We start from the raw sequence: 115343 nt of genomic DNA on the forward strand, positions 1-115343 counted from the left end.
TTCGCCCTTGGCCCCCGTACAGGTCAGCACCTCGTCGCGGATCAGCAGCGCGGCGGCGACCGCCGGCATGATGCCGTCCCTGCGGTGCCGCAGCACCGGCGGGCCCACCGGATCGTCCGGACCGCGCCAGCTCAACCGTGGATCGGCGGCCGTCGCCGCCTGCGTCTGAGTTGTCATGATCTGTGTGCATCCCTCCATCCGCCCGCCGGAGCGGGCGATCCCCCGTATGCCGATCAGAGTGCCAAACAGGCCATCCGATGGGGAAGCCGGACGCGGCGCCACGCCCATCCTGTGTGGGCCATGTCACCGTCCTGTGACGGAGCGTCGGCAGCGCGGGCACAGCAAGTGCCCATGAATGATCGGCACATGGGCACGTCCGGTCGACGGAGGGTGACAAACGATCCGCGGTGTCGCCCGCCGAACACAGGTGCGTGAACGGCGCGGGACGCGCCCCCGTACGGCGCGTGGACGCGGGCGCGGCGGGGCGGAAGGATCGGCAGTCGGTCCGCGACCGCGGGCCGCCGTCGATCAGGGAATGTGACCCCCATGCGCAAGACCCGGCTCCGTCTGGCCGCCGCCGTAGTGCCCGCCGTCCTCCTCGCCGCCGCCTGCTCCGGCTCGTCGGACGACGGCAAGGGCGGGGCGACGGACTCCGCCTCGGCGTCCGCGTCCGCGAACGGTTCGGACGGCTCGGGCGGTTCGGACGACGCGGGGAGCACGGACGGCACGCTCAGCAAGGCGCAGCTCGCCAAGGCGCTGATCACCCAGGCCGACGTGCCCGGCTGGACGGTCCAGGTCTCGCAGACCGACGACTCCGCCGGCACCGCCACGCTCACCGCCGACAAGGCGGACTGCCAGCCGCTGGCCGACGTCACCAGCAGCAAGCCGAAGATCCCCCGCAAGGCGTTCATCGGCGCGGCCTTCGCGAGGACGACGTCGGGCGCGACGCCCGACGCGATCAATCAGATGCTGGTCGCCTCCCACGCACCAGGTGACGCCCAGAAGGTCCTGGCGTCGGTGAAGACGGCGCTGGGCACCTGCACGGGCTTCACGGCGACGGACAACACCGGCACCAAGACGCCGTTCACCATCGCCAAGGGCCCGCAGGTGCCGACCGGCGACGAGGCCGTCTCCTACGTGATGACCGACACCAAGGACAAGAAGTCCGGCGCGGCACTGGTGACGGTGGTGCGGACCGGCGACACGGTCACCGCCTATCTGTCGGTGAAGTCGGCGGGCGGCGCGGGCGACCTGCCCATCGAGGTCGCGCGCAAGCAGAACGAGAAGCTGAAGGCCGCACAGAAGTGATCCTTCGGAACGACCCTGCGGGGTGCCCCGTCGAAGTGACCGTTTTGTGAGCAGGACCATAGGGGAAACCGGGCGCCCGGTGCCGTAAAGTCGCGCGGCAACGGGCCGTCGCCCGCCAGGTCCCGGGGACGGACACACCACAGAGGAACACCAGATGCCGATACGCGTACGCAGTCGCCTACTGACCGGTAGCCGCGAGGACGCCGCTGACCTGCGGCGCGGCGGCGGGCACGCACGGACCGCCGGTCTCGCGGCGGCCGCCCTGGTGCCGGTGCTCGCGCTCACCGCGGCCTGCGGGGGCGGCGGCGGGGACAAGGCGAAGAAGGACCCGGGCCCGGTCCGCGCCTCCGGCGCGGTCTCGACGGCGAAGCTCACCTCGGCGCTGCTCACCTCCAAGGACGTCCCGCACGTCCAGGTGCTGCCCGCGGGCAGCAAGACGCAGCTGCTCGGCCCGGCCACGACGGTCGACAAGGCGGACTGCCAGCCGGTCGCCGACCAGTGGAGCAGCCAGCCCAAGCACCCGCGGCAGGTCTACACCGGCGCGATGGTCACCGACACCGCCGACAAGGACAAGAAGGCCAAGGAGATCAGCCTGTCGGTGATCGCCTCCTACACGCCGGGCACCGCCAAGACCGTGCTGGACGAGCTGGCCACCGCGCTGAAGACCTGCCACGGCTTCAAGGCCACCCGGAACGGCGCGGTCACCTCCTACACCGTGCAGCAGGTGCCGTCGCCCGCCGGCCGGGCGCCGCTGGGCGACCAGGAGGTGTCGTACACCATCGCCGACAGCGCGCGGGGCGCCGCGGGCGTCGTCCTGGTCACCGTCGTCAGGTCCGGCGACGCCACCGCCGCGTACGAGACGGTGCGCGCGGACCACACGGCGGCGACGCTGCGCGAGGCGATCCCGCTGAAGCAGGCCGAGAAGCTGAAGGCCGCGGCCACCGGGAACTGACACGGGCCGGAGCACGTGCCGGACGGGCAGGGTACGGGCAGGGTACGGGCCGGACGAACCGGGCAGCGGGCGGGTACGGGCCCGGCAGCGGGCCGATCAGGCAGGTTATCCACAGGGCCTGGTTCGACACCGCCGGTCAGGCCCTAGGCTGTGGTCATCAGCCAGACGCAGCAGGGGGCAACCGCCATGACGACAGGTCGGCAAGGGCTGGGAGCACCTCCCGGCCCAGGGGCCGGGGGACTCACCGTGCCGCCGAACGCGGCCTATGCCGGACAGGTCGTGAATTTTCCCGACCCGGTCCGTGCCGCCCGCCACCCCCAGGGGGTCTGGGTGGACGACAACGGCATCCCCGATTTCAGTCCGTACGCGCGGGCCGCCGCCGAGATCGCCGAGCCCCCCGAGGGCTTCGGGATAGACGAACTGCGGCTGACCGACTACGTGTCGGCCAACGCGGCGCTGCACGCCTCGGGGCACGAACTGTGGGGCAGCCTCTCCCCCGTCGCGACCCCGCACGGCTGGACGTGGCACCACGTCGTCGGCACCCGCCGGCTGGAACTGGTCCCGGTCGAGGTCAAGGCCCTGCTGCGGCACCACGGCGGCCTCGCCGCCTCCGCCGCCGACCACGCCAAGCGCGGCACCCGGCCGCTCCAGGAGACCCGGCCGGTGTACTTCGGGCTGCCGAAGGACCCGGTCTCGGTCACCGAGTCGCAGGTCCGTGACGTCGAGGAGGAGCTGGGCTACCGGCTGCCGGGCGCCTACCGCACCTTCCTCAAGGCCGCCGGCGGCTGCGCGCCCGGCGGGGTGGCCCTCGACCCGGACCTCGGGCTGCTGATCGACCAGCCGTTCTTCACCGTCCGCGACGACGCCGCGATCAACGACCTGGTGTACGTCAACAAGTGCCTGCGCGACCACCTGACCAAGGACTACCTGGCGATCGCCTACATCCAGGGCGGGCTGCTCGCGATCAAGGTCAAGGGCGAGCGCACCGGTTCGGTCTGGTTCTGCGCCTACGACGACATCCGCGACGGCGACCGCTGGGCCGCGCCCGCCGACCGGGTGGCCGAACTGCTGCTGCCCTGCGGCGAGTCGCTCGACGCGTTCCTGCTCCGCCTCGCGGGCAATCCGCCGGAGCTGGAGACCGTCGCGAATCTGATGGTGGACGGCGGCTTCGCCAGTGCCGTCCCGGTGGAGGGGTGAGGCCGGACATGGTCACTTTCGCGCAGGCCCAGGAGCGGGCGGAGCGCTGGATCAACGGCGACGTGCCCGCGTACGAGGCCCGGGAGATCCGGGTCCGCGAATTCGACCTCGGCTTCGTGGTGTGGTCCGAGCCCCGCGAGGAGAGTCCCGCCGCGGGCAGCGGCGGCGACGTCCGCGTCGTGATCGCCCGGGACAGCGGCGAGGCCACCTTGTGGCCCGCCCTGCCCATCGGCGAGCTGATCCGGCGCTATGAGGAGGAGTTCGGCCCGCAGCCGAACGACGCGGTGCCGGAACCGCCGCAGCGCATCGACCTCGAAGCGACGTCCTTCCTGCTGAGCCCGCCACAGTGGCTCCAGGACGCCGCCGACAAGATGGGCATCCCCGACCGCAGGTCGGGCCGCACCAACGGTGGCCAGGTCGCCTCCGGCGCGGGCGCGGGAAGCGGTCCGTCCGCCGCGGACGTTGCGCCTGCTTCGGCCGCGGGTCCGGTGGGTGCGGGAGCGGCGCCGGACTCCGGCGCGGGCAGCGCGGACTATCAGCGTCCGGCCCCCGCGGGCTCGGGCTCGGAACCCGGTGGCGTCGATTCCGGTCGGCCCGCGGCGGCCGGCTCCGGCTCCGGCGGCGTCGACTACCGACGTCCGGCGGCGGCCGACTCCGGGGCGGACCCGGACGGCGCGGGCGGTCCTGCGGGCTCCGGTTCCGGTGGCATCGACTTCGGCCGGCCGCCGGCGGCCGGTTCCGGCGCGGGTCCGGACGGCGCGGGAGGTCCCGCGGGCTCCGGCTCCGGCTCCGGTGGCGTCGACTTCGGCCGACCGGCCGCGGCGTCGGCCTCCGGTGGCATCGACTACAGCCGCCCCACGCCGGCCGGCTCGGACTCGGGCTCCCGGGGTGCCGGCCCGGGCGGCGCGTCCGGCCCGGCGGACTCGGGCGCGGGCTCGGGTTCGGGGGGCATCGACTACCGGCGGCCCGCGGCCGCCCCCGGCGCGGAGCCCGTGGACAGCGTCCCGGCCGCGCCGTCGGCGGGCGCGTCCGCGGACGGCGCACCGGCCGGGTCCGGTCCGGGCTCCGGCGGGATCGACTACCGGCGCCCGGCCCCGGCCGACAGCGCGCCGGCCGCGCCCGCCGCGCCCGGCGGCAGTTGGGCGGGCAAGACGACCAGCGACAGCGGCGAGGGCCAGTCCGTCGCCGTGCCCGCGACCGTCTTCGCACCGCCGATCAGCGGCTCCGACCGGATGGAGCCGGCCCAGGACCCCGCGGCGGAGGAGGCGCGCACCGAGCTGATGCCGGGCGGCAGTTCGCTGCCCAGGACCCGGATCGCGCCGCCAGTGGAACCGCAGGCCCCGGTGCCGCCCGCGCGGCCCGGTGTGCCGCACACCGTGGGCGGTTCGGAATTCCCGCCGCCCGGCGGCCCCGCCGTGGCGCTGCCGCCGCCCACCGGCGGCCCGGTCGGCGGCCCCGTGCCGCCGCCCGGCGGGGCGGCCGACATCGCCGACCTGGAGACCGCGAAGGCGGTCCGCGGCAGTGTGCCGCCGCCCGCGGGCACCCCGGCCCGCAGCCCCGACGCGCCGCCGCCCCCGCCGGGACCGGCCGCGCCGGCCGGCGGCTATCTGCCGACCCAAATGGTGCCGCAGAATCCGCAGGGCCCGCCGCCCCCGTCGGGCGGTGGCGACCCGCACTACGCCGCCACGATGCTCGCCGGTCCCGGCGGCCCGCCCGGACCTCCCGGACCGACCGGTCCCTCGGGTCCGCCGCCCCCGCCGCCCGGCCCCGGTGCCATGGCACCGCCCCCGCCGCCCGCGGCGGGCAACGACCCGCACTACGCGGCGACGATGCTGGCGGGCCCCGGCGGCGCGCCCGTTCCGCCGCCCCCGGGCGTGGGACAGGCCGGCCCCGGCGCGCCCGGCGGCAACGACCCGCATTACGCGGCCACGATGCTGGCGGGCCCCGGCGGCGCGCCGATGGGACCGCCGCCGCCCGGCGTCGGGCAGGGCGGCCCCGGCGGCATGGCCCCGCCGCCCGGCTACGGCTACCCGCAGGCGGCGACGGTGCCGACGGTCGGCCCCGGCTACATGGCGGTGCTCCGCTACCGCGGCCAGGACGGCAGCGAGCAGCAGCTCATCCGGCGGTCCGCGCCCGGCACCCCGCACCCGGAGTGGCAGTTGCTGCACGAGCTGCGCTCGCTCGGGGTGCGCCCCGAGCAGGTGCTCGAACTCCACACCGAGCTGGAGTCGTGCGATCTGCCCGGCGGCTACTGCACGCGGATGATCCGCGAGACGTGGCCCCAGGTGCGGATCAGCCACACCGCCCCGTACGGCAGGGACCACGCCAGCCGCCAGCAGGGCGTCCAGCATCTGCTGACGCACCAGGGCGAGCTGCACCAGGTGGCGGGCGCGCCCGCGCGCCCGCATCCGCAGCGGGTGCCGATGCCCGACCCGCACACCGTGCTGCGGGTGCCGCCGGTGCCGCTCGACGTGATCGGGCAGGAGCTGGCGGGGGCGTTCGGGCCGCAGGGCCTGTTCCGGTTCGACCAGCGGGCGGTGTCCCGGCAGGGCGTGCCCGACATCGTGGCGCAGACCCTGGTGTGGGCCGGACTGCCGGTGGACTTCGGCCCGTTCTTCTGGGCGCAGGCCCAGCCCGGCCAGCCGGTGCCCACGCTCGCGGAGCTGGCACAGCAGCGCGGTGTGCAGCCGGCCGCCGACGCGGGCTCGTATCTGGTGATGGGCAATGACTTCGGCCGTCAGCTGTGCGTGCAGTTCGGCACCGCGCACATCGTGGCGGTGCCGCTGGAGGCGGGGCCCGGCGGGCAGCCCGCGGTGCCGCAGTTCGTCAATTCGAGCCTGCCGGAATTCGCCCGCTGCCTGGCGCTGCTCGGCCGCATGTGGCGGCTGCGGATCGGGCTGACGCCCGATCAGGCGGGGCGCTGGACGGTGGACTTCCAGGCGCAGCTCGCCGCGCAGGACCCGGCGGCGATCGCCTCGCCCGACCACTGGTGGTCGGTGCTGATCGAGCAGATGTGGGACGGATTGCTGTAACGGCGGGCCGCGTACGGGCGGCCGGTGTCCCGCGACGGGCCGGGTGACGAGGAGGGCTTCTCCTCGTCACCCGGCCCGTCGGCTTTCCGTACGACCGGCGCGCGTCGGCGTCCGGGCGTCCGCCAGTACGCCGTCATCACCTCGGGAGGGGATGGGTAGGAGACAGGTCGGAGTGTCGCACCCCGTACAATTCGGACATAAGCCAAAAATAGGCAGGACGGAACGCCCGACGGCGAGGGGCAGGGCATGAGCAGCAACACCGCATCGTCAGCCCGCAGCATCGACACCGCGCGCGGACGCGGTTATCGGCCGGACCAGGTCGACCGCTTCCTCGACGAGCTGTCCGAGGACCGCGACGCCGCCTGGGAGCGGGCGGCCCGGCTGACCGTGCTCGCCAATGAGATGGACGCCGAGTGCGTGGCGCTGCGCGCCCAGGTCGACGCGCTCGGCGCCGTCTCCTTCGACGGGCTCGGCGACGGCGCCAAGGAACTGCTGCGGCTGGTCGAGGAGGAGGCCCAGGCCGTACGCGACCGGGCCGAGGTCGAGGCGCAGCACGCGCGGGACGCCGCCGAGACCGCCCGCCGCACCCTCCAGGACGAGGCCCGCGCGGCGGCCTCCGCCCGGCTGGCCGCCGCCGAGGAGCAGGCCGAACGGCTGCTGGACGAGGCGTGCGGCCGCGCCTCGGAGATCCTCGGGCAGGCCCGCGCCGAGGCCGAGGCCGTACGTGGCGAGGCCGGGCGCGCGCTGGACGCCATGCGGCAGGATCTCGGCCGCACCCAGGCGGAGGTCGACAAGGAGCGGCAGGAGCGGCTCGACACCCTGGAACACGAACTCGCCGAGCGCGAGGCCGGGGTCGACAGCCGGCTGGCCGATCTGCTCGGCGACGCCGAGCGGCGGCTCCACGAGGCCCACCAGGAGCGGGCCGCCGCCGAGGAGGCCCTGCGGGTGCAGCAGCAGGAGGCGGAGGAGCGGGCCGCCGAACTCCTCGCGCAGGCCCGCCTGCACGAGGAGCGGGTGCGGCGCGAATCCGAGAGGTCGCTGCGGGAGCATGAGGAGCATCGCGATGAGATTCGGGCGCACCTCGCCCATGTGCGGGCCACGCTTGCCGCTCTGACCGGCCGCCATCTCCCGCCGCCCGGGCCGGAGGCCCCCGGTCTCCCCGAACAGGCCGACCCTCCGTCCTGACCCGCCCCCCGGCGGCGGGGGGTGCCCCATTAGGGGCGCGGGGAACTGCGCGGCCCGCCCCCACCGGCCGGTGGTCGCAAAACAACAGCGTCTGCCCCGCTGGGGGCGGTTTTTTGTCCGAAGGCACGCGCGGGCTGGGCGCGCAGTTCCCCGCGCCCCTGAGGGTTACCGTCCTCCGCACGCGCGGGCAGCGGGCCGCGCCCCTAAAAGACCTCGCTCACCGTCAGGCGAAAAGGCCCCCCTCCGCAGGAGACCTCACGCACCCCACTCCCCCGGAGGGGCGCCCTCTTCCGCAGGGGTGCGGGTAGGTCAGGTGGGGCGGGCTGCCAGGGGCAGAAGAGCGGAGACGCGGAAGCCGCCGTCCGGAGTGGGACCGGCGGCGAAGCCGCCGCCGTGGGTGGTGACACGTTCCTTCATGCCGAGAAGACCGTGCCCCCCGCTGGGAAGCGGCGTGGCGGGCGTCCCGTCGGAGGGCCCGTTGAGGACGAGAACGGCGATCTCGACCTCGCGATAGGCGAGCCGTACGTGCGCCTTGGCCCCGGCCGCGTGCTTGTGCACATTGGTCAGCGCTTCCTGCACGACCCGGTACACGGTCTGCTCCACCCGCGGCCCGCAGGGCCGCTCCTCCCCCTCGACGGTGAACTCCACCGTCATCCCCGCCGCCTGCGACTGCTCGACCAGTTCGCCGAGCTGATCGAGGCAGGGCCCGTCCGGCTCGTCCGGCAGCACGGCGGCCGGCCGTACAGAGGAAGCGGGCGCCACCCGCTCCACCTCTGCCGTGCGCAGCACCCCCAGCATCTGCCGCAGTTCCGTGAGCGCCTCGCGCCCCATGTCACCGAGGAGTTCCGCGCTGGCCGACGCCTTGGCCGGGTCCTTGAGGGCGACGGCCTTGAGCGCGGCGGCGTGCACGACCATGAGGCTGACCCGGTGGGCGACCACGTCGTGCATGTCGCGGGCGATCCGGGTGCGTTCCTCGGCGCGGGCGCGCTCGGCCCGCTCGGCGGCCTTCTCCGCGAGGAGTTCCAGCTCGCGCTCCAGGCCGTCGGCCCGCTCCCGCAGACTCTCCACCAGCCGGCGCCTGGCGCGTACGTACAGACCGAGCAGGACCGGCGGGGCGGTGACGCCGAGGGCGAGCAGGACGGAGGTGATCGCGATGACCGGCAGCGACATGGAGCGGCCGTTGTCGTTGCGGAGGCTGTCCTGGAAGCGGACGAAGGCGACCAGGGTGCTGGCGACACCGTTCATGGCGGCCAGCGAGACGGTGATCCGGCGCGGCACCTCGGAGGCGGCCAGGGTGTAGAGGGCGACCATCGACAGGACGAAGCCGACCTGGGCCGGGCTGACCGCGATGGACAGCAGCACCACGGCGATCGGCCAGCGCCGCCGCAGGATCAGTGCCGCGCCGGCCAGGAACCCCAGCAGCACGCACACCGCGGGCGCCACGCCGGTCTTGTGGGCGAAGGTCACGCCTTCGAAGCCGCACTCCACCGCGGAGACCGCGGCCAGTGTCAGGTCGAGAAAGAAACCGCGCCGCCGCGCCCACCACCACCAGCCGGACCGGGGCCGTCCTCCAGCCCCGTCGTCCGGTACGTGCGCCCCCGTCGTACTCATGGCGACCAGCCTAGGCGGTGCGGGAGGCGGCGTGGCGGCCGTGTCAGCCGCGTATCAGCGCCGTATCGGCGGGCGGGGCCGTACGGGGCGCCGTACGGGGCCGCCCCGTACACCGGCGGCCGGTCGTGGCACCCCGTGCCGTCCGGTATGGCACCCCGTGCTGTCCGCCAGGTGGGCGGCCCGTCTCGCCGCGCGGGCGGGCACCTATCCTGGAGCGGTCGGACAGCGCGGTCCGCCGCCACACCAGTCCCTACGCCTTGTTTGCCGTCGTCCACTTCCACTGCACAAGGAGCCGCACCTGTGAGCAGCGCCGACACCGCCCCGGAGAGCAGTACAGCCCTGCGAGCCGACATCCGCCGCCTGGGAGAACTGCTCGGCGGCACGCTGGTAAGGCAGGAAGGCCAGGAGCTTCTCGATCTCGTCGAACGGGTCCGTGCCCTGACCCGTTCCGACGGCGAGGCAGCCGCCGCCCTCCTCGGCGACACCGATCTGGAGACCGCCGCCAAGCTGGTCCGCGCCTTCTCCACCTACTTCCACCTGGCCAATGTCACCGAGCAGGTGCACCGCGGCCGTGATCTGCGCGAACGCCGCGCACAGGAGGGCGGCCTGCTCGCCCAGACCGCCGACCTGCTCAAGGACGGCGACCCCGAGCACGTACGCGAGACGGTCAAGAACCTCAATGTGCGGCCGGTGTTCACCGCGCACCCGACCGAGGCCGCGCGGCGCAGCGTGCTGAACAAGCTGCGCCGGATCGCCGAACTGCTGGACGACACCACCGGCCTGGTGGCGGGCGACCGGCGGCGCGCGGACCTGCGGCTGGCGGAGAACATCGACCTGCTGTGGCAGACCGACGAGCTGCGGGTGGTCCGCCCGGAGCCCGCGGACGAGGCCCGCAACGCCATCTACTACCTGGACGAGCTGCACTCGGTCGCGGTCGGCGACGTGCTGGAGGACCTGGCGGCCGAGCTGGAGCGGGTCGGGGTGCCGCTGCCGGCCGAGACCCGCCCGCTGACCTTCGGCACCTGGATCGGCGGCGACCGGGACGGCAATCCGAACGTCACCCCGCAGGTCACCTGGGACGTGCTGATCCTGCAGCACGAGCACGGCATCACCGACGCGCTGGACATGGTCGACGTACTGCGCGGCTCGCTGTCCAACTCCATCCGCAACTGCGGCGCGAGCACCGACCTGCTGGACTCGCTCGCCACCGACCTGGTGGCGCTGCCCGAGATCAGCCCGCGCTACAAGCGGCTGAACGCCGAGGAGCCGTACCGCCTCAAGGCGACCTGCATCCGGCAGAAGCTCGTCAACACCCGCGAACGCCTGGCCGGCGGCACTCCGCACGTCCCCGGCCGCGACTACCTGGGCAGCGCGGGCCTGCTGCACGACCTGAAGCTGATCCAGGACTCGCTGCGGGTGCACCGCGGCGGGCTGATCGCCGACGGCCGCCTCGACCGTACGATCCGCACCCTGGCCGCGTTCGGCCTCCAGCTGGCCACCATGGACGTGCGCGAGCACGCCGACGCGCACCACCACGCGCTGGGCCAGCTCTTCGACCGGCTCGGCGAGGAGTCCTGGCGGTACGCGGACATGCCGCGCGACTACCGCCGCAAGCTGCTGGCCAAGGAGCTGCGCTCGCGGCGCCCGCTGGCCCCGACCCCGGCGCCGCTGGACGAGGCGGGCGCCAAGACGCTCGGCGTCTTCCACACCATGCGGGAGGCGTTCGACCGGTTCGGGCCCGAGGTCATGGAGTCGTACATCATCTCGATGTGCTTCGGCTCCGACGACGTGTTCGCGGCGGCGGTGCTGGCCCGCGAGGCCGGTCTGATCGACCTGCACGCGGGGATCGCCAAGATCGGCATCGTGCCGCTGCTGGAGACCACCGTCGAGCTGAAGATCGCCGACCAGCTGCTGGACGAGATGCTCTCCGACCCGTCCTACCGGCGGCTGGTGTCGCTGCGCGGCGACGTGCAGGAGGTCATGCTCGGCTACAGCGACTCCTCGAAGTTCGGCGGCATCACCACCTCGCAGTGGGAGATCCACCGGGCGCAGCGCCGGCTGCGTGACGTCGCGCACCGGCACGGGGTGCGGCTGCGGCTCTTCCACGGCCGCGGCGGCACCGTCGGCCGCGGCGGCGGCCCCTCGCACACCGCGATCCTCGCCCAGCCCTGGGGCACCCTGGAGGGCGAGATCAAGGTGACCGAGCAGGGCGAGGTGATCTCGGACAAGTACCTGATCCCGTCGCTGGCCCGGGAGAATCTGGAGCTGACGGTCGCCGCCACCCTCCAGGCGTCGGCGCTGCACACCGCGCCCCGGCAGTCCGACGAGGCGCTGGCGCGCTGGGACGCGGCCATGGACATCGTCTCCGAGGCCGCCCACCAGTCCTACCGCGCGCTGGTCGAGGACCCGGACCTGCCGCCGTACTTCTTCGCCTCCACGCCCGTCGACCAGCTCGGCGAGCTGCACCTGGGCTCGCGGCCGTCCCGCCGCCCCGACTCGGGCGCGGGCCTGGACGGGCTGCGGGCCATCCCGTGGGTCTTCGGCTGGACGCAGTCCCGGCAGATCGTGCCGGGCTGGTACGGGGTCGGCTCGGGTCTGAAGGCGGCGCGCGAGGCGGGTCTCGGCCCGGTGATCGACGAGGCGTTCGGGCAGTGGCACTTCTTCCGCAACTTCCTGTCCAACGTCGAGATGACGCTGGCCAAGACGGATCTGCGGATCGCCCGGCACTACGTGGACACGCTGGTGCCCGACGAGCTGAAGCACGTCTTCGCCACGATCGAGGCGGAGCACGAGCTGACCGTCAGCGAGGTGCTGCGGATCACCGGGGAGTCGGAGCTGCTGGCGGGCAATCCGCTGCTGGCCCAGACCTTCCACATCCGTGACCAGTACCTGGACCCGATCTCCTACCTCCAGGTGACGCTGCTGGCCCGGCAGCGGGAGGCGGCCGAGCGGGGCGAGACCCCGGACCCGCTGCTGTCGCGGGCGCTGCTGCTGACCGTCAACGGTGTGGCGGCGGGGCTGCGCAACACCGGCTGACCGCACCCCTTTTTGAACCGGTTCGGAACTGACGCCGGGTGGACCGATGATCGGTCCACCCGGCGTCAGTGCTTCCTGGGCCCTTCGCGGCGTCAGTCATTCCCGGCGTCAGTTCTTGCGGTGCCCTATCAGCCGCGGTTTGGGCTCCAGGCCCGCCAGCCCGTTCCAGGACAGATTCACCAGGTGGGCGGCGACCTCCGCCTTCTTCGGCTTCTGCGCGTCCAGCCACCACTGGCCGGTCAGCGCCACCATGCCCACCAGCGCCTGCGCGTACAGCGGGGCGAGCTTGGGGTCGAAGCCGAGCCGTTTGAACTCATGGCCCAGGATGTCCTCGACCTGGGTGGCGATGTCGCTGATCAGCGAGGCGAAGGTGCCGGTGGACTGCGCCACCGGCGAGTCGCGGACCAGGATGCGGAAGCCGTCGGTGTACTGCTCGATGTAGTCGAGCAGCGCGAAGGCGGCCTGTTCCAGCAGCTCCCTGGGGTGGCCGCCGGTGAGGGCGCCGGTCACCATGTCGAGCAACCGGCGCATCTCGCGGTCGACCACGACGGCGTACAGCCCTTCCTTGCCGCCGAAGTGCTCGTACACCACCGGCTTGGAGACGCCCGCCTTGTGGGCGATCTCCTCGACCGAGGTGCCCTCGAAGCCGCGCTCCGCGAAGAGGGTGCGGCCGATGTCGAGGAGCTGTTCGCGCCGTTCCTTGCCGGTCATACGGACCCGGCGGGTGCGCCGGGCCGTCGATGCCGTCGCAGCTGGGCCCGCGGGACCGGAGGCCGTGGTTCCCGAGCCCGCCGAGCCGGTGGTCGTGCTTCTGCCGCCGCTGCTTCTCGCGTCGCCGTTCGATCGGCTGCCGTCGCTCACGCGTCAATCATGCCGCTTCACTGATGTTTTCCTTACGCCGGGCCGCGATCCGGTCCGCGCTCGGCCAGCGGACGTCGCTGGCCCAGCCGAGCTGCTCGCACCAGCGGATGATCCGGGCACTGGAGTCGACCTGGCCGCGCAGCACGCCGTGCCGGGCGGAGGTGGGGTCGGCGTGGTGCAGATTGTGCCAGGACTCGCCGCAGGACAGGACGGCCAGCCACCAGACGTTGCCGGAGCGGTCACGGGACTTGAAGGGGCGCTTGCCGGTCGCGTGGCAGATGGAGTTGATCGACCAGGTGACGTGGTGCAGCAGCGCCACCCGAACGAGTGAACCCCAGAAGAACGCGGTGAAGGCGCCGTACCACGACATCGTGACCAGGCCGCCGACCACCGGCGGGATGAGCAGCGAGATCAGCGTCCACAGCCAGAAGTCGCGGGAGACGCGGCGGATCGCCGGGTCCTTGATCAGGTCGGGGGCGTACTTCTGCTGCGGGGTCTGCTCCTCGTCGAACAGCCAGCCCATGTGCGCCCACCACAGGCCCTTCATCAGGGCGGGCAGCGTCTCGCCGTACCGCCAGGGGCTGTGCGGGTCGCCCTCGGCGTCGCTGAACTTGTGGTGCCTGCGGTGGTCGGCGACCCACCGCACGATCGGGCCCTCGACGGCCATCGAGCCGGCGATCGCGAGCGCGATCTTCAGCGGGCGCTTGGCCTTGAAGGAGCCGTGGGTGAAGTGCCGGTGGAAGCCGATGGTGATGCCGTGGCAGCCCAGGAAGTACATGCCGACCATGAGGCCGAGATCCAGCCAGCTCATGCCGCGGCCCCAGGCCAGCGGAACGGCGGCCACCAGGGCCACGAAGGGGATGGTGATGAAGAGCAGCAGGGCGATCTGCTCGATCGAGCGCTTGCTCTCGCCACCGCGGGTGGCGCTGCTCAGCGCCGCGTCCTGTCCGGAATCCTGTCCGGAATCCTGGCCGGAGGGCCCGGGTTCCCGGGATTCGGGCCTCACGTCCGTATCTGTGGTCATGTCTGTCCCTCGGGGGTCTGGGGGGGCTGTTTTCAGCCGGTCACGCCCGTAACTTACGGCGCCGTAAGTATTGCAGCGGCGCACGCCGGGCGACAGAACCACTTGGAGGCGGCCCGTCCGGTCGTTCTCTACCCCGGCTCTACCCAGGATCACCGTCGCGTCCACCCCCGCTCGTACGGCATGATGGTGAAGTCCTGCCCGACCGGCCCGCCAACGGGCCGCGAACGCGGGTGGATCCGCCGTGGTGTAATTGGCAGCACTGGGGCTTTTGGTGCCTTATGTCCGGGTTCGAGTCCTGGCGGCGGAGCATCTTCACGGGGTAACCGGGCGGCCCCGGCCGGTCCGGCCGGGGCCGCCCGGCGTCCCACCGGGGAGCCGTCGGTATCCTGCGGATGTCCAGCACCCGAAGCCGAGGAGCCTCCTCCCGTGAGCCCCAACCGTCCGGCTGCCGTCGTCGTCCTCGCCGCGGGTGAGGGCACACGCATGAAGTCGGCCACCCCGAAGGTCCTGCACACCATCAGCGGTCGTTCCCTGGTCGGCCATGTGGTGGCCGCCTCCCGCGAACTGGACCCGGAGCACCTGGTGGTGGTCGTCGGCCACGCTCGCGAGCAGGTCACCGAGCACCTGGCCGGCATCGACCCGCGGGCCCGTACCGCCGTGCAGCACGAGCAGAACGGCACCGGGCACGCGGTCAGGACCGCGCTGGACGAGCTGGCCGCGCAGGGCGTCGTGCTGGACGGCACCGTCGTGGTCACCTACGGCGACACCCCGCTGCTGACCGCCGGAACACTGCACACCCTGGTCGGCGCGCACGAGAGCGACGGCAACGCCGTCACGGTGCTCACCGCGCAGGTGCCCGACCCCACCGGCTACGGCCGGATCGTCCGCTCCGCCGACGGCCGGGTCACCGCGATCGTCGAGCAGAAGGACGCCGACGCCGCCCAGCAGGCGATCGCCGAGATCAACTCCGGGGTCTACGCCTTCGACGCGGCCCTGCTCGCCGACGCGCTCGGCAAGATCACCACGGACAACTCGCAGGGCGAGGAGTATCTGACCGACACCCTCGGCATCCTGCGCGAGGCCGGCCACCGGGTCGGCGCCTTCGTCGCCGCCGACCACCGCGAGATCGCCGGGGTCAACAACCGGGTGCAGCTCGCCGAGGCCCGCCGGGTGCTCAACGACCGGCTGCTGACCCGCGCCATGCTGGACGGCGCCACCATCGTCGACCCCGCCTCCACCTGGGTGGACGTGGACGTCCGCTTCGAGCCGGACGCGCTGGTGCACCCCAACACCCAGCTGCTGGGCGCCACCAGCGTCGCCGCGGGCGCCGAGGTCGGCCCCGCGTGCACGCTCACCGACACCGTCGTGGGCGCCGGCGCCAAGGTCTCCCACACCGTCGCCGACCAGGCCGAGATCGGCGAGCAGGCGACCGTCGGCCCGTACGCGTATCTGCGCCCCGGCGCCAAGCTCGGCCGCAAGGCCAAGGCCGGTACCTACGTCGAGATGAAGAACGCCTCGATCGGCGAGGGCACCAAGGTGCCGCACCTCAGTTATGTGGGTGACGCCACGATCGGCGACTACACCAACATCGGCGCGGCCAGCGTCTTCGTGAACTACGACGGCGAGGCCAAGCACCACACCACGATCGGCAGCTACTGCAAGACCGGCTCCGACAACATGTTCGTGGCGCCGATCACCGTCGGGGACGGCGCCTACACCGCGGCCGGTTCGGTGATCACCAAGGACGTGCCCGCCGGTTCGCTGGCCGTCGCCCGCGGGCAGCAGCGCAACATCGAGGGCTGGGTGGCGCGCAAGCGCCCCGGCAGCGCCGCGGCGCAGGCCGCCGAACGCGCCCAGGGTTCCGGCGACGGGAACGAGTGAGAGCCGCGTGAGGGCCGAGTGAGGGTCGTCTCATACGGCCCTCGCGAGGTGCACGGATGCGCCCTATGGGGCGTACCGTGTGGGGTGCACACAATTCCGCCGGCGCGCCGAACCGAAGGCGACGCTGTGCCGAACACCAGTCGAAACTCCAAGGAGACGGTGCAGTGACCGGGATCAAGACGACCGGTGAGAAGAAGCTGATGCTCTTCTCCGGCCGCGCCCACCCCGATCTGGCGGAGGCGGTGGCACACAGTCTCGGCGTCGGGATCGTGCCGACCAAGGCTTTCGACTTCGCCAACGGCGAGATCTACGTGCGGTTCGAGGAGTCGGCCCGCGGCGCGGACTGCTTCCTGATCCAGAGCCACACCAACCCCATCAACCAGTGGATCATGGAGCAGCTGATCATGCTCGATGCTCTCAAGCGCGCCTCCGCGCGGAGCATCACCGTGATCGTGCCCTTCTACGGCTACGCCCGGCAGGACAAGAAGCACCGCGGCCGCGAGCCGATCTCGGCCCGGCTGATGGCGGACCTGTTCAAGACCGCGGGCGCCGACCGGATCCTCACCGTCGACCTGCACACCGACCAGATCCAGGGCTTCTTCGACGGCCCGGTGGACCACCTGTTCGCGCTGCCGGTGCTCGCCGACTACGTGGGCGCCAAGGTCGACCGCACCAAGCTGACCGTGGTCTCCCCCGACGCCGGCCGGGTCCGGGTCGCCGACCGCTGGTGCGACCGGCTCGGCGCGCCGCTGGCCATCGTGCACAAGCGCCGCGACCCCGACGTCGCCAACCAGGTGAAGGTCCACGAGGTCGTCGGTGACGTCAAGGGCCGGGTCTGCGTCCTGGTCGACGACATGATCGACACCGGCGGCACGATCTGCGCCGCCGCCGACGCGCTGTTCGCCAACGGCGCCGAGGACGTCATCGTCACCGCCACCCACGGTGTGCTCTCCGGCCCCGCCGCGGACCGGCTGAAGAACTCCCGGGTGAGCGAGTTCATCCTCACCGACACGCTGCCGACGCCGCGCGAGCTGAACCTCGACAAGATCACCGTGCTGTCGATGGCGCCGACCATCGCCAACGCGGTGCGCGAGGTGTTCGAGGACGGGTCGGTCACCAGCCTCTTCGAGGACGCGCCGCACTGACCCGGCCACCGGGCCCGTCCCGTTGATCGATTTCTCCCGGGGCCTCCCCGCCGGTTACGCTGTCCGCGTTGCTCGGCGAGGGAGGCCCCGGCACGTCCGGCGGACCTCCGTTATCGGCGCGCTCCTCGTAACACCGTCCGCGTGCGCGGACGTGAGTCGTGGAACGGCCCGTCGTGGGTCGGGTGACGATGAGTCCCGTTTCTTCCCGATTCCGAGGAGTTGAGCATCATGGCCGAGGTCAAGATCGCCGCAGAACTGCGCACCGAATTCGGCAAGGGCGCCGCCCGCCGGGTGCGCCGCGCCCACCAGGTGCCCGGTGTCATCTACGGTCACGGCGCCGAGCCGAAGCACGTCTCCATCCCCGGCCACGAGCTGCTGCTCGCGCTGCGCACCGCGAACGTGCTGATCTCGCTGGAGCTGGACGGCTCCTCCGAGCTGGTCATCCCCAAGGCCGTGCAGCGCGACCCGCTGAAGGGCCACCTGGAGCACGTCGACCTGCTGGCCGTCAAGCGCGGCGAGAAGGTCACCGTCGAGATCCCGGTGCAGACCGAGGGCGAGCCGGCCCCCGGCGGCAACCTGCTGGAGCACGTCCTCAACACCCTGCCGGTCGAGGCCGAGGCCACCCACATCCCGACCGCCGTCACCGTCTCCGTCGAGGGCCTGGAGGCCGGTGCCTCCATCCTCGCCAAGGACATCGAGCTGCCCAAGGGCTCGACACTGGCGGTCGACGAGGACGCCGTCGTGATCCAGGTCGTCGCCGCGCAGGCCGAGGCCCCGGAGGAGGACACCGAGGAGGCCGCCGAGGGCGCCGAGGAAGCCCCCGCCGCCGAGGCGTGAGCCTTCCCCCGCTTCCGGCCGCCGTCGCACCCGTGCAGGGTGCGACGGCGGCCGTTCACGCTGCACGCCCTCTACGCCGGAGACGTGGATGAGTGACACCTCAGGGCCCTGGCTGGTGGCCGGCCTCGGCAATCCCGGACCCGAGTACGCGGGGAACCGGCACAACATCGGCTTCATGGTGGCCGACCTGCTGGCCGAGCGGATCGGCGGCCGGTTCAAGCGCGCGCAGAAGGCGCAGGCCATGGTCGTGGAGGGCCGGATCGGCCCGCCCGGGCCCGCCAACCAGCGGGTGGTGCTGGCCAAGCCGCAGTCGTACATGAATCTGTCGGGCGGTCCGGTCACCGCGCTGCGCGACTTCTACAAGGTGTCCACCGGGCGGATCATCGCCGTCCACGACGAGCTGGACATCGACTACGGGACGCTGCGGCTGAAGCTGGGCGGCGGCGACAACGGGCACAACGGGCTGAAGTCGATGACCAAGGCGATGGGCCCGGACTATCTGCGGGTGCGCGCCGGGATCGGCCGGCCGCCGGGGCGGATGGACGTGGCGGCCTTCGTGCTCAAGGACTTCTCGTCCACCGAGCGCAAGGAGCTGGACTGGTTCGTGGACCGGGCGGCCGACGCGGTCGAGGCACTGATCACCGAGGGCCTGGAACGCGCGCAGAGCACGTACAACAGCTGACGGCGACCGGGCGGTACGGATCCGCCGGACGGTACGGGCCCACCGGACGGCGCGGGTCCGACGGGGCCGCCGACTGCCGTCCTGGGCCGAACAGTTGACCGGACGCCGTGCGATGGCCAAAGATCGCCCGCATGGTCAAACGCAGCCGCTCGCGCCGGATGGCCGAGGGCACCTGGGGCCTGGTGCTGCTCTCCCGTGTGGTGGGCGCCTGGGCGCTGATCCTGCTGCTCCTGGCGTCCGGCGCCTGGGACTCGTGGAAGACCGCGCAGTACCTCGTCCTCACCAAGGGGCACGAGCGCGGCACGATGACGCTGGCCCACTGCGCCGACTCCACCTGCACCGGCCCCTTCTCCCCCAAGGGCTCCGCGGTGGCCCGCCCCGAGGTACGGATCAGCCTGCCGGTCAGGCACCACGTCGGCGACCGTGTGCCGGTCGTGGTGGAGCCGGACAGCGACACCGTCGTACGGTCCGGCTGGGGCGGTTTCTTCTTCTCCTGGGTGCCGCTGGCCGGCGCGCTGCTGCTGGCCGGGATCGTGGCCGGCGGGGCGCTGCGGATGCGGCGCACCGGCTGGACCCTGGCGGGGCTCGGGGCGGCGCTGGTGGGCGCGGCCTTCCTGCTGCTCTGACCTCCGGCCGCGCCCCACTCCACCTCCTCCGGTCGGGCGTTCAGCCCTTGAGCGGCGTCGGCTCCAGGAATTCCAGCCGGTTGCCGACCGGGTCCTCGCTGTAGAAGCGGGAGTGGGCCGGCAGGTCGTAGTCCCAGACCACCTCCGCGCCGCGCGCCTGGAGTTCCTTGGCGTAGGCGAAGATCCCGGTGACCCGGATGCCCGGGTGCGCCTTGCGCGCGGGCCTGAAGTCCTCCTCGATCCCCAGGTGCAGCACCGCGGATCCGGCGCCGAACCAGCAGCCGCCGCGCGCCGCGAGCACCGGCGGCTTGGTCAGCTCGGTCATCCCCAGCACGCCCGTGTAGTACGCGCGCAGCCGGTCCTCGCTGCCGGGCGGCGCGGCGAGCTGCACATGGTCGATCCCGGCGATGCCCGGGGCCCCGGAGCCGCCGGAGCCGCCGGAGTCCCCGCTGTCGCCCGCTGTCATACGGCGGCCTCCGGGGCGGTCGCCGGGGAGGGCACAGGAGCGGGCACCTTGTGCGCGACGGCGAAGATCCGCCGGAAGGGGAAGACGGTGCCGTGCGGGCCCGGCGGATACGCCTTGCGCAGCAGGTCCCGGTACTGCCCGACGAATTCCGCCGCCGCGCCCCGGTCGCCGTCCAGCGCCGTCAGTACGGGCCGCAGCGCGGTGCCCTTGGTCCACTCCAGCACCGGGTCCTCGCCCTGGAGCAGCTGGACGTACGTCGACTCCCACACGTCGGCCGCGCAGCCCAGTTCCGTGAGCTGTTCCAGATAGTCGGCGGGGCTGAGGATGTGGACGTAGCGGCGGCCGTGCCCGTCGAGCCGGTCGCGCCACCGCGGGGTGTCGCACAGCTCGCCGAGCAGCGCGTGGCTGGGCGCGTTGAAATTGCCGGGCACCTGTAAGGCGAGGGTGCCGCCGGGCGTGATGTGCTCAAGCCAGCCGGGGAAGCTGTCGGCGTGGCCGGGCACCCACTGGAGCGCGGCGTTGGACACGATCAGGTCGAAGGGCTCCTCGGGCACCCAGTGGGCCGCGTCGGCGTACCGGAAGTCCAGCTCACCGCCACCCGCCGTGGGTCCCGCGTACCGCGCCGCCGCCTCCAGCATCTCCCGCGAGCTGTCGAACCCGGTGATCCTGGCACCCGGCCAGCGGTCCGCGAGCAGCGCGGTGACATTGCCGGGACCGCAGCCGATGTCGGCGATCCGGGGCGCGTCGCCGCCGGGCAGTTCCGGAATACGGGTGAGGAGGTCGAGGAAAGGGCGGGTGCGGTGGGTGGAGTGCTGGAGATACTGGTGCGGGTCCCACGTTGGCGCTGCTTGCATCGTCGTACTCCCTGGCTGATCTCGGCCGGCTGCGCACAGCCGCTGCCGAAACGGAGGGCGATGTTCTGCCCTCTGGTCGGACTCCAGGCTCCCCCCATGGATATCTTGAAGTCAAGAGGCTTCATATCAAGAGACTTCATATCGACAGACCTACTACACTGATCCCATGGAGGACGAGGTCGACCGGCTGGTCGCTGCATGGCGCCGAGAGCGCCCCGACCTCGACGTGGAACCGCTTGAGGTGCTCAGCCGGGTCAGCAGGCTCGCCCGGCACCTGGACCGCGCCCGGCGGCTGGCCTTCGCCGAGCACAGCCTCGAACCGTGGGAGTTCGACGTGCTCACCTCGCTGCGCCGCACCGGACCGCCGTATCAGCTCTCGCCGGGGCAGCTGCTCACCCAGACGCTGGTCACCTCCGGGACGATGACCAACCGCATCGACCGGCTCACCAAGAAGGGCCTGGTCGAGCGGCTGCCCGACCCCAGCGACCGGCGCGGTGTGCTGGTCCGGCTCACCGAGGAGGGCCAGGACCGCGCCGACCAGGCGCTGGCCGGGCTGCTCGCGCAGGAGCGGGCCATCCTCGGCGAGCTGTCGGCGCGGCAGCGCGCGGACCTGGCCGGGCTGCTACGACAGCTGACCGCGCCGTTCGACAACGTCCCCGGCTGACGGCACCAGCTCCACCGGACCCACGCCCGCCCGCCGGGCCAGCGCGACCGCCGCCAGTGTGGAGTGCACGCCCAGCTTGCCCAGCACATTCTGCATATGGGTGCGGACCGTGTGCGGCGACAGGAACAGCCGCTCGGCGACCGCCTTGCGGCCGAGCCCGGCCACCATGCAGCGCAGCACCTCCTGCTCGCGCGGTGTCAGCGACTCCACCAGGCGCTCGCTCTCGGTGCGGTGCCTGCGGGCCGCGGTCAGTTCGCGCAGCACCCCGGTCAGCAGCGCGGGCGGCAGATGCGTCTCGTCGCGCAGCACGCCGCGTACGACGGCCAGCAGCCGGGACAGCGAGCAGTCCTTGGCCACCCAGCCGGACGCGCCCGCCTGGAGCGCGCGGGCGGCGCGGCGCGCGTCGTCCCGTTCGGCCAGCACGACCGTACGCGTGCCCGGATAGTCCGCCCTGACCCGTTCGACCAGCGCCAGGCCGTCGAGGACCGGCTCCTGTTCGACGGGGATGCGCGGCACCGCGGCGAGCGCGACCGGCGGGCGCGGGCCGTCCCCGAGGTCGGCGTCGACCAGCAGTACGTCATACCGCCGGTTGTCGGCCGCCGCCCGGTCCAGGCAGCGCTGCGCCGCGGGGCCGCTCCCCGCGGCCGACACGTCGACGTCCGGTTCCGCCGCGAGTGCGGCGGCGAGCGACTCGGCGAAGATGCGATGGTCATCGACGACGAGAACGCGGATTCGTCCCACGGGTACCACTCCCGGTGTTGGGCACTCCCCCAGTGGCGGGGCGTCGTTCACGTGGGATCCGGCACCCGGATCGGGACCGCCGCCCCTGCCCGGGTGCCGAACCCCTTGTGTCTCGCCCCCTGATGCACGCCGGCCCCCACCGGCGCTGTGCCAAAAGCGTAGGGCGTACCGCCCGCGTTGGCGCCGTCTTGGCGGAACTTCCCGGCACCGGAATTCACGCTTCCGTCGCACGGCGGTACGCGAGTGACCACGGTGACGTACGGTCCGCGAGACGGCTCCTGCCGCCTCGTACAGCCGCCTCACACCAGCCGGTGCGCCCCCGGTCCCGCCGTGGTCGGGAAGAGCCGGGCCGTCGGCAGCGCCCGGAGAATCTCCGCCGAGATCCGCTCGGCCTCGCCCGCGTCCACCAGGACGATCGCGGAGCCGCCGAAGCCGCCGCCGGTCATCCGCGCCCCGAGGGCGCCCGCGGCGAGCGCGGTGTCGACCACGAGGTCGAGTTCGGCGCAGGAGACCCGGAAGTCGTCGCGCAGCGAGGCGTGCCCGGCGGTCAGCACCGGGCCGATCTCCCGGGTGCGGCCCGCGTCGAGCAGCGCGATGACCTCCTCCACGCGCCGGTTCTCGGTGACCACGTGCCGGGTGAGCCGCCGCAGCCGCTCGTCCGGCAGCGCGGCGAGCGCGGCGTCCAGGCCGTCGAAGTCGACGTCGCGCAGGGCGGGCAGGCCGAGCGCCGCGGCGGCGGCCTCACACCCGGCGCGCAGCTCCCCGTACGCGCCGTCGGCGTGCGCGTGCTTCACCCGGGTGTCGACCACGAGCAGTTGCAGCCCCTGGGCGGCGAGGTCGAACGGCACCTGCCGCTGGCCGAGCCCGCGCACGTCCAGGTGCAGCGCGTGCCCTTCGGTGCAGCAGGCGGACGCCGTCTGGTCCATGACGCCGACGGGCGCGCCCACGTACGTGTTCTCCGACGACTGGCACAGCAGCGCCAGCTCCTGGCGCGGCAGGTCCAGGCCGTGCAGTTCGGTGAGCGCGAGCGCGGTGACGACCTGGAGCGCCGCCGAGGACGACAGGCCGCCGCCGACCGGCACATTGCTGTCGTAGTGGATGTCGGCGCCGGCGATGTCGTGGCCGGCCTGCCGCAGCGTCCACAGCACGGCCGCCGGGTAGACCGCCCACCCCCGCGTCGTACCGGGCGCCAGGTCGTCGATCCGCAGCTCCACGACACCGCCGTCCATGTCGGCGGAGTGCACGCGCAGCAGACCGTCGTCGCGGCGCGCGACCGCCGCCCTGGTGCGGTGCGGGAGCGCGAACGGCATCACATAGCCGTCGTTGTAGTCGGTGTGCTCGCCGATCAGATTGACCCGGCCGGGCGCCGCCCATATGCCTTCCGGCGCACGGCCGTAGATGTTCTTGAACGCGATCTCGAACGCGGCCTCGCTGCCCGCGCCCGCGTCCGTACGCGCTCCTGTGCCCGCGTCCGTACGCGTCCCCGTACCCGAACCGGCTTCCGTCATCGACCGTCCTCCTGCGCTAGCGACTGGGCGAAATTCCATGCGTCGCGGATGATCTCCGCGAGGTCGGTGCGGCTGGGCCGCCAGCCGAGCCGCTCCTTGGCGCGCTCGGCGGAGGCGACCAGGACGGCCGGGTCGCCGGCCCGGCGCGGCTCGTCGGTCGCCGGGATGGGGTGCCCGGTGACCCGCCGGGCGGCCTCGATGACCTCACGGACGGAGAAGCCGTTGCCGTTGCCGAGGTTGCAGATCAGGTGCTCGCCGCGCGGCGCCTTGTCCAGCGCGAGCAGATGGGCCTCGGCGAGGTCGGCGACATGGATGTAGTCGCGCAGGCAGGTGCCGTCCGGCGTCGGGTAGTCGTCGCCGAAGACCGAGACGGCCGCCCTGCGGCCCTGCGCGACCTGGAGGACCAGCGGGATCAGGTGCGACTCGGGGTCGTGCCGCTCGCCGTGACCGCCGTACGCGCCCGCCACGTTGAAGTAGCGCAGCGACACCGCGGACAGGCCGTGCGCGGCGCACTCGCTGGTGATCATGTGGTCGACGGCGAGCTTGCTCGCGCCGTACGGATTGGTGGGCGCGGTCGGCGCGTCCTCGGTGATGGGGATGGCGACCGGCTCGCCGTAGGTGGCGGCGGTGGAGGAGAAGACGAGGGTGCGCACCCCCGAGTCGCGCATGGCGGCCAGCAGTTCGAGGGTGCCGGCCACATTGTTGCGCCAGTACTTCTCGGGCACGACGACGGACTCGCCGACCTGCGAGGAGGCGGCGAAGTGCAGCACCGCGTCATAGGTGCTGTCCAGCACCTTGCCGGCGTCCTGGATCCGGCCCTCGACGAACTCCGCGCCCCGCGGGACACCGGCGAGGAAGCCGGTGGACAGGTCGTCCAGCACCGTCACCCGGTGACCGGCCTCCAGCAGGTGCGCGGCCACGACGCCGCCGACGTATCCGGCGCCGCCGGTGACCAGGACCTTCTTCGGCCGACCCGCTGTTTGCCCAGTGCTCACTTGCCCGCTACCTCTCGCAGTCGCAACGCCGCGGACTCCGGCGGCACATCATTGATGAAAGCGCCCATTCCGGACTCGGAGCCCGCGAGGAACTTCAGCTTGCCCGATGTCCGCCGGATAGTGAAAAGCTCCAGGTGCAGGGCGAAGTCGCGTCGGTCCGGCGCGTTGAACGGCGCCTGGTGCCAGCCGGAGATGTACGGGGTGCGCGGCTGGTCCTCGCCGAAGATCCGGTCGAAGCGGCGCAGCAGGTCCAGGTAGACCAGCGGGAATTCGGCGCGCGCGTCCTCGTCGAGGCCGAGCAGGTCGGGCACCCGGCGGTTGGGGTAGAGGTGCACCTCGTACGGCCAGTGCGCCGCGTACGGCACGAAGGCCGTCCAGTGCTCGCCCGTCACGACGATCCGGCTGCCGTCGGCGCGCTCGTCGGCCAGCACGTCGTCGAAGAGATTGCGGCCGCCGGTGCGTTCGCGGTGCTCGGCCAGCGAGCGCAGCATCAGGGCGGTGCGCGGGGTGGTGAACGGATAGGCGTAGATCTGGCCGTGCGGGTGGCCGAGGGTGACGCCGATCTCCTCGCCGCGGTTCTCGAACGGGAAGACCTGCTCCACGCCCGGCAGTTGGCCCAGCTCGCGGGTGCGGTCGGTCCAGGCGTCCAGCACCAGGCGGGCCGAGGCGGGGCTCAGGTCGGCGAAGGACGCGTCGTGGTCGGGGGTGAAGCAGACCACCTCGCAGCGGCCCGCGTCGCCGGTCAGCGACGGGAAGCGGTTCTCGAAGACGACCACCTCGTAGTCGCCGTCCGGGATCTCGCTGAGCCGGCCCTCCCTGGACGGGCACAGCGGGCACTCGTCGGCCGGCGGGTGGTACGTACGGCCCTGCCGGTGCGAGGCGACGGCGACGGTGTCGCCGAGCAGCCGGTCGGCGCGCAGTTCGGACTCGGTGGCGACGGGCTCCAGCGGGCGGCGGTCCACGGCGTCGCGTACGACGTCGTCCCTGGAGTCGTAGTAGATCAGCTCACGGCCGTCGGCGAGCCGGGTCGTCGTCTTCTTCACCCTTGAGGCCCCTCATCACAAGCACTCAACACGCACTCAACATAATCAAACACAAGGAACCACAAAATAACAGTCCGGTCAATGGGGGGTCCACTCCGATGCTTGAAACAGGTTGATTGTGGTGGTAAGTGTCCGCGCGTGCGAGAGCGGGGCGGCTCCTCCTTTCGGGAGGAACCGCCCCGCGGGCGTGCAAAGGGGTCTCGGGCCGGTGCGCGGCCCTGGGCGCGCGGCCTTGGGCGCGCGGCCCGCTCAGCCGGTCGCGCCGGGCTCGGCCCCGGCCGGGGGTTCGGCCGAAGCCGGGGGCGTACGGTCCGCCGAGGCCGCGTGCTCCGCCGATGCGGCCGCCTGGTCCAGCAGGCCGGTACGGGCGGCCAGCGCGGCCGCCTCCAGCCGGGAGCCGACCCCCAGCTTCATCAGGACCCGCTGCACATGGGTGCGCGCGGTGCTCGGCGCGATCCGCATGCCCGCCGCGATCTGCCGGGTGTCCTCGCCCTCCGCGACCCGCACCAGCACCTCGATCTCGCGCGGCGTCAACATCTCCAGCAGCCGCGCGCCCTCGTCGTCCGGCTGCCGCGCCGGATTGAGCAGTTCCGCGAACGCGCCCTGGAGCAGCGACTGCGCGATCGCGACCTCACCGGCCCGCGCCTTGGCCATCGCGCGCTCCACGCCCTCGATGCGCTCGTCGTGCCGTACGTAGCCGGAGGCGCCCGCCGCGAAGGCCGCCGCGATGCCCCGCGGGTCGGGGACCGGGCCGAGCACCACCACGGCGACCGCGGGCCGCTCCCGTTTGATCCTGGCCACCGCGTCGAAGGCGCCCGGCTCGGCGGGGGCGGCCGTACCGAACAGGCACACCTCGGGCGACCGGCTCAGCACCAGATCCGCGGCGCCCGCCGACGGCGCCGCCGCGGCCAGCACCCGGTGCCCGCGCAGCTTCAGGGCCGAGGCCAGCGCCTCGGCGAGCAGGCGGTGGTCGTCGACCACGACGAGCCGTACGCCCATGTGGCTGTCCCCCCATCCCCCGGGGGCACCAGGCCACTGCCGGCCCCCCGCCCCTTCGCACACCGCCTAGGCGGCGAAGCTACACGGTTCCTTCACCCGACGCGCCCCCTATCGAACAGAACGTTCCGGCGAATCCGGAATTACCGTCGGTAGGGGGCACGGACCCATGCGCAGATGGGCTGATCCGTTCTTCGGGCGATCAGCCGAACGCCACCAGATACGTCTGGTCGGACGAGGACGCGTACACCGTCCGCGACGCGATGTAGAAATGACCGTCGTACCAGACCGGATAACTGCGGGTCGCCGACGAGTCGAGCTTCTCCGAGGACGCGGAATCGAACTGCGCGTAGGTGGAGATCGCCCCGCTCGCCGGGTCGAGCGTGACAAGACGCCCCTGCACGTCGTAGTCGGCGGGCTCGTACGCGAGGAGTTTGCCGTCCTGCAACGCGAGACCGGTGATGTCGTGCTTGCTGTCGGGCTTGGCGATCCACTTCTGCTTGCCGTCGCTGAGATTGAAGGCGACGATTCCGCTGAGCACCTGGCCATTGCTGTCGTGCTTGCTCTGCAGCGACAGATAGAGCGTGTCACTGCTGACGATCACATTGTGCACGGCCTGCTGTTCGGTGCCGTCCGTACTGATGTCGTACTTGTCGGTGCCCAGCGACACCCGCGACTGGAGACGGCCGTCGACGATGGTCGCCACGTCCGTGTGCGTCGCACCCTCGGTGCCGAGCAGCACCACCACCGGGTCGGTGGAGACGATGCCGGAGATCTTGGTGCCGACCGGGGCCTGCCACGACCATTTGGCGGCGCCGTTGTTGTCCGGGTCGATCACCTGGACCTTGTACGTCTTGTAGTCGCAGTTGACGACCGCGACGAATTGCTTGCCGCCGGCGTAACCGTCGTCCTCGCAATTGCCGTTGCCGGAGCGCCACAGCACCTTCTGGGTGCTCATCCTGTAGCCGATCGAACCGTCCAGCCAGTCCACGCCGACGGTGTCGCCGCTGACGGCCATCTCGCTGTAGTCGAAGTCCGGCTTGCTGTCGGTGCCGACGGGGAGTTTCGCCGTCCACAGCGCCTTGCCGGCCGCGAGGTCGATCACCATGATCTGCTCGCAGTTCGCACCGAACTGAATGGCCGTCAAATTGTTGCTGTTCGAGTCGCGCGCGGCCGTGCAGTCGCCGCTGGACGGCGCGGGCACCGTCCACGCCACCGCGCCGGTCGTCTGGTCATAGGCGACGACCTTGTTGATCTCGTTCTTCACCACGTACTTGTCGGTGAACCAGACGCCGACGACGTACTTCAGATTGTCCTTCGCGGCCACCGGGTCGGCGGGCTTGTCCCACTTGAAGGCGAGCGTCGAACCGTGCGGCTTCCCGGTCGTCTTCCCGCCCGTGGTGCCACCGGACTTGCCGCCCGACTTACCGCCGGACCGGCCGCCGGAATCGGCCTGCGGCTTGGAGTCGCCGTCACCCTTGGTGGCGAAGTACACGCCGCCGCCGATCACCAGCACCGCGGCGACGACCGCCGCGATGATGATCATCATCTTGTTGTTCGACCGCCCGCCGCCGGGCCCGCCGGGACCCGCGGGGCTCATGCCGTACGGCGGGGGCGTCTGCGCCGGCGGATAGCCGTACGGCGCCTGCTGGGGCGGCACCTGGCCCGGCGGCGGGGGCGGGGTCTGGCCGGGCTGCGGGTAGCCGTACTGCGGCGGGGGCGGCGGCGTCTGCGGGAACGCCGGCTGGGTGGGCGCCTGCGCGTACGGGTTCTGCCCGGGGGGCACCGGCTGCGCGTACGGGTTCTCGCCGCTGGGGACCGGGCCCGCCTGGCCCGGGTAGCCGTAACCACCGCCGGAGGGCGGGGGCGGATTTCCGGGCGGCGGCGGGGGCGGCTGAGACATCAACGGTCCTTCTGGCATGAGCGGATCAGGGACGGACGAACGGGAATTCTTTCTATCACCCGTCCCAAGGCGCCTTTCCTGCCGCGCCACGACCGTTACCGGGCCGCTACACGATCCGCCCGTGACCTGTGCGGCTCACGCCGTCCGTGCCGCCGTCCGCAGGATGCTTTACGCGTCCTCGGCCAGCTCCAGCCAGCGCATCTCCAGCTCCTCGCGCTCCTCGCGCAGGGTGCGCAGCTCCGCGTCGAGGGAGGCGACCTTCGCGAAGTCGGTGGCATTGTCGGCGATTCCCGCGTGCAGCTTCGCCTCGCGCTCGCCGAGCTTGTCCAGTTGCCGCTCGATGCGCTGGAGTTCCTTTTTCGCCGCCCTGGTGTCGCCCGCGGGCTTGTCCTTGACGGGCGCGGGCGCCGGGGCGGCGGCCTCGGCGGCGGCGTGCCGGCGCTCCAGGTACTCGTCCACGCCGCGCGGCAGCATCCGCAGGGTCGAGTCGCCGAGCAGCGCGAACACCCGGTCGGTGGTGCGCTCCAGGAAGTACCGGTCGTGGCTGATCACCAGCATCGAGCCGGGCCAGCCGTCGAGCAGGTCCTCCAGCTGGGTGAGCGTCTCGATGTCGAGGTCATTGGTGGGCTCGTCCAGGAACAGCACATTCGGCTCGTCCATCAGCAGCCGCAGGATCTGGAGCCGGCGGCGCTCACCGCCGGACAGGTCGCCGACCGGCGTCCACTGCTTCTCCTTGGTGAAGCCGAACTTCTCGCAGAGCTGGCCCGCGGTCATCTCCCGGCCCTTGCCGAGGTCGACGCGCTGCCGCACCGACTCCACCGCTTGCAGCACCCGCCAGTTCGGGTCCAGCTCGGCGACCTCCTGGGAGAGGTAGGCGAGCTTCACCGTCCTGCCGACCACCACCTTGCCGCCCGCCGGCTGCTTGTCGCCGCCGGTCGCCGCGGCCTCGGCGAGCGCCCGCAGGAGTGAGGTCTTGCCCGAGCCGTTGACGCCGACCAGGCCGACCCGGTCGCCGGGGCCGAGCTGCCAGGTCACATGCTTGAGCAGCACCTTGGGGCCCGCCTGGACTGTGACATCCTCCAACTCGAAGACGGTCTTGCCGAGCCGGGAGTTGGCGAATTTCATCAGCTCCGCGGTGTCCCGCGGCGGCGGCACATCGGCGATCAGCTCGTTGGCCGCCTCGATCCGGAAGCGCGGCTTGGAGGTGCGGGCCGGGGCGCCGCGGCGCAGCCAGGCCAGCTCCTTGCGCATCAGGTTCTGCCGCTTGGCCTCCTCGGTGGCCGCGATCCGCTCCCGCTCGGCGCGCGCGAACACGTAGTCGCTGTAGCCGCCCTCGTACTCGTACACCGCGCCGCGCTGCACGTCCCACATGCGGGTGCACACCTGGTCCAGGAACCAGCGGTCGTGGGTGACGCAGACCAGGGCGGAGCGGCGGGCGCCGAGGTGCCCGGCCAGCCAGGCGATGCCCTCGACGTCCAGGTGGTTGGTCGGCTCGTCGAGCACCAGCAGGTCCTGCTCGGCGATGAGCAGCTTCGCCAGCGCGATACGGCGCCGCTCGCCGCCGGACAGCGGGCCGATCACCGTGTCCAGGCCGAGCGGGAAACCGGGCAGGTCCAGGCCGCCGAACAGGCCGGTCAGTACGTCGCGGATCTTCGCGTCGCCCGCCCACTCGTGGTCGGCTCGGTCACCGATCACCTCGTGGCGCACGGTCGCGGCCGGGTCGAGGCTGTCGCCCTGCGTCAACACACCGAGCCGCAACCCACCCTGGTGGGTGACCCGGCCGCTGTCCGGCTCCTCCAGCTTGGCCAGCAGCCGGATGAGGGTGGTCTTGCCGTCGCCGTTGCGGCCCACGACACCGGTGCGGTCGCCCTCGGAGACGCCGAGGGACACGGCGTCGAGCAGCGTTCGCGTGCCGTATGTCTTGCCGACGGCTTCGACGTTGACCAGGTTGACGGCCACTCTCGTACGCTCCAGGGGTTCGCTCGGGTGCTGCTGCGGTGTGACTGCGGTGGTGCTTCAGGGTGATTTCAGCGTAGTGCGGTCGGCCGCGGGTTCGAGTCCCGTCACTCAGGCCGTGCGGACCACGGTGGCCCCTGGCGCCGGGGAGGCGGCCGGGCGGGCGCCGCGGCAGGTGCCGGACGCGGCCAGGGTGACGGCGATCTTGGCGGCGGTGTCGGCGTCCGGCGCCAGGAAGGCGCAGGTCGGCCCGGAGCCGGAGACCAGCGCGGCCAGCGCGCCCGCGTCCGTACCCGTTGCCAGGGTGCCGGCCAGCGCCGGCCGCAGCGACAGGGCGGCGGCCTGGAGGTCGTTGACCAGGACGGCGGCCAGCGCGTACGGGTCGCCGGTGCGCAGCGCGTCGAGCAGCGCGGGGTCGGCGGCGGGGGCGGGCACGTCGGCGACGGTGTCGCCGCCGCCGGACTCCTGGCGCAGCCGGTCGCACTCGCGGTAGACGGCCGGGGTGGACAGGCCGCCGTCGGCGACGGCGAAGACCCAGTGGAAGGGGCCCGCCACCTCCAGCGGCGTCAGGATCTCGCCCCGCCCCTCCCCCAGCGCCGCCCCGCCGACCAGGCTGAACGGCACGTCGCTGCCCAGTTCCGCGCAGATTGCCAGCAGCTGCTCGCGCGGGGTGTCCAGGCCCCACAGGGCGTCGCAGGCGAGCAGCGCCGCCGCGGCGTCCGCGCTGCCGCCCGCCATGCCGCCCGCCACAGGGATGTCCTTGACGATGTGCAATCGCACATCCGGAGCGACGCCATGGTGCGCGGCGAGCGCGAGCGCGGCTTTCGCCGCCAGGTTGGTGGTGTCCAACGGGATGCTGCCGACGTCCGGGCCCGACGCGGTGATGACGGGCCCTTCACCCGCCGCACCGGCCGTCGCGGTCACCTCGTCGTACAGACCGACCGCCAGAAAGACATTCGCCAGGTCGTGGAAGCCGTCGGGGCGGCGACCGCCGACCGCGAGCTGGACGTTGACCTTTGCGGGCACGCGGACGGTGACGGGTGCGGCGGTCACTGCTGGCTCCCTTGCGGAGGGTGAAGGTGAGGGTGAGGGCGGATCGAGGGCTGGGGTGACGGTAGCGGTGGGGGTGACGTGCGGGGACCGAAGGTGACGCTCGTGGTTGACGACTGACGTGATGTGAGCGGCCGGCGGTCAGGCCACCGGCTTGTGCTCGGCGATGGCGGCGAATTCCTCCACCGTCAGCTCCTCGCCCCTGGCCCGCGGCGACACCCCGGCGGCCACCAGAGCCGCCTCGGCCGCCTGCGCCGAGCCCGCCCAGCCGGCCAGCGCCGCACGCAGCGTCTTGCGGCGCTGCGCGAAGGCCGCGTCGACCGCCGCGAACACCTCGTCGCGACGCGCGGTCGTCGTCGGCGGGTCGCGCCGGGTCAGCGCGACCAGCCCGGAGTCGACATTGGGCGCGGGCCAGAACACATTGCGCCCGATGGAACCGGCGCGCTTGACCTCCGCGTACCAGTTCGCCTTCACCGACGGCACCCCGTACACCTTGTTGCCGGGCCGGGCGGCGAGCCGGTCGGCCACCTCGGCCTGCACCATCACCAGGGTGCGTTCGATGCTCGGGAAGGTCGCGAGCATGTGCAGCAGCACGGGGACCGCCACGTTGTACGGCAGATTCGCCACCAGGGCGGTGGGCGGCGGACCCGGCAGCTCGGTGACCCGCATCGCGTCGCTGTGCACGAGGGCGAAACGATCCGTCCGCTCCGGCATCCGCGCCGCCACCGTCGCCGGCAGCGCCGCCGCCAGGACGTCGTCGATCTCGACGGCGGTGACCCGCTCCGCGGCCTCCAGCAGCGCCAGGGTGAGCGACCCGAGCCCGGGGCCGACCTCGACGACGGTGTCCTCGGGGCGCACCTGCGCGGTCCTGACGATCCGCCGCACCGTGTTCGCGTCGATGACGAAATTCTGGCCGCGCTGCTTGGTGGGGCGCACCCCCAGCGCGGCGGCCAGCTCACGGATGTCGGCCGGTCCGAGCAGGGTGTCGGGATCTGTCGTACTCACACCCGCAAGGGTACGGGCCCGCCATCGCGCCGACCGCCGCCCGCGGACCGGCCAGGAAGGCACGCCCCGGGGAGCGCGCCCGGGCCCGTACCGCGTCGGCTCGGACCCGTATCGCGTCAGTAGGCGAAGGCGCTGGCCGTATTGGCGGCGATCGCCGTCGCGAGGGTGTCCTCGTCGATGCCGCGGGCCGCCGCCATCGCGCGCAGGGTGACCGGGATGAGATACGGCGCGTTCGGCCGGCCGCGGTAGGGCACCGGGGTGAGGAACGGGGCGTCGGTCTCGACCAGGAGGCGGTCGAGCGGGGCGACGGCCACCGCGTCGCGCAGATTCTGCGCCGACTTGTAGCTGACCGTGCCGGCGAAGGAGAGGTAGTAGCCGCGCTCGGCGCAGACCTTCGCCATCGCGGCGTCGCCGGAGTAGCAGTGGAAGACGACCGTGTCCGGCGCGCCCTCCTCCTCCAGGATGCGCAGTACGTCGTCGTGCGCCTCTCGGTCGTGGATGACCAGCGCCTTGCCGTGCCGCTTGGCAATGTCGATATGGCGACGGAACGAGTGCTGCTGGGCGGCGACACCGTCCGGTCCGGTGCGGAAGTAGTCCAGGCCGGTCTCGCCGACGCCGCGCACCTGGGGAAGGGCGGCCAGCGCGTCGATCTCGTCGATCTCTTGGTCGAGGCCCGCCGTGCCGCGTGCCTCCAGCGCGCCCCCGTACGAGCCCTCAGGGGCGCCGTGGACGATGCGCGGCGCCTCGTTGGGGTGCAGGGCTACGGTGGCCCAGATCGCGTCGTGGGCGGCGGCCGTACGCGCCGCCCAGCGGGAACCCGCGAGATCGCACCCCACCTGGATGAGGGTGTCGACCCCGACCGCGGCAGCCTGGGCGAGGGCCTGGGGAACGCTGCCCTGCTGCATGTCGAGATGGGTGTGCGAGTCGGCGACCGCGACCCGCAGCGGCTCGGGCGCCGGCGGGGCGGTCTTCTTGTCCTTGTCGGGCATGGCCCGATCCTAAGGACGTCGGGCGGTGACCTTGTGAGCGGTCACCTCTCGGGCGGCAGCTCCTCCTGGTGCTTGCGGTGCAGGAAGTGCAGGACGGACCAGTGGTGCTCACCGTTCCCGCCCTGACCGTCCCGGCCGGCCCGGCCGCCCTGCTCGGCCCGTTCGCTCCGGGGCCGGGGCCGTACGGAGGAGGCGATGTCGGAGACCTGCCCCGAGCGCATGATGCGCACATGCTCGCCGCCGCAGTTCAGGCAGGACGGGCGGGTGAGCGGCGACGGCACCCGGGCGCCGTCCGCGAGGTAGGTGACGAAGGGGCGGCCGGAGGCGTCCACATGGTGCTCGATCTCGTACGCCTGCTCCCAGCCGTGGCCGCAGTTCAGGCAGGCGAAGGCGTACGCCTCCATGGCGTTGTCCGGCGACGATGCGGCGCGGCCACCGGCCACGGGCTGGTCGGTACGGGGCTGATCGGTAGAGGGCCGGCCGGGATGGTGGTCGCTTCCGATGGTCTCGCGCATGGCAGCTCCTGCGTGCCCCCCGGGCAACGCACCCGGAGCGGGACTTTCCACCTACCAGCGAACGCCCCTTTTCGCGGTCCCGCAGGAGGAGTATCCGACTCTTGAGCCAGATTTGGGCAGTATGTGGAAATTGGCGGTCATTGCTTTGCCATCCATACGGTTTAGGCGGATACGTAGCCAGACCGGCGTTTTACCCTCCGTCACCGGCCCGCCTCACGCGCCCGGCAGCCCACCCGTACGTTTCGCGGCGACCACCGCGTCGAAGACCTCCCGCTTGGGCAGGCCCGCCTCGGCGGCGACCGCCGCGATCGCCTCCTTGCGCCGCTCACCGGCCTCCTCCCTGGCCACCACCCGGCGCACCAGCTCCGCCGGGTCCAGGTCGGCGGGCCCCGGCTCAGGCGCGCCCTCGACCACGACGGTGATCTCCCCGCGCACCCCGTCGGCCGCCCACAGCGCCAGCTCCTTCAGCGGCCCGCGCTTGACCTCCTCGTACGTCTTGGTCAGCTCCCGGCAGACCGCCGCCCGCCGCTCCGCCCCGAACGCCTCGGCCATCGCCGCCAGGGTGTCGTCGATCCGGTGCGGCGCCTCGAAATACACCAGGGTGCGCCGGTCGGCCGCGACCTCCCGCAGCCGGGACAGCCGCTCGCCCGCCTTGCGCGGCAGGAACCCCTCGAAGCAGAAACGGTCCACCGGCAGCCCGGAGACCGCCAGCGCCGTCAGCACCGCGGAAGGACCCGGCACCGCCGTCACCTTGATGTCCCGCTCGACGGCCGCCGCCACCAGCCGGTAGCCGGGGTCCGACACCGACGGCATCCCGGCGTCGGTCACCAGCACCACCCGCGCGCCGCCCTCCAGCGCCTCGACCAGCTCCGGGGTGCGCCCGCTCTCGTTGCCCTCGAAGTACGAGACGACGCGCGCGGACGGGTGCACGTCCAGCGCCTGCGTCAGGCGGCGGAAGCGGCGCGTGTCCTCGGCGGCGATCACATCGGCGGCGAGGAGTTCCGCGGTCAGGCGGGGCGGGGCGTCGGCGGGGTCGCCGATGGGGGTTCCGGCCAGGACGAGCACACCGGCGGCTGAGATGGTCACCCCCCAAGCCTCCCACCTGTCCGCCCGTCGTCCGACCCGCCGCCGGACCCGCCGCTCCCCCGGGCCGCCGGCCCCCGTTCCGGTGCCCCGTCCCACGCCCGGTATACGGACAAACCCGGGCGGTGGGGCCGGACCTCATCGCTTTCTCAGGGGGTTTCCCTACGATGGCCCGGTGACAAGTGAGACCGCGACGCAGGACCGGGCCGACGAGGGCCTTCGGGTGGAGGCGGAGTCGAGCGCGTGGGCGCGGCGGCTGCGGCGGTTCGGCTATGCGGAACGGGCTCGTACCGACACCCGCGACCGCCTCGTCCCGCCGTTCCCCGAGCCGGGAACGCGCATGTGGGAGTCGCTGGGCCTCGGCCCGGTGGCCGCGCACCGGCTGGCGAAGTGGGGCGGCTGGATCGGCCCACTGCTGGTCGCCGTCTTCGCCGGCGCGATCCGTTTCTGGCACCTCGGCAATCCGCGCGACGTCGTCTTCGACGAGACGTACTACGCCAAGGACGCCTGGTCGCTGCTGAAGTTCGGCTACGAGGGCACCTGGCCCGACGGCAAGATCTCGAACCCGCAGATCCTCGCCCACCCCCAGGTGATCCCGCTCTCCGACGCGCCCGGCTATGTCGTGCACCCGCCGATGGGCAAGTGGGTGATCGCGGTCGGCGAGTGGATGTTCGGCCTCAACCCGTTCGGCTGGCGCTTCATGATGGCGCTGATCGGCACCCTGTCGGTGCTGATGCTGTGCCGGATCGGGCGGCGGCTGTTCCGCTCCACCGCGCTCGGCTGCGTGGCGGGCACGCTGCTCGCCGTCGACGGCCTGCACTTCGTGATGAGCCGGATCGCCCTGCTCGACCTCGTCATCTCCTTCTTCGCGCTCGCCGCGTTCGGCTGTCTGCTGATCGACCGCGACTGGTCGCGGGCCCGTCTGGCGCGCGCCCTGCCCGTCGACGAGAACGGCTTCGCCCGGCCCGATCAGCACACCGGCGACCGGGTCGGCATGGGCTGGCGGCCGTGGCGGATCGCCGCCGCCGTCTGCCTGGGCCTGGCCTGCGCGAGCAAGTGGAACGGCCTGTACTTCCTCGCCGTCTTCGGCGTGATGACCGTGGTCTGGGACGTCGGCTCGCGCCGCCTGGCCGGCGCCCGCCGCCCGTATCTGGCGGTGCTGCGCAAGGACCTGGGCTGGGCCGCGCTGACGATCCTGCCGGTCGCCCTGGTGACGTATCTGCTCTCCTGGACCGGCTGGTTCCTGTCCGACAACGCCTACGGCCGGCACTGGGCCGACGGCCGCGGCGGCACCTGGTCGTGGATCCCGGCGCCGATCCGCAGCCTGTGGCATTACGAGGTGCAGGTCTACGACTTCAACGTCAATCTGCAGACTCCGCACCCGTACCAGTCCAACCCCTGGAGCTGGCTGGTGCTCGGCCGGCCCGTCTCGTACTTCTTCCAGTCGCCGAAGAACGGCGAGGACGGCTGCCACACCGCCTCCGGCTGCTCCCGCGAGATCATCGCACTGGGCACCCCGCTGCTGTGGTGGTCGGCGTGTTTCGCGCTGATCTATCTGATCTACCGCTGGGCGATGCGCCGCGACTGGCGGGCGGGCGCCATCCTGTGCGCCGCCGGCGCCGGCTACCTCCCCTGGTTCCTCTACCAGGACCGTACGATCTTCTTCTTCTACGCCGTCGCCTTCGTCCCCTACCTGTGCCTGGCCGTCGCCATGATGGTCGGCGCCTTCCTCGGCCCACCCACGGCCAGTGAGGGCCGCCGCATGTGGGGCGCGGTCGGCGGCGGCACCCTTGTGCTGCTCATCATCTGGAATTTCATCTACTTCTTCCCGATCTACACAGGTATGACCATCCCCTACAGCGGCTGGCAGGCCAGGATGTGGTTCGACTCCTGGGTGTGACCGCCGGGCGCCGACTCGTCACGGGACACGGCGGATGTCCGTGGCGCCCACACGGGCCGCGTACGCGGTGACGCTCTCCTGGCTGTCACCCTCCGCCGAGTCGCCCGCCCAGCCGACGTAACCGTCGGGACGGATCAGGAGGACACCGGTGCCGTACGCGTCGGAGTCCTGGGCGGTCAGCAGCGTCCAGTGGGGGCCGCGCAGCGCGTCGAACAGGCGCAGGCCCCTGACGGTGACATCGGGGGCGCGGTCGCCCGCGCGGACCGGGCCGGGGGCGGGGCGGGTCTCCCACGTGAGGGAGGAGTCCGGGTAGCCGAGGCCGAGCTGTCCCGTGGCCCTGCCGCGCCGGATCTCGCCGCGGTGGACGCCGGTGGACAGGCCGAGCATGGCGGCGGCGACCGGGCGGCGCTCCTCCTCGTAGGTGTCGAGCAAGGCGGCGGGCACGGCGGCACCGAGCACCGCGCCGAGCTTCCAGCCCAGGTTGTACGCGTCCTGGACGCTGGTGTTGAGGCCCTGGCCGCCGGCCGGCGAGTGGACGTGGGCGGCGTCGCCCGCGAGGAAGACCCGGCCCGCGCGGAAACGATCCGCCAGGGCGGCGCGCGGGCGGAAGTCCGAGGCCCACCGCACCTCGGTGACATCCTCGGGGGCCAGGTGCGAGCGGACGGCGACGACCTTGCGCACACCGTCGAGCGACAGGTCCACCTCGGTGCCCTCGGGGAACTGCGCCACCACCTGGAAGTCCTGCGTGCCCGCCAACGGGCAGATCGCGAGGAACCCGTCGCCGTCGCGCGGCGGGAAAATGTGCCAGTTGTCGCGGTCGAGGCCGCTGATCCGCGCGTCGGCCACCAGGGTCGGATTCGGGTCCACGGTCTCGCCCGTCATACCGATGCCGAGCGCACGCCGTACCGTCGAGCGACCGCCGTCGGCGGCGACCACGTAGGCGGCACGTGTTCCCGCGCCGTCGGCGAAACGGACGTCCACGCCGTCCTCGTCCTGCGCGAGGCCGGTCACCTCGCGGCCGAAGGCGACCCGTCCGCCCAGCTCCTCCAGGCGCGCCCGCAAGATCTGCTGCGTGCGCCACTGCGGCACCATCCACGGCTGGCCGGTGCCGTCCTCCTCCGGGTCGAACATCCGGTGCTCGCCCGCGCGCCGCCCGTCCTGCCAGATCATCCCGACCGGGTACGGGCCGCCGGCGGCACGGATCGCGTCGAGGACGCCGAGGTCGTCGAAGACGTCGATGGTGCGCGGCTGAATTCCCTTGCCGCGCGAGCCGGGGAACAGCGTGTCGGCACGCTCGACGACGAGTGCGTCGACCCCGCGCCGGGCGAGGTCGATGCCGAGGGTCAGTCCGCTGGGGCCCGCGCCGACCACCAGTACGTCCACGTGCGCCGGTGCGTCCGTCCGTGCGGTCATCGATCCCACGCTCCTTAATGCCGTTAAATTGCCTCGGTCATGACCATCCCCTTAACGGCATTAAGCTGTCAAGCGTGACGACGAAGAAGCGCGAGCCGCTCGACCGCAGGCGCGTCGCGGACGCCGCCCTCGGCCTGCTGAACGAGGTGGGTCTCGACGGACTGACGCTGAGCGCCATCGGCCGCGAACTGGGCGTCAAGGCACCCGCCCTGTACTGGCACTTCAAGGACAAGCAGGCGCTGCTCGACGAGATGGCCACCCAGATGTACCGGCGGATGGTCGCCGACGTGGCGCTCGACCCCGCCGACAGCTGGCAGGACCGGCTGCGCAAGTCCAACCACGGCCTGCGCCAGGCGCTGCGCGGCTACCGCGACGGCGCCAAGGTCTTCAGCGGCTCACGCTTCACCGGCATGGATCACGCCGTACAGATGGAGGAGAATCTGCGGCTGCTCACGGCGGCCGGATTCACCCTGGGCCAGGCGGTACGCGCGTCGGCGACCACGTATCTGTACACGATCGGCTTCGTCACCGAGGAGCAGGGCGTGGAGCCGCGGCCCGACGAGCCGCGCGACGGCTTCGACCTCGCCGACCGCGCCCGCCGCATGGCCGACTTCCCGCTGTCCGCCGCCGCGGGCGCCGCCATCTTCGCCGACTACGAACGGCACTTCACCGACGGCCTTGAACTCGTGATCGCCGGCGTCACCGCCCGCTACGGCATCGACTGACCGCTCACCGGCCGTCCGCCGCGCCGAGTCCGGCGATCCGCGCGAGGAGGAAGTCGCGCTCGACGGCGTTCCCGGTACGGTACACGGCCCGCTCAAAGGCCGCCGCGGCCTCGGCGGGGCGGCCGAGGCGGCGCAGGAAGTCGGCGCGGGCGAGGTCGGCATACGGATACGCGGCCGGGCACGGCTCGGTCCCGGGCGCGTCGAGTGCGGCGAGACCGGTCCCGGGGCCACGGGCGAAGCCGATCGCGACGGCATGGCAGGCGGGCGGCGTCGTAATCGGCCTCGTTGTCATGAATGAGCAGCGGATACTGCGTCACGGTCGTCCGTCCTCACCTTCGGTGGGCGCCTCATTGTGCGCCCTTCACCCTTCCGACGAACGGCGGTGTCTCGAAATCGACAGGTTGAAGCGACATCCGATTCAGTACAAAGCCGTGCCCGGACCGAGACCTTCCCCTGTATGGGGGTCCCGTAGGGTGCTACAGCGCGCGTTCCCTGAACGCGTTCAAAGGGGAGGGGAGACGTACTCGTGCCCATGTCACGGGGTGTCAAGACCGGCATTATCGGCACGGTGTTCGCCGGCATGCTGGGGGTCGCCGGATTCGGCGCCTACAACATCTACACCGGTCTGGACAGCGGCGGCGGGGGCGGCGGTTCCTCGGCGAACGAGCAGTCTTCACCGACGAATTCGGCACCGCCCAGCGGCAAGGACGTCACCGACATCGCGTCCGATTTTCTGACCGCGTGGTCTTCGGGTGACATCACGCGCGCCGCCCAGCTCACCGACTCGCCGCGCACCAGCACCGGCGCGCTGACCGCGTACAAGACGCAGGCGCACGTGACGTCTGTGGAGTTCACGCCGTCCCCGCCGACCGAGACGGCCCCGACGGTCGTGCCGTTCACCGTCACCGCCCAGGTGTCGTACCAAGGCGTCGCGGTGCCGTGGAGCTACCGCTCGTCCCTCGCCGTGGTGCGCGGCATCGCGGGCAAGCCGGTCGTCCAGTGGAAGCAGTCGGTGCTCAACCCGCACCTCGGCGACGGCGACACCCTCGTCACCGGACAGGTGCCGGCGCCCGACCTGGAGATCGTCGACCGCAAGGGCCGCGTGATGGACCCGGCCGACTACCCGTCGCTGGTGCGGATCATCCCCGACCTGCGCAGCCGGTACGCCGACAAGGTCGGCGGCGGCACCCCGGGCACGGAGACGTACGTCGAGAAGGGCGACCAATCGGCCCCGCAGACTTTGAACGTGCTCAAGAAGGGCAAGCCCGCGCGGCTGGAGACCACCCTCGACGCCACGATCCAGAAGGCGGCGGAGAAGGCGGTGACCGGCAAGGACAAGTCCGGCGTCACGGCCGTGGACGTCAACACCGGCGGCATCCTGGCGGTCGCCTACAACCCGGCGTCCGGTTTCGACTACGCCCTGCGCGACAACGCGGCGCCCGGCTCGACGTTCAAGATCGTCACGTCCGCCGCGCTGCTCGAACACGGCATGACTCCGTCGTCCCCGGCGAAGTGCATCAACGGCGCCAACATCAACCAGGGCAAGCCGTACAAGAACGACGGCAACATGAACAATCCGAGCGCCAACCTGAAGTGGGACTTCGCCCAGTCCTGCAACACGGGCTTCATCCTCAAGGCGAACACCATCGGCACCTCGGGCCTGAAGAACGCCGCCGCGCAGTTCGGCCTCACCAAGGAGTGGAACATCGGCACGCCGACCCAGGACCCGAGCGTGCCGGGCGGCTCGGGCGACGAGTTCACCTCGGAGATGATCGGCCAGGGCCAGATCCAGGCGAGCCCGCTCATCATGGCGTCGGTCGCCGCGACCGCCCGGACAGGTGACTTCCACCAGCCCCGTATCGTCGCCAAGAGTCTGATCGAGGGACCCATCGCGACCGCGCCCGGCATCTCCCAGCAGACGTCGCAGTATTTGCGGCAGATGATGCGCTCGGCGATCACCAGCGGCACGGCCAGCGGTGTGATGAGCGGCTTCGGCCCGGATTCCGGCGCCAAGACCGGTTCCGCCGAGACCGACACCTCCGCAGAGCCCAACGGCTGGTTCACCGCTTACGACGGCAGTGTCGCCGCCGCGGCGGTCGTGCACAGCGGCGGCCACGGCAACCAGTCCGCGGGGCCGATCGTGGCGGCCGTGCTGCGCGCGTCCTGACGCCCGGTTCGGCACACGGACCGGCACCCGGATGACGCCCCTGGTCGTCGCGGTCGTCCTCACCGCCGCCGTCACGCACGCGGTGTGGAACGCCATCGCGCACGGCATCAAGGACCAGGTCCTCGCCTTCACCCTCGTGGGTGGCGGCGGGGCCCTGTGCGCCGCCGCCCTCGCGCCCTTCGCGGCGGTCCCGCACCGCGGCGCGTGGCCGTACCTGATCGCGTCGGTGGTCATCCATCTCGCGTATCAGTACCTGCTGATGATGTCGTTCCGGCTCGGCGAGTTCGGGCAGGTCTATCCGATCGCCCGCGGTGTCGCCCCGCTGGCCGTCACCGTCCTGGCGGCCGTCTTCGTCGCGGAACGGCCCGACGCCTGGCAGACCGCCGGTGTCCTCACCTCGTCCGCCGGCCTCGGCGGCGTTGCCCTGTGGGGCCTGCGCGGCAGGCGGCCCAACTGGCCCGCGCTGACGGCCGCCGCCGGTACGGGACTGACCATCGCCGGCTACACCGTCGTCGACGGCGTCGGCGTGCGCGCCTCCGGCAGTTCGCTCGGCTACATCGCCTGGCTGCTGCTGCTCCAGGGCCTGGTGATACCGGCGGTCGCCTTCGCCGCCCGCCGCCGGGCGCTGATCGCGCAGATCAGGCCCGTCGCCCTGCGCGGCCTGCTCGGCGGCGCCCTGTCCATCACCGCCTACGGCCTCGTCCTGTGGGCCCAGACCCGCGCGCCCCTCGCCCCGGTCGCCGCCCTCCGCGAGACCTCGATCATCGCGGGCGCCGCCATCGGCACCCTCTTCTTCAAGGAACACTTCGGCCGCCCCCGCACGATCGCCGCCGTCGTGGTGGTCGCCGGAATCGGCCTGATGCTGCACACGGGCTGACGCGCGCGCCCGGAACGTACGTCAGTACGTACTGACGTCACTACGGGCACGTCAACGCGACGCATCAGTCGGCGAATTCGGCGGCCAGCGCGTCCATGAAGCCCTGGTTGCCCGAGAGGATGCCGCCCTCCACGGGGAGGGTGACGCCGGTGATCCAGGAGGCGTCTCGGGAGGCGAGGAAGGTGACGGCGGCGGCGATGTCGGCGGGCTCGCCGACGCGGCCGAGCGGGTAGAGCCCGGCGGCCGTCTCCAGGGTGGACTCGCGGCCCGCCCAGGCGGGCGTACGGATGGTGCCGGGGGCGACGAGATTGACGCGGACACCGCTGCGGGCCGCGTGCATCGCCAGGGTGCGGGTCAGCGAGATCAGGCCCGCCTTGGCCGCGCTGTAGGAGTGGTTGCCGAAGTAGGACAGGCCGTTGACGGACCCGATGTTGACGATCGCGCCGCGCCGGTCGGGCGCCGCCGCCAGGTGCGGCAGCGCGGCCCGCGAGCAGCGCATCGCCCCCGTGAGGGTGACGTCGAGGTCGACGAGCCAGTTCTCGTCCGGTTCCTCGCTGAAGTCGTCGGAGTGATTGCTGCACGAATAGGCGTTGTTGACCAGTACGTCGAGGGTGCCGAAGGCGGCCACCGCGTGCGCGACGGCCGCGTCCACCGCCGTACGGTCGGCGACGTCGCAGGCGACGGCCTCCGCCCGGCCGCCGTCCGCCCGGATCGCCGCGGCGGTGCGCCGCGCGCCCTCCACGTCACGGTCGGCGAGCAGTACCGCGGCGCCCTCGGCCGCGAACCGCCGGGCCGTCGCCTCGCCGATGCCGCGCGCGCCGCCGGTCACCATCACCCCGTATGTGCCGAAGCGGCTCCCGAAACCTGATTCCTGCGGCGTTTCCGGCTGCGTCACCACGGCTCTCCCTCGCTCGGCGTCGGGTCAGCGTAGACACTCCCGTACCGCCCTGACCAGGGCCTGGGCGCGCGGATCGGCGGTGACGTTCTTCTGCATGCCGTTGGTGACGTAGCCGAAGCCGATGCCCGCCGCCGGGTCGGCGAAACCGAGGCAGCCGCCGCGCCCGGGGTGGCCGAAGGAGCCGGGGGCCAGCAGCGGGGAGGACGGGCCGTGCAGCATGTAGCCCAGGCCGAAACGGGTGTTGACCACCAGCACCCGGTCGGGTCCCTCGGACTCCACCGTGCGGGCGGCGGTGAGCGTGGCCGGTACGAAGAGCCGGGGTCCGTCGCTGAGTTCACCGGTCAGGGCGGCGTAGAAGCGGGCCAGCGAACGGGCGTCGGCGATGCCGTTGGAGGCGGGCAGCTCGCCCGCGCGGTAGGCGGGGTCGTTCTCGTCGGGCGCCGGGGAGATCGCCGCGAAGGCGCGGCGGGTGAGCGATTCCGGGTCGGCGTACGCGTCGTGCACCGCCTTCTTGGGGCGGGCCCGCAGCGTCCCGGAGGCGGCCGGCTCGGGGGTGGCGATGTCGGCGGTCGCGCCCACCCGGTGCGCCTGCGCCGCCGGCAGCCCCACCCACAGGTCCAGGCCCAGCGGCCGGGCGATCTCCTCGGCGACGAAGCGGCCGATGGTGCGGCCCGAGGCGCGCAGCACCAGTTCGGCGACCAGCCAGCTGAAGGTGTGCGCGTGATAACCGTGCGCCGCGCCCGGCGGGAACAGCGGAGTCTGCGCGGCCACCGCACGCGCCCCGGAAGCCCCGTCGAGCGCCTGCGCGACCGTCAGCGGGGTGTCGAGCGCGGGCACCCCGGCGCGGTGCGCCAGCACGTCGCGTACGGTCACCCGCTCCTTGCCGCGCGCCTTGAACTCCGTCCAGTACGCGCCCACGGGTGCGTCCAGGTCGAGCTGGCCGCGCTGGTGGAGCAGCAGCAGGCAGGCCGCGGCGACGCCCTTGGTGGCCGATCGGATGATCTGCACGGTGTCCTCGGCCCAGGGCGCGCCACCGGCGGGTGCGGCCGTACCGCCCCACAGGTCCACCACCTTGCGGCCGTGGTGGTAGAGCGCGACGGCCGCCCCGACGTCACCGCGCCGGGAGAAATTCTGCGCGAAGGCGGCGCGCACCGGCTCCCAGCCGTCCGCCACCGTGCCGTGGACGTCCGTGAACGCGTCCATGACGTCCATGCCTGCTGCCTCCGCCTGCCGCTCCACCGCGTCGAACCGTGCGCCATCCATGGTGCACGACGAAGATGCGGGTTCTGTAAACGGCCGATGTGACGGCCGCTGAACGGCCCGCGGCAGGGCGCGGGAAACGGCTCGGGGCGAGGCGCGGGGGGGCGCGAGGGGCGGGAACGGCCCCGGGCCCGCGCCGGGCCCGCGACACCGGCCGGGGGAAATCCGACCGGAGCGCGGACCCGTCGCGGGCCCGGTGGGGGGTCCGCTGCTCGCGGGCACCTGGGAGGTGCCTACGAGAGCGGCGGGTACGCGTTCTGCACGAGCTGGTGGAACTGGGCCGAGAACCACTGGCCCGCCAGCGGCGAGTCCGGCAGCGCACCGGTCGGGTTGTTGCCGTTGCGTGCGTTGCCGCCGTACGTCGGATCACACATCCGGTCGAAGCCCTTGCCCTCGTCGTTCGGGATCTGGGTGCTCGAACCGTCGGACTCACCCGGCGGCTTCACCCACACATAGGCGTCGATTCCGGAAGCGGGCGCCGCGGTGGGACGCTCGCCGAGCCCGGCACCGGACTGGTTGCACCAGTTGCCGGCGTGGATGCGGCGGTCGATACGGCCACCGTCGACGTAGGTGTCCACGCTGGTCGTCGCGCCGGGACCGGTGGGACGCGCCGAGCCGCCCCAGCCGTTGCGGGAGGTGTCGATCAGCATGCCGATGTTGGAGTTGAAGCCGTCCTGCACCAGCAGCGTGCGCAGCGCCTGCGCGTAGCTCTGCTCGTCGACGTATTGATTCCAGTCAACCCACTTCGACTGCCTTACTGTGGTGCCGTTCACGGTGTCCGTCACCTTGAAGTTCGGCTCCACTGTGGCGCTGTAGTTCGCCGTGTTGACGATGAAGCCCTGCACGTCGTTCACGGTGGCGCCACCGGTCTTGGCAGCCTTCAGGAACTCCTGCGCGGACGGCGCCAGGTTGCTGTCCCAGCCCAGCCAGGCGTGGTGACCGGCGTCGATGTAGTTGTACGTGTTGCCGATCGCGCCCAGCTTGGCGAGCGCGTAGCCGACACCGGCCTCGTAGTTGCCGTTCGCCTTCATCGTGGCGCAGGCGTCCGTCGAACCGGCCGTACCGCCCGCGTTCGTGACCAGGTTGGGGAGTGAGTCCGGCTCGATGATGTTGACGATCCGCAGACCCGCGTACTTCGGGTCGGACATGATCGCGGCGATCGGGTCGATGTACTCCGTCTTGTAGCGGCCGATCTCGGTCGCGCCCAGCTCGCCGTTGGAGGCGAGGGCGGCGCAGTCACGGCCCGGCAGGTCGTAGATGACCAGCTCGATCGTCAGCGGCTGCCCCGCCGCCTGCCGCACGGCCTCGTCCAGGTGGGCCTTGAGCCCCATGGCGCCGCCCGTGCCGTTGATCGCCGCGATGCGGTCCAGCCACACGGCGGTGGACTCGTTGGCGATCTTCTGTCCGCCGTCGGCCGCGGCCTTCGCGGACCAGTCCGGGTTCACGTACCCCTTGGCGCCCGCGTACGGGTTGTCCACCCGGGAGCCGGACGGCGGGTCGGTCGGCGGCGTCGTGGGAGGCGTCGTCGGCGGTGTGGTGGGGGGTGTGGTGGGGGGTGTGGTGGGCGGCGTCGTACCGGTGCCGGAACCGCACACCACGCCGTTCAGCGAGAAGGACGTCGGCTTGGCGTTGGTGCCGCTGTACGAGCCGTTGAAGCCGAAGGTCGCCGTGCCGCCGGTCGCCACCGCGCCGTTGTACGACAGGCTCGCCGCGGTCACGGCGGTACCCGTCTGGGTGACGGTGGCGTTCCAGCCCTGTGTGACCTTCTGATTGCCTGCGAAATTCCAGCCGAGCTGCCAACTGGTCAGTGCCGGTCCGGTGTTGGTGACGGTCACCTGCGCCGTGAAGCCGGAGTCCCACTGATTCACGCTGTAGTCGACCGAGCAGCCGGCCGTGGCCGCCGAGGCGGACGTCGTACTCATCGCGGCGACCACGCCGCCCGAGGCGACCATCATCAGGCCGGCCGCGAGCGCCGCGGTTCTGCGTCGGACTATGGGAACTGCCATGTGCGAACAACCTCCATTGGGGGGATGGACCCTCGAATCGGCTTCGAGCGGTCATGGGAGGTGGTGCGGTGATTCATGGACGGGTTACACGCTCTTAACGTGGGAGCGCTCCCATAGTGAGCAGGCGGTCCGCTCCTGTCAATGCTTGGCGCTGCGAAGGTGGGATCGGCGCGTGCCGGAGGTGCTTGTCAACACCTCCGGAACACAAGGACGTTGACCCCCCGTACGGACGGCCCCGGCGCGCGGGCCGCCCGTACGGCCGTGATGCCATGGGCCGTACGGCCGGGACGCCGTCGCCCGTACGGCCGTTACGCCGTCGCCGCCGCGGCGGCCCGCCCCGCCGCGCGCCCGGAGAAGATGCAGCCGCCCAGGAAGGTGCCCTCCAGCGACCGGTAGCCGTGCATGCCGCCGCCGCCGAAACCGGCCGCCTCACCGGCCGCGTACAGCCCGGGAAGCACCTCGCCGCGCCCGGCCGCACCGCCGTCGCCGGTGCCCTCGGAGCCGCCGCGCAGCACCCGCCCCTCCAGGTCGGTCTCCAGACCGCCGAGCGACTTGCGGGTGAGGATGTTGAGCCGCACCGCGATCAGCGGGCCCGCCTTGGGGTCGAGCAGCCGGTGCGGCGCGGCGGTGCGGATGAGTTTGTCGCCGATGTAGTTGCGCGCCCCGCGCATCGCCGTGACCTGAAGGTCCTTGGTGTAGGTGTTCGCGATCTCGCGGTCGCGCGCCTCGACCTCGCGGCGCACGACGGCCTCGTCGACCAGGCCCTCGCCCGTCACGGCGTTCATCCCCCGCACCAGGGCGCCGAGTTCCTTCTCCACGACGAAGTCCACGCCGTGCTGCTTGAACGCCTCGACCGGCCCCGGCGCGCCCGGCAGCACCCGCTTGAGCACATCGCGCACGCTCTTGCCGGTCAGGTCCGGATTCTGCTCGGAGCCCGAGAGTGCGAACTCCTTCTCGATGATCTTCTGCGTGAGGACGAACCACGTGTACTCGTAGCCCGTGCTCATGATGTGTTCGAGGGTGCCGAGCGTGTCGAAGCCGGGGAAGTACGGGACCGGCAGCCGCTTGCCCGTGGCGTCCAGCCACAGCGACGAGGGGCCGGGCAGGATCCGGATGCCGTGCCGGGCCCAGATCGGGTTCCAGTTCTCGATGCCCTCGGTGTAGTGCCACATCCGGTCACCGTTGATCAGCCGTCCGCCGGCCGCCTCCGCGATGCCGAGCATCAGGCCGTCCACATGGGCGGGAACGCCGGAGAGCAGCTTCTCCGGCGGGGTGCCGAGCCGCTTGGGCCACGCGGCGCGCACCAGGTCGTGATTGCCGCCGATGCCTCCGCTTGTGACGATCACGGCCTGCGCGCTCAACGTGAAGTCGCCCGCCGTCTCCCGCGAGCTGGCCTCGCCGCGCGCCACCGTACTGGGCACCAGCACCTCGCCGGTGACCCCGTCCACGGCGCCGTCGGTACGGGTCAGGCCGGTCACCCGGTGCCGGAAGCGCAGTTCGACCCGGCCGCGTGCGACCGCGTCCCGCACCCGCTGGGCGAACGGCGCGACGACGCCGGGGCCCGTCCCCCAGGTGATGTGGAAGCGGGGCACGGAATTGCCGGGGCCTGTGGCGAGGAAGCCGCCGCGCTCGGCCCAGCCGACGACGGGGAAGATCCGCACCCCGCGCTCGTGCAGCCAGGCGCGCTTCTCGCCCGCGGCGAAGTGCACGTACGCCTCGGCCCAGCGGCGCGGCCAGTAGTCCTCGGGCCGGTCGAAGCCGGCGGTGCCCAGCCAGTCCTGGAGCGCGAGCTCGGGCGAGTCCTTGATCCGCATCCGCCGCTGCTCGGGCGAGTCGACGAAGAACAGCCCGCCGAAGGACCAGAACGCCTGGCCCCCGAGCGACGCCTCGGGCTCCTGGTCGACCAGGATCACCTTGCGCCCGGCCTCGGCCAGCTCCGCCGTGGCCACCAGGCCGGCCAGCCCCGCGCCCACCACCACGACGTCCGCGTCCAGCGCCATCCGATCGCTCCTTACCCGCCAGTAGTCCGTGCCGTGACGAGCACGTTACGGCAGCGGCGGGCGCCCGGGCAGTGCTTCGGAGGTGCGCGGTACGGGCGGCGCGGCGGCCCGGCGCGGCTCGGTAGGATTCACGCCATGTCTGATGCCCCGCTCCGCGTCCGTTTCGCACCGTCCCCGACCGGTATGTTCCACGTCGGCGGCGCCCGTTCCGCCCTCTACAACTGGGCGGTCGCCCGGCAGTCGGGCGGCACCTTCGTCCTGCGCATCGAGGACACCGACGCGGCACGCAACAAGCCCGAATGGATCGACGGCATCATCAGCGCCCTGGCCGCCATCGGCATCAGCGGCGCCGACCCCGCCTTCGAGGGCCCGTACTTCCAGTCGCACAACGCCGACCGGCACCGCGAGGCGGCCTCCCGGCTGCAGATCGAGGGCCGCGCGTACTACTGCGACTGCACGCGCGAGATGCTCAAGGAGCGCACCGGCTCCGAGCATCTGGGCTACGACGGTTTCTGCCGCGACCGCGGTCTCGCGTACGAGCCGGGCCGCGCGATGCGCTTCCGTACGCCGGACGAGGGCGAGACGGTGGTGGTCGACCTGATCCGCGGCGAGCCGTCGTTCCCCAACAGCGCCATCGAGGACTTCGTCATCGCGCGCGGCGACGGCTCCCCGGTCTTCCTGCTCGCCAATGTGGTGGACGACCTCGACGAGCGCATCACGCAGGTCATCCGCGGCGAGGAGCACCTGTCCAACACGCCCAAGCAGCAGCTGCTGTGGGAGGCGCTGGGCGCGACCCCGCCCACCTGGGCGCACCTGCCGGTGATCGTCAACGAGAAGCGGCAGAAGCTCTCCAAGCGCCGCGACAAGGTCGCCCTGGAGGACTACCTGGCCGACGGCTACCTGCCCGAGGCCATGGTCAACTACCTGATGCTGCTCGGCTGGGGCCCCGGCGACGACCGCGAGATCCTGCCGTACGAGGAGCTGGAGCGGCTCTTCCGCATCGAGGACGTCAACGGCTCGTCCGCCTTCTTCGACATCAAGAAGCTCACGGCCTTCAACGGCGAGTACATCCGCGCCCTGTCGCCCGCCGCCTTCGTCAGCGCCTGCACGCCGTGGCTGACCGCCCCGCACGCCACATGGCCGGCGGAGGCGTACGACGAGGCCGTCTTCGAGACCGTCGCGCCACTCGCCCAGACGCGGATCGCGGTCCTGTCGGAGATCACCTCCTACGTCGACTTCCTGTTCCTTGACGAGCCGGTGCGCGACGACGCGTCCTGGTCCAAGGCGATGAAGGCGGGCGCCGCCGATCTGCTGCGGGACGCGGCGGCCGACCTCGGCGCGCTCCCCGTCTGGGAGGCCGAGCCGCTCAAGGCCGCGCTGGAGGCGATCGCCGCCAAGCACGGTCTCAAGCTCGGCAAGGCGCAGGCGCCGATCCGGGTCGCCGTCATGGGCCGCACGGTCGGTCTGCCGCTCTTCGAGTCCCTCGAAGCGCTCGGCCGCGACCGGGCCCTGGCCCGTCTGGAGGCCGCCCGCGCGCGTCTGGACGCGGAGGCCCCGGCCGGGGAGTAGGGCGCGCGGCCGGGTGGGCGGTGAGGTGGGCGGTGAAGGCGGGCGGTAAGGACCGCCCACCTGGCGCGGCGGTATTACACCCGTCCTTGCACGCGTCCATACTGCCGCCCCGCCCGCGCGGCCCCCGTCGCCTTGGTGCCGGGCGGGCCGACGGCGTACGGTCTGCGCCGTGACCGTCCACGACACCGCCCGCCTGCTGCCCGCCGTCCCCGAACTCCGCGACCACTGCCGCGCGTTGGCGATGCTGGAGGCGATACTCAGCCCGCCCTGGGAGAACCGCTATTACTCCTTCGACGCGCATTGGTCGGACACCGAGGAAATGGCGTCGATGAGCAACGGCTGCGGCGACGAGTACGCGATCGTCTTCTCGCCGAACGGCGCCTATGTGCGCGGTTTCGCGCACGAGTCGCGGATGAGCCCGTACGCCGACGACGCCCCGTGGCCCGGTGTCCTCGACGACGTCCCCGCCGCCTTCCGCCCCTGTGTGGACGAGCCCGCCTTCTGCGACGAGGACGGCATGCCCGTGGTCACCGCCTGCCTGTGGCGCGAGCCGGCCGACACCGCCTGGCGGACCGGCACGGCGATCGAATTCCCCGACTCCCCCGACGGCGACCCGGACGGCGCCGCGCTGCTCTTCCCGCTGCTGACCGACCGCGGCGCCGACGCCTACCGCGCCTTCGCCGAGGACTACTACGACGTCCCGGTCGCCCCCGACGCCGTACGCCACGTCCTCGCCCTGCGCCCCCTGACGTCCGCGGTGGTCTCGGCCCTCAACCCCGACCTCGGCATCGCCGAACTGACCGACGACATCACGTCGATCGGCTACCCGCGCGCGTCCGGTGAGCCGGCGCCGTAACGGTAATCGGTGCCTAAGGGGTGGTGCTTTGAAGGGTGCCGTCGTCCGGGGTGGCGCGGGCCAGGCCCGTGCGGAAGGCGATGACGACGAGCTGCGCCCGGTCGCGGGTGTCCACGCCGCGTGGCTGGTGCGCGACGGCTACGACGTCCACCTCGTGGACCCGGTCGTCCGGCACGTCGAGCAGGCCGCCACCACGGGCTGCACCACCGAACTGGGCGACGCCCGCGCCCTCACGGCCGACGCCGACACGTACGACGCGGCGCTCGTCCTCGGCCCCCTCTACCACCTGCTGGAACGCCCCGACCGCGACCTCGCCCTCGCCGAGGCGCGCCGCGTGGTGCGCCCCGGCGGCATCGTGGCCGCCGCCGCGATCGGCCGCTACGCCTCCCTCTTCGAGCACACGGCCACCACTTTGCTGACGAAGGACCGCGTACGCGACGCCGTCGCCGACATCCTGGCGACCGGCCGCCACGACCCCGGCCGCAAGGGCTTCACGGCCGCGTACTTCCACACCCCAGCCGAACTGGCCCAAGAAATGACGGCCGCCGGCCTCACCGACATCACCGTCCTCGCCATCGAGGGCCCCGCCTGGGCCCTGCTCAAGGCCACCGAGCAGCACACCGGCTCGCACCTGTCCACGGACTCCCCGATGTTCACCGCGGCCCTGACCGCCGCCCGCGCGGCCGAGCCGTACCCGGAGCTGCTGTCAGCGGCCTCCCACCTGCTGGCAGTGGGCACCGTACCCGCGTGACGGAGCCGGGACCGGGACCGGGCCACCGCGCCGGAGGCGGGGCGCATGGATGGCGGACGGGGGCTCGGCGGGGGCGCAATGGGGCGAAAAGTTGCTGGGGGGTTCCGGGGGCCGAACCATGGGTGGGGTGAGCGACGGCGCGTACCTCCGATTCCCGCATCTGCACGGCGACCTGCTCTGCTTCGCCGCCGAGGACGACATCTGGGTGGCCCCGCTGGGGGCGGCCGGAGGGTCGCCGGGGCGGGCGTGGCGGGTGACGGCGGACCGTACGCGAGTGGGGCCGCCGCGGCTGTCGCCGGACGGGACGACGATCGCGTTCACGACGTGGCGGAGCCTGGATCCCGAGGTGTATCTGGTGCCGGCGGACGGCGGGACGTCGCGTCGGCTGACGTACTGGGGCAGCTCGGACACCCGGGTGTGCTCGTGGACGCCGGACGGGCACGTGCTGGCGGTGTCGTCGCACGGGCAGCCGTTCGCGTACCACACGTGGGCGTACAGCGTGCCGGTCGACGGCGGGACGGGCGGCCGACTGCCGTGGGGGCCGGTGTCGGACATCGCGGTGTGCGACGAGAGCGGCGAACCGGGTGAACGCAGGACCCTGCTGTTGACGGGTACGCCGCCGCACGAGCCGCACGCGTGGAAGCGGTATCGCGGCGGGGCCACGGGGCGGCTGTGGCTGCACGGCGAACGGCTGGTCCCGGACGTCGACGGGCACCTGGCGTCGCCGATGTTCGTGTCGGGCCGGATCGCTTTCCTCTCCGACCACGAGGGCATCGGCAATCTGTACTCCTGCCGCCAGGACGGCACCGACCTGCGGCGGCACACCGACCACGCCGAGTTCTACGCCCGCAACGCCGCGACCGACGGCGAGCGCGTGGTCTACCAGTGCGGCGGCGAGCTGTGGCTGGTCGAGGATCTGATCACACCGGACGCCGGGCCGCGCCGGCTGGACATCCGGCTGGGCGGGCCGCGCAGTGGGCGGCGGCCGTATCAGGTGCCCGCCGCCTCCAATCTGGACGGCCTCGCCATGGACACCACCGGGCGCGCCAGCGCCGTCTGCGTGCGCGGCAGCCTCTACTGGCTCACCCACCGCGACGGGCCCGCGCGCACCATCGCCGAGGAGCCGGGCGCCCGGGTGCGGCTGCCGGAGATGCTCGGCGACACCGGCCTGGTCGCCTTCGTCACGGACGCGGAGGGCGAGGACGGCATCGGGCTGGCCCACTTGCCGGGGCGCGCCTCACGGGCGGCGATCCGCGGCGGCGGCGCACGGGATTCGGTGGCGGCGGACGCGAAGGCACAGGAGGCGGAGGCGGCGGACGTCTCGGGCGAGCTGGCGGACGCGGTGCCGGTCGGTACGGGGGCGGAGGTGGGTGCGCCGACGGCGGGGGCTCGTACGGCCACCCGTACGAGTGACCTCGACCCGTCCGTTGATAGGACCGGCGCGGACGATCACCCTCGCGCCACGACGGCAACCGCACTTTCCGGCACTCACCTGTACGAAGACACGTCCGGTCACGCGGTTGACGTCGGCGACACCGACGCCCGCTACCCCGACGGCGACGACGACCGCCCCACCCGCCTCGCCGTCGGCAAGCTCGGCCGCGTCCTGGAACTGGTCTCCTCACCGGACGGCGGCACCCTGGCGGTCGCCACGAACGACGGCCGCCTGCTGCTGGTGGCCACCGGCGAGGCCGAAAATGTCGACAATGGCGAAAGTGACGGCGTCACGGGCGGCGGAAGTCACCCGTACGACGCAATCGACGGCGTAGGTGATGACCACAGCGACATCGACGACGACCGCGACAGCACCGACCGCCCAACCCCCGCCGGCAGCGTCGACGAGCTGATCCGGTCGACCAACGGCCCCGTCCGCGACCTCGCCTTCTCCCCCGACTCGGCATGGCTGACCTGGTCGCACCCCGGCATCGGCCGCAGCCTGCGTTCGGTGAAGATCGCCCGACTGTCCGACCACACGATCATCGACGTCACCAACGGCCGTTTCGAGGACGAACAGCCGGTCTTCACCCGCGACGGCCGCTACCTCGCGTTCCTGTCCTGGCGCGGCTTCGACCCGGTGTACGACGTTCATACCGGCGACCTGTCGTTCCCGCTCGGCTGCCGCCCGTATCTGGTGCCGCTGAATTCGGCGACACCGTCACCCTTCGCGCTCCCTGTTGACGGCCGCCCGATCAACGGCGGCCTCGACCCGGGCGAGAGCGGCGGCGGCGACGGCCCGGTGGTCGTCGAGGCGGAGGGCCTGGCCAGCCGGGTGACGCCCTTCCCCGTCCCGGCGTCCAAATATTCGGCGCTCGCCCCCGTCCACAACGGCCTGGTCTGGCTGCGCTGGCCGATTTCCGGCGCCCTCGGCGAGACCTTCGCCAACCCCACCGACCCCTCGGCCCGCCCGACGCTGGAGTACTACAACCTGGCCAAGTCCAAGCGCAGCGAACTGGTCCACCACATGGACTGGTACGCCGTCAGCGGCGACGGCCAGCGCCTGGCCGTCTTCGACGAGGGCGAGCTGGCGGTCGTGCCCGCCACCGAACGCGGCGACGACGACTCCACCGTCTACGTCGACATGCGCCGCATCCTCCACGAGGTCGACCCGACCGCCGAGTGGCGCCAGTCGTACGCCGAGGCCGGCCGCCTCATCCGCGACTACTTCTGGGCGCCCGACATGTGCGGCGTCGACTGGCCCGCGATCCTCGACCAGTACCGCCCGCTGGTCGAACGCGTCGCGACGCCCGATGAGTTCGCCGACCTGCTGCGCGAAGTGCTCGGCGAACTGGGCACGTCGCACGCGTACGTCGCCCCCGCCCGCCGCAACGAGGGCCCGCCCCACTACCAGCGCCCCATCGGCCTGCTGGGCGCCGACTTCCAGCACGGCAAGGACGGTACGTGGTCGGTGGTACGGATCCTGCCGGGCGAGTCGTCGGACTCCAAGGCCCGTTCCCCGCTGGCCGGCACCGGTATTCGCGAGGGTGCGGTGCTCACCCACATCGACGGCCGCCCTGTCGACCCGGACGCGGGACCGTATCCGCTGCTGGCCGGGGCGGGCGGCACCACCGTGGAACTGACCTTCACCCGGCCGGACCGGCGCGGCGCACCCCGTCGCGTCGCGGTCGTCCCCCTCATCGACGAACGCCCGCTGCGCTACCAGCACTGGGTGGCCAAACGCCGTGCCGTCGTACGGCAGTTGAGCGGCGGCCGGTGCGGCTATCTGCACATCCCCGACATGGGCGGCTCCGGCTGGGCTCAGTTCAACCGCGACCTGCGCATGGAAGTCGCCTACGACGCCCTGCTGGTGGACGTCCGCGGCAATGCCGGCGGCCACATCAGCGAGCTGGTCATCGAGAAGCTGACCCGCACCATCCTCGGCTGGGACCTCACACGCAACGCCCAGCCCGTCTCGTACACCGGCAACGCCCCGCGCGGCCCGGTCGTCGCCATCGCCGACGAAGCGACCTCCTCCGACGGCGACATGATCACCGCCGCCTTCAAACTCCTCGGCATCGGCCCCGTCGTGGGCTCCCGCACCTGGGGCGGCGTCGTCGGCATGACCGGCCGCCACAAGCTGGGCGACGGCACCGTCATCACCGTCCCCATGAACGCCGCCTGGTTCGACGCCTACAGTTGGTCCGTCGAGAACCACGGCGTCGACCCCGACATCGACGCCCTCCGCACCCCCCTCGACTGGGCCGAGGGCCGCCACGGCCAAATGGCAGTAGCAGTCCGCACCGCCCTCGCCCTCCTCGCCGAACACCCCGCGGCCACCCCACCCGACCTCTCCACCCGCCCCAACCGCAAAAGGCCAACTCTGCCCCCGCGCTGAGCAATGCCGAGCGCGGTTCCAAGATGAAGAGCGTGAGAAACGCTCTGTGCGTCACCAATCGATGGACGGCTGCGGAAACCGTGGCACCGCAGCTCAATCGACCATCAATCCATTAGGTGCTCAGTCTGTGGGATGTGGATGTCGCATCTGACGATGGTCGACCCCATTCGGGGGTGCGGTTTCGAACCGAGCTGGCCCCGACTGAGCGGCGAGGGCGAACGTACCGCCTTTCAATACCTCGACACTGACGGTGTCGCATACGTGGCGGACCTCGCTCGATTCGACCGCAAGGCCCTCATGTAATTGCAACTCCCATGCTCTTTCCGGCCCTGTAGTCAATGCCAGCAGGTCATTCCGAGACGACCCCAGCACCTGCGTCACACGATCCCACTGGACGCCTATGCACGGACCTAAACGGTTCTGCACAACACCTGGCGGTCCAGTAGTGGTTGCAACCGGGATGCGACCCAGGCGGTCTCTCCCTTCACCAAAGGCGACCTATGACGATGTCACCGCGTTCAACCGAACGCTCAGTTTCCGCCCTACACGCGACAATCAAGAGCCGGCCCGCCTTGCTATATAGTCCGATATAAACGTTGAAGCAGACCGAAATGCACAGCTATTCGTCGCCGGCAAGAAGGCCATCTTCCGGCGCGATACCGACTCCGATGCATGCAACTACCTTGAGCGGGTCCGGCTCAAGATAGAGCCGGAAGTAACGCCCTCCACGTTGACGATCGTCCACGTAGGCCACTAGAAGATCCTGTTCGCCCATCTCAGAAAGGGTTTCAAGGCATTCCGCAACCCCAAAAGTAGGCTTCCCTCGCCTCTCCAGGATTGCCATCCTGGCTCGACAGATACCCAATAGCCTTGCCGCCGGAATCGGCTCAAGCCAGAGGTCGAAATGCGCGCCAGAAATTACAGCATTCTTAGCCCTGGCGGCGACCCCTGTGTCCGTCTCGAACGAAGCAGCCAGTTCACTCGCAGATATCCCGCTCAATCCATCATCTAGTGACACTTCTCCACGTCCTCCCGAAGTCGAAGCTGATGTCTTGAGCTTGGATTTCCCCAACAATGAGATGCTCGTCCTCAAAGTGTGACATATCCCAGTCGCCGTCGTGGATCTGAATGAGCCTCGACGGCCCCACGAGAGGATCTACGCTTGCCACCCTGATGCGCAGTATTACACCCTCTCCAACAAAATTGCCGTGTAGATGCTTCGCAAAATAATCGGCAACGTCCCCAAGGTCATCTGTCCAGGATGTGAAAACAGAATTTGTATTCTCTCCACCGACATGGGAACGTATGTCAGAGTGACCTCCCACGCGAACTGCGCGCCCTTCAGCAGCGGCGTCATAGCTTCGGCGCCCCTTTGCGAGGCCACGGTACAAATGACCGTCACTGAGATTACAGACGCCACCGGTATTGTGAACTAGGACGTGGACACCGTCCGCCACAACATAGTACGTGTGCTACACGACTCCTCTTTATCTGCGTTTCCGCAGATCAGCGACGGTTTCGGGTTCCACTGGTGCCCATGATTGTGCGGGAAAATCCGTGGGTGTTGCCGTCGCTACTGCCGTCAGAGGGTCCTGGCCGCGCGGTCGCGCTGTACCCGAAGTGGTGCTGGCGCAGGGGACTTTACTGCCATGCTCCGGGCTCAGCGCGGAGGAGGGTGCGGATGACCTGTTCGTACAGCTCGTGGCCGGTGGTGACGCACTCCGCCGCGACGGTCGGCGGGGCCAAGGTGTCGGGGACGGTGGTCACGTGGTACGGGCGGAATCGAAAGCGGCCACGGGCAGTCCTGCGGGCCGGTGCGTCGGTGTTCGTGGAGTCAGACATCTTCGCCCGCTTCCTCTTCCTCCTCCGGGCCTAGGAGGCGTTGCCCGCGTGAGTCGGCGACCCGGAGTGCGCCGGAGAGGGCTTCGGACAGCCGGCAGGCCAGCCAGCGGTTTTCGGTGGCCGTAAGGATCTTCGTGCCGGGTGTCATGGTGTCTCGGGCGTACTCCAGCAGCTCCGCACCCATACCGAGTTGTACCGACTCGATGTTGTCGGCGAGGGTAGCGAGGTAGCCACGGCCGTCAGTGCTGAGGTAGCAGGGCTTCCCCTCGGCGGTGGCCCACGGCAGCAGGCGCGGTCCCTGCGCAGCGAGGCCATTTGGCCACGGTGTCGCCTGCTCAGCCATCTTGTTGTCCTCTCCTCGACTCGACCCGGGGTTGCTGATCGGCGTCCCTCTGGCGTGGACGTTGCGGAGGAGCCAGCGAGTCTGCCTTGCTGTCTGCCATGCTGGTGAGGTGCGGGAGACGGTCGGGGAACTGGCCAGGCGGCAGCGCGTGGCGCGTGGTGCGTGGTTGGAGTCAGCGGCGGCTCGCCGAGGCTGCTCCTGGGCGCGTTCCGCCGACGCGAAATGACGTGTCCCGTTGGGAGATCGGGACGCGGTCTCCGCGCGAGTAGCTGCCCTTCCTCGCGCAGGTGCTTCAGGTGCCGCGCGAGATAATGGAGATGGCGAAAGCCGTTCAGCCGATCGAGTCCGCGCCGTGTGCCCGATCCGTGGCAGATTTCCTGCCCGAGGGCTACCCACTGGCCCCGCTTCGGGCTCGTACGGGCCGCCGGATCGGGGACCGGACAGGTGGCCGGCCTAGCCCAGCGGCTCCACGGCCTGCGGCTGGCTGACGATGTGGTCTACGGCAAAGACCTGATCGGGCCTGCCCTGCGTGAGCTGCATACAGCGGTGAAGCTCTACCGCGAAGGCACACCCACCGAAGAAGTGGGGAGCAAACTCCTCAGGGCCATCGGAGAGTTGGCGCAGATCGCTGGGTGGGGCGTCTCCGACGCAGCGGAACATGCAGAGGCGGAGGACATCTACCGGCTCGGCATGAGGGCCGCACAGGCCGCCGAGGACGGCGTGCTGTCCGGGAACGTGGCGGGCTCGCTGGCCTGTCAGTGGAGCAACACCGGCCGGACAGCCGGCGCGGTGGGACTCCGTGCTCAAGTCCGCCTTGGAGCACGCGGTACGCGAAGAAGAGATCCCGCGCAACGTCGCCCGTAACGTCCGCACCGTCACACCCAGCCCCCGCCGCTTCAAGCCCCTCACCGCCCACGAAGCGCGCACGTTCCTCGCCACCGCCAACGGGCACCAGTTGAGTCGCTGTTCGAACTCGCCCTGCGCACCGGTCTCCGCAAGGGCGAACTCCTCGGCCTGCGCTGGAAAGACCTCGACCTGGCCGGCGGAACCGCCAGCATCCGCCGCACCCTCTAACGCACCAACTCCAGGGGCCTGACTGCCCTTCCGACCAAGACCCAGAGTTCCGAAAGGCGCATCGCCCTGACCGACACTGTGCCTGCGCTCCCTCAAACAGCACCGCGACCGACAGCGCAGCGAACGCGAGGCGGCAGGGACAGACTGGAAGGACAGCGGTTACGTCTTCAGCCGCCCGGACGGCGCCCCGATCGAAGGGTCCACCATCACCCGGCACTTCAACACCCTGCCCCACCGAGCGGAGATCCGCCGCATTCGATTCCACGATCTCCGCCACTCGACAGCGACTCTGCTTCTGGAACAAAAAGTGGGACTCATCGTGATCAAGGAGCTGTTGGGCACTCCCACATCAGCGTCACCGTCTACGCCCACGTCCGGCTCCGCCTCCAGCGCGACGCCATCGACCTCCTCGGCAACGCCCTCCGCAACCCCGCCGAGATCACCTGAGGCCCGACGACGGCGACGAATCGCCCCACTGTGCCGCGCCTGTCCGCTGACGTTGCCGTCAACTACTACCGTCAGACACTCCAGAGGCCCCACCGTAGATAGATCCGGTGGGGCCTCTACTGGACTATCGGCGAGAATACTGATCAGTCACCATCAAGCATCTTTTCTACTGCCGCCTTGATGGCTTCCAGCGCCCCATCATCCACTGTGAGTGGCGCTGCGAGCGTTTCGACCCAGTGTCGCATTTCGACCGCGGTTAGGTCTCGCCAACGCGGATGCAGGGCAGCTCTTTGTGCAATGATCCGCCAGCGATGCTGGTGCTGCGAGAGTCGATACCAGTCAGCCTGTTTCTGCGCTCGCCCTGGCGCTGAGCTCGAACGCAATCCAGAGATCAGACCTTCGCGAAGGTGATTAAGTGCCGACGCATAGACCGGACTCCCGTTGAGCACGTCCGCGTCATCAGAGAGTTCAAATTTGAGCTCCATACCGGCACGGAGCAGCATCTCCACCTGGGCAAAGTTGTCGAACTCGACCAGTTCTGACATCAGAAGGGGTTCCTTCCATGGAAGAGAACGTTCCCCGCCGGGATCTTCAACGAGCCTCTCGTAATCAGCTCATTTGGCTGAGATCCCGGCCCAAGCTCGACACCTTCAGGCATTCGGAAGGCGAACATGTATTCAGCCTTTCCCGCATACATCGGGTTACCAATGAAGATGTTCTGCTCGATCTCTGCCGGGCTTCCAATTTCCTGGGTCACATGGACCTTTCCGGCGGAGTTGGCGCCAATCCTGAGACTGCCATCATCGGCCAAAATCCCACTGTGCCCTACCTCGCTCGTGTAATGGAAGTAGACATTGTCATCGAGATTATCGACAACGTTCCCGACGTCATGAGTCGCCGCATTATTGCAGTTATGAACCAGGACTGGCGTGGTGCCTGCGAGTACATAGTACGTGTGCACTTGCGCGACTGTCAGGTTGTAACGGTCGGCCGCGCCCGGGGTGACATGGACCGTGAGGACCGTGGCGTGGAGGTTCTTGTCGGTGTTGAGGGCGTGGCCCGGGGTGAGCTTGCCGGCTGGGGTCCACTTGTGGGTGGTGTCGTCCCAGAAGGGGTGCTTCGACGTGGTGTGCAGGGTGGCCGGCTTGCCGTCCGAGCCCTGGACGGTGACGTCGACCAGGTCGGTGTCGTAGTTGACCCACGTGGCGGTGACGGCGTGGGAGCCAACGTGTTTACCGGTTTTCGGGTCGGCCGATTCGACTTTGTCGCCCACGGCGATATCGACGATGGGCTTCGTCTTTCCGTGGTCGAGAAGAACCGGAGTGTCCGGGCTGAAGCTGCACTTGCCGCCGCTTGTCGTTGGGCTCTGCTCTGCGGAGGTCGCGTCGTCGGCAACGGGCTTCTTGGCGGTAGCGCTCTTGGGGCTGCTGGGTCTCGCCGCTTCTGCTGGTGTTCCTGCCTCGGGGTTGCCCGGAGGTGGCGGCGCGGCCTCTTCAGGCGTACGCCCCGTGGCGAGGTCATGCTGCGGCCTCCCGGAGGCGGCCGGAGGGTCGTCCGAGCCATGAGCCGTCGGCTCGCCGTCGATGCAGCCCGTATCGGCGCATCCTCCCAAGAGGCCGGAGAGGGCTCCTGCGGCCGTCTTGCCTGCCGCGATGCATTCGGGTGCGATTACCAGAGTTGCGCTGCACGCCCCGACGGCATCGACTCCGGCGTCAACGACGACACCTATACCGACCAGTTCAGCAAGAGATGTCCCTACGTCCAGTGCGTGGCGCCACCCGTGATGCACTGAGTACGGGGTGTAGTTTCCGCATCCTGATGGTGTGCCTCCACCTTGCTCACATTTGTATTCTTCGGTCTGCGCCTGGTCCTTGGGCGTGATGTTCGAGTCTCCGGCACGGAACATCAACCCACTCGGGTCGCTCCCGTTGACCGGGTCGTCGCCCGCGTACGCGTAGCCGCCCATCTGGTTGGGGTCGCCCGCCTCGAAGACGGGGTCGACGGTGAGGAAGCGGCCGAGGACGGGGTCGTAGTTGCGGGCGCCGAGGAGGTCGAGGCCGGTGGTGGGGTCGGCGGGTTGGCCGAGGTAGCCGTGGTTGTCGGCCCAGGAGGTCGGAACGGTGCCGCGGGGTTTGCCGTAGGGATCGTAGGAGCGGCGGGTGATGGCCAAGGAGGTCGCGTCGACCTGGAGTTGGGCCGTGTTCTGGGGGTTCGTCGGCTGGTAAGTGACGGCGCCGCCGGACGAGCGGGTGATCGCGGTGCCGTCGGGGTGGGAGTAGTAGCGCAGGCCGGAGACCGTGGTGCCGGCGCTGTTGAGGGTGAGCTGCTCGGCGCCGCCGAAGAGGTAGAGGATGGTGCCGCTGGGACCGTGCTGGAGGAGCAGGCCGCCATCGGCGTCGTACAGGTAGTTGGTGGCCTTGGGATTGACTCCGTCACCTGTGGTGACACTCGCGGTCCGGCCCTCCGCGTCGTACGTGAAGGTCTGGCCCTGCCCTGCCGGAAGACCGGTGCCGGTGGCCGCCGTCGTGTACGTCTGCCCTGCCGAACCGCAGGCGTGCAGGGTCTGCTTGGTGCCGGGGGTCTGGCTGCCGCTGGGGTCGGTGAGGCAGAGTCCGGAGGCGACATTGACCAGGTTTCCCGAGGCCGTCAGCTTCCACTGCTGAGAGGGCGCGCTGGAGGAGCAGGTCCTGATCACCACGACCGTGTCGGCGGCAGGCGGGTTCGCGGTGTCCATGCACTTGCCGACGACCCGGACCGTACCGTCGGTGCCAATCGTGTAGTTCTGCCCGACGCCGCCGCAGTGCGAAAGGTTCTGCGAGGTGCCGTCACCGGTCAGGGCCGAAGCGTCGGTCAAGCACAGCGGATCGCCGGCCGTCGTCTTGACGCTCGAGATGATCGGTCCGGTGGTGGACGTCTTGCGACTGGTGACGCTGCCCGCGTTGACTCCGGCGGAATTGTGCGAGGTGTCGGTGTAACTCAGGGTCGAGGTGGCCGTGCCGGTGGTCGGATTGCTGGTGGTGACGGCGGTGGCCTGGTTGGGAAGTGAAGCGGGCGCCGCCGTACTCGGGTAGGCGATCGACTGAGTCGTGTTCTTCAGGGCGTTGCCGGCGGTGTCGTGCGACACCTGCTGCGTACGGTCACCGAGCAGGTCGTAGGTGTAGGACTGCCAGTACGGAGCGGGACCACCGATGGTGGTCGGGCTCGGTGCGGCCGTCTTGCACGAGGCGAGTTGTCCCGTGCCCGCCACAGCCGGTGTGGTGATGCCCTTGGTGTCGGACCACGCCTCGGCAAGGCGTCCCATGCCGTCGTACGTGAAGCACTGTGTGTCCGTGCCGGTCACCGTCGTACCGGTCGATTGGACGTCGGATACGGCGTTCAGACTTCCGGACTGGTCGTATCCATAGGTCGTGGAGTCGATCGGTCCGAACGTGCTCGGTTGAAGGCTGACGGTGTTCGTCGCCAGGCGCTGCGTGGCCGCGTCGTAGGTCTGTGCGGTGCGCAGCTGTTTACCGTAGACGCCGTAGGTGGACTGCATGACCTGCCCGAACGGCGTGTACCAAGCAGCGTCCAGATACGGGTTGTTGTCCGATCCCGTCTGGGTGAGGAGGCCCTGCAGGTCGTACCCGTAGCCGACTCTCTCGCTCGGCAGACCACCGTCCGCTCCGTAGGAAGTTGCTTCCAGCAAACCGACGTTCGGCGTGTATTCGGCTGCGGAGGTGTACGACCCCGCGAGCTTCCCCTCCGCCGCGGGAATGATCGTGGTCGTACTCGTCGGCTGATACGCCGTGTTGAAACCGTTGATCCGCGCGATGTACTTGCTGCCGCTCGCGCCGCCCACGTACCGCGTGGACGAAACCGGCAGGCCCTTCACATCGGTGCCGTCGCCGAGAGTGTCGAACGCCCAGGAGGACAACTCGTTGTCCGGGTCGTGGACAGCCTTGGTGGGCTCCGCGTATTCGGCCGTCTTCCTGCCGAGCGTGTCGTAGGTGTACGAGAGCGCCTGACCACGGGGATCGGTGGTCTGGACGAGGTGTCCGTACGTGTCGTAGACGTACGAGCTGGTCCCGGCGTCGGGGTCCTTCTGCGAGACCAACTGGCCCTGCAGGTTGTACTCATAGGTCCAGGCATTGCCGACGGCGTCGGTGATCTTCGACGTCTGCCCCGCCGGCGTGTACGTGTAGCTGGTCGTGGCGTTGGCGGCGGTGGCCTTGCCGTTGGTGTTGGCGGTCCACAGGGTCGTGGCACCCGAGGAGTTGAAGAGTTTCACTCCGGCGTCGTCCCCGACGACCAGGTAGGCACCTGTACTGCCGGCGACAGCGGCATTGGACGTCCACAGGACCGTGCCGGTCGTGCCGGTGATGACCAGATTGCCGTCGGTGTGGACGGTGGCAGCCGCACCGGCGTTGCCGGACGTGCCGGAGGACCAGAGCGTGGCTCCGGTGGCGATCGCGGCCACCACCAGATTCCCATCGGACTGCATCGTCAGGCGCACGCTGTTGGACGCCACGCTGCTGCCGGACTGGATGACGGTGCCGGCGGTCAGCTTACGGTCGCGCGTCGTGTCCTTGACCTGCGTCGCGGTGGTCTGACCGCGGGCATTCGTGAACGTCGCGGTGGTCTGGCCGCCCGTAGGCGGTGTCGTGTCGGTCTCCTCGGCGCCGGGATACGACGTAGTGGATTTCCACAGCTGTGCGCCCTTGGCCCACAGTTGGCTTTCGGTCGGTCGTCCCAGCCCGTCGTAGACGGTCTTGGACTCCGACGGCACCGTCGTCTCCAGCTCCGCCCACATCGTGCCGCTCGGAGCGTGGTCCGGGTCGTAGTAGCTGTTGATCGTGGAGACGGGCCAGCCGTGGGAGTCATAGGAGTTGGACGTGATCAGTCGACCGGCCGAGTTGTCCGCCGTTGTCGACTGCTGCTGCCGCAGTTGCAGCATGCCGTCGTAGATCGAGACGGAAGTGCTGTACGAGCCGTCCTCGCGGAGGGTCTGCGTGGTGACCGTCGACGGGTTCGGCTGCGTGCCCGCTCCGTTGACGGAGTAGCTGAACTTCTTGTCAGGGCTGTTCGGGTTGTCTGCCTTGTCGCGGCCGGGAAGCCAGGTCGCGATGCGTCGGCCGAGAGCGTCGAACGTGGAGTCCGTAAGGCGGCCGTTGGCGTCCTCGGACTCCGTGACTGCGCCGCGCAGTGGGTCGACCGTCGTGGTCGACTTCCATCCGAACGGGTTGACCGTACTCACCGATGTCGGAAGGACTCCGGTGGCCGGCGAGTACGACGTGGTCGTGGACGCACCCGCGCCGTCCAGGGACTTGGTGATCCGGCCGTATCGGTCGTAGGTGAGTGCGCCGGTGAGGACATACGCAGGATCACCCGAGCCGTCGTACGACGTGATCGTCTGAACGGCCGTCATGTTGCCGAGTGAATGCACCTTCGGCGTGCTGCCGTCCGACGGCCAGCTCTGACCGAGCTTCCCGAACGTGCCGGGGTCGGTGATGCTGCCGTCGCCGTCGTAGAAGATGCGCTTGTGCATCAGGGTCGTGGTGGCGCCCTCCACCGTTCCGCATGGTCCGGATACCGCAACCGTCTCGCTCGGGTAGCTGAGCATCATGGGGTTGTCGGACGGAGCCGGGGCGTAATGGACGGTGGTGCAGTTCTCCTGACTCGGCTGCGATTCGTCGCCCTTGTCGTCCGTGGTCGTCACGCGGCCGTACTGGTCGTAGCTCGTCACCACCGTGGTGGTTCGCCAGCCCTTGGTTCCCGACAACTGGGCGAGGGAGTGTTTGGTGCTGGTCTTGAGACGTCGAGCGGCCAGGTCGGGCAAGGTCGACAGCTCCGACGGAGCCGGGTCCTCCGACGTCCAGGCGGTCCGCGGGCGAGAAGCTGTGCTCACAGTTTCGGGAGCGTCGGTGATGGACTTGGTGACCGGATCGGTGTCCGAGGCGGACTTGAAGGCATCGGTCTCCACCGGGGTACCGGCGAGCCAGCTGCTGTCGGTGACTCCGTTGACGGTGACGTGCCGAGTGGTCTTGTCCGCCTTGTAGTCCCCGTCCATGCCTTGCAGGTAGGTGGACACGGTCTTGGTGATGGGGTTCGGTGAGGTTCCCGAGGTTGTGGTGACCGTCCGGAAGCCACGGAAGTCGTTCCACGTGCGGTACTGGTCGTCCGTCAGGTCGGAGTCGTCACGGTGCCAGGCGGCCTGAGCGTACTCGTACTGCGTGGTCTTCGCCGGTGAACCCGCCTTGGTCGCGTCATTGTCGTCGATGCGGGTGACCAGGGACTTGGTGAACCAGTCGGAGACCGGGTCCTTCACGCCCGTCGGATGCCAGTACACGGGGAAGCACGCCATCGTGTTGCTGTCCGCCGACGCGGGCATCGTGTGCTTGACGCGCGAGCACTGCGGGTCCGCGTACGTCACTGCGATGGATTCGCCGGTTTCCGTGCGGATGCTGCTGATCCGCGGACGGAACAAGGCGGGAGCGGCGGGAGTAAGGCCGTCCACACGGTTGTCGGTCTCGATTCCCTGGAACGTGACCGGATCCAGTGTCAGCGACCCGGAACCGCCGGCCGACGTGTCGAGCCCCCTGTGCTGCACGGATGCCAGCCACATGACAGCCTGCAACTGACCGATCTCGTCAGGGTGCTCGGTCTTTCCTGTGACGGGGTCGATGACGCCGCCCCCATCGGGGAACTGCTGGGTCAGGTCGTACGCGTCGACATCCTTGTAGCCGCTGCCGACCTTCACCCGGGTAGTGATGGTCTTGAGTCGGTTGGTGGACCAGAAAGTCGGCGAGCCGGTGTGGCAGACGTCCGAGCCGTCGCCGGATGTGTCGTCACCGGATTCGCAGTGGATGTCGTAAGGGACGTCCGGCCAGTTGGTGGCGGTCGAATCGGAGAGATTCGACGCCTGGCAGACGGTGTCCGAGGTGATGCAGCGCTGCGCCGTGCTGAACACGATGCGTGCCGCGGGGTCGCGCTCGGCCCGTGCGTCGTCGAGCTGATAGCCGTACGAGATCGTGGTCAGGTGCCCGGCCCGGATGTACGGGGTCATGGTGCCCCCGCCGCCGGACGCGGCGACCTGGCCGTAGCCCATGTTGTAGTAGTTCGTCTCGGTCGCGTAGTCGTAGCGCTGCACATTGCCGTGCGGGTCGACGACGAAGTCGAGGTTGAAGCGGTATCCGACCGGCTTGTCGCACTGCGACTTGTTGCCCTTGGCTGCGTCGTAGCACGGGTCGGCGGACTTGGGGTGGTAGACCGGCACACCCCAGGCGCTGTTGGTGGAGGCGTCGCTGGTGGTCCCCGGAGCGTGGTCGAGGCCGAAGTACGAAGCCGTGCCGTCGGTCGTGGTGACCCTGTAGTACTCGCCTTGCCAGAGACCGTTGTCCGCGCCGGTCAGCCGCTCGATCTTCGTGCCGTCGTCGGCCTGGAGGTGATAGCTGCCGTCGCTGTCACGCACCAGCTCGCCGTTGAGCGAGCCGAGGGAGAGAGTGGCGTTGTAGCCGCCCCAGCACTCGTCGCCGGAGTCCTTGATGCCTTGGTCGTCGCAGGCCTTGTAGGAGCGTTCGATGAATCCGGGCTCGTAGGACCAGCCGTCTCCGATCCAGGACGACTGCGAGTTGCGCGCCGACGTCTCGCCGTCGACGGTCTGGCTGTTGTACGACAGTGCCACCGAGGGTGCGCTTCCACCGAGGGAGGCGGGCGTCGCGATCGGGTAGTTGTACGTGAAGGCGCCGGACGCGCTCTGCGACCATGCGCCGGAGGCCGACAGCGAGGTCGCGGTGTAGTCGCCCTGCGACCCTCCCGTTCCGGACACCGCGGCGACGGCCACGCCCATCGGTGCGGCGGCGGATTCGGTGGTCGTCCGCGCACCGGGATGCGCCGCCTTGTCCGCGGGGATGTCGACGGATGCGGAGAGCGTCTGCGCGGCGGTGTCGTTGCTGCTGACGAGCGGCGTGCGCGCCTGGCAGGCCGCTGCCTCCGGCGTGGTCAGCGCGCACGCGGGCATGGCCACGAGGTGCAGACGGGTGGCCCAACCGCCGCCGTACGCCTTGGCGATGGAGCCGTATTCGACGGTCACCTTCACTCGGCCGGCGGAGGTGCCACCGTCGGTACGCGAGAGGCCGACCAACAGGCCGTCGACGTCGGCGGCCTGGGCCTGCGTCCGCCCGGCGAGCCTGACCTGTACGGAGCCCGGCACGTCGGGGGTGGCCGTGCGGCTCTTGCTCTTCGTTGCCGGAGTCGGTGCGGCGGAAACAAGTACCGGCGAGGATCCGGCGCGTACGGCGGCCGATCGCGAGTCCACATCAGTGGAGGACTTCGTGGTGGACGAGGTCGATGGCCGGGTCAGCGAGACGCTGTTGGTGGCAGCGGCCGGCCAGGAGGGTTTGGCGGCCTTGTACGCGCCCAGCGCCCGGGCACCGTAGGGCGTCCTGGCCTTCTGCACCGCATCCGCACCGGTCACCGGATGGCCCTTGACGACCGGCTGGTCCTGCAGCGGACCGTCCGCCCATACCTTGCCGTCGTAGTGGTAACCGACCGAATCGGCTTGCGCGAGCGGCACGATCAGCGCCATCGCCGCCAATGTGGCCGTTGCCACAGTGACACCGCGCAATCTCGTCCGCGTTCGGACACCAGTGAACAAGCGCAGCTTCGTACGCACGTCGACAGACCCCCCAGCCCACCCCAACGGCCCGGAAGCGGGCCGACACACACAGCAACATGACGCGGACCGAACGCTATTGCCACACCTGTGCGAATGGCAATAGCCTTCCCCGGCATTCCCCCACGTCACAGCCGCGGCCCGCATTGGACGCGTGTCCGGTTCGGGTGGCAATCGGCGGGAGCGCGGGGGAAGAACATCCGATCCGGACAGCCTCGCGCGGACACACGGTGACTTACATCACAAAGGTCGCCCAGGCTGATCATCATCGCGGAAAGAGGTAGTTGTGGGGGGATCCACACGCATGCGCCGACGACGGCGTCGCATCGTCAGCGGTTCGGCAGCAATCACACTGGTCAGCGCGCTCGTCCTGACCTTGGCCGGCCCGGCCCGGGCTGACGACGTACTGCCGTACGACCCGCCGGACGGCGGCGTGCCCGCGCCGCTGACTCCGGGCGGCCCCGAACAGGCCGCGCAGCAGAAGGCGGCGCAAACCGGACAACCGGTGGTCGTGGACGAATTGACCACCGAGACGGACCAGACCATCGCGGAACCGGACGGCAGCTTCTCGGTGCGGTCGTACATCAAGCCGGTTCGGGTGCACAAGAACGACGGCTGGACACCTCTCGACGCGACGCTCACGCAGAACGTTGACGGCACTTTCTCAACAGCCGCCACTCCCAATGGGGTCACCCTCTCCGGCGGCGGCAGCGGACCTCTCGCGACGCTGACCGACCATGACGGCCACCTGTTGTCGTACCGCTTCCCCGTTGACCTTCCCGTTCCCGACGTCACCGCGGATACGGCCCTCTACCGGGATGTACTGCCGGGCGTCGATCTCCAGGCATCGGTCACCGATCAGGGCGGATTCCGCGAAGTCCTGATCGTCAACGACGCCACCGCGGCTGCCAATCCGATCCTCCGCACGCTGAAACTGAGCACCGTCGCCCAGGGACTCACACTGTCCGCGGACGACGCGGGAAATCTGGATGCCACGACGGCCGACGGCAGCCTCGCCTACGCCAGTCCCACCCCACTGATGTGGGACTCCAGTACGCAGAACTCGTCCGCGTCCACCGGAACCCCGGCCCGTGCGGGAACCAGGACCGCCACGGTCGAGGACACCGGAACCGATTCCGTGTCCTCCGCCGACGGGCCCGGGCCGGGGGCACAGGTCCAACCCGTCGACGTGGCCGCCGGACCGGATGCGGTGACGCTCACACCGGATGCGGGGCTGCTGACCGGGCAGTCGACGACATACCCGGTCTTCATCGATCCCTATACGAATCCCACATCCAGCCATACGAGCCACTACACCGAAGTCGCCGAGGGCTGTCCGAACGCACAGCTCTACGACGACCCCCAGGACAACGGTGAGGGCGTCGGCTATCAGCAGTACGCCTCCAACTGCTTCGGGCTCGAGCGCTCGTACTACACGCTCAACACGAGCAGCCTCGACAGCAAAATGGTGATCAGTTCCGCGACCCTCTACCTCACCGAGACCTACGGTGCGGACCACGGCTGCTCCAACACCTGGCCGGTCACCCTCAAGGAAACCGACACCATCGGCGGAAGCACCGACTGGAATCACCAGCCCGGGGTCCATTCGACGATCGGAACGAAAGACGTCAAGAGCGCCGCGTCCGGATGCGGCAACCAGGACCTCAACTTCGACGTAACGAACCAGATGAAGGCCATCGCCAAGAACGACACGAACACGTGGACGTTCGGTCTGATCGGCGACGAGGACAAGACTTCCACGAATTACGGCTTCATGCGGTTCTCGACCAATCCGCAGGTCATCACCAAGTTCGACGTGCCACCGAACGCACCCACCGATCTGTCGACCACGCCCGACACCATGAATCCGTCCGGTCCGGCATGCGTCACGCACAATCCCGGCTGGATCGGCAGAACGAGCAACAACGGCGCGAACAGCAACATCAACTTCGACGCCACGGTCAGCACGCAGATGCAGAACTTCAATGTGCGAGCCCGTTTCATGGTCACCGACGCACAGACAGCAGATTCGTCCGGTGATCCGACGACCACGACTACGCCCTACACCGGTTACGTCTCGTCGGGCGGCACCGTCCACGCCAACATCGGATTCCAGGTGAAGGACGGTCACCGGTATCTGTGGGCTGCCCAGGCAAACGACGGAACGCTCTCCGGGCCCTGGGTTTCCAACTGCCAGTTCAACGTCGACCTCACACCGCCCACGCCGGCCAAGTTCACCGATTCCGTGGCCTTCCCGCCGCTGGGGAGCAGCACCGCCCCCACCAAGCACGCCGGCGACACCAACCTGACCATCCAGGTGACCAGCACTGATCCCACTCCGACGGGCTGCACGATCGGCACCTGCCTCAAGAGCGGTATCCGTCGGTTCGAGTACTCCATGGACAAGCCGATTCCGCCGACGGGAGCCGCTTCCATCAGTGTCACCCCGGACAGCAGCGGCAAGGCGACGGCGAACATTCCGATCAGTGTGACGGCACAGCAGTGGGGCACTCACACGCTGTACGTCCAGGCCGTCGACGGTGCCGAGAACGCCCGTCCGGCAACCTACGCCTTCTACGCGCCATGGAATCCCAGCACTCCCGTGCTGCCGGGCGATGTGAACGGCGATGGTGTCCCGGACCTGATCACGCCGGCGGCGGACGGAAATCTGTACATGACCCGGGGTAATACCGACACCGCCGCGGCCCCCGAACTCATCTCCTCGGCTGCCCAGAGTCCCGATCATTCCAGCTGGAACAATTTCCAGATCACACATCGAGGGAGTACCAATCAGTCGGGCGTGGACGACCTGTTCGCGCTGCGCACTTCCACCACCGACCGTGTGATGTACGTCTACCACAATGACGCCGACATTCCCGGCGGCGGACAACCCGGCCACTTCACCAGCCCGAACGGGCTGACCACCATTCCCACGCCGCCTCCGTGCAATCCGGCGTCCGACTGCACGGGCTACGACCAGTCGTGGAATTCGGTCGGTCAGATCCTCGCTCCGGGTGGTGCCACCGGCCCCAGCAGCCCTCCGAGCCTCATCACCGTGACCGGGACCAGCGGCCTCTGGTTCTATCCGGGAAGTTCGTCAGGTGACTACCACTTGGGGAACGCCGTACGTCTCGGCACCGGCAACTGGTCGCACATGACCCTGGTCGCTCCCGGCACCGTCGGCGGCGCCCCCACTCTGTGGGCCCGGGACGACGACACCGGGGTGCTGCACACCTATCCGCTGAGCTTCGACAGCAACGGTCTGCCCACCTCCCTCCTCACGCGTCCGGCGGACCGACCGCTCGTCTCCGGTGTCGCCGGAGCCGACGGCGGCACGCTGTGCGCCGATGTCACGAGCTCGGACACGACCAAGGGCACAGCCATCCAGATGTTCGGCTGCAACCAGACCACCGCGCAGCGATGGACGATCGGCGCCGACAAGAGCGTACGCGCTCTGGGGAATTGCCTGGACGCCACACAGTCGGGCACGGCCAACGGGACACCGATCCAGCTCTACCCGTGCAATCAGACCGCGGCTCAGGAGTGGACACCCGGTCCTGGCGGAACGCTGAAGAACGCCGGGTCCGGACGGTGCCTCACCGATCCGAGCGGCAGTACCGCGCCGGGCACACAGCTCGTGCTGTGGGACTGCGGCAGCAGTGCCGCGTATCAGAACTGGGGTGCCGGCACCGCGGGTTCGCTGGAGACTCCTGAAGCGCTGCTCCCGCTCAACTTCACCAAGGCGGTCTACCCCACCATCACCTCGCCCGGCGACGTCAACAGCGCGTCGAGCACCGGGTCCTCGGTCAATCCGGACTCCAATCCCGACCTCTATGTCATCAACAACCGTGGGCGCGTCATCGAATTCCCTGGGGCCGCCCCCACGTCCGGCACGGCGCAGTTCGCCGGCTCCGTCGGTCTCGGCTATCTGACCAAGCCGGCTCCGGCCGACACCGCGGGCGACCTGAACGGTGACGGCATCGCCGACCTCCTCGCCATCGACAACACGGGCCACCTGCGCTTCTACCCCGGAAGGAATTCGGGCAGGCCCGAGAACGGACCGACCATCGGCTCCGGATGGGCAGACGCGGACATCAGCCATCACGGCGACTGGACCGGCGACGGCTATGAAGACCTGATCGCCCACCTCCCGAACGACAACACCCACTTGTGGCTCTATCCCGGCGACGGGACAGGCGACTTCGGTACGCGCCACCAGCTCAACCGTCCGGCAGGATCGCCCAGTTCCGACTGGTCGAAGACCACAGCGGTCATTTCCGCCGGGGATGTGAACCTCGATGCCTATCCCGACGTCCTGGCGGTCGAGAACGATCTCCTCTATCTCTTCCCCGGTACCGCGAGCGGTCAGCTCGCGTCCCCGAAGGTCATCGGTACCTCGGGTTGGGCCGGCCTCCAGCTCCTCGCTCCCGGCGATGTCAACGGTGACGGACTGGCCGACCTCTGGACCCGGAACCCCAGTACCGGAGTCGTCAATCAGTATGTGAACGACCCCGCCGATCCGCAGGGCCCCGGGTACCCCCTCGGCAGGGGCAGCAGCCGCATCGCGATCGGTTCCGGATTCAACTCGGCCACTCCCGGAGTGGCTGCGTCCGGTGACGGGAATGGTGACGGTCACCCGGATCTCTGGGCGACATGGACCGCGGACGACCATCTCCACTTCTATGCGGGCACCGGCTATGGCGCGGCGCCGCGCAGCTTCGACGCGTCGGAGGATGCGAGCGGAGGTGGCTGGACGACGGTGATCGACAGCATCGCGTGATGCGGGCACGTCCGTGAAGGACGGAAGGGGGGGCACCCGGGCGTCGTGCCCGGGTGCCCCCTTCGTCGTGTGAGGCCGCGGGTCAGGGTGCCGCGGGGCGGGTCAGAGCTGGGAGACGAAGTACGGGGAGACGGTCATCCAGCCGTTGGCGCGGGCGCCGGTGAGGCGGCCGGTGGAGGACTGGGCGAGGGTGTACCAGGAGTCGACGTAGTCGGCGTCGTTGGTGTACCAGGAGGAGGGGATGGCGGCGAGGATGGCGTCGACGAGGGGGATGTAGGCGCCCTGGTCGGTGATGGTGAGGAGGGCGTCGGCGAGGGCCTTGGCGAGGTCGGCGTAGTTGGTGTCGCCGTCGTCCTCCATCATCACGACGTCGGCGAGGTTGTACTTGTAGTTGGACCAGTTGACCAGGATCTGGTTCGGGTAGTAGGTCGTGTGGTCGTCGTCGAGGTAGGGCATGTCGACGGTGTCGACGCGGACCTTGCCGTCGAGGCCGAAGCCGCTGACGATCGAGAAGATCTCGGCGTCGCCGAGGATCCAGGGCTCCTCGTCGTCGTTGAGGTAGACGGAGTCGACGCGGGTGGTCCAGAAGCCGGCGGTCTGCGGGGCCGCGGCGGCGGGCGCGTCGAGGCCGCGCGCGGTGAACTGCCGGTTCACGGTGGCGAGTCCGGCGGACACCGCCTTGGTGACGTCGATGTCGACGACGTAGACCGGCACGTCCGGCACCGTACGCGAACTGAGCCTGTGGGCACGGCCGTTGCTGTCGTACGCGACCACGGCGGCGGCCTTCTCGTCGGTGCCCGCGGCGGCGACCAGTGGGCTCGCGGCCGAGCGCAGCAGCGAGTCCCGCATCGAGTCGGCGCCGAGCCGCAGCCGCAGCAGCGAACCGGTGTCCGCGGCAAGGCCCTTGGCGCGGACGATGCCGCGGTCGGCGGCGGTGACACGGGAGTTGAGGGCGGCGGGTGCGGCGGCCCGCGCGGTGAGCAAGGCGAGGTCCACCTGGGCGGAGCCGAGGGCGGCGGTACGGACCTGGTCGCGCCAGGCGGGATCGGCGAGCGAGGCCGCGACCGTACGGGCGGTGGCGTCCTCGATACCGCTCACCGAGGCAGCACCAGAAGAACCAGCAGAACCAGAAGAAGGGGAAGTCGCGTGCGCCGCCGGTAAGGCGACGGCCTGGAGCGCGGTGAGCGAGGCGGCGCAGAGCGCGAGGGCGACCGCGCCGCGGCGCGCGGGGGTGAGAGCGAAGTGCACAGGATCCTCCGGAAGGCGTGGGGCCGGAACAGGAGCGAGTTCCATGCGAGCTGTGCGAGGCGTTCTATGCGGGTAGACACAGCGACTCCCAGCAGAATGTCCGTAGCATGCCAAATCCACAAGACCGTTCTCCGGCCACTTCCGGAACACAGGACGACGACGCGGCACAAGCGGCACAACAGGAAAACGGGACAACGGAAAGGGGCACCCCCGAGGGGGTGCCCCTTCCTCACGTCACGTCAGGGTGACGGCCGTCAGGCGACGGGCGTCAGGCCCAGTCGTCCTGGTCGGCGGCGTCGCTCGACTCCTGGCCCAGGCGCTCGCGGGCCTGGTCCTCGAAGTCGGAGCGGCGGTCCTGCTGCCCCTGCTCCTGCTGGGTGCCGCGCTCCATGTCGCGCGCGTCGTCCGCGGACTCAGCCGCCTTGTCACGCTGCTCGCCGGCGGCACCCTTGGCCTTGTCGGCGAACTCGTTGGCCTTGTCCTTGAACTGGTCGAAAGCGCCCATGATTCACTCCTCCTGGAGTTTGTGGGGTTGGGGCCTCGACCAGACTTACACGGGTCGACAAAGTGCGCATCTCGGGGCGAAAAGCCCAGCTCAACAGGGGTTTTCAGGTCACTGAGCGTGACGGTGACGCGATCCGTCAGGAGGCCCCGCCCGAGCCGCCCGCCGACACCCCCGGCACCCCCGCCGCCCTCGCCGTCTCGTCCGCCTCGCCTCCCCGGCCGACGAGCCCGCGCCGCCCGCCGCCGCCCGCCGCGAGCGCCGGTTCGACCCGCCGCATCTGCCGCTGCCCGAGCGGCCCGCCGATGAGCGAGGGCAGATACCCCCGGATCGGCTGCATGCCGCGCAGCCACGCCTGCCCGTAGACATGCGCCGAGCGCCGTACGATCCCGGCGGCGATCCGCTCGACGGCGGGCTCCAGCGGATAGGTGCGGTTGGTCGGCCAGGGCAGCTTGGAGCGCAGGTCGCGCAGCACGGTGTCCTCGTCGGCGCCGCGCACCATGTCGGTGTCGGTCCAGCTCAGGTAGCCGACGCCGACCTTGACGCCCTTGTGCCCGACCTCGCCGCGCAGGCAGTGCGCGAACGCCTCGACACCCGATTTGCTCGCGCAGTACGCGGCCATCAGGGGGGCGGGGGTGAGCGCGGCCAGCGAGGCGATCTGCAGCAGATAGCCGCGCGAGCGCAGCAGCTCGGGCAGGAAGGCGCGCGCGGTGGTGACGCTGCCGAGCAGATTGACGTGGATGACGCGGTCGAACGCCTCGGGGTCGGAGTCGAGGAGCGGGCCGCCGGTGGCGACCCCGGCGTTCGCGACGACGACGTCCACCCGGCCGAAACGGTCCGCCACCTCCCGCGCGACCGCCGCCATCGCCTCCCGGTCGGTGACGTCGGCTGTCCACCAGGCGGCGCGCGGCCCGATCGACTCGGCGACGCCCTTCAGCTCGTCCGGCTCCAGGCCGACCAGGGCAAGCGTCGCGCCGCGCGCGGCGAGCTTGCGCGCGAGCAGCGCGCCCACCCCGCGCGCCGCCCCGGTGACCACCACGACCTGCCCGTCGAGCGACGACGTGCCCGAAGTACCCGTACGGCTGCTCATGCGCTCTTCTCCTCTGTACGTATGTCCATACGTATGTCCGTACGTGCGGCTTCCTCCGATACGCCGGCGCCTTCCTCGGACGCCCCGGCAGCCGCCTGATACGTCGCGGCCAGCGACCGTACGGCCGCCTCCACCGCCGCCGCGTCCTCGATCGGCGTCATGTGGCCGAGGCCCGGCAGCTCGATCAGGTCGACGCAGTCGGGAAGAGCCGCGGCCATGCCGTGCGCGTGCACCGGCGGGGTGAGCTTGTCGGCGGTGCCGACCAGGACGGTGGTGGGCGCGGTGAGCGCGGCCAGTTCCGCGTCGAGGTCGAGCACGGCGAGCACCCGGCCCCATTCGGAGCGCTGCCGGGACCGGCAGGCGTGCACGACCCGGGCGGTGAACGCCGCCTGGTCGCGGGTCGAACCGGGCGCCATCACCCCGTACTTGAGGGCCGCGCGGGACAGCGGCGTGACCGGACCCAGCGGCAGCCGCGACACCAGCAGCTGCCGGTGCACGGCCCGCCGCACGCGCCGGGAGCTGAAGCGCGGCGGCAGCACCCGGGTGCTGCCGAGCAGCCGCCCGCTGCCGGTGCTGGCCAGCAGCACCGCCGCCGTACGGTCGCTGACGGCGGCCCGGCCGGACGCCGCCATGATCGTCATACCGCCCATCGAGTGCCCGACGAGCACGGCTTTCTCACCGCCGTAGGGGCCACCGCCGCCCGGCAGCACGGCGGTCAGCACGGCCTCCAGGTCGTCGGCGAGCTGCCGCGTCCCGTACGAGGAGCGGGCGGCCGGATACGTGCTGCGGCCGTGCCCGCGCTGGTCGTACGCGATCACCCGGAAGTCGGCGGCCAGCCGGCGCACCACCGGCGCCCAGAAGAGCGTGGAGCAGGTCCAGCCGTGCGAGAGGACGATCGGCGGGCCGTCGGCGCGGCCGTACTCCTCGACATGGATGCGGGTGCCGTCCGCGGAGACGACGGACAGCTCGCGGCGCGGGCGTACCGCTTCGTAGGGCACGGTCATGAGACGGCCTCGACCTTCTCGGCCACGGAAGGCCGTTCGCCGGCCGCGGCCAGCACCTCGTACTCCGAGAGCTTCAACTGCCGTGTGGCGCGCCGGAATTCGGCGGTGGTGCCGGGCCAGGCGGTGGTGTTGCGGCCGTTGGCGTCCAGATACCAGCTCTTGCAGCCGCCGGTGTTCCAGACCGTACGCGCGGCGCGCCGCTGCATCTCCTCGTTCCAGGCGGTGACGGCCTCGGGCCTGGCGGTCAGGGCCGCGGCGCCGGTCGCGTCGAGCGTGCGCATGAAGTCGGCGACGTAGTTCAGCGACGACTCGATCATCAGGATCATCGAGCTGTTCCCGAGGCCGGTGTTGGGGCCGATGATGAACAGCAGATTGGGGAAGCCGTCGACGGCGCAGCCGCGCAGCGCCGCCATGCCGTCCTTCCAGTGCTCGGCGAGCGTACGGCCGTCGGCGCCGATCACCCGGTCGCCGATCGGCATGTCCGTGACGTGGAAACCGGTGCCGAAGACGATCGCGTCGACCTCGCGCTCGGTGCCGTCCGCGGTGACGATCGTCGAGCCGCGCACCTCGGTGAGGGCGGAGGTGACGACCTCGGTGTTGGGCTGAGCGAGCGCCGGATAGTAGGTGTTGGACAGCAGGATCCGTTTGCAGCCGATGGTGTAGTCGGGGGTGAGGCGGGCGCGCAGCTCCGGGTCCTTCACCGACCGCTTGAGGTGGTTGGCGGCGATCCGCTCGGCAGCCTTGAGGAGTTTCGGGTGCCGGACGAAGGCGCCGACCTGGAACTCCCTGATCAGCCACAGCAGTCCGCGGCGCGCCTTGGCGGTGGCCGGGACCTTGCCGTGCAGCCAGCGTTCGGCGGTGCTGACGCCGCGGTCGACGCGCGGCATCACCCACGGCGGGGTGCGCTGCACGACGGTCAGGCTCGCGACCTCCGGCTGGATGGCCGGCACGATCTGGATCGCGGACGCGCCCGTGCCGACCATCGCCACGCGCTTGCCCTTGAGGTCGAAGTCGTGGTCCCAGCGCGAGGAGTGGAAGACCCGGCCGGGGAACTCCTCGATCCCGGGGATGTCGGGGATCTTGGGATCGGACAGCGGTCCGGTCGCGGAGACGACGACGTCGGCGGTCAACTCGCCCGCCGCCGTGGTCAGATGCCAGCGGTTCGCGTCGCCGTCCCAACGGGCCTGCCGTACCTCGGCGTTGAACCGCAGATGCGGGCGGAGCCCGAAGGTGTCGGTGACGCGCTCCAGATACGCCCGGATGTGCTCCTGACCCGAAAAGGCGCGCGGCCAGTCGGGGTTGGGGGCGAAGGAGAAGGAGTACAGATGCGACGGTACGTCGCAGGCGCAGCCCGGATAGCTGTTGTCGCGCCAGGTCCCGCCGACCGCGTCGGCGCGCTCCAGGACCACGAAGTCGGTGATCCCCTCGCGCCGCAGCCGCACCGCGGCTCCGAGACCGCCGAACCCGGACCCGATCACCGCCACCCGCACGTGTTCGAGCTCGTCCATGGCACCGCCTTCCCTGTTCCGCACGCATTGTGTACGACCGGCGCCCGCTCCCCCGTCGCCGACCGACTCCCGATCAATCGTGCCAGCAAACACTGGCACGGTTCGGACTGTAGACCATGCCGGGTTACCTCCGGTAGGGGTCGGCACGTATCCGGGGCCGCGATCCGGACGGGCCGGGGCCGTAAACCGGACGTGGCCGAGGCCGCGACCCGGGCGGGTCCGGGGCCGTACGAGTCCGTACGAAGGCCGCCTTCCGCCGGAATACCTGCCCAGGGGCGGGACCGTACGATCGCGCGCACCGCATAGGCTGGCGGCGTGGACGACAGCCAGGTGGACGGCGGGAACGGCGGGGACGACAACGTCGTCGTCGGAGAGCGCGAGTACCGCGTCGAGGAGCTGGCCAAGGCGGCCGGCATCCCCGTCAGGACGCTGCGCTTCTACCGCGAGCGCCGCCTGCTGCCGCCGCCGCGCCGCGACGGCCGGATCGCCTGGTACTCCGAGGCGCACCTCGCGCGGCTGCGCACCATCGGCGGACTGCTGGAGCGCGGCCACACCCTCGGCGGCATCGCCGAGCTGATCGCCGCGTGGGAGAACGGCCGTACCCTCGGCGGCGTCGCCGAACTCCTAGGCCTGGAGGACGCGCTCACCGCGCCCTGGTCGGAGGAGACCCCCGTCCGGCTCACCCCCGAGGAGCTGGCCGACTACTTCGGCGAGGACGTCACCCCGGAGAATCTGACGGCCTCCCTCGACCTCGGCTACATCGGCGTCGACGGCGAGAACGTCGTGCACGTCAGCCGCCGGCTGCTCGACGCGTCCGCCGCGCTGGTCCACGAGGGCGTGCCGCTGGCCGCCGTACTGGAAGCCGGGCGCGAGGTGCGCGGGCACGTCGACGCGCTCGCCGAACTCTTCACGCAGGTCATCCGTACTCATGTGATCGGCGCGATGGACGAGCTGCCGCCCGCCGAGGCGCACCGCATCGCCGAGTCCCTGCAACGCCTGCGGCCGCTGGCCAAGAACATCGTCGACGCGGAGATGGGGCTCGCGATGGAGCGGCGGGTGCGCGTCGAGATCGACGCGTGGCTGCGGCGGCAGGCGGAACGGGCGGACGCCGAAGGCCCTGGGACTTCCGGGGCGCCCGAAGGTCCAGGGACCTCCAAGGCTCCCGAAGGTCCTGGGATTCCCGCAGGCCCCGAGACGTCGGCTGGTCCTGGTGATCCCGGCGGTCCCGGCGATACCGGAGGTCCCGACGGTTCCGGCGACACCGGAGGTCCTGGCGGTCCCGGCGGTTCCGGCGTCTGACCCGTCACATCGCGAGCGCCGCGCCGCGCGACCTGCGAGAGTGGACGTTGAAAGCCGTACCGACCCGGGAGGTGCCCCGTGCAACAGCCCAACGACTCCACGGCAGACCAGGCCATTCTCGGCCGGATCAGCGCGATGGTCGCGGACGAGAAGGCGCTGCGCGAACTGCTCGCCGCAGGCAGCATCGACGGCGCGACGGAGCACGAGCGGCTCGCCGCCCTGGAACGCGAACTCGACCAGTGCTGGGACCTGCTGCGCCAGCGCCGCGCCCTGGTCCGGGCGGGCGAGGACCCGGGCGACGCGAAGGTCAGGCCGTCCTCCACCGTCGAGAACTACCGCTCATGAGCGACGTCACCGTCACCGACGCGCCGGAGCACAAGCGGTACGAGGCCCGGATCGGCGACGACGTCGCCGGCGTCGCCGCGTACATCCGCACCCCCGACATGATCGCCTTCATCCACACCGAGGTGCAGGACGCGTACGAGGGCCGCGGCGTCGGCTCCGCGCTGGCCCGTACCGCCCTGGACGCCGCCCGCGAACAGGGCCTGCGGGTGCTGGCGATCTGCCCGTTCTTCGAGGGCTGGCTGGCCAAGCACCCGGAGTACGCGGATCTGCAGTACGAACCCGCGAGCAAGGTCTCCGACTGAGCGACCGAGGTCAGTACCCCCGGAGGACTCTCCGACCTCGATGTCGGATTTCCGCCAGCACACACCCGTGACGACGGGCGATGCTGGTGGGGTGCTGACCGATACGGACACGAACCCAGTGAGGGACAGGGACGAGGGAACGGCCCCCGCCGAGGACACCGCGCCGGGCACGGGCCCCGCCCCGGACGCCGCGCGCGCCGCGGCACCGAAAACCACCCGCGGCGCTACGGCGCCGAAACCCGCGCGCGCCGCGACACCCGGAACCGCGCAGCTCGCCGCGACACCCGGAACCACCCGCGGCGCTACGGCACCGGAAACCGCGCGGGTCACCGCCCACCGCAGGGACGGCCAGGTGGCCGGCCTGCCGGACTTCGACTCCTGCGTGCACGCCGTCCGCTCGAAGGACGCCCGCTTCGACGGCTGGTTCTTCACCGCGGTGCTGACGACCCGCATCTACTGCCGGCCGAGCTGCCCGGTGGTGCCGCCGAAGGCCGAGAACATGACCTTCTACCCGAGCGCCGCCGCCGCGCAGCAGGCCGGTTTCCGGGCCTGCAAGCGGTGCCGCCCGGACGCCACGCCCGGCTCGCCGCAGTGGAACGAGCGGGCCGACCTCGTGGCCCGCGCGATGCGGCTGATCGCCGACGGCGTCGTGGACCGCGAGGGCGTCCCCGGCCTGGCGGCCCGGCTCGGCTACAGCGCCCGGCAGACCGAACGCCAACTGCTCGCCGAACTGGGCGCGGGACCGCTCGCCCTGGCCCGGGCGCAGCGCGCGCAGACCGCGCGGCTGCTGATCGAGACGAGCGCGCTGCCGATGGGCGAGGTGGCCTTCGCGGCCGGTTTCGCCAGCATCCGCACCTTCAACGACACGGTCCGCGAGGTCTTCGCGCTGTCGCCGACCGAGCTGCGGGCCCGGGTCGCCAAGGGCCGGCCGGCCGCCGGGACCGGCACCCTGTCGCTGCGGCTGCCCTTCCGCCGCCCGCTCACCCCGGACAATCTCTTCGGCCACCTCGCGGCAACCGCGGTGCCGGGCGTCGAGGAGTGGCGGGCGGGCGCGTACCGGCGCACGCTCCGGCTGCCGCACGGCACCGGAATCGTCGCGCTGCGGCCTCAACCCGACCACATCGCCTGCCAGTTGTGGCTGGCCGACTGGCGTGATCTGGCGCAGGCGATCAGCCGCTGCCGGCGGCTGCTCGACCTGGACGCGGACCCGCTGGCGGTGGACGCGCTGCTGTCCGCCGACCCGGTACTGGCGCCGCTGGTCGCCAAGGCGCCGGGGCGGCGGGTGCCGCGGGTCACGGACGGGCCGGAATTCGCGGTGCGCGCCGTCCTCGGGCAGCAGATCTCGACGGCGGCGGCCCGTACGCACGCGGCCCGGCTGGTGGTCGCGCACGGCGAGACCGTCACCGATCCGGCGGGCGGCCTCACCCACCTCTTCCCGTCGCCCGAAGCACTCGCCGGCCTCGATCCGGCGGCGCTGGCGATGCCGCAGACCCGCAGAAACACCCTGGCCGCACTCGTACGGGCGCTGGTGGACGGCGAGTTGGACCTCGACGTCGGCAGCGACTGGGCGCGGGCCCGGGACCGGCTGTCCGCGCTGCCCGGCTTCGGGCCGTGGACGGTCGAGACGATCGCGATGCGGGCGCTCGGCGACCCGGACGCGTTCCTGGCCACCGACCTCGGTGTGCGGTACGCCGCCCGCGATCTCGGGCTGCCCACCACCCCGGCCGCCCTGACGCGGCACTCCGCCGCCTGGTCGCCGTGGCGCGCCTACGCCACCCAGTACCTGTGGGCGACCGGCGACCACCCCATCAACGTCCTGCCCGGCAACACCCCCATGACGGAAGGCACTTCACACTCATGAACACCTCATCGATTCCCGCGGCCTCCGGCACGACGGTCGGCGCGACTCGCAGCACAAACCCCGGTACTAATCCCGGCACGGCTTCCGACACCACCGTCGAGCCGGAGACCGTCCACACGGTCATCGACAGTCCGTGCGGCGAACTCACCCTCGTCGCCCGCGGTGACGCGCTCAGCCACCTCTACATGACCGAGCACCGGCACCGGCCGCCGTTCGAGACCTTCGGGCCGCGCGAGGACGACCGGCCCGTGTTCACCGCCGCGAAGACCCAGCTCGACGCCTACTTCGCGGGCGAACTCACCGAATTCGACCTGCCGTTGTCGGTGTCCGGCACGCCCTTCCAGCAACGCGTCTGGGCGGCGCTGCGCGACATCCCGTACGGCGAGACCCGCTCGTACGGCCAACTCGCCGCGATGCTGGGCAATCCCACCGCCTCCCGCGCGGTGGGCCTGGCCAACGGCCGGAATCCGGTCAGCATCATCGTGCCGTGCCACCGCGTCATCGGTGCCGGCGGCGACCTCACCGGCTACGGCGGCGGCCTGCCGCGCAAGCGCATCCTGCTCGGCCTGGAGCGCGGCGTCTCGCAGCCGACGCTGATGTGACGTGCCCTCAACAGCCGTGCTGGGGCTCAGCTTTAGACCAGCGCGGCGGGCTCCTGCCGTACGGGCTCGGCGCCGCCGTCCTCCTCCGGGCGGCGGCGTCCGCGCCACCAGCCGAGGGCGGCGATCGCGGCGACACCGAGCAGCGAGGCGCCGCCGATCGCCTCGCCCAGGTGCAGCCCGGGCGGGGTGAAGGAGCAGGAGACGGATGTGGCGCCGGCGGTGACCGGCACGGAGATCAGGCCGAGGTAGGAGTGCGCCGGGCGCGACGGGCCGTTGTTCGTCGAGCAGATCCAGCCCTTGATGGCCGGGGCCGCGACGACCGCGTAACCGTGCGCGCCCGCGGGGAGCTTGGCGCTGACGCCGTCGTCCGTCACATGGATGCCGGTGGGCGCGCCGGCGGCGAGCCGGCGCTCGGCGGCGGCGAGCCTGGCCGGATCGAGGCAGCCGACGCCGTTGGTGGAGAGCATGCCGGACTCCACCGCCCGCACGGCGAAGGTGAACCGGCCGCCGTGGCCCGGCACCTTGCCGAGCCGCTGGACGACGGCCCGGTGGGTGGGCATGCGGCCGAGGAAGTCGACCGGCGCGGCTCCCGGCAGCGTCACCCGGCCCTTGAAGTCCGGTGCGGAGAAGTAGACCTGACTGTCCGTCGGGCAGGACGCGGTGATCCGGTAGGTGCTGGACAGCGGCTTGGTCCTGGCGCCGTGGATCCGGTAGCCCTTCGGGGTGGGGTGCTGCAACGCGCCTTCGCTGTCGTGCAGTTGGGTGTCGGGGGTGCGGTAGACGGCGGAGCCGAGCAGCAACTCCTGATTGCGGAAGGGCGAGATGCCGTAGCGTCCGGCGGGCGCGGCGTTCCGCATCGTCACCAGCGGCGGCACCTGCTGCCGGGTGACGGTCGGCGGCACGTCCGGCGGCGGGTTCACATGGTCCTGGTGCGGGTCGGGCAGCGAGTGGACGCGGGCGCCGACCGAGAAGATGACGTCGGTCACCGGATTGTCGAGGCTCTGCAGCGACCGGCCGCGCGAGGTCCAGCCGCCGCCGAGCGCCATCAGCGTCTTGGTCCAGGTGTCGGCGGTGAGGCTGCTGTAGTACTGGGCGCCCTGGCCGTCGACCATCAACGGGTCGTTGCCGACGGTCTGTTCACGTCCGGGGTCGGTGCGGTACGCGGGCCAGCCGTCGGCCTTCTCGACGGCGTCGTGCTCGTACGTCTGCCGCCGGCCCCACTGGCCGTAGTCGTCCATCGTCGTCAACCGCTTCCTGGTCGCCCAGGCGTTGGACATCGCCGACTGGCCGATCTGCGTGCCGATCAGCAGGAGCGCGGCCAGGACGACGGGCAGCGCGGCGACTCCGGTCACGGTCCCGGCCCGCAGACTGCCAAGCCCCTTGCCCTTTTGCGTGGTTGACGGCACGTCCGGACCTGGACCCGTACCGCCGCCCGTACCCGCCTCGCGGTCGGCCGCCCACCGCAGCAGCAACAGGGCGCCGAGCGTGGCCACCAGCCCGATGGCGAGCAGCGGATACGTGCCGTCGCCCGTCACGCCCTCGTCGGCGCCCCAGCGGGTGACGGCCACCAGCGCCGCCATCACACCGGTGGCCCACGCCAGTTGACGCCGTCCGGGCAGGCCGTGCGCGAAGGCGAACCATCCGGCGATCACCATCATGCCGCTGAGGACGAACGTCTCGCGGTACGCGCTGCCGTTGGGTGTGGAGAAGGCGTGCCACAGCAGATGCGTCGGCTTCCACTGGAAGGACGCGGTGACGGCAAGCACGAGCACCGTCCACACCGTACGGGTGCGGCGCGGCACGGCAGGGTGGAAGGGCAGCGCGAAGGCCAGCAGCAGCGCGACAGTGTCGACGTACGTGGACGGCGTCGCGAAACCGTACGTGCCCGGGAGCATCCGGCCGAACAGGTCCGACCACGGCTTGGGCTGGAACTCCTGCACCAGACCGGGATAGGCGAGCTTGGTGCCCTTGAAGATGGTCAGCACCAGCGGCGCGGACAGGCCGATGCCGAGGACGGTGCTGCGCGCGGCCCGGCCGAGCGCCCAAAGCCACTCGCGACGCCCGGGTACGCGGGGGTCGTCGGTCCGCTCGGTCAGCAGCCGGGCGATCAGGACGAGGCCGGCGCCGATCGTCGCCATGTACGCGGTGTAGAAATTCGCGATCCAGCACAACGCGACCACGACGACGCTCAGATACGGCCGCCGCCCGTCCCGCGCCCACTCCGCGACCAGGCACATCAACGGGAAGGCGATCAGGCCGTCGAGCCACATCGGGTTGTACGACGCCTGCATCAGCGTCCAGCCGCACAGCGCGTACGAGGCGCCGAGCGCGCCCGCCGCCCACCAGCGGCCGGGGCGCAGCGCAAGCAGCAGCACGGCCATCGCCGCGGCGGCGGCGGCGATCTTCAGGACGGTGACCGCGTAGACGGCCAGGTCGATCCGGTCGCGCGGGAAGAAGGCGACCAGCAGCGCGAAGGGGCTGGAGACGTACGTGCCGAGGTCCGGCAGGAAGCTGCTGCCGTAACCGGACTGCCAGTTGAGGAACAGCCCGCCGTCGGCGGTTCCGTGCAGCAGGTCCCACAGGTGCGCGTGGTACGGGACGAACTGGTTGCCCAGGTCGTTGACGCTGCGCGTGCGCGAGCCGAAGGGGTAACTGCCGGCGACGGCGTCACCGACGCAGAAGGCGAGGGCCGCGATGCACGCGGCCAGCAGCGCGGCCCGCGTGCGGGCCGCGAGGAGCACCGCCCGCGCCCGCTCGGCCGTACCCGGAGGGACTTGCAGAGGTGCCATCGGTTCCCCCGGTGCGCATGTTCAGTGAAGGTCGCCAGATACTAGACACTTGTGGCGAACGGGAATGCATCATTCCGCCGACCTCAAGGTGAACGTCGAACGCCCGCCCGGTGCCCGAAGGCAGCCGGACGGGCGCATGATCCGACGATCGCACCGCGCGCTCGGGTCACACCCGGACGGGCTCGAACTCCTCCTCCACCGGCCCCTCGGCGCCGGCCTCGTCCGAACCGTCGCCGAGGTTCTTGCGGAGCTGCTCACCTTCGACGTCGACGTTGGGCAGCGCGCGGTCGAGCCAGCGCGGCAGCCACCAGGCGGACCGGCCGAGCAGCGCCAGCACCGCGGGAACGATGGTCATACGAACGATGAACGCGTCGAAGGCGACCGCGATCGCGAGCCCGAAGCCCATCATCTTGATCATCGACTCGGAGGAGCCGATGAAGCCGGCGAAGACGCTGATCATGATGACCGCGGCGGCGGACACCACCCGCGCACCATGGGTGAATCCGGTGACGACCGCTTGACCCGGCGTCTCCCCGTGGACGTACGCCTCACGCATACGGGTGACCAGGAAGACCTCGTAGTCCATCGCCAGTCCGAAAACCACACCGATCATGAAGATCGGCATCATGCTCATGATCGGACCGGTCTGCTCAACGCCCATCAGACCGGACAGCCATCCCCATTGGAAGACGGCCACGACCGCGCCGAGCGCGGCGAGCACCGACAGCAGGAAGCCGAGCGCGGCCTTCAGCGGCACCAGCACCGACCGGAATACGATCATCAGCAGCAGGAACGCGAGTCCGACCACCAGCGCCAGATACGGCACGAGCGCGTCGTTCAGCTTCTGCGACACATCGATGTTCATCGCGGTCGTACCGGTGACCAGCACCTGCGCACCGGTCTCGTCGGTGAACTCACCCTGATGACCGCGGATCGCGTGCACCAGGTCCTCGGTCTGCGTGCTGCTGGGCTTGGAATCCGGCACCACCGACAGGGTGGCGGTGTCACCCTTGGTGTTGAACGCCGGGTCATTAACACTTTTAACGTCCGAGAAGCCGGAGATCGTCGTCTTCACCTGGTCGACGGCGGCCTTCGGATTGTCGCTGGAACCGGCGTCGACCACGACCATCAGCGGCCCGTTGAAGCCGGGCCCGAAGCCGTCCGACAGCATGTCGTACGCCTTGCGCTGCGTGGTACTCACCGGCTGCGAACCGTCGTCCGGCAGCCCCAGCTCCATGCTGCTCATCGGAATAGCGGCCAATCCCAGCGCGACGACACCGGCGATCAGGAACGGCACCCGGCGGCGGACGATCAGCCGCGCCCAGCGGGTCCCCATGTTGGGCTTGTCGCTGTGACCGGCCCGGCCCTTTCGCACCTTGCGGGTGAGCACCTTGGGGCCGGCGAAACCGAGCAGCGCGGGGATCAGGGTGAGCGCGATGAGCACGGCGATCGCGACGGTCGCCGCCGCGGCCAGGCCCATCTTGGTCAGCATCGGGATGTTGACCACGGCGAGACCGGCGAGCGCGATGAGTACGGTCAGGCCCGCGAAGACCACCGCGGAGCCCGCGGTGCCGACCGCGCGTCCGGCCGCGTCCTCACCGTCACGGCCCTCCATGAGTTCATGCCGGTGCCGCGACACGATGAACAACGCGTAGTCGATACCGACCGCCAGTCCGATCATCGACGCGAGCGTGGACGACGTACTGGACAGGCCGAGCGTGCTGGCGAGCGCGGTGATGGCCGCGATGCCGATACCGACACCCATGATCGCGGTGAGCAGCGGCAGCCCTGCGGCCACCAAGGAACTGAACGTGATCAAAAGCACCACGGCCGCGATGCCCACACCGATGATCTCACTGTTGCCGGTCTCGGGTGACGCCTCCAGCGCCGTACCACCGGTCTCCACCGTCAGCCCGGCGTCCCTGCCGTGCTGCGCCGCGTCCTTGATCGCGGTGTGCGTGGCATCGGTGATGTCGGTCGACTTGGCGGTGTAACTGACCGACGTGTACGCCGTCGTACCGTCCTTGCTGACCGCGTCGCCGCCGACGGCGAACGGGTCGGCGACGGTCGCCTTCTGCGGCGTGTGCTTCAGCTCGTCGAGCACCTTCTCGACGGCCGCCTTGTTCGGCCCCGCGGTGATTTTCTGACCATCGGGAGCCTGGAAGACCATGCGCGCACTGGCACCGTCGGCATTGGTGCCGGGGAAACGTTCGTGCAGCAGGTCGAACGCCTGCTGCGCCTCGGTGCCCGGGACGGTGAAGTTGTCGCTCGGCGCGGACGGCGCGGTCGCGGCGCCGACCCCGGCGAGCGCCAGCAACGCCACCCAGATCAGTACGACGAATCGCCGTCGCCGGAAGGCGAACCGTCCCAGCTTGTAGAGAAATGTGGCCATGAGGGCGTGGGCTCCCGTCAGGAAGGGTCGGAAAGTGGGCGTGAGGAACCAGCCCGACGACGAGAGCGGCGTGTCAGGTGGAGCGGTGACGCGTGATGTAAGTGCGGTGAGAGTTAAGGAATTACAGGCATGCGGGCATGAAGCAGTTGTCCGGTCTTCGTCATGAAGGACTCGTCACGACAGACGCAGGGCGGGGACGACCACCGCGTCGATGTATCTGTGCGAGAAGTCGGGGTCGGGGTCGACGCCCTCGATGATGGGACGCGCCAGTGCGCCCCCGAACAGCAGGTGCGGCACGAATTCGCGGGCCGGATTGTCCGCGGCCAGTTCACCGCGGTCCACGGCGCGTTGCACCATGGCACGGAAATTCTCCAGCTCCGGCTCGATCAGCAGCTCGCGCAGCGCCCGGAACAGGTCCTCGTTCTGGAAGGCCGCGTGCGCGAGCCCCCGCATGAGTTCCTGGTCCCGCTTGGTCTCCGCCTCGTCGTGACAGCGGATGATCTCGTGCAGGTCGCCGCTGAGCGATCCGGTGTCGATGTCCGCGGCGGACACCGGCTTGGAGTGCCGCAGCGCGGTGGCGACGAGTTCCGGCTTGCCCTTCCACTGGCGGTAGAGGGTGGCCTTGCTGGACCGCGTACGGGTCGCGACCGCGTCCATCGTCAGCGCTTCGTAGCCGACCTCCCGCAGCAGTTCGACGACCGCCGCGTAGAGTTCCCGCTCGCGCTCGGGGGTCAGGCGCGTACGACGCGTGGCGGTTGCCTCAGCCGTCATGTCGCCCTGCCCTCCGTGTCGAAACGATGTCGTACACATAACCATAGACGGCCCACGATCGAAACGCCACCGTTTCGATCGTGGGCCGTATCACGTGCGTGACGCTCAACCCCTCCGGGAGGGTCAGGCGGGAAGCGCCAGCGTGTGCCCGGTGTGCTCGACCTTCGCCCGCAGGTAGCGGACATTGGCGTCCGACACATGGACGCCGGTCGGGATCCGCTCGACCACCTCCGTGCCGAGTGCGGTCAGTTGCAGCGCCTTGTCCGGGTTGTTGCTCAGCAGCCGGATCCGGCCGACGCCGAGCGCGGTCAGCATCTGCGCCGCCGCGGTGTAGTCCCGCTCGTCCTCGCCGCGCCCGAGCGCGAGATTCGCCTCGTACGTGTCGAGGCCGTCGTCCTGCAGCGCGTACGCGTCGAGCTTCGCGTACAGGCCGATGCCCCGGCCCTCCTGGCGCAGGTAGAGCAGATAACCGCCTGTCCGCGTGATCCGCTCCACCGCCTCGCGCAACTGCGGGCCGCAGTCGCAGCGCTCGGAACCGAAGACGTCCCCCGTCAGGCACTCCGAGTGCGGCCGCACCAGCGGCGTGCCGGCGTTCGCGTAGTCGCCGAGCCCCAGCGCCAAATGCTCCTTGCCGTCCGCCAAACCGGTGAAGGTGAATACGTCCGCGGTCGTCCCCCACCCGTCGGGGAACCTCAGCGGCACCCGCACCTTGGTGCGGACATCGGCGACGGGCAGCGGATTGCCGCCACCCTCGTATGCGTTGACCGACATGGGTGACCCCCTCATAAGATCTTGAAACATCAAGCTCTTTCGCCGGTCGGATTATTTCCCCCGCGGCGATATGTGACCCAGGTCACGCCAACCCGTCGCCTTGGCCGCCCGCTTCGACCCCGCTCACCCCTGCCGTCCGCCGGTCCGGCATGCTGACGCGGTGACGGGGACCAGAAACACGGCAGCGGCAGCGGGCAGGGCGGGCGCGGGCAGGCCGAGCGCGAACAGGCGGGGCACCGCCGCCAGCAGCACGGTCCCGGCGCACTAACGGTGCACGCCGTACTCGCCGGCTTCCTGCCCATCTGGGTCATCACCGCCCTCGGCTGGGCGGCCGCCCGCTTCGACCTGCTCGGCGACCAGGCGCAGACCGTACTCGGCCGGTTCGCCTTCACCTTCGCCATGCCGTCGCTGCTGTTCCTGACGATGTCCAGGTCCCACATCGGCGACCTCGCCACCGCGGCCGTCGGCGTGTTCGCGCTCAGCCTGCTCATCGTCTTCGCCGCCGCCCTGGCCGCCGGCCGCCGGATCTTCCGGCACCGCCAGGCCGACCAGGCGATCGGCGCGATGTGCGCCTCCTACGTCAACTCCGCCAACCTCGGTATCCCCGTCGCCGTGCACGTCCTGCACGACACGTCCTTCATCGTCGCCGCCGCGCTCTTCCAGATGCTCTTCGTCACCCCGCTGATCCTGATCCTCATCGACCTCGACACCCACCGCGGCGTCGGCGACGCATGGTCGCGCATGCTCCGACTGCCCTTCCGCAACCCGGTGATCGCCGCCTCCGCCGCGGGCCTGCTGGTCGCCGCCACCGGCCTGACCCTGCCCGACGAAGTCGTCTCCCCCGTCCAACTCCTCGGCGGCGCGGGCGTACCGTCCGCGCTCTTCGCCCTCGGCATGTCCCTGCACGCCCGGTCCCGCCCCACCCCGGCCGCGCGCGCCGAACGCCGCCTCCTGGTCGCCCTCAAGACCGTCGTCCACCCCCTGCTGGCCTATCTGCTGGCGCGCTACGCCTTCTCCCTGTCCGGCCACGCGCTCTTCGCGGTGGTGTTGTGCGCCGGACTGCCCACCGCGCAGAACGCCTTCATCTACGCCTCCGAATACCGCCTCGCCACCGATCTCCCCCGCGACACCGTCCTGCTGACCACCCTCCTGTCGATGGTCACCCTCACCCTGATCGCCTACGTGCTCGGCTGAGCCCCGTCCCGCGCGCCGGCCGGCGGCCCCACCTCGTACGTCAGATACGCGAACTGACCCTCCTGCCGCACCCCCGTCAGCCGCATCCGGCCCCCGTCGATCCGCCGCGGCAGCAGCGGCGCGCCCGCCCCCAGCGTCACCGGCGCCACCCCGAGGATGATCTCGTCCAGCAGCCCTTCGTCCGCGAACTGCCCGACCAACTCACCGCCGCCGAGCAGCCACACGTTCTCCCCGTACCCCCTGCTGCGGTCGCTGCCGTCCCGCACGGCCGCGACCATCTCCTCGTACACCGGCCGCACATCCCCCTGCACGAACCGGATGTCCACCCCCGGCACCACCGGCAGATCCGTCCGGTGCGTGAACACCCAGCACGGCCGCTCCCCGTAGTACTTCCGCCACTCCTCCGGCCGCTCCACCACCTTTTCGTGCTCCAACACCCAGCGATAGGTCGTCGCCCCCATCGCCATCGCCCCGATCCCCGCGATGAACCGCTCGAATTCCGCCCCCGGTTCCGTCTCCACCTCGAATAGCCAGTCCAGCGAATTCCGCTCGTCAGCGAGGAATCCGTCGACCGTGGTCGCCGTGTAGTACTGAGTCCTGGTCACGCCCACACCCTGCCACCCACCACTGACAATCCGGCTCCCCCGCAGGTCACCCCACCCGCACGGCCCTCCGCGCCCCTCGCCGAGGCCCACCGGACACCGGTGACCGAGCAGCCCCGGAATCGCGCGGCACGCCGGCCGGCCCCACAACGACGAAGAGCCCGCCCGATCAGATGATCGGACGGGCTCTCGTCACCATTCCTGAGCGAACTCAAGAATCATGCTGCGGTGGACCTGAGGGGATTCGAACCCCTGACCCCCTCGATGCGAACGAGGTGCGCTACCGGACTGCGCCACAGGCCCTTGCAACGAGGAAAACTCTAGCATCCCGGGACGGGTGGTCGTGAACGCGATTCGCGCTGGTCCGGGCACGACCGCGCGCCCGGGAGCCTTGGCGGCGCTACTCGTTGGCGGCGCGGGGCCGTTCGGAGGGGTCGGCGTACTGGTCGAAGAGCGGCGTACGGGGCGTACGCGGGCGGGGCCGGCGCGACTGCGGCTGGGGCGCGGCCGGTGCGGCGGGCCGCTCCGGAGCCGCGGGGGCGGCCTCGGGCGCGGCGGTACCGGACCGCGCGGAGCTCCAGGTGTCGGGCGCGCCGGGATCGATGCCCCCCGGGGTGCGGGGGGCGACCGGGGCCGTCACATAGGTGGGGAGCGGAACGGGTACGGGCTCCCAGCCGTCGTCGTCACTCTGCTGCGCACGCTGCTGGTCGACCCATTCGGCGTGGTCGGTCTGCTCGACAAGCGCGCGCCGGTCGGCCGTCCGCGACGAGGGGGCGGGCGCGGACCGCTGCGCGGGAGCCGGCTGCGGTTCCTCGGCGGCGGCGGGTGCGGGACGTGCCCGCAACCTGCGCGCGGCTTCGGCGGCGTGCTGCTGGTCGATGCGGACCTCGAAACGGCGCCGCTCCTGGCGCCGCATCTGGCCGATGTAGATGGTCAGCAGTACGGCCGGGATCGCGGGCGCCCAGAGCAGCGCGAAGCCGCCGACGGCCGCCGCGATGGCGCCGACGGTGAAGGCGAGGAAGAGCAGTGTGGTGGTACGGCGGCGGCGGGCCAGCACCTTGGCGCGCGGATTGGGCACGCCGGATCGCGTACCGGGTGCGCCGTGGCCGCTGTGCGCGGGGTGTTGCGCGCCGCGGGCGCCGGGGCCGGTGTGCGCGCCCTGCTGGAGCACGCCCGGCCGCACCTCGGTCGCGGGCACGGCGAGCCCGCGGACGTCCACCGACGCGGTGAGATCGTCCTCGGATGCGTCGTCGGCTTCGTCCTCCGCGGGTTCGACGCTCTCACCTCGCGCCTTCGCGACACGCCGCTCCATCGCCGCCCGCCCGGACAGGAGCCGGATGGCGGTGCTGAAGCGTTCCGTCGGACGCGCTTCGTTGAGCTCATCCTGCCTACGGAGCCACATGGGCACCAGATAGGCAGCCCAGGCCCCGACGATGACTGCGTAGATGAGGCCACTACTGCTCACGCGTTACACGGTAGGGGTGATCGAGACACGCCATACGCAATTTGGCCCGGTGTGTCGCACGATCTGGCTGATATGCCGAGATTTTTTTGCGATTGGCTTCACTTTCGAACAAAGGTTTTATTTCTGCGGGGTTCCCGGCCTGGCCTGCCGCCAGCGGTTCAGCAGCCCCTCGGGGACTTCCTCCGCCGTCAGCGCGTACACCAGATGGTCCCGCCAACCACCGTCGATATGCAGATAACGCGGGCGCAGCCCCTCTTCACGGAAACCGAGCTTTTCGGCCACCCGGCGGCTGGGACCGTTCTCCGGGCGAATGCACACCTCGATACGGTGCAGGCCGACCCGCCGGAAGCAGTGGTCGACGGCGAGCGCCACCGACGTCGGCATCACCCCGCGCCCGGCGACCGCCTCGTCGACCCAGTAGCCGACGTGCGCCGAGCACATCGACCCCCAGGTGATGCCGGCGACGGTGAGTTGACCCGCGAGCCGCCCCTGATAGTCGATGACGAACGGCAGCATCCGGCCGGCACTCGCCTCCGAACGCAGGTGCCGCACCATCTGACGGTACGTGGGGCGCTGTGCCACATGGCCGGGCGGGGCGGGCGGTACGGTCGCCTCCCAGGGACGCAGCCAGTCACGGTTGCGCCGGTTGACCTCGCGCCAGGCGCGCTGGTCACGCATCCGGATCGGGCGGAGGGTGATGTCACCGTCCACCAATTCGACCGGCCAGGTCCCGTTCAGCTCGGTCTCCCAGGGACTGAAGTCGGATGATCACCCTTCGGGTGGTCATCATTCAGGTGATCGTCGTTCGGATGATCATTGTTCGGGTGATCGCCGCCGTGGATCTGGTCGACGGCGTGCGCCAGGAGCGGCGCGAGTACGGCGAGGCCGTCCTTCACCCCTCCGCTGGAACCAGGAAGGTTCACCACCAGAGTGCGTCCGCACACCCCGGCGACGCCACGGGAGAGCGCGGCGGTCGGCACCTTCTCCCGGCCCGCCGCCCGGATCGCCTCCGCGATGCCGGGGATCTCGTAGTCCAGCAGCGCCCGGGTGACCTCGGGCGTGCGGTCCGTCGGCGAGATACCGGTGCCGCCGGTGGTGACCACCACGTCGTACGCGGCCTCCGCCGCCTCCCGCAGCGCCACGCCGACGGGCTCGCCGTCGGGCACCACCCGCGGACCGTCGACGGTGAAGCCGAGGTCCCGCAGGCCGGCGACGATCAGCGGGCCGCCGCGGTCCTCGTACACGCCTGCGGACGCCCGGTTGGACGCGGTCACGGCGAGGGCGCGCAACGACCGGCGCTCAGCCTGGTGGCCGGTCATCCGCGGTGCCAGTCGCCGGACTTGCCGCCGGTCTTCTCCTCGACCCGCACATCGGTGATGACGGCCGCCTTGTCGACGGCCTTCACCATGTCGACGACGGTGAGCGCGGCGACACTGACCGCGGTCAGCGCCTCCATCTCCACCCCGGTGCGGTCGGTCGTCTTCACCGTGGCGGCGATCTCCACGGCGTCGTCGGCGACCACCAGGTCGACTGTCACACCGGAGACGGCCAACGGGTGACACAACGGGATCAGGTCGGGGGTGCGCTTGGCGCCCATGATGCCGGCGATCCGCGCCGTGGCGATCGCGTCACCCTTCGGTACCCCGGCGCCGCGCAGAAGGTCGATCACGGCGGCGCTGACCAGGACGCGGCCCGTCGCCCTGGCCGTGCGCGCGGTGACGTCCTTGGCGGAGACGTCCACCATGCGGGCCGCTCCGGCCTCGTCGAGGTGGGTGAGGTGCTGCTGCGCGCTGCTCATCGTTCTCCCGATGCGGTCTCTTGGGCAGACACCGTACCGGCAGGGGGCCGCGCCCGACCCGCCGGTCCGCGCCGTTGTGCGCGCGAACCGTCGGCGGGCCGGCCGTCCGCCCCGGCTAGCCCTCCAGTACGACCACTTCGACGTTCGCGCCGGCCGCCACCGACGTGTCGGCCTCCGGTACGACGATCAGCGCGTCGGCGTGTGCGAGCGCCCGCACCAGATGCGATCCGGAACCGCCGACCGGCGTGACCGTACCGGCCGCCCGGTTGTAGTGACCGCGCAGAAACTGCCGCCTTCCTTCCGGCGACCGCTCGATCGCGGTGACACAGGTGGCGCGCACGACCTCCCGGTGCACGGAACCGGCACCCATGAGTGTGCGGATCGCGGGTCGGACGAACAGCTCGAAGGACACATACGCGCTCACCGGATTGCCGGGCAGCGCGAGCAGCGGGGTGCGGTCGGGGCCGATCCGTCCGAAGCCCTGCGGCTTGCCCGGTTGCATCGCGAGCTTGCGGAAGTCGACAAATCCACCCGGCGCGGGAGTGTCACCCTGCCCGAGGTCGCTACCGTCCGCGGTGTTGACGGCCACGTCCTCACTACCGTCGGAGATCGACGACAGCGCCTCCTTGACCACGTCGTACGCGCCGACACTCACCCCGCCGCTGGTGACGATGATGTCGGCGCGGATGAGCTGGTCCTCGATGGTCGCGCGCAGCGTCTCCACCTCGTCGGCGACAGCGCCCACGCGGTACGCGATCGCACCGGCGGCACGCGCGGCGGCGGTCAGCGCGAAACTGTTGGAGTCATAAATCCGACCGGCGGCGAGCTCCTCACCCGGTTGCATCAACTCACTGCCGGTGGACACCACGACCACCCTGGGCCGCGGCCGCACCTTGACGGTGCCGCGCCCGATCGCCGCGAGCAGCCCGATCTGCGCCGGGCCGAGAATCGTACCGGCGGCCAGTGCCAGCTCCCCCGCCGCCACATCACTGCCGCGCTCGCGTACGAATTCCCCTTGCCGCACGGGCCGGTGCACCCGCACCTCGCCGGCCGCGCCGGACGGGTCGGTGCTGTGCGCGGCCATCGTCGTCGCCGGCCCGCCACCGGTGCCGCCGTCGGTCCACTCCACCGGTGCGATGCCCTCCGCACCAGGCGGCAGCGGGGCGCCTGTCATGATCCTGGCGGCCTGACCGGGGCCCACCGTGGGCAGTTCGCCACTGCCCGCCGCCACGTCACCGACGACCTCCAGCACCGCCGGGTGTTCCTCGGTCGCCGCCTCGGTGTCCGCCACCCGTACGGCGTAACCGTCCATCGAGCTGTTCTCGAACGGCGGCAGCGCGACCGGCACCGTGACGTCCTCGACCAGTACACAGCCCTGTGCGTCGAGGAGTTGCAGCTCGATCGGCTCCAACGGGGTCAATTGCCCCAGGATGCTGTCGAGATGTTCGGAGACGGACCACACCCGGTCGACGTCATGACTCACTCTTGCATCTCCTCGGTGACGTACGAACGCAGCCAGGTCCGGAAATCGGGCCCCAGGTCATCACGTTCGCATGCCAGTCGGACAATCGCACGCAGATAGTCCGCGCGGTCACCGGTGTCGTAACGCCTCCCCTTGAACACCACCCCGTGCACCGGGCCGCCGGTCTCGTCGCTGTGCGACAGTTCGCGCAACGCGTCGGTGAGCTGAATCTCGCCGCCGCGGCCCGGCTCGGTCTTCTTGAGCACGTCGAACACGGCCGGGTCGAGCACATAGCGTCCGATCACCGCGTACGACGACGGCGCCTGGTCGCGGTTCGGCTTCTCCACGAGGTCGGTGACGCGCACCACGTCGTCATCGTTCGTCGGCTCTATGGCGGCAGACCCGTAGAGGTGGATCTGCGACGGGTCCACCTCCATGAGCGCGACGACGCTGCCGCCGTGTCGTTCCTGCACCTCCACCATGCGCGCCAGCAGCGGGTCACGGGGATCGATGAGGTCGTCACCGAGCAGCACCGCGAACGGCTGGTCACCGACGTGCGGCTCCGCGCACAGCACCGCGTGGCCGAGCCCCTTCGGGTCGCCCTGGCGCACGTAGTGCATGGTCGCGAGACCGCTGGACTCGCGGACCGCGGCGAGCCGGGACTCGTCACCCTTGCGGGTGAGCGCCTCCTCCAGCTCGTAGTTGCGGTCGAAATGGTCCTCAAGGGCACGCTTGTTGCGTCCCGTGATCATGAGCACATCGGAGAGCTGTGCGGACACGGCTTCCTCGACCACGTACTGGATCGCCGGTTTGTCGACCACGGGCAGCATTTCCTTCGGCGTCGCCTTGGTCGCCGGGAGAAAGCGGGTACCGAGACCGGCCGCAGGGATGACAGCCTTGCTGATCCGGGTACGGGGATGTGTTTGCGTCATGCCGTGCACCATAGCGGGCGTGTATTCGCCCGAAGACGATGGTCCGGCAGGTTGTGACGGATAGGCGACGGTTATGTGTGGTACGAGCGAGGCCGGCGAACGGAAGACGCGACTGCGGACGCATCTTCTGCACACCAGGCGCATGATGACGGCCGCCGAACGCGACACTGCGTCCGCCGCCGTCCTCCGCGCCGTACGCGACCTGCCGGAAGTCGCACCCCCCGGCCCGGTCGCCGCCTACGTCTCCATGGGCACCGAACCCGGCACCAGGGAGCTGATCGAATCGCTGCGCCGGGCCGGCACCCGCGTCCTGCTGCCCGTCCTGCTCGACGACAACGATCTGGACTGGGCGGAATACGAAGGCGCCGCCACCTTGCGCCGCACCGAGCGCGGCCTCTTCGAGCCGACCGGCCCGCTCCTCGGCCCGCAGGCCGTCACCCGGGCGCGCGCGGTCCTGCTGCCGGGCCTCGCCGTGGACACCCACGGCGTCCGCCTGGGCCGCGGCGGCGGATCGTACGACCGGGTCCTGCGGCGGCTGCGGGAGGCCGCCGTAAATCCGCTCCTTATGGTGCTCCTCTACGCGCACGAGGTGGTCGAGAGCGTCCCTCAGGAGCCGCATGACCACCCCGTCAACGTGGCGGTCACCCCCGAAGGGGTACACCGCTTCACCAGGTGACGTCTTTCGCGGACGAGTTTTCCGTCACCTGGTGCGCGATAACGGCGGCTACGGGGTGAGCGCCATCTTCGCCTTGGTGGCCTTGTCCACCTGTGCGTCGGAGAACACCCATGGGAGGAGTTCGTTGTTCGCCCACATATCCGTCTGGTCGGTGTAATGCGCGTTGTAGACGTGACCTGACGCGCCGGTCAGGTTGATCCAGCGGGACTTGTCGAAGTCCTGGAGGTTGACGATCATCCGCATCGACGGCACCCAGACGACGTCGTAGCCGCCGGCGGCGTTCCAGCCGGTCGCGTCCACGGCGGCCTCACCGCCACCGAGCTGCCAGGGGCCGCGGTTGAGCAGCCACTTGAGGACGGCGGGGCCGTCGGTGCCCAACGTCTGGTTCTTCAGCTCCAGCTTGTGGAGGCGGCCCCAGCTCCAGGTGCCGATGTCCTTGCCGAGCTTGGCGGTCAGCTCGTAACGGGCGTCCTTCATGGCCTGCTCGAGGAGCTGGTCGCGGTCGGTATGGTGCGCCTTGTCGGGGTCGCCACTGAAGAACGCGGTCGTCGACGTCGTCCACCAGGGGCTGTCCTGCTGCGGAAGGATCTTGCGGACCACCTCGAACCAGCGGTCGCCGCCGTCCGGCTGCGCCTCGTCCGCGTCCCGCTCACCGCACTCCTGAACGGTGCCGCTGCTGCCGTCGAGATTGTCGACAGGCCCCGTCTGCCCAGCCGGCGGCACCCGCAGGCACTGCCCCTCGGGCCGCAGCTCCTTGGGTAGCTTGTTGCCGAACGCCAGCTTGAGGACATTGCGCCACACCGCGTTGAAATACGCGGCGGCAGCGGAATCCGCGTCCTGGTTGAAGTCCCAGCCTTCGAGCAACTGCTGCGCCTTGCGGACGTAGTCACCCTTGTCGTTCGTGATGTTGATCTTCAAAAGATACGGGACGAGAAGCTTGGCGATCTCACTGCTGCTGTCACCCTGCATCGACTGCATGTCGTCCATGGAGACCTTGCCGCCGTCCTTGATCTTGGACGCGATGAGGTCGTTGATGCGCTGACTCCTTGTGCCGTATCCCCAGTCCTCGGTGAGCAGATACGGGTACTTGCTTTGATCGATGACAGCCTGGTTCGCGGTCACGATGTAGCCGCGCGGAGGGTTGTACTCGTACGGCATCGCCTTGAAGGGGATGTAGCCCTTCCACGCGTAGTGCGAGTCCCAGCCGGGCACCGGGTAGGTGCCGTCCACCCCCTTGGCGCGGATCGGCACCTGGCCCGGGGCCTGGTAGCCGATATTGCCCTGCGTGTCGGCGTAGATCAGATTTTGCGACGGTACGGCGAAGTCGGCGGCAGCCGCACGGAACTGGTCGAAGTTCGTCGCCCTGTCAAGTTCGAAGACGGCGTCCATCGTCTTCGACGGTCGCAGCGCCGTCCAATTCAGAGCGACCGCGTAACCGCTGTTGACACCGCCCGGCGGGTCGGTCACGGGTGCCGTCTGCCCCACGGTGCGGATCTCGTCGCTGCGGTCGGAGATCACCGGACCGTTGTTGGTTTCCCGCACCGTAATAGTGCGGCTTTTGCCGCCCGCGACCTTGATCGTCTCCTGGCGCGTCTTGAACGGCAGCTGCTTGCCGTCGTAGAGGTACGTGTTGGCGGTGACCTTCTCCAGGTACAGGTCGGTGACGTCCGCACCCAGGTTGGTCAGTCCCCAGGCGATGGCCTGGTTGTGGCCGATGACGACACCGGGCATCCCGGAGAAGGTGTAGCCGGCGACGTCGTACGGGCAGGAGGCGCTGACCGTACGGCAGTGCAGCCCCATCTGGTACCAGAGCGAGGGAAGCTGCGGCGCCAGGTGCGGGTCGTTGGCCAGCAGTGGCTTGCCGGTCGTCGTATAGGTGCCGGACACCACCCACGAGTTCGAGCCGATGCCGTCACCCGATGGGCCGAGCAGCGCGGGCATCTGGTCGATGATCTGAGAAATGCCGGAGAGCTGCGACGTGACCCCGCTGTTGAGCCCCTGCGGACCGCTGGAGGACGCGGGCTCGAACGCGCCGGTGTCCTCGTTGACGGAACCGCCGTCCACGATCGGGCGATTGCGGTCATAGGGATACGCGGGGTACAGCTGCTTGATCTGTGCCTGGCTGAGCCGGCTGGTCATCAGGGCGCGGTCGATCTCGTCCTGCATATTGCCGCGCAGGTCCCAGGCCATCGCCTTGAGCCACGCGACCGAGTCGACGGGCGTCCAGCGCGCCGGCTTGTAGTTGTTGCTCAGCGCCAGCGCCGCGTACTCCACGGAGAGCCCGGCCCCGCTGTGGTCCTTGAGGTAGGCGTTGACGCCGTCCGAGTACGCCTGCAGGTACGACTTGGTGGTGTCGTCGAGCTGGGTGTCGTATTCCTTCTGCGCGATTCCGTGCCAGTCCAGGGTGCGCAGGAAGGCGTCGGTCTCGACCTGGCCCTTGCCGAACATCTCCGACAGCCGCCCCGCGGTGAGGTGGCGGCGTACGTCCATCTCGTAGAAGCGGTCCTGCGCCTGGACGAACCCCTGGGCGCGGAAAAGGTCCTCGGGGTTGTCGGCGTAGATCTGCGGGATGCCGTTCTTGTCGCGCATGACGTCGACCGGGCCCGACAGGCCCTTGAGCTTCAGGGAGCCCGATGTCTGCGGGAAGGAGGCGCGGACGGTGCTCACGCTCCAGTACGACCCGAATCCGATGCCCGCCACGAGCAGCAGCACGAACGCGATCACGATGAAGCGTACGCGGCGGGATTTCTTCCGTGCGGGCATCGCTGTCCTTCGAGGGGCAGGGCGGATCGGTGATCAAGGTGCTCGTTGTGCAAGGGCAACCATAGGGGCAGCCCGGGGGTCGGCGGCCGGTGGGCCGTGGAATGCCAAGCGAGGGTAAAATGTTAGGCAAGGCAACGAAGTTGAAAGGACCGGCACCCTGACTGTCCACCACCTCAACGAGATTCTGCTGGTCGGCGCGTCAGTGCTGCTGGTCGCTGTCGTCGCCGTACGCCTTGCCTCGCGCAGCGGACTGCCGACTCTGCTCATCTACCTCGGTATCGGTGTTGCCATCGGTCAGGACGGCATCTTCGGCTTCACCTTCGACGATGTCCAGCTCACCCAAGTCCTCGGCTACGCCGCACTGGTGGTGATCCTCGCCGAGGGTGGTCTTGGTACGAAATGGCGGGAAATCAAACCAGTACTACCGGCAGCCGCGGTGTTGTCGACATTCGGCCTCATGCTGAGCGTCCTCGTCACTGCCAGTGCCGCGCACTTTCTGGTGGGCCTCGACTGGCGGCAGGCGCTGATCATCGGCGCGGTGGTGTCGTCGACGGACGCGGCGGCGGTCTTCTCCGTGCTGCGTAATGTGCCGTTGCCCAAGCGGGTGACCGGCGTCCTGGAGGCCGAGTCCGGCTTCAACGACGCCCCTGTGATCATCCTGGTCGTCTCGTTCTCCGCGGCCGGTCCTGTCGACCACTGGTACCACCTGGTGGGCGAGATAGCGCTGGAGCTGGTCATCGGTGCCGCCATCGGGCTCGCGGTCGGCTGGCTCGGCGCCTACGGCCTCAAGCACGTCGCGCTGCCCGCATCCGGCCTCTACCCGATCGCCGTCATGGCCATCGCCGTCGCCGCCTACGCGGCCGGCGCCATCGCGCACGGCTCCGGCTTCCTCGCCGTCTACATCGCCTCGCTCATCCTGGGCAATGCCAAGCTCCCGCACCGGCCCGCCACCCGCGGTTTCGCCGAGGGGCTGGGCTGGATCGCGCAGATCGGCCTGTTCGTGCTGCTCGGCCTGCTCGTCACGCCGCACGAGCTGGGTGACGACGTCGTACCCGCGCTGATCATCGGTCTGTTCCTGACCGCCGTCGCCCGCCCGGCCTCCGTCATCGCCAGCCTGGTGCCGTTCGGCATCCCCTGGCGCGAACAGGCGCTGATGTCGTGGGCCGGGCTGCGCGGCGCGGTTCCCATCGTGCTCGCGACCATCCCCATGGTGTCCGGAATCAGCGACAGCAAACGGATCTTCAACATCGTCTTCGTCCTGGTGATCGTCTACACGGTTGTGCAGGGCCCGACCCTGCCGTGGCTGGCCAAGCGGCTGCGCCTGTCCGGCGACAACGGGAGCGGCGCCGCCGACCTCGGCATCGAGTCCGCCCCGCTCGAACGGCTCCGCGGCCACCTGCTGTCCGTCGCGATTCCTGACGGCTCACGCATGCACGGCGTCGAGGTCAACGAATTGCGGCTGCCCACGGGAGCCGCCGTCACCCTGGTCGTACGGGAGGGCGCCAGCTTCGTGCCGCTGCCGTCGACCGTGCTGCGTCGCGGTGACGAGCTGCTCGTGGTGACGACCGATCCGGTACGGGACGCGGCCGAGGAGCGGCTGCGGGCCGTCGGCCGGGGCGGCAAGCTCGCCGGATGGCTGGCGTCGGGATGACCGGCGTTCTGGCCGTGCGACATTGATCCGGTCAATGCTCAGGGCCGCACCTGGTGCGCGAAAACGGCCTCGGCCTTTGCGTATCATGGATGAGGTATTTGTCGAGTTCAACCTCTGTCTGACGCAGAGCCGGCGCGGGACACCGCGCGGAGCGGACGGCTCTCGGCGCGGTCTTCGCGGACCCTGATCCGCGCACGCGTCACCAGGCGGCAGAAAGTCCAGGCTGTGGCATCCACGGTGCCCACCTCCACGTCCACTTCCGGGTCCGGGGTCTCCCCAGGCGGCGGAAAGCCGGGTTACCGGCAGTTGCTGCGCACGCCCGGCGTGTGGGCCTTCCTCCTCCCGGGTTTCGCCGCCCGGCAGCCGTTCGCGATGCTGACCATTGGCATGGTGCTGCTGGTCGAGCACACGACCGGTTCCTACGGCACAGCCGGCGCCACTGCCGCCGTCACAGGTGTCGCGATGGCGTTGTGCGCGCCGCGCGGCGGCCGGTTGGCCGACCGCTTCGGTCAGCGGACTGTTCTGCTGCCCGGCGTCGTCCTGCACGCCGCTTCGGTCGCCCTCCTGGTGACGCTCGCACTGGCCCACACACCCGCGTGGACGCTGTTCGCGGCAGCTGTGCCCGCGGGAGCCACCGTGCCTCAGGTCGGGCCCATGGTGCGTGCCCGCTGGGCGGTGGCGCTGAACGGCTCGGCCACCGCGCACCCCGGCGCGAACGCCGCCTTGATGACGACGGCTGCGGCCTTCGAATCCGTGACGGACGAGTTCACGTTCGTCATCGGCCCGGTGATCGCCACAGCCTTGTGCACGGGAGTGCACCCTGCTGCCGGCCTGATCGCCGAAGCGACGTTGACGCTCGTAGGAGGAATCCTCTTCGCGACACAGACGTCGACCGCACCGGCACCCCACCCGGTCCGCCCGGGCGCAGCGGGGAAGCCCGCCTCAGCACTGTCGGTGCCAGGCGTACGGGCGCTGGCCGTCGCCTTCCTTGGCATTGGTGCCGTCTTCGGCGGCATGCAGGTGTCGCTGGCCGCCTTCACACAGGAAATCGACCGCCCCGGCATCAACGGCTTGCTGTACGGGACCTTCGCCGCAGGAAACATGCTCGCGGGCGTCGCGTACGGCGCCATCGCCTGGCGTCGCAGCCCCCGCAGCCGTCTGCTCGCGGCGTACGCGGCCCTGGCGCTGGCCTGCGCCCCGCTGTGGGCCGTGCATTCCGTGGCGTTGCTGGCACCGCTGGGGCTGCTGGTGGGCCTGTGCATCGCGCCCGCGCTGATCACCGGCTACACGTTGGTCGATGCCCTGGTGCCGGGTGCCTCCCGCACAGAAGCCTTCACCTGGCTCACGGGGTCGGTGGCCCTGGGGCAGGCCGCCGCCGTCACGGTGGCTGGACTGCTGGCCGATCACGCGGGATCGCACGCTGGATTCACCGTGCCGCTGGTCGGTACTGCGCTTGCCCTGGTGGTGCTCATGGGGCTTCGCGGGCGGCTGGTGCCGCGGGCGCGCGGCGTGATCGCCTCTGGTGTGATCGGTCACCGTCCGCCCGTCCCGGTGGACTGACGCCGGGAAATACTGCACTATTGAGTGTCGTTAGCACTCAATGAGTGAGAGTGCCAGGAGGAGCAAGTGCCGACGTATCAGTACCAGTGCACCGAGTGCGGCGAGGCCCTTGAGGCGGTGCAGAAGTTCAGTGACGACGCGCTGACCGTGTGCCCCAACTGCAGTGGACGCTTGCGCAAGGTCTTCTCCGCCGTGGGCGTGGTCTTCAAGGGTTCCGGTTTCTACCGGACCGACAGTCGCGGCTCGTCCACGAGCAGCTCGCCTGCCACCAAGAGCAGCGGGTCGGAGAGCAAGTCCGACAGCAAGCCGTCGTCGGGATCGACGTCCGGTTCCTCGTCGACGTCGACGTCCGGCAAGGGCTCCTCGTCCTCCAGCAGCACGTCGGCGGCCTGAGCGGCCGCTGAGTGCCGCGGATCTTACGAACTCCCGTCGTTCGCGGCGGGGGTTCGTCGTATGCCGGGCGCCCGCAATAGGGTGATCACCATGGTGCAGAGCAGCAGCAGTGCGACGCAGGCGCGGGCCGAGGTCGGCGTCATCGGAGGATCGGGTTTCTACTCCTTCCTCGACGATGTGAGCGAAATCACGGTCGACACTCCCTATGGTCCGCCGAGCGACTCCCTGTTCATCGGTGAGGTCGCCGGCCGCCGCGTGGCATTCCTCCCACGACACGGCCGCAAGCACCATCTGCCTCCGCACAAGATCAACTACCGGGCCAATCTTTGGGCCCTCCGGTCCGTCGGCGTGCGCCAGGTGCTCGGCCCCTGCGCGGTCGGTGGGCTGCGCGCCGAGTACGGGCCCGGCACGCTGCTCGTGCCGGACCAACTCGTGGACCGTACGAAGTCGCGGGCGCAGTCGTATTTCGACGGCGAGACTCGGGCCGACGGCCAGGTACCAAACGTCGTGCACGTGACTTTCGCGGACCCGTACTGCCCGGTGGGGCGCGAGGCCGCCGTTGCCACGGCGCGGTCGGGCGGCTGGGAGGCGGTCGACGGCGGGACGCTGGTGGTGGTTGAGGGGCCGCGTTTCTCCACCCGCGCGGAGTCGCTCTGGCACGCGGCGCAGGGCTGGTCGGTGGTCGGGATGACGGGTCACCCCGAAGCGGTGCTCGCGCGTGAACTCGGTCTCTGCTACACGTCATTGACGCTGGTCACCGACCTGGACGCGGGCGCCGACACCGGTGAGGGTGTCTCCCACGAGGAGGTCCTCGAGGTCTTCGCGGCCAATGTCGGCCGGATGCGGGACGTTCTCTTCGACCTGATCGGCGCCCTGCCGGACAGCGATGCGCGGGACTGTCTGTGTGTGGATCCGCTGGGCGGGCAGGACCCGGGGATCATGCTCCCCTAGCCCGTATCCCGTAGCCCGAGTGCCCGCTCACTCGTACGGGTGGCCGAGTTTTCCACAGGCGGGGAGTTGTCCACAGGGCTCGGGAGCCCTGTCGGCGCTGTGCGCGATGGTGGACGCATCGACCGGATCTCCCGGTATCGATCTCCTCACATCAGGCGGTGGTCCGTCATGCCCTCCTCCCCCACTCCCGACTCGGCTCCGCCGGTCCCGGAGCCGTACACGCCGCCGCGATGCGCGGTGCCGGAGTTCCCGCCGATCCGGGCGGGCGGCAGACGGCAGTTCCTGCGCCGCTCGGCCGGTCGCCGACGACGTTCGCTCGCGCTCGGCCTGGCCCTGACCGCAGCTGCTCTTGCCGCGTCCGCGGCGCACGGGACAGCGCCGCCTCAAGTCGTCGCGGCTCCCCACGGACCCGCACCGACCGCCTCGGCGCGCGTCGGGTCGCACGCCGCCTCCGTACCGGCCGCTCATGACGCGGCGGACGCGCTGGTCCGGGCGCCGGTACGGATCGCCGACGCGGCGGCCGTCGCGCTGCTGCGTCCTGGCGATCATGTTGATGTGCTGGCCAGTTCGCGAGTGGTGGCGGCGAGCGCGACCGTCGTAACCGTGCCGGACCACACCGGAGGACCGTCCGCTGCGGGAGATTCCGCTGTTCCCGACACCGTCAGTGGCAGTGGGAACAGCGGCGCGTTGGTCGTACTGGCGGTGCCTCGTCGTATCGCGGCGGCGCTTTCCGGAGCGGCTGTGACGACACCTTTGGCGGTGACATTGTGCTGAATCACCCGTTCGTGGACAGCGATTGGACACGCAGAACCCGGATTGCCTTCTATGGCGGAACCCATCATTCCGCCACATCGGCGTCACGGAAGAGGCAGAGCGTTGACGGACAACGACAAGCCGAGTCTGCTGGCAGGCTTCAAGGAATTCATCACGCGCGGGAACGTGATCGATCTCGCGGTCGCGGTCGTCATCGGCGCGGCATTCACCAACGTCGTGAATTCCGTGGTGAACGGCGTGATCAATCCGCTGGTCGGTGCCTTCGGTACGAAGGATCTCGCTGGGTACTCGTCCTGTCTGAAAGGCCCGTGCGTGGTGAACGACAAGGGCGAGGTGACCAGCGGAATCCACATCCTGTGGGGTTCGGTGCTGAGCGCAGTCCTGACGTTCCTGATCACCGCCGCGGTCGTGTACTTCCTGATGGTCGTACCGATGTCCCGCTATCTGGCGCGGCAGGCGAAGAAGCGTCGGCACACCGAGGTGGAGGAGAAGGCGGCGGAGCTAGAGGAGATCACGCTGCTGCGCGACATCCGCGACGCTCTGGTGGCGCCGCGCGGCGAGGGCGGGGGCTGATCGTCCGGTCCGTTCAGATGTGGTGCGGCGGCTTCTCGTTGAGGAAGCGCGTGAAGTCGTCGTCATCGGCCGCCGAGCCGGACGGCCGCTCGCCCCAGCCGCGGTCGGTGTCGTCGGCGGAGGGGCGGTCGAGCGGATCATCGAAGATCAGGCCCGCCGAACCCGAACCCGTACCCGTGGGTCCGGCCGGGGACACGGGGGCCACCGGCGAGACCGTTTCGGGTGCGGGCTCGTCGTCGGCGTTCTCGGCGGCGGTGTGTTCGGGGGCGCTGCTCATGCCTCCAGGGTACGGCGGGGCGTCGGCAGCCGGGCTGTCGTCCCTGCTCAAGCGGCCGGCGGGAGAAACCCCAAGTGTCCGTTTGAGGCAGTCGGCCGGATATACCTGGCCGCATGCAGACACCCGACCGGACACCCTCGACCGCGCCGGCGACCGTATCCGCGGCGGAGCAGGGCGAGCGGCTTCCTCCCGAGCACGAGCTGGAACAGGACCTCGACCGAAGCGACCTCGCGTACCGCCGCTGGTTGAGCGAGGCTGTGGGGAAGGTCCATGCCGACGCCAATCGGTCCGCCGATACCCATTTGCTGTCGGTGCCGCTCCCGGCGGACTGGGGCGTCGACCTCTATCTGAAGGACGAGTCGACGCATCCGACCGGCTCGCTGAAGCACCGTCTGGCGCGTTCGCTGTTCCTGTACGCGCTGTGCAACGGGTGGATCAGGCCGGGCCGGCCGGTGATCGAGGCGTCCAGCGGGTCGACGGCCGTCTCGGAGGCGTACTTCGCGCGGCTGATCGGTGTCCCCTTTGTGGCCGTGATGGCGCGTGGGACCGTGCGGTCGAAGATCGAGCTGATCGAGTTCCACGGGGGCCGCTGCCATCTGGTCGACGACCCGTGCGAGGTGTACGGGACGGCGGCGCGGCTGGCGCGGGAGACCGGCGGCCACTACATGGACCAGTTCACGTACGCGGAGCGGGCGACGGACTGGCGGGGCAACAACAACATCGCCGAGTCGATCTTCCGGCAGATGGCGGCCGAACGGTTCCCGGTACCGACGTGGATCGTGGCCACGGCCGGCACCGGAGGGACGTCGGCGACGCTGGCCAGGTACGTGCGGTACGCGCAGGCGACGACGGGGATCTGCGTGGCGGATCCGGAGAATTCGGCGTTCTTCCCCGGTTGGCGGGATCAGGATCCGGCGGTGACGACGGACACGGGATCCCGAATCGAGGGGATCGGTCGGCAGCGGGTGGAGCCGAGTTTCGCACCGGGCGCGATCGACCGCATGATGCGGGTTCCGGACGCGGCGTCCATCGCGTGCGTGCGCGTCCTGGAGCGCCTGCTCGGCCGTCGGGCCGGCGCGTCGACCGGCACGGGCCTGTGGGCGGCTTTCCGGATCGTCGCGGAGATGCGCCACCGCGGTGAACAGGGCAGCGTGGTGGGCCTGTTGTGCGATCCGGGCGAGCGGTATCTGGAGAAGTACTACTCGGACGCCTGGCTCGCCGAGCAGGGGATCCGGATCGGTCCGTATGTGGAGCGGGTCGAGCGGTTTCTGAGTACGGGCGAGCTGGGGCAGGCGGGGCCGGTGCGGCTCGGCGGTTGACGCGGGGCTGTTCGCGGGGGCTTTTGTGTCCCGGGGCCCGGGGCAATCCGCGCGGCGCGCTGCGCGTGGCACCTGATGTGCCGCAAGGTGTCGTTCATGAGTGAACCGACGACTCCAGCAGGCCCGATGGCCCGGACCGGCGGCGCGCTGCGCCGGATGACGGCGCGCAGTCGCGAGGAGGAACACCGCGCGTCCACGCCGCTTGAGCTGTTCTTCGACCTGTGTTTCGTGGTGGCGGTCGCGCAGGCGGGTGTCCGGCTCGTCCATGCGGTGGCGGAACGGCATCCGGGGCACGGCGTGACCGGATATCTGCTGGTGTTCTTCGCGATCTGGTGGGCATGGGTGAACTTTTCGTGGTTCGCCTCTGCCTACGACACCGACGACGTGCCCTATCGGATCACCACACTGGTGCAGATCGTCGGTGTGCTGATGCTGGCGGCCGGTGTGCCGAGGGCGTTCGACGACGGCGACTTCCGACTGACTGTGTGCGGCTACGCGGTGATGCGGCTGGCGTTGGTGACGCAGTGGCTGCGTGCGGCGTGGGCGGAGTCGGGCGACGCGCGGCAGACGGCGTTGCGTTACGCGTTCGGGGTGACTTTGTGCCAGGTGGGGTGGATGGCGTTGTTGCTGCCGCACGGGGCGCCGCCGGTGCGGGCGTTCGTGCTGCTGGCGGTGGCGGAGATGTCGGTGCCGGCGCTTGCGGAGCGGGCGGCGCCGACGACGTGGCATCCGCATCACATCGCCGAGCGGTACGGGTTGTTCACGATCATCGTGCTCGGGGAGTCGGTGTCCTCGGCGACGATCGCCGTGCAGTCGGCGGTCGATGAGCACGACGCGCTCGGCGAGTTGCTGCCGATCGCGGTCGGCGGGCTGCTGATCGTCTTCGCCGCGTGGTGGATCTATTTCGCGGTGCCGATCCACGATCATCTGGCGTCCAACCGGCAGGCGTTCTTGTGGGGTTACGGCCACTACGCGGTGTTCGGTTCTGCGGCGGCGATCGGGGCGGGGCTGGAGATCGCGGTGGAGCAGGCGGTGGGTTCGGCGGAGATCTCGACGCGGGCCGCAGCGGGCTGGGTGACGGTGCCGACGGCGGTGTTCCTGTTCACCGTTTGGGTGTTGCACGCGCGCCACTACAAGCGGGGTGTCGCGCAGCAGCTCAACCTGCCGGTTTCCGCGGTGGTGGTGCTGGCGTGCACTTTCACCGGGTCGCATGCGGTGTTGTGGGCCGGGTTGGTGTGTGCGGCGACGGTGGCGCTCGGGGTGACGTTGCAGACCCGCGGTGCGGGTCAGACGCCGGTGGCGCCGAGCAGTTCGCCGACCCCGTAGGTGACGGCCATCGCGATGGCGCCGCCGATGGTGTTGCGGAGGACGGCGGGGCGGACCGGGGCGTTGCCGAGTCGGGCGCTGGCCCAGCCGCAGGCGACCAGGGCCAGCAGCACCGAGACCACCGTGACGGCGAGCCGCCAGGAGGCCGGGGGCAGGACGATGGCCAGCAGCGGCAGCAGGGCGCCGACGGTGAAGGAGATGAAGCTGGCGCCGGCGGCGTGCCAGGGGTTGGCGAGTTCGTCGGGGTTGATGCCGAGTTCGACGCGGGCGTGGGCGCCGAGGGCGTCGCGGGCGGTGAGTTGTTCGGCGACTTCGCGGGCGAGTTCGGGGCTGATGCCCTGGTCCTCGAGGAGGCCGGTGAGTTCGTCGAGTTCGGCTTGCGGGGTGGTGGCGAGTTCTTCGCGTTCCAGGGCGAGTGCGGCCTGCTCGGAGTCGCGCTGGGTGCTGACGGACACGTATTCGCCGGCCGCCATGGACAAGGAGCCCGCCAGGAGTCCCGCGAGGCCCGCGGTGAGGAGGGTGGAGCGGGAGTCGGTGGCGCCGGCGACGCCGACGACCAGGCCGGCGGTCGACACGATGCCGTCGTTGGCACCGAGGACGGCGGCGCGCAGCCAGTTGAGGCGGGCGCCGAGTCCATCGTGGTGGGGCTCGTTCGCGTGTCCCTCGGCCCCGGCCTCGGCCTGGATCTGGTCGTTCATGGGCCGAAGCGTCTCATCCGTGGTGGTCGGGCCCGTTCAGGAGGTGCCCGGTCGGGTGTCGCGCGCGTCGGGACAGGGACAGGCCGAACCCCGGCGCGGGGGGGGGATGCACCGGGGTTCGGGTCTTGGTGGGGGCCGCCGGAAAGGGGGACGGCGGCCCCGGGAGGGTGGATCAGGCGGCTTCGTACTGGTCGAGGCCGGTGGCGCGGGCCATCCGCTTGAGGTCGGCCAGTGCGTGCTTCTCGATCTGCCGGATGCGCTCGCGCGTCAGGCCGTGCTGCTTGCCCACCTCGGTCAGGGTGCGCTCGCGGCCGTCCACGATGCCGTAGCGGGCGCGGATGATGGAGGCGGTCCGGTCGTCGAGGCGGTCGATCAGGCCGTCCAGTTCCTCGCGGCGGAGCATGACCAGGACGGAGTCCTCGGGCGACGGCGCGGCGCCGTCCTCGACGAGGTCACCGAATTCGGTCTCGCCCTCGGCGTCGACCGACATGTTGAGCGACACCGGGTCGCGCGCCCAGTCGAGGACGTCGGTGACGCGCTCAGGGGTGGAGGCGAGTTCGGCGGCGATCTCCGCGGGTTCCGCGTCGCGGCCGTGCTCGCGGTTGAACTCGCGCTGCACGCGCCGGATCCGGCCCAGTTCCTCGACGAGGTGGACGGGCAGCCGGATGGTGCGGGACTGGTCGGCGATGGACCGGGTGATGGCCTGGCGGATCCACCAGGTGGCGTAGGTGGAGAACTTGAAGCCCTTGGCGTAGTCGAACTTCTCGACGGCGCGTACCAGGCCGGCGTTCCCTTCCTGGATCAGGTCGAGGAGCGGGAGTCCGCTGCGCGGGTAGCGGCGGGCGACGGCCACGACGAGGCGGAGGTTGGAGCGGATGAAGATGTCCTTGGCTCGCTCACCGGCGGCGACGATCGCCTCCAGCTCCTCGCGCCGGGCGTCGCCGCCCGCGTCGGCGGGAAGCTCGGTGTCGGCTGCGAGTATGCGTTCCGCGTAAACGCCCGCTTCGATGTCGCGGGAGAGTTCGACTTCCCTGGCGGCGTCGAGCAGGGGTGTCCGCGCGATCTCGTCCAGGTACATGCCGACGAGGTCGCGGTCGGCGACTTCCCCGCCTGCGGCGCGAACGCTACTGGTCCCGCCAGCTTGACGACGGGCGACGGCACGGGTTGCCATGCGTGCTCCCTTACGAAGGTGCGGTCGGGTCTCGGTGGGACCGGGCTGTCGGGCCGGCTGCCCGCTCTCGGCCGGCTTGTGCCGGCTGCGGTTCATGCCTTCCGGCTGCCCCGTCCTGCTCGGGATAACGATTGGAATCCGGTCACAATTCCCATCTTGTGACCTGATTTTTGTGATCATGCAGTACCCTGTGGCGCCACACAGGGAGGACAGAGGGTGTCAGAGCGTATAGATGTGCAGGTCAGACCCGGCAGAGACGGTGACCTGACCGCTCTTACCGATATCTACAACCACTACATCCGTGAAACGTCGATCACGTTCGACGTAGTTCCCTTCACCGCCGAGCAGCGTCGCCCGTGGTTGCTCTCCCACCCGGAAGACGGCCCGCACCGCCTCATGGTTGCTCAATTTCCCGGACCGTCCGGGCGAATTCTGGGGTACGCGACCAGCAGCCCGTTCCGTCCGAAGGCGGCGTACGCGACATCGGTGGAGACGACGATCTATCTCGCGCCAGACGCGGGCGGCCGCGGAATCGGCACACGGCTCTACGAGGCCCTCTTCGCGGCGCTGGCGGACGAGGGCGTGCACCGCGCGTACGCGGGCGTCACGCTGCCGAATGCGGCCTCCTTGCGGCTGCACGAGCGCTTCGACTTCCGGCCGATCGGGGTGTACGAGGAGGTCGGCCACAAATTCGGCGCCTACCACGATGTTGCGTGGTTCGAGAAGCGACTGGGGTGACGCCACCCGCTCGGCCGACTCCGACAGCTTATTTGAAGCTTCAAGCATATGGGGTTACGGTGGACGTCCGTACGCTTGAAACTTCAAGGAGGGTGCGCGATGACCACGGCAACCCCGGAGCGCATGCCCGCGCTCTACCTCTCGCACGGCGCCCCGCCGCTCGCCGACGACCCGCTGTGGCCCGGTGAGCTGGCGGCCTGGTCGGCCGCGCTGCCGCGCCCCACGGCGATCCTCATCGTCTCGGCGCACTGGGAAGAGGCCCCGCTCGCGATCGGCGCGACGACCACCGTCCCGCTGGTGTACGACTTCTGGGGCTTCCCCGAGCACTACTACCAGGTGCGGTACGCGGCGCCCGGCGCGCCCGCGCTCGCCGATTCCGTACGGAAGCTGCTGCGCGGCGCCGGCACTCCCGTCCAGGACGTGCCGGACCGCGGCCTGGACCACGGCGCGTACGTACCACTGGTGGAGATGTTCCCCGGCGCGGACATCCCTGTGCTGCAGGTGTCGATGCCGACGCTGGACCCGCAGAAGCTGATGGACATCGGCCGCAAGCTGGCGCCGCTGCGCGACGAGGGTGTGCTGATCGTCGGCAGCGGCTTCTTCACACACAATCTGGCAGCGCTGCGCGGGGCGGGTCCGCAGCCGCCGAGCTGGTCGGCGGAGTTCGACGACTGGGGGCACCGCGCGCTGGACGCCCAAGACGTGGACGCGCTGCTGGACTTCGAGCACACCTCACCGGCGGGGCGGTTGGCGCACCCGCGTACCGAGCACTTCGCCCCGCTGTTCGTTACGCTCGGCGCCGCCGAGTCCGAACTCGGCAGTCAGCGCAGCATCATCGACGGTTTCTGGATGGGGCTTGCCAAGCGTTCCGTCCAGTTCGGCTGAACAGGAAGTCCTCACTCTCATGCAGAAACGACGACGCGTCGCGATCGGTGTGGCCGTGCTGGCCGGTGCCGTGACCCTGGCCGCCTGCGGCTCCGGTTCCGACTCCACGTCCGACGACAGCAAGGGCGCGGGCAACTCGCCGAGCGCGGCGGGCAGCACCGACAGCAAGCCCGCGGCCGCCTCCGTCGCGTGGCCGGCGCCGGCCGACGCCTCGGCGCAGGTCAAGGCGGCCGGGCTGCCGATGCTCGGGCAGGAGGGCCAGGTGCTGCACATCCACAGCCACCTCGATGTGTTCGTGGACGGCAAGGCCGTCACCGTGCCGGCGCTGATCGGCATCGACGAGGCCAAGCAGCAGATCAGTCCGCTGCACACGCACGACACCAGCGGCGTCGTCCACATCGAGTCGCCGGTGAAGGCCGACTTCACCCTCGGCGAGTTCATGACCGAGTGGAACGTACCGCTGACCAAGGACACCCTCGGCACGCTCAAGACCGGCGGCGGCAAGGAGCTGCACGTCTACGTCAACGGCAAGGAGCAGACCGGCGACCCGGCCGCGATCAAGCTGGCCGCGCACGAGGAGATCGCGCTCGTCTACGGCGCGCCTTCGCAGAAGGTGACCGTGCCGGACTCCTACGACTGGCCCCAGGGTCTCTGAGGCCGTACGGAACACATGCGACGCGTACAGTCGCGCCGCGGTCCGGGCGTACGGAACGACAAACGGCAGGTGCCCGCCTCTTCACTCGTTCGAAGAAGCGGGCACCTGCCGTTTTCAGACGCTCACCGGATCGGGTGAGCGACGCCTGGACGGTCTGAGCGTCGTCCGGGTCGTCAGTGGGCGATGACCGGGATCGGCATGTCCTCGACGGAGTCGCCGTCGCCGACGCGCTCCGCGGTGTTCTGGACCTCGGCGTTCACCAGGGTGAAGGCCAGGATCGCGGAGACCACGAGGATGGCGGTGGCCCAGTAGATGGCGACCGAGTAGCCGTGCACGGCGGCCTGGTTGACGAACAGCTGGTTCTTCAGGTCGGCCGGGCTCTTGACGTGCGAGTGGATCCACGTGGTGGTGGCGCTCGCCGCCAGGGTGTTGAGCAGGGCGGTACCGATGGAGCCGCCGACCTGCTGCGAGGTGTTGACCATGGCGGACGCGACACCGGCGTCCTCGGGCCGCACACCGTGCGCGGACAGGCTCATCGCCGGCATGAACGCCGTACCCATGCCGAGACCCATCAGGATCAGGCCGGGCAGCAGGACCTCGGCGTAGCTGGAGTCGACCTTGATCTGCGCGAGGATGAACATACCGACGGCGGCGACCAGGAAGCCCGGCGCCATCAGGAAGCGCGGCCGGACCCGCAGCATCAGCCTGGTGCCGATCTGCGTGGAGCCGACGATCATGCCGCCGACCATCGGCAGGAAGGCGAAGCCCGACTTGAGCGCCGAGTAGCCCATGACCGTCTGCAGGTAGTAGGTCAGGAACAGGAACAGGCCGAACATGCCGATGATGGCCAGGCCCAGCGAGAGGTAGACACCGCCGCGGTTGCGCTCGGTGACCACGCGCAGCGGCAGCAGCGGGGCCTTGACCTTGCCCTCGACGACCACGAATGCGGCGAGCAGCACCACGGAGGCGACGAACAGGCCGATGGTGACGCCGGCCTTCCAGCCGTCGGACTCGGCGCGGCTGAAGCCGTAGACGAGGGCGACCAGGCCGGTGCTGGCGAGGATCACGCCGGGGATGTCGAGGCGGTTGCGGTTGCGGCCCTCGGCCGGTTCACGGATGAAGGCGATCGCGCCGAGCACGGCGACGACGGCGAAGAAGATGTTGACGAACAGGGCCCAGCGCCAGTTCAGGTACTCGGTGAGGACACCGCCGAGGATGAGGCCGACGGCGGCACCGGCGCCGGCGATGGCGCCGTAGATGCCGAACGCCTTGGCGCGCTCCTTGGCGTCGGTGAACATCACGGAGATCAGCGAGAGCGCGGCGGGCGCGAGCAGGGCGCCGAAGACGCCCTGGAGGGCGCGGGCGCCGAGCAGCATCGCCGTGTTGACGGCGGCGCCGCCGAGCGCGGAGGCCGCGGCGAAGCCGAGCAGGCCGACGATGAAGGCGTTCCTGCGTCCCCACAGGTCGGCGACGCGGCCGCCGAAGAGCAGCAGGCCACCGAAGGCCAGGGTGTAGGCCGTGACGACCCACTGGCGGTTGCCGTCCGAGATGCCGAGGTCGGCCTGCGCGGAGGGCAGTGCGATGTTCACCACGGTCGCGTCGAGTACGACCATGAGCTGGGCGATGGCGATGAATATCAGCGCTGTCCAGCGCTTGGGATCGGGAAGGCGTGTTTCAGGCATGACTGGATCTCACTAATGGATGCGGAGTGACAGGACGTGGGGACGTGTGTCAGCGAGCTGTTCGCCGGGCGCGGATCGTGGTCCGGGATCCGGTCGCGGTGTTCATCGGTCGAGCGGCCGTGAGCTGCGCTTCGGTGTGTCGGTGAACTTTCCTACGCTATCGCCCGGTTCATGGGCATTGCGAACTATTTATTTCCGGCTTTGAGGTCCTCCAGGGTGGCCGCGGTCCCGACCAGCACGGATCCGGCGGGGGCGCGCAGCCCGTCGAGGAAGAGCTGAAGGTGGCGGTGGACGAAGCGGTCGAAGCCGACGCAGCCGGTCCCGGGAAGCGGCCGGGTGAGCTGGGTCAGCGCGACCATCAGGTCGCCGACAGCGATGTCGGTACGGAGCAGGCCGGCGCTCTGCGCGCGGTCCATGATGGCGATGACCGATCGCTCCAGCCGGTCCACCTGCTGGGTGACCGCGGGGTCCTGGCGGTCGAAGGCGTCCGACAGCATCGGGCACATCGCCCCGATCCGTTCCTCCGCCGCCTCGAAGACGAAGCGGCGCAGCGCGGAGAAGGCGTCGGGCTCCTGAGCGAGGGCGTCTTCGGCCCGCTCGGCGGTCGTGGCCATGACGGAGAGGGTGACCTGGCGGATCAGTTCCGCGCGGTCGGTGAAGTGCCGGTAGAGCGTGGCGTTGCCCACACCGGCCCGGCGGGCCACCTCGTCGAGCGGTACGTCGGGGCCGAACTCCACGATGGCCTCGCGGGCGGCGGCGACGATGCGCTCACGGTTGCG

Annotated in this window: 90 protein-coding genes, 2 tRNA genes and 1 pseudogene (2 of these 93 cut by a window edge); 41 read left to right on the forward strand and 52 right to left on the reverse strand. The window is 70.5% G+C overall.

Annotation, left to right across the window (positions count from 1 at the left end):
• On the reverse strand, positions 1-177 hold the beginning of the coding sequence (locus tag BM076_RS15335) for a YwqJ-related putative deaminase (protein ID WP_093714092.1). 333 nt of this gene lie to the left of the window's left edge; the window shows 177 of its 510 coding nt (coding positions 1-177); its start codon is at positions 175-177; its stop codon lies beyond the left edge, outside the window.
• Between the two features lie 369 nt (positions 178-546).
• Between BM076_RS15335 and BM076_RS15340 the strand changes: the two genes are divergently transcribed.
• The 5 genes from BM076_RS15340 to BM076_RS15360 all read left to right on the forward strand — a co-directional run bounded on the left by BM076_RS15340 (position 547) and on the right by BM076_RS15360 (position 7674).
• On the forward strand, positions 547-1308 hold the full coding sequence (locus BM076_RS15340) for a sensor domain-containing protein (RefSeq protein ID WP_093714093.1): 762 nt from the start codon (positions 547-549) through the stop codon (positions 1306-1308).
• 154 nt (positions 1309-1462) lie between these two features.
• Entirely contained in the window at positions 1463-2260 is a 798-nt protein-coding gene (locus tag BM076_RS15345) for a sensor domain-containing protein (protein WP_093714094.1), read from the forward strand.
• A gap of 186 nt (positions 2261-2446) precedes the next feature.
• A complete protein-coding gene (locus tag BM076_RS15350) occupies positions 2447-3457 on the forward strand; it encodes an HNH endonuclease (protein ID WP_093714095.1) in 1011 nt (336 codons plus the stop codon).
• Between the two features lie 8 nt (positions 3458-3465).
• Positions 3466-6489: an SUKH-4 family immunity protein gene (locus BM076_RS15355; RefSeq protein ID WP_093714096.1), complete on the forward strand. Its 3024-nt coding sequence runs from the start codon at positions 3466-3468 to the stop codon at positions 6487-6489.
• 246 nt (positions 6490-6735) lie between these two features.
• Positions 6736-7674, forward strand: coding sequence for a DivIVA domain-containing protein (locus tag BM076_RS15360; RefSeq protein ID WP_107416962.1), 939 nt, complete (start codon positions 6736-6738; stop codon positions 7672-7674).
• 309 nt (positions 7675-7983) lie between these two features.
• On the opposite strand, the gene BM076_RS15365 is transcribed toward BM076_RS15360, so the two are convergent.
• A complete protein-coding gene (locus BM076_RS15365) occupies positions 7984-9285 on the reverse strand; it encodes a sensor histidine kinase (protein WP_093714097.1) in 1302 nt (433 codons plus the stop codon).
• Between the two features lie 300 nt (positions 9286-9585).
• Here BM076_RS15365 and ppc point away from each other — a divergent pair, with 300 nt between their 5' ends.
• Positions 9586-12321, forward strand: a complete 2736-nt coding sequence (gene ppc / locus BM076_RS15370; protein WP_093714098.1) for a phosphoenolpyruvate carboxylase — start codon at positions 9586-9588, stop codon at positions 12319-12321.
• A gap of 108 nt (positions 12322-12429) precedes the next feature.
• Here ppc and BM076_RS15375 read toward each other — a convergent pair whose 3' ends face one another.
• Positions 12430-13182 (reverse strand): TetR/AcrR family transcriptional regulator, encoded by a 753-nt coding sequence (locus tag BM076_RS15375; RefSeq protein ID WP_245796073.1) that lies wholly within the window; start codon positions 13180-13182, stop codon positions 12430-12432.
• 7 nt (positions 13183-13189) lie between these two features.
• Entirely contained in the window at positions 13190-14206 is a 1017-nt protein-coding gene (locus BM076_RS15380) for an acyl-CoA desaturase (protein ID WP_093714100.1), read from the reverse strand.
• Positions 14207-14441: 235 nt separating this feature from the next.
• On the opposite strand from BM076_RS15380, the gene BM076_RS15385 reads away from it, so the two are divergent.
• From BM076_RS15385 to BM076_RS15410, 6 genes are all read left to right on the forward strand, one after another.
• Positions 14442-14513, forward strand: a tRNA-Gln gene (locus BM076_RS15385).
• Positions 14514-14632: 119 nt separating this feature from the next.
• The gene (glmU, locus tag BM076_RS15390; protein ID WP_093714101.1) at positions 14633-16087 is read left to right on the forward strand and encodes a bifunctional UDP-N-acetylglucosamine diphosphorylase/glucosamine-1-phosphate N-acetyltransferase GlmU; all 1455 of its coding nucleotides are present in this window, start codon (positions 14633-14635) and stop codon (positions 16085-16087) included.
• A 164-nt stretch (positions 16088-16251) separates the two neighbouring features.
• Positions 16252-17232 carry a ribose-phosphate diphosphokinase gene (locus tag BM076_RS15395; RefSeq protein WP_093714102.1) on the forward strand — a complete coding sequence of 327 codons (981 nt, stop codon included), beginning with the start codon at positions 16252-16254 and terminating at the stop codon, positions 17230-17232.
• A 228-nt stretch (positions 17233-17460) separates the two neighbouring features.
• Positions 17461-18069: a 50S ribosomal protein L25/general stress protein Ctc gene (locus BM076_RS15400; protein ID WP_093714103.1), complete on the forward strand. Its 609-nt coding sequence runs from the start codon at positions 17461-17463 to the stop codon at positions 18067-18069.
• 88 nt (positions 18070-18157) lie between these two features.
• Positions 18158-18751, forward strand: a complete 594-nt coding sequence (gene pth, locus BM076_RS15405; protein ID WP_093714104.1) for an aminoacyl-tRNA hydrolase — start codon at positions 18158-18160, stop codon at positions 18749-18751.
• Between the two features lie 131 nt (positions 18752-18882).
• A complete protein-coding gene (locus tag BM076_RS15410) occupies positions 18883-19377 on the forward strand; it encodes a hypothetical protein (RefSeq protein WP_093714105.1) in 495 nt (164 codons plus the stop codon).
• Positions 19378-19417: 40 nt separating this feature from the next.
• On the opposite strand, the gene BM076_RS15415 is transcribed toward BM076_RS15410, so the two are convergent.
• Positions 19418-19843 (reverse strand): VOC family protein, encoded by a 426-nt coding sequence (locus BM076_RS15415; RefSeq protein WP_245796074.1) that lies wholly within the window; start codon positions 19841-19843, stop codon positions 19418-19420.
• Complete coding sequence (locus tag BM076_RS15420) at positions 19840-20697, reverse strand: trans-aconitate 2-methyltransferase (protein WP_093714106.1); 858 nt, start codon at positions 20695-20697, stop codon at positions 19840-19842. Before BM076_RS15420 ends, BM076_RS15415 begins: the two co-directional genes overlap by 4 nt.
• A gap of 166 nt (positions 20698-20863) precedes the next feature.
• On the opposite strand from BM076_RS15420, the gene BM076_RS15425 reads away from it, so the two are divergent.
• Positions 20864-21361: a MarR family winged helix-turn-helix transcriptional regulator gene (locus BM076_RS15425; RefSeq protein WP_093714107.1), complete on the forward strand. Its 498-nt coding sequence runs from the start codon at positions 20864-20866 to the stop codon at positions 21359-21361.
• On the opposite strand, the gene BM076_RS15430 is transcribed toward BM076_RS15425, so the two are convergent.
• The 12 genes from BM076_RS15430 to rsmI all read right to left on the reverse strand — a co-directional run bounded on the left by BM076_RS15430 (position 21320) and on the right by rsmI (position 35148).
• Positions 21320-22102, reverse strand: a complete 783-nt coding sequence (locus BM076_RS15430; protein ID WP_177246455.1) for a helix-turn-helix transcriptional regulator — start codon at positions 22100-22102, stop codon at positions 21320-21322. The genes BM076_RS15425 and BM076_RS15430 overlap by 42 nt on opposite strands.
• A gap of 299 nt (positions 22103-22401) precedes the next feature.
• A complete protein-coding gene (galK, locus tag BM076_RS15435; protein WP_093714109.1) occupies positions 22402-23610 on the reverse strand; it encodes a galactokinase in 1209 nt (402 codons plus the stop codon).
• Positions 23607-24605 carry a UDP-glucose 4-epimerase GalE gene (galE, locus tag BM076_RS15440; RefSeq protein WP_093714110.1) on the reverse strand — a complete coding sequence of 333 codons (999 nt, stop codon included), beginning with the start codon at positions 24603-24605 and terminating at the stop codon, positions 23607-23609. Before galE ends, galK begins: the two co-directional genes overlap by 4 nt.
• Entirely contained in the window at positions 24602-25648 is a 1047-nt protein-coding gene (galT, locus tag BM076_RS15445; RefSeq protein ID WP_093714111.1) for a galactose-1-phosphate uridylyltransferase, read from the reverse strand. Before galT ends, galE begins: the two co-directional genes overlap by 4 nt.
• A gap of 249 nt (positions 25649-25897) precedes the next feature.
• On the reverse strand, positions 25898-26647 hold the full coding sequence (locus BM076_RS15450; protein ID WP_093714112.1) for a helix-turn-helix transcriptional regulator: 750 nt from the start codon (positions 26645-26647) through the stop codon (positions 25898-25900).
• A gap of 199 nt (positions 26648-26846) precedes the next feature.
• The gene (locus tag BM076_RS15455; protein WP_093714113.1) at positions 26847-28547 is read right to left on the reverse strand and encodes an outer membrane protein assembly factor BamB family protein; all 1701 of its coding nucleotides are present in this window, start codon (positions 28545-28547) and stop codon (positions 26847-26849) included.
• 168 nt (positions 28548-28715) lie between these two features.
• Positions 28716-30506: an ABC-F family ATP-binding cassette domain-containing protein gene (locus BM076_RS15460; protein WP_093714114.1), complete on the reverse strand. Its 1791-nt coding sequence runs from the start codon at positions 30504-30506 to the stop codon at positions 28716-28718.
• Positions 30507-30614: 108 nt separating this feature from the next.
• The gene (locus BM076_RS15465; protein WP_093714115.1) at positions 30615-31556 is read right to left on the reverse strand and encodes a 4-(cytidine 5'-diphospho)-2-C-methyl-D-erythritol kinase; all 942 of its coding nucleotides are present in this window, start codon (positions 31554-31556) and stop codon (positions 30615-30617) included.
• 138 nt (positions 31557-31694) lie between these two features.
• Positions 31695-32558, reverse strand: coding sequence for a 16S rRNA (adenine(1518)-N(6)/adenine(1519)-N(6))-dimethyltransferase RsmA (gene rsmA, locus BM076_RS15470; RefSeq protein WP_093714116.1), 864 nt, complete (start codon positions 32556-32558; stop codon positions 31695-31697).
• A gap of 116 nt (positions 32559-32674) precedes the next feature.
• Positions 32675-33547, reverse strand: a complete 873-nt coding sequence (locus BM076_RS15475) for a TatD family hydrolase (RefSeq protein ID WP_093714117.1) — start codon at positions 33545-33547, stop codon at positions 32675-32677.
• Between the two features lie 41 nt (positions 33548-33588).
• Positions 33589-34062 carry a hypothetical protein gene (locus BM076_RS37505; RefSeq protein WP_407640658.1) on the reverse strand — a complete coding sequence of 158 codons (474 nt, stop codon included), beginning with the start codon at positions 34060-34062 and terminating at the stop codon, positions 33589-33591.
• Between the two features lie 213 nt (positions 34063-34275).
• On the reverse strand, positions 34276-35148 hold the full coding sequence (rsmI, locus tag BM076_RS15485) for a 16S rRNA (cytidine(1402)-2'-O)-methyltransferase (RefSeq protein WP_177246456.1): 873 nt from the start codon (positions 35146-35148) through the stop codon (positions 34276-34278).
• A gap of 172 nt (positions 35149-35320) precedes the next feature.
• Between rsmI and BM076_RS15490 the strand changes: the two genes are divergently transcribed.
• A complete protein-coding gene (locus BM076_RS15490; protein ID WP_407640659.1) occupies positions 35321-37045 on the forward strand; it encodes a dolichyl-phosphate-mannose--protein mannosyltransferase in 1725 nt (574 codons plus the stop codon).
• 18 nt (positions 37046-37063) lie between these two features.
• Here the strand turns inward: BM076_RS15490 and BM076_RS15495 are convergent, their stop codons facing one another.
• Positions 37064-38458: an FAD-dependent monooxygenase gene (locus BM076_RS15495; RefSeq protein ID WP_093714119.1), complete on the reverse strand. Its 1395-nt coding sequence runs from the start codon at positions 38456-38458 to the stop codon at positions 37064-37066.
• A gap of 74 nt (positions 38459-38532) precedes the next feature.
• Here BM076_RS15495 and BM076_RS15500 point away from each other — a divergent pair, with 74 nt between their 5' ends.
• Positions 38533-39183, forward strand: coding sequence for a TetR/AcrR family transcriptional regulator C-terminal domain-containing protein (locus BM076_RS15500; RefSeq protein ID WP_093714120.1), 651 nt, complete (start codon positions 38533-38535; stop codon positions 39181-39183).
• 4 nt (positions 39184-39187) lie between these two features.
• Here the strand turns inward: BM076_RS15500 and BM076_RS15505 are convergent, their stop codons facing one another.
• Positions 39188-39475 carry a hypothetical protein gene (locus tag BM076_RS15505; RefSeq protein WP_093714121.1) on the reverse strand — a complete coding sequence of 96 codons (288 nt, stop codon included), beginning with the start codon at positions 39473-39475 and terminating at the stop codon, positions 39188-39190.
• Positions 39476-39715: 240 nt separating this feature from the next.
• On the opposite strand from BM076_RS15505, the gene BM076_RS15510 reads away from it, so the two are divergent.
• Together BM076_RS15510 and BM076_RS15515 are read left to right on the forward strand one after the other, a co-directional pair.
• Positions 39716-41350 carry a penicillin-binding transpeptidase domain-containing protein gene (locus tag BM076_RS15510; RefSeq protein WP_093714122.1) on the forward strand — a complete coding sequence of 545 codons (1635 nt, stop codon included), beginning with the start codon at positions 39716-39718 and terminating at the stop codon, positions 41348-41350.
• 31 nt (positions 41351-41381) lie between these two features.
• The gene (locus BM076_RS15515) at positions 41382-42227 is read left to right on the forward strand and encodes a DMT family transporter (protein WP_093714123.1); all 846 of its coding nucleotides are present in this window, start codon (positions 41382-41384) and stop codon (positions 42225-42227) included.
• A gap of 64 nt (positions 42228-42291) precedes the next feature.
• Here BM076_RS15515 and BM076_RS15520 read toward each other — a convergent pair whose 3' ends face one another.
• The 4 genes from BM076_RS15520 to BM076_RS15535 form a co-directional block, all read right to left on the reverse strand.
• On the reverse strand, positions 42292-43059 hold the full coding sequence (locus tag BM076_RS15520; protein WP_093714305.1) for an SDR family NAD(P)-dependent oxidoreductase: 768 nt from the start codon (positions 43057-43059) through the stop codon (positions 42292-42294).
• Positions 43060-43149: 90 nt separating this feature from the next.
• Positions 43150-44328, reverse strand: coding sequence for a serine hydrolase domain-containing protein (locus BM076_RS15525; protein WP_407640663.1), 1179 nt, complete (start codon positions 44326-44328; stop codon positions 43150-43152).
• Between the two features lie 290 nt (positions 44329-44618).
• Positions 44619-46391 carry a glycoside hydrolase family 6 protein gene (locus BM076_RS15530; RefSeq protein WP_322935509.1) on the reverse strand — a complete coding sequence of 591 codons (1773 nt, stop codon included), beginning with the start codon at positions 46389-46391 and terminating at the stop codon, positions 44619-44621.
• 308 nt (positions 46392-46699) lie between these two features.
• Complete coding sequence (locus tag BM076_RS15535) at positions 46700-48391, reverse strand: FAD-binding dehydrogenase (RefSeq protein WP_093714125.1); 1692 nt, start codon at positions 48389-48391, stop codon at positions 46700-46702.
• A 183-nt stretch (positions 48392-48574) separates the two neighbouring features.
• Here BM076_RS15535 and gltX point away from each other — a divergent pair, with 183 nt between their 5' ends.
• From gltX to BM076_RS15555, 4 genes are all read left to right on the forward strand, one after another.
• Positions 48575-49960: a glutamate--tRNA ligase gene (gene gltX, locus BM076_RS15540; protein ID WP_245796098.1), complete on the forward strand. Its 1386-nt coding sequence runs from the start codon at positions 48575-48577 to the stop codon at positions 49958-49960.
• A gap of 169 nt (positions 49961-50129) precedes the next feature.
• On the forward strand, positions 50130-50816 hold the full coding sequence (locus tag BM076_RS15545) for a hypothetical protein (protein ID WP_093714127.1): 687 nt from the start codon (positions 50130-50132) through the stop codon (positions 50814-50816).
• Between the two features lie 28 nt (positions 50817-50844).
• On the forward strand, positions 50845-51567 hold the full coding sequence (locus BM076_RS15550) for a class I SAM-dependent methyltransferase (RefSeq protein ID WP_245796075.1): 723 nt from the start codon (positions 50845-50847) through the stop codon (positions 51565-51567).
• A 118-nt stretch (positions 51568-51685) separates the two neighbouring features.
• Positions 51686-55399 (forward strand): S41 family peptidase, encoded by a 3714-nt coding sequence (locus BM076_RS15555; protein WP_093714129.1) that lies wholly within the window; start codon positions 51686-51688, stop codon positions 55397-55399.
• Positions 55400-56018: 619 nt separating this feature from the next.
• Here BM076_RS15555 and BM076_RS36115 read toward each other — a convergent pair.
• From BM076_RS36115 to BM076_RS15560, 3 genes are all read right to left on the reverse strand, one after another.
• Positions 56019-56471, reverse strand: coding sequence for a hypothetical protein (locus BM076_RS36115; RefSeq protein ID WP_143120573.1), 453 nt, complete (start codon positions 56469-56471; stop codon positions 56019-56021).
• A gap of 569 nt (positions 56472-57040) precedes the next feature.
• Positions 57041-57241, reverse strand: coding sequence for a hypothetical protein (locus BM076_RS36120; protein ID WP_143120574.1), 201 nt, complete (start codon positions 57239-57241; stop codon positions 57041-57043).
• Positions 57234-57584, reverse strand: coding sequence for a hypothetical protein (locus tag BM076_RS15560; protein WP_093714130.1), 351 nt, complete (start codon positions 57582-57584; stop codon positions 57234-57236). The genes BM076_RS36120 and BM076_RS15560 overlap by 8 nt, the downstream gene beginning before the upstream one ends.
• Before the next feature lie 444 nt (positions 57585-58028).
• Between BM076_RS15560 and BM076_RS36610 the strand changes: the two genes are divergently transcribed.
• Positions 58029-58448: a hypothetical protein gene (locus BM076_RS36610; protein WP_177246451.1), complete on the forward strand. Its 420-nt coding sequence runs from the start codon at positions 58029-58031 to the stop codon at positions 58446-58448.
• A pseudogene (locus BM076_RS15570) lies at positions 58381-59105 on the forward strand (tyrosine-type recombinase/integrase); the annotation flags it as partial. The gene BM076_RS36610 and the pseudogene BM076_RS15570, both read left to right, overlap by 68 nt.
• Before the next feature lie 143 nt (positions 59106-59248).
• Here BM076_RS15570 and BM076_RS36125 read toward each other — a convergent pair.
• Together BM076_RS36125 and BM076_RS15575 are read right to left on the reverse strand one after the other, a co-directional pair.
• Entirely contained in the window at positions 59249-59650 is a 402-nt protein-coding gene (locus BM076_RS36125; RefSeq protein WP_143120575.1) for a hypothetical protein, read from the reverse strand.
• Entirely contained in the window at positions 59650-67668 is an 8019-nt protein-coding gene (locus BM076_RS15575) for a polymorphic toxin-type HINT domain-containing protein (RefSeq protein ID WP_143120576.1), read from the reverse strand. Before BM076_RS15575 ends, BM076_RS36125 begins: the two co-directional genes overlap by 1 nt.
• A gap of 520 nt (positions 67669-68188) precedes the next feature.
• Here BM076_RS15575 and BM076_RS15580 point away from each other — a divergent pair.
• Positions 68189-72535 (forward strand): ricin-type beta-trefoil lectin domain protein, encoded by a 4347-nt coding sequence (locus BM076_RS15580; protein WP_177246457.1) that lies wholly within the window; start codon positions 68189-68191, stop codon positions 72533-72535.
• Between the two features lie 102 nt (positions 72536-72637).
• Here the strand turns inward: BM076_RS15580 and BM076_RS15585 are convergent, their stop codons facing one another.
• From BM076_RS15585 to BM076_RS15605, 5 genes are all read right to left on the reverse strand, one after another.
• Positions 72638-73783 (reverse strand): DUF3103 family protein, encoded by a 1146-nt coding sequence (locus tag BM076_RS15585; protein WP_265737095.1) that lies wholly within the window; start codon positions 73781-73783, stop codon positions 72638-72640.
• A gap of 268 nt (positions 73784-74051) precedes the next feature.
• Entirely contained in the window at positions 74052-74288 is a 237-nt protein-coding gene (locus tag BM076_RS15590; protein WP_093714135.1) for a hypothetical protein, read from the reverse strand.
• A gap of 136 nt (positions 74289-74424) precedes the next feature.
• Positions 74425-75375 (reverse strand): SDR family oxidoreductase, encoded by a 951-nt coding sequence (locus BM076_RS15595; protein WP_093714136.1) that lies wholly within the window; start codon positions 75373-75375, stop codon positions 74425-74427.
• Positions 75372-76379, reverse strand: a complete 1008-nt coding sequence (locus tag BM076_RS15600; RefSeq protein WP_093714137.1) for an alpha/beta fold hydrolase — start codon at positions 76377-76379, stop codon at positions 75372-75374. The genes BM076_RS15595 and BM076_RS15600 overlap by 4 nt, the downstream gene beginning before the upstream one ends.
• Positions 76376-77887 (reverse strand): flavin-containing monooxygenase, encoded by a 1512-nt coding sequence (locus BM076_RS15605; RefSeq protein WP_093714138.1) that lies wholly within the window; start codon positions 77885-77887, stop codon positions 76376-76378. The genes BM076_RS15600 and BM076_RS15605 overlap by 4 nt, the downstream gene beginning before the upstream one ends.
• A 315-nt stretch (positions 77888-78202) precedes the next feature.
• Here BM076_RS15605 and BM076_RS15610 point away from each other — a divergent pair, with 315 nt between their 5' ends.
• The 5 genes from BM076_RS15610 (at position 78203) to BM076_RS15630 (ending at position 82296) form a co-directional block, all read left to right on the forward strand.
• Positions 78203-79186: a MerR family transcriptional regulator gene (locus BM076_RS15610; RefSeq protein ID WP_407640660.1), complete on the forward strand. Its 984-nt coding sequence runs from the start codon at positions 78203-78205 to the stop codon at positions 79184-79186.
• Positions 79187-79321: 135 nt separating this feature from the next.
• Positions 79322-79531, forward strand: a complete 210-nt coding sequence (locus BM076_RS15615) for a DUF2630 family protein (protein ID WP_093714308.1) — start codon at positions 79322-79324, stop codon at positions 79529-79531.
• Entirely contained in the window at positions 79528-79833 is a 306-nt protein-coding gene (locus BM076_RS15620; protein ID WP_093714139.1) for a GNAT family N-acetyltransferase, read from the forward strand. The genes BM076_RS15615 and BM076_RS15620 overlap by 4 nt, the downstream gene beginning before the upstream one ends.
• A gap of 352 nt (positions 79834-80185) precedes the next feature.
• Positions 80186-81694, forward strand: coding sequence for a DNA-3-methyladenine glycosylase 2 family protein (locus BM076_RS15625; RefSeq protein ID WP_322935632.1), 1509 nt, complete (start codon positions 80186-80188; stop codon positions 81692-81694).
• A complete protein-coding gene (locus BM076_RS15630) occupies positions 81691-82296 on the forward strand; it encodes a methylated-DNA--[protein]-cysteine S-methyltransferase (protein ID WP_093714140.1) in 606 nt (201 codons plus the stop codon). The genes BM076_RS15625 and BM076_RS15630 overlap by 4 nt, the downstream gene beginning before the upstream one ends.
• 32 nt (positions 82297-82328) lie before the next feature.
• On the opposite strand, the gene BM076_RS15635 is transcribed toward BM076_RS15630, so the two are convergent.
• From BM076_RS15635 to BM076_RS15650, 4 genes are all read right to left on the reverse strand, one after another.
• The gene (locus BM076_RS15635) at positions 82329-85085 is read right to left on the reverse strand and encodes a YfhO family protein (RefSeq protein ID WP_093714141.1); all 2757 of its coding nucleotides are present in this window, start codon (positions 85083-85085) and stop codon (positions 82329-82331) included.
• A gap of 166 nt (positions 85086-85251) precedes the next feature.
• Positions 85252-87477 (reverse strand): MMPL family transporter, encoded by a 2226-nt coding sequence (locus tag BM076_RS15640; RefSeq protein ID WP_093714142.1) that lies wholly within the window; start codon positions 87475-87477, stop codon positions 85252-85254.
• 174 nt (positions 87478-87651) lie between these two features.
• Complete coding sequence (locus BM076_RS15645) at positions 87652-88248, reverse strand: TetR/AcrR family transcriptional regulator (protein WP_093714143.1); 597 nt, start codon at positions 88246-88248, stop codon at positions 87652-87654.
• A gap of 123 nt (positions 88249-88371) precedes the next feature.
• Entirely contained in the window at positions 88372-89019 is a 648-nt protein-coding gene (locus BM076_RS15650; RefSeq protein WP_093714144.1) for a GTP cyclohydrolase II, read from the reverse strand.
• A gap of 270 nt (positions 89020-89289) precedes the next feature.
• Here BM076_RS15650 and BM076_RS15655 point away from each other — a divergent pair, with 270 nt between their 5' ends.
• Positions 89290-90213, forward strand: a complete 924-nt coding sequence (locus BM076_RS15655) for an AEC family transporter (RefSeq protein ID WP_093714145.1) — start codon at positions 89290-89292, stop codon at positions 90211-90213.
• On the opposite strand, the gene BM076_RS15660 is transcribed toward BM076_RS15655, so the two are convergent.
• From BM076_RS15660 to galU, 8 genes are all read right to left on the reverse strand, one after another.
• Positions 90198-90818: a dihydrofolate reductase family protein gene (locus BM076_RS15660; protein ID WP_093714310.1), complete on the reverse strand. Its 621-nt coding sequence runs from the start codon at positions 90816-90818 to the stop codon at positions 90198-90200. The two genes, BM076_RS15655 and BM076_RS15660, sit on opposite strands and share 16 nt — an antisense overlap.
• A 226-nt stretch (positions 90819-91044) precedes the next feature.
• Positions 91045-91118, reverse strand: a tRNA-Ala gene (locus tag BM076_RS15665).
• Positions 91119-91215: 97 nt separating this feature from the next.
• Positions 91216-92280: a divisome protein SepX/GlpR gene (gene sepX, locus BM076_RS15670; protein WP_093714146.1), complete on the reverse strand. Its 1065-nt coding sequence runs from the start codon at positions 92278-92280 to the stop codon at positions 91216-91218.
• A gap of 117 nt (positions 92281-92397) precedes the next feature.
• Positions 92398-93018: a GNAT family N-acetyltransferase gene (locus BM076_RS15675; protein WP_177246473.1), complete on the reverse strand. Its 621-nt coding sequence runs from the start codon at positions 93016-93018 to the stop codon at positions 92398-92400.
• Entirely contained in the window at positions 93015-93599 is a 585-nt protein-coding gene (locus tag BM076_RS15680) for a MogA/MoaB family molybdenum cofactor biosynthesis protein (RefSeq protein WP_093714147.1), read from the reverse strand. The genes BM076_RS15675 and BM076_RS15680 overlap by 4 nt, the downstream gene beginning before the upstream one ends.
• The gene (gene moaC, locus BM076_RS15685; RefSeq protein WP_093714148.1) at positions 93596-94078 is read right to left on the reverse strand and encodes a cyclic pyranopterin monophosphate synthase MoaC; all 483 of its coding nucleotides are present in this window, start codon (positions 94076-94078) and stop codon (positions 93596-93598) included. Before moaC ends, BM076_RS15680 begins: the two co-directional genes overlap by 4 nt.
• Before the next feature lie 115 nt (positions 94079-94193).
• A complete protein-coding gene (gene glp, locus BM076_RS15690; protein WP_093714149.1) occupies positions 94194-95561 on the reverse strand; it encodes a molybdotransferase-like divisome protein Glp in 1368 nt (455 codons plus the stop codon).
• Positions 95558-96472, reverse strand: a complete 915-nt coding sequence (gene galU / locus BM076_RS15695; RefSeq protein ID WP_093714312.1) for a UTP--glucose-1-phosphate uridylyltransferase GalU — start codon at positions 96470-96472, stop codon at positions 95558-95560. The genes glp and galU overlap by 4 nt, the downstream gene beginning before the upstream one ends.
• A 142-nt stretch (positions 96473-96614) precedes the next feature.
• Between galU and BM076_RS15700 the strand changes: the two genes are divergently transcribed.
• Positions 96615-97148, forward strand: a complete 534-nt coding sequence (locus BM076_RS15700; protein WP_245796077.1) for a 5-formyltetrahydrofolate cyclo-ligase — start codon at positions 96615-96617, stop codon at positions 97146-97148.
• Between the two features lie 48 nt (positions 97149-97196).
• Here BM076_RS15700 and BM076_RS15705 read toward each other — a convergent pair whose 3' ends face one another.
• Complete coding sequence (locus BM076_RS15705) at positions 97197-99911, reverse strand: penicillin acylase family protein (protein ID WP_093714151.1); 2715 nt, start codon at positions 99909-99911, stop codon at positions 97197-97199.
• A gap of 157 nt (positions 99912-100068) precedes the next feature.
• On the opposite strand from BM076_RS15705, the gene BM076_RS15710 reads away from it, so the two are divergent.
• The 5 genes from BM076_RS15710 to mscL all read left to right on the forward strand — a co-directional run bounded on the left by BM076_RS15710 (position 100069) and on the right by mscL (position 105813).
• Positions 100069-101562 (forward strand): potassium/proton antiporter, encoded by a 1494-nt coding sequence (locus BM076_RS15710; protein ID WP_093714152.1) that lies wholly within the window; start codon positions 100069-100071, stop codon positions 101560-101562.
• Between the two features lie 237 nt (positions 101563-101799).
• Entirely contained in the window at positions 101800-103122 is a 1323-nt protein-coding gene (locus BM076_RS15715) for an MFS transporter (RefSeq protein WP_245796099.1), read from the forward strand.
• Between the two features lie 66 nt (positions 103123-103188).
• On the forward strand, positions 103189-103515 hold the full coding sequence (locus BM076_RS15720; protein ID WP_093714153.1) for an FmdB family zinc ribbon protein: 327 nt from the start codon (positions 103189-103191) through the stop codon (positions 103513-103515).
• Between the two features lie 90 nt (positions 103516-103605).
• A complete protein-coding gene (locus BM076_RS15725; RefSeq protein ID WP_093714154.1) occupies positions 103606-104466 on the forward strand; it encodes an S-methyl-5'-thioadenosine phosphorylase in 861 nt (286 codons plus the stop codon).
• 876 nt (positions 104467-105342) lie between these two features.
• Positions 105343-105813, forward strand: a complete 471-nt coding sequence (mscL, locus tag BM076_RS15735; RefSeq protein ID WP_245796078.1) for a large conductance mechanosensitive channel protein MscL — start codon at positions 105343-105345, stop codon at positions 105811-105813.
• A 13-nt stretch (positions 105814-105826) separates the two neighbouring features.
• Here the strand turns inward: mscL and BM076_RS15740 are convergent, their stop codons facing one another.
• The gene (locus tag BM076_RS15740) at positions 105827-106090 is read right to left on the reverse strand and encodes a hypothetical protein (RefSeq protein WP_245796103.1); all 264 of its coding nucleotides are present in this window, start codon (positions 106088-106090) and stop codon (positions 105827-105829) included.
• A 113-nt stretch (positions 106091-106203) separates the two neighbouring features.
• Between BM076_RS15740 and BM076_RS15745 the strand changes: the two genes are divergently transcribed.
• Both BM076_RS15745 and BM076_RS15750 read left to right on the forward strand, forming a co-directional pair.
• Positions 106204-107409, forward strand: coding sequence for a PLP-dependent cysteine synthase family protein (locus tag BM076_RS15745; RefSeq protein ID WP_093714157.1), 1206 nt, complete (start codon positions 106204-106206; stop codon positions 107407-107409).
• Between the two features lie 96 nt (positions 107410-107505).
• A complete protein-coding gene (locus BM076_RS15750) occupies positions 107506-108735 on the forward strand; it encodes a low temperature requirement protein A (RefSeq protein WP_093714158.1) in 1230 nt (409 codons plus the stop codon).
• Here the strand turns inward: BM076_RS15750 and BM076_RS15755 are convergent.
• Both BM076_RS15755 and BM076_RS15760 read right to left on the reverse strand, forming a co-directional pair.
• Positions 108696-109433, reverse strand: coding sequence for a VIT1/CCC1 transporter family protein (locus BM076_RS15755; RefSeq protein ID WP_093714159.1), 738 nt, complete (start codon positions 109431-109433; stop codon positions 108696-108698). The genes BM076_RS15750 and BM076_RS15755 overlap by 40 nt on opposite strands.
• A gap of 172 nt (positions 109434-109605) precedes the next feature.
• A complete protein-coding gene (locus tag BM076_RS15760; RefSeq protein WP_093714160.1) occupies positions 109606-110604 on the reverse strand; it encodes a sigma-70 family RNA polymerase sigma factor in 999 nt (332 codons plus the stop codon).
• A gap of 234 nt (positions 110605-110838) precedes the next feature.
• Here BM076_RS15760 and BM076_RS15765 point away from each other — a divergent pair, with 234 nt between their 5' ends.
• From BM076_RS15765 to BM076_RS15775, 3 genes are all read left to right on the forward strand, one after another.
• Positions 110839-111342 carry a GNAT family N-acetyltransferase gene (locus BM076_RS15765; protein ID WP_245796079.1) on the forward strand — a complete coding sequence of 168 codons (504 nt, stop codon included), beginning with the start codon at positions 110839-110841 and terminating at the stop codon, positions 111340-111342.
• 99 nt (positions 111343-111441) lie between these two features.
• Positions 111442-112227, forward strand: coding sequence for a dioxygenase family protein (locus BM076_RS15770; RefSeq protein ID WP_093714162.1), 786 nt, complete (start codon positions 111442-111444; stop codon positions 112225-112227).
• Positions 112228-112246: 19 nt separating this feature from the next.
• Positions 112247-112882 carry a hypothetical protein gene (locus BM076_RS15775; protein ID WP_177246458.1) on the forward strand — a complete coding sequence of 212 codons (636 nt, stop codon included), beginning with the start codon at positions 112247-112249 and terminating at the stop codon, positions 112880-112882.
• A gap of 173 nt (positions 112883-113055) precedes the next feature.
• On the opposite strand, the gene BM076_RS15780 is transcribed toward BM076_RS15775, so the two are convergent.
• Positions 113056-114564: an MFS transporter gene (locus BM076_RS15780; RefSeq protein ID WP_093714163.1), complete on the reverse strand. Its 1509-nt coding sequence runs from the start codon at positions 114562-114564 to the stop codon at positions 113056-113058.
• 185 nt (positions 114565-114749) lie between these two features.
• Positions 114750-115343, reverse strand: partial view of a TetR/AcrR family transcriptional regulator gene (locus BM076_RS15785; RefSeq protein ID WP_093714164.1) — the 3' portion only. Its footprint extends 75 nt past the window's final position; 594 of the gene's 669 nt are visible here — the last part of the coding sequence; its start codon lies beyond the right edge, outside the window; it ends in the stop codon at positions 114750-114752.

It is taken from the genome of Actinacidiphila alni (genome assembly GCF_900112845.1).
GTDB classification, from domain to species: Bacteria; Actinomycetota; Actinomycetes; order Streptomycetales; family Streptomycetaceae; genus Actinacidiphila; species Actinacidiphila alni.

Coding starts and splice junctions, on each gene's coding strand:
- BM076_RS15340 (WP_093714093.1), top strand. CDS start 547: ATGCGCAAGACCCGGCTCCGTCTGGCCGCCGCCGTAGTGCCCGCCGTC.
- BM076_RS15345 (WP_093714094.1), top strand. CDS start 1,463: ATGCCGATACGCGTACGCAGTCGCCTACTGACCGGTAGCCGCGAGGAC.
- BM076_RS15350 (WP_093714095.1), top strand. CDS start 2,447: ATGACGACAGGTCGGCAAGGGCTGGGAGCACCTCCCGGCCCAGGGGCC.
- BM076_RS15355 (WP_093714096.1), top strand. CDS start 3,466: ATGGTCACTTTCGCGCAGGCCCAGGAGCGGGCGGAGCGCTGGATCAAC.
- BM076_RS15360 (WP_107416962.1), top strand. CDS start 6,736: ATGAGCAGCAACACCGCATCGTCAGCCCGCAGCATCGACACCGCGCGC.
- BM076_RS15365 (WP_093714097.1), bottom strand. CDS start 9,285: ATGAGTACGACGGGGGCGCACGTACCGGACGACGGGGCTGGAGGACGG.
- BM076_RS15380 (WP_093714100.1), bottom strand. CDS start 14,206: ATGACCACAGATACGGACGTGAGGCCCGAATCCCGGGAACCCGGGCCC.
- BM076_RS15400 (WP_093714103.1), top strand. CDS start 17,461: ATGGCCGAGGTCAAGATCGCCGCAGAACTGCGCACCGAATTCGGCAAG.
- pth (WP_093714104.1), top strand. CDS start 18,158: ATGAGTGACACCTCAGGGCCCTGGCTGGTGGCCGGCCTCGGCAATCCC.
- BM076_RS15410 (WP_093714105.1), top strand. CDS start 18,883: ATGGTCAAACGCAGCCGCTCGCGCCGGATGGCCGAGGGCACCTGGGGC.
- BM076_RS15415 (WP_245796074.1), bottom strand. CDS start 19,843: ATGACAGCGGGCGACAGCGGGGACTCCGGCGGCTCCGGCGGCTCCGGG.
- BM076_RS15420 (WP_093714106.1), bottom strand. CDS start 20,697: ATGCAAGCAGCGCCAACGTGGGACCCGCACCAGTATCTCCAGCACTCC.
- BM076_RS15425 (WP_093714107.1), top strand. CDS start 20,864: ATGGAGGACGAGGTCGACCGGCTGGTCGCTGCATGGCGCCGAGAGCGC.
- galK (WP_093714109.1), bottom strand. CDS start 23,610: ATGACGGAAGCCGGTTCGGGTACGGGGACGCGTACGGACGCGGGCACA.
- BM076_RS15450 (WP_093714112.1), bottom strand. CDS start 26,647: ATGGGCGTACGGCTCGTCGTGGTCGACGACCACCGCCTGCTCGCCGAG.
- BM076_RS15455 (WP_093714113.1), bottom strand. CDS start 28,547: ATGTCTCAGCCGCCCCCGCCGCCGCCCGGAAATCCGCCCCCGCCCTCC.
- BM076_RS15475 (WP_093714117.1), bottom strand. CDS start 33,547: ATGCCCGACAAGGACAAGAAGACCGCCCCGCCGGCGCCCGAGCCGCTG.
- BM076_RS37505 (WP_407640658.1), bottom strand. CDS start 34,062: ATGCGCGAGACCATCGGAAGCGACCACCATCCCGGCCGGCCCTCTACC.
- BM076_RS15495 (WP_093714119.1), bottom strand. CDS start 38,458: ATGACCGCACGGACGGACGCACCGGCGCACGTGGACGTACTGGTGGTC.
- BM076_RS15505 (WP_093714121.1), bottom strand. CDS start 39,475: ATGACAACGAGGCCGATTACGACGCCGCCCGCCTGCCATGCCGTCGCG.
- BM076_RS15510 (WP_093714122.1), top strand. CDS start 39,716: ATGTCACGGGGTGTCAAGACCGGCATTATCGGCACGGTGTTCGCCGGC.
- BM076_RS15515 (WP_093714123.1), top strand. CDS start 41,382: ATGACGCCCCTGGTCGTCGCGGTCGTCCTCACCGCCGCCGTCACGCAC.
- BM076_RS15520 (WP_093714305.1), bottom strand. CDS start 43,059: ATGGTGACCGGCGGCGCGCGCGGCATCGGCGAGGCGACGGCCCGGCGG.
- BM076_RS15525 (WP_407640663.1), bottom strand. CDS start 44,328: ATGGACGCGTTCACGGACGTCCACGGCACGGTGGCGGACGGCTGGGAG.
- BM076_RS15530 (WP_322935509.1), bottom strand. CDS start 46,391: ATGGCAGTTCCCATAGTCCGACGCAGAACCGCGGCGCTCGCGGCCGGC.
- BM076_RS15535 (WP_093714125.1), bottom strand. CDS start 48,391: ATGGCGCTGGACGCGGACGTCGTGGTGGTGGGCGCGGGGCTGGCCGGC.
- gltX (WP_245796098.1), top strand. CDS start 48,575: ATGTTCCACGTCGGCGGCGCCCGTTCCGCCCTCTACAACTGGGCGGTC.
- BM076_RS15555 (WP_093714129.1), top strand. CDS start 51,686: ATGGGTGGGGTGAGCGACGGCGCGTACCTCCGATTCCCGCATCTGCAC.
- BM076_RS36120 (WP_143120574.1), bottom strand. CDS start 57,241: ATGTCTGACTCCACGAACACCGACGCACCGGCCCGCAGGACTGCCCGT.
- BM076_RS15560 (WP_093714130.1), bottom strand. CDS start 57,584: ATGGCTGAGCAGGCGACACCGTGGCCAAATGGCCTCGCTGCGCAGGGA.
- BM076_RS36125 (WP_143120575.1), bottom strand. CDS start 59,650: ATGTCAGAACTGGTCGAGTTCGACAACTTTGCCCAGGTGGAGATGCTG.
- BM076_RS15575 (WP_143120576.1), bottom strand. CDS start 67,668: ATGGCGCTGATCGTGCCGCTCGCGCAAGCCGATTCGGTCGGTTACCAC.
- BM076_RS15590 (WP_093714135.1), bottom strand. CDS start 74,288: ATGGGCGCTTTCGACCAGTTCAAGGACAAGGCCAACGAGTTCGCCGAC.
- BM076_RS15595 (WP_093714136.1), bottom strand. CDS start 75,375: ATGAGCAGCCGTACGGGTACTTCGGGCACGTCGTCGCTCGACGGGCAG.
- BM076_RS15600 (WP_093714137.1), bottom strand. CDS start 76,379: ATGACCGTGCCCTACGAAGCGGTACGCCCGCGCCGCGAGCTGTCCGTC.
- BM076_RS15605 (WP_093714138.1), bottom strand. CDS start 77,887: ATGGACGAGCTCGAACACGTGCGGGTGGCGGTGATCGGGTCCGGGTTC.
- BM076_RS15615 (WP_093714308.1), top strand. CDS start 79,322: ATGGTCGCGGACGAGAAGGCGCTGCGCGAACTGCTCGCCGCAGGCAGC.
- BM076_RS15620 (WP_093714139.1), top strand. CDS start 79,528: ATGAGCGACGTCACCGTCACCGACGCGCCGGAGCACAAGCGGTACGAG.
- BM076_RS15630 (WP_093714140.1), top strand. CDS start 81,691: ATGAACACCTCATCGATTCCCGCGGCCTCCGGCACGACGGTCGGCGCG.
- BM076_RS15635 (WP_093714141.1), bottom strand. CDS start 85,085: ATGGCACCTCTGCAAGTCCCTCCGGGTACGGCCGAGCGGGCGCGGGCG.
- BM076_RS15640 (WP_093714142.1), bottom strand. CDS start 87,477: ATGGCCACATTTCTCTACAAGCTGGGACGGTTCGCCTTCCGGCGACGG.
- BM076_RS15645 (WP_093714143.1), bottom strand. CDS start 88,248: ATGACGGCTGAGGCAACCGCCACGCGTCGTACGCGCCTGACCCCCGAG.
- BM076_RS15650 (WP_093714144.1), bottom strand. CDS start 89,019: ATGTCGGTCAACGCATACGAGGGTGGCGGCAATCCGCTGCCCGTCGCC.
- BM076_RS15680 (WP_093714147.1), bottom strand. CDS start 93,599: ATGACCGGCCACCAGGCTGAGCGCCGGTCGTTGCGCGCCCTCGCCGTG.
- moaC (WP_093714148.1), bottom strand. CDS start 94,078: ATGAGCAGCGCGCAGCAGCACCTCACCCACCTCGACGAGGCCGGAGCG.
- galU (WP_093714312.1), bottom strand. CDS start 96,472: ATGACGCAAACACATCCCCGTACCCGGATCAGCAAGGCTGTCATCCCT.
- BM076_RS15700 (WP_245796077.1), top strand. CDS start 96,615: ATGATGACGGCCGCCGAACGCGACACTGCGTCCGCCGCCGTCCTCCGC.
- BM076_RS15705 (WP_093714151.1), bottom strand. CDS start 99,911: ATGCCCGCACGGAAGAAATCCCGCCGCGTACGCTTCATCGTGATCGCG.
- BM076_RS15725 (WP_093714154.1), top strand. CDS start 103,606: ATGGTGCAGAGCAGCAGCAGTGCGACGCAGGCGCGGGCCGAGGTCGGC.
- BM076_RS15740 (WP_245796103.1), bottom strand. CDS start 106,090: ATGAGCAGCGCCCCCGAACACACCGCCGCCGAGAACGCCGACGACGAG.
- BM076_RS15745 (WP_093714157.1), top strand. CDS start 106,204: ATGCAGACACCCGACCGGACACCCTCGACCGCGCCGGCGACCGTATCC.
- BM076_RS15750 (WP_093714158.1), top strand. CDS start 107,506: ATGAGTGAACCGACGACTCCAGCAGGCCCGATGGCCCGGACCGGCGGC.
- BM076_RS15755 (WP_093714159.1), bottom strand. CDS start 109,433: ATGAACGACCAGATCCAGGCCGAGGCCGGGGCCGAGGGACACGCGAAC.
- BM076_RS15760 (WP_093714160.1), bottom strand. CDS start 110,604: ATGGCAACCCGTGCCGTCGCCCGTCGTCAAGCTGGCGGGACCAGTAGC.
- BM076_RS15770 (WP_093714162.1), top strand. CDS start 111,442: ATGACCACGGCAACCCCGGAGCGCATGCCCGCGCTCTACCTCTCGCAC.
- BM076_RS15775 (WP_177246458.1), top strand. CDS start 112,247: ATGCAGAAACGACGACGCGTCGCGATCGGTGTGGCCGTGCTGGCCGGT.
- BM076_RS15780 (WP_093714163.1), bottom strand. CDS start 114,564: ATGCCTGAAACACGCCTTCCCGATCCCAAGCGCTGGACAGCGCTGATA.